The organism is Curtobacterium sp. MCBD17_003 (assembly GCF_003234885.2).
In the GTDB taxonomy this organism is placed as follows: domain Bacteria; phylum Actinomycetota; class Actinomycetes; order Actinomycetales; family Microbacteriaceae; genus Curtobacterium.
The window spans coordinates 2,219,668-2,335,010 of record NZ_CP126275.1 but is presented as its reverse complement, the minus strand read 5'-3'; the positions used below and the strand labels follow the sequence as shown (position 1 = coordinate 2,335,010).

Sequence of the window (115,343 nt, the reverse complement as noted above, 5' to 3'; positions counted from 1 at the left end):
GTCGTTCCGAGGTCGGCGGCGCTCAGGTCGTGGCCGACCTCGGACAGCACGACGAGGTCGAAGCGCCCGTCCGGCCACTCCTGGGGGACGGTCATGCGGAGGAACGTCGCGCGCGGTGCCGTGCGGCGGGCCTGCTCGAGGGGTGCCCGGGCCATGTCGACGCCGAGCACCGCGTCCGTCCGCTCCGTGAGCTCGCGGGTGAGGAACCCCGTCGCGCAGCCGATCTCGAGCGCGGACCGCCAGCGCTCACGCGGGAGCGCCGCCATCGTGACGGCCCGCTTCCGGCGCTCGTACCACTCGTGCTCGAAGTCCCGGCCGTCCGGTCGGCGCGCGGAGTGCGCCTCGGAGGACGCGCGGGTCCGCGAGCCGGACCCGTCCGGCGACGGCTGGTCCGCCGGTCCGGCCTCGCCCCCGCCCGGTGCGGGGGTCGTCCTGGGGTCCTCCTCGACCGGTGCTGCCGTCGTTCCGGGCTCCTCCTCGGCGGGTGCTGCCGTGGTTCCGGGCTCCTCCTCGGCGGGTGCTGCCGTCGTTCCGGGCTCCTCGATGCTCGGCCGCTCGGTGGCGGCGATGCGGAAGAAGACCTCCTCCGCGCGCGTGAAGTGCTCGAGGTGACGGAGGTCGACGATCGCCTCGTCGCCCGGGGCGTCCGAGAGCGCGCCGACCTGCGACGCGTACATCGTGAGCGCGATGAACTTCCGCTCACGCAGCGCGGGCGGGACCGGGAGGGCCGTGACACGGTCCCACGGACCGCTCGCCGACGCGGGGTCGTCCCAGTGCCACATCCAGATCGGGTACTCGACGAGCGTCACGCCGTCGTGGGCGGCGGCGGCCTCCTCGGCCACCTCGCCCGCGGCGCGGTGGTCGCGGTCACCGTCACCCGTCCACGGCGCCGCGAGGAGGGTCGGGGTCGGCATGCCCGCGAGGACGTGGTCGAGCGCGTCACGCAACGTCGAGCGGTGCTCGCGGAGCTCGCCGTCCGGCAGGCGGACGCGGGTGGCGCGGATGTCCGGCTGGAGCACCTGGAGCGCCGTCGCGAACTCGGACTCGCGGAGCGCGGCGAGCCGCTCGGGCGTGGTCGTCGGGGAGTCCGGGTGCGACCGCTCGCCGCGCGTGGCGAGCAGGACCCGTGCCGGCAACCCGAGTTCGGCGGCCGTCGCCAGCAGCCCCCCGGCGGCGAGGGTCTCGTCGTCCGGGTGGGGTGCGAGCACCACGACCGACGCGATCCCGTCGAGGTCGAGCCGCTCCGTCGTCCGCTCCGCGAGGAACGTCGTCCACGACGCGGGGTCGGTGCCGGGCTCCCGGTGGTCGAAGCTCACCATGTCAGTCCTCCTCGGTCGTGTCGGACGGGTGGTGCGCGGACGGCGCGGCGGTCGGGTGGAGCACCCTGCCACCGTACGCACGGAGGAGCGGCTGCGCCGCCGCCCGACGGATGTCGGGGATGCCGACGCCATCGCATCCACAGGCGGTCCTCCGGTCCTCCTCAGACCGCTCATAGGCGAGTCCAGATACTCGGAAGACGTGACCATCTCCCAGCCCTCAGCCGCTCCCCGTCTCACCCGTGCCGACGGCTCGCCGTTGCGCATCCTCGTCGTCGACGACGAGTCCAGCCTGACCGACCTGCTCTCCATGGCCCTGCGGTACGAGGGATGGGACGTCACGAGCGCGAACGGCGGTCAGGACGCCCTGGCCAAGGCCCGCGAGTTCCGGCCGGACGCGATGGTGCTCGACGTGATGATGCCGGACCTCGACGGCCTCCAGGTCCTCAACCGACTCCGGCAGAACAACGACGACACCCCCGTCCTCTTCCTCACCGCGAAGGACAGCGTCGAGGACCGGGTGAGCGGGCTCACGGCGGGCGGCGACGACTACGTCACGAAGCCGTTCAGCCTCGAGGAGGTCGTGGCGCGGCTCCGCGGACTGATCCGACGGTCGCAGATCAGCATCGCCGAGGCCGGTGACTCCACGATCACCGTCGGCGACCTCGTGCTCGACGAGGAGTCGTACGAGGTGCACCGTGCCGGTCGGTCGATCGAACTCACCGCCACCGAGTTCGAGCTCCTTCGCTTCCTCATGCGGAACCCGCGACGCGTGCTCTCGAAGGCACAGATCCTCGACCGCGTCTGGAGCTACGACTTCGGTGGCAAGTCGAGCGTGGTCGAGATCTACATCTCGTACCTGCGCAAGAAGATCGACGCGGGCGAGACGCCGATGATCCACACGGTCCGCGGCGTCGGCTACGTCATCAAGCCGACGTCCTGACCGACGGGTGACCACGCCCGGACCGCCCCGACGAAGGCACCTCCACCCATGACGCTCCGTCGACGCCTCGTGCTCAGCATCGTCGCCCTCGTCGTCGCCGTGAGCGCGGTGATCGGCGCGGGCAGCATCATCGCGCTCGCGACCATCCAGACGACGAGCATCGACTCGCAGATCGAACACGCGACGGACCGGGCGCAGAGCCACCTGAACCAGGGCGGCGGCGGATTCGGAGGCGCGCCTCCCGACGACCTCGCCCGACCGGCGGGTCAAGCGGCCGGCACGCTCACGGCCGTGTACCTCAACGGGAACCGTGTCTTCAGCACGATCATCCAGGAGAGCGGCTCCATCAAGCAGCTCACCGCGGGCCAGGCGCAGACGCTCGCGCAGGCGACCGTGGGGAACGGGGCGCAGACCGTGCACCTCGGGGGCAGCGTCGGTGACTACCGGGTCGCCGCGGTCGCGACCACGAACGGCGTGCTCGTCGTCGGCCTGCCGATGGCCCCGGTCTACGCGAGCATCTGGAACCTCATCTGGGTGGTCGTCGTCGTGATGGTCGTCGCGCTCGTCGCCGCGAGCCTCGTCGCCACGTACGCCGTCCGCCGTTCCCTGCGCCCGCTCGAACGCGTCGCCGAGACCGCGACGACGGTCGCGCGCCTGCCGCTCGTCCGGGGCGACCAGCTCGCCGACGTGCGCGTGCCGCAGCAGGACACCGACCCGCGGACCGAGGTCGGGCGCGTCGGCACCGCCTTCAACCGCATGCTCGGCCACATCGGCGACGCCATGCGTGCCCGTGAGGCCAGCGAGGACAAGGTCCGGCAGTTCGTCGCCGACGCGTCGCACGAGCTCCGGACCCCGTTGGCCTCCATCCGCGGGTACGCCGAACTGACGCGGCGCATGTCCGTCGACCTGCCCGACGACGTCGTGTACGCCATGAGCCGCGTGGAGGCCGAGTCCGTCCGGATGACCGGGATGGTCGAGGACCTGCTGCTGCTCGCCCGACTCGACGAGGGGCGCGAGATCCAGTTCGACGACGTCGACCTGACCGGGCTCGTCCTCGACGCCGTGAACGACGCGCACGCCGCCAGTCCCGGCCATCTCATCGACGTGGACGTGCCGGACGAGCCCGTCGTGGTGCTCGGCGACGCCGCACGGTTGCACCAGGTGGTCGTCAACCTCGTCACGAACGCCCGCACGCACACCCCGGACGGCACCCGGATCACGGTCGGGATCGCGACCGGTCCGGAGGGGGTGGACCTGACCGTCCGCGACACCGGACAGGGAATCGACCCCGCGTTCCTGCCGAAGATGTTCGAGCGGTTCGCGCGTGCCGACAGCTCGCGGAGCCGGACCGCCGGATCGACCGGCCTCGGGCTCGCGATCGTCGACGCGGTCGTCCAGGCCCACGGCGGCGTCGTGTCCGTCCGGAGTGTCCCGGGCGACACGGTGTTCACGGTCCGTCTGCCGGCGGTGCCGTCGCGCCCGGACGACCTGCGCCGATCGGGAGTCGCCGCGTCGGGCGCGTGAGCGGTCGTCCGCCGGTTGTGGCCCTGCGGCGGGACTGGTACGCTTCCGGAAGCCAAAGACCGCCGGTTGCCGCCGTGCCTGCACAGTTCCCACTGTCGCTGGTGTGGTGGCCGAAGGTCCTCGTCCGACGAGGCAGCCCGCGCAGGTGTTCCGAACCGCTCACACGCCTCGCGTGGGTCCAGCTCCGAGCCTCTGCGCCGGAGCTTTTTTCGTGTTCGGGACCGGGGGCTGCCGGCACAGACCCTAAGGAGAGCCATGGCGAACAAGGAAGCTGCGGTCGCCGAGCTGTCGGATCACTTCCGCAACTCGAACGCCGTCCTGCTGACCGAGTACCGCGGTCTCACGGTTGCCCAGCTCAAGCAGCTGCGGACTGACATCCGCGAGCACGCCACGTACGCCGTGGTGAAGAACACGCTCACGAAGATCGCTGCCAACGAGGCGGGCATCTCGTCGTTCGACGACGAGCTGGCCGGTCCGTCCGCGATCGCCTTCGTGCACGGTGACACCGTCGCCGTCGCGAAGTCGCTGCGTGCATTCGCCAAGGCGAACCCTCAGCTCGTGGTCAAGGGGGGGTACTTCGACGGTAACCCCCTGACCGCTTCTGAGGTGGACAAGCTCGCCGACCTCGAGTCGCGGGAGGTGCTGCTCGGCAAGCTGGCCGGCGCCTTCAAGGCATCGCTGTTCGGCGCCGCGTACCTGTTCAACGCGCCCCTCTCGCAGGCCGTCCGCACCGTCGAGGCACTGCGCGAGAAGCAGGAGTCCGCAGCCTGATCGGGCCTGCGGTAGACAACCACACCACGTAGCAAGGAGAGAACAATGGCCAAGCTGTCCCAGGACGAGCTCATCGACGCCTTCAAGGAGCTCACGCTCATCGAGCTCTCGGACTTCGTCAAGAAGTTCGAGGAGGTCTTCGAGGTCACCGCCGCCGCTCCCGTCGCCGTCGCCGCCGCTGGTGGCGCGGGCGCCGCCCCGGCCGAGGAGGTCGAGGAGAAGACGGAGTTCGACGTCGTGCTCGAGTCCGCCGGCGACAAGAAGATCCAGGTCATCAAGGAGGTGCGCGCCCTCACGAGCCTCGGCCTCGGCGAGGCGAAGGCGCTCGTCGACGGTGCCCCCGCGAACGTCCTCGAGGGCGTCAACAAGGAGACCGCCGACAAGGCCGCCGACCAGCTCAAGGGCGCCGGCGCGACCGTCACGGTCAAGTAAGACCCGTCGGTACCGCTCGCACGGAGGCCGTCGTCCCCTCGGGGACGGCGGCCTCCGTCGTTCCCGGGCGTCGCACCGCCCGTCGTCGCCGGGCGCCACGACGCGCACGCTCACCGACGGTGCGACGGCGCCCGTCCGCGTCGGCGCGCGCGACTACCCTGGACCCTCATGACGAGGATCGCGCCGTGAGCCGGATGGACGCCGTCGCCGGCGGCGGTGGCATGCGGGGCGGCGGCGGGGGCGGACCCATGCGCGGCAACCGGATCTCGAGCGGCGACCCGGACGCCCAGCGGGCCATGAACGCGGCAGCGCCGAAGATCCCCGACCTGCTCGGTCGCATCGCGGGGCTGTTCCGGCCGCATCGCACGGCGATCATCGGGACCGTCGTGCTCGTGCTCCTCGGGGCGGCGCTCAGCGTGATCCCGCCGCTGCTCACCCAGAAGGCGTTCGACCTCGGGCTCTTCCCCCGGTCCGGACATCCCGACCTGCCCGTGCTCGGATGGCTCGTCGCGGGCATGGTCGCGCTGTGGATCGCGTCGGCGGGGCTCGGCGTCTGGCAGACCTACCTGACCGCGACCGTCGGCAACCGGGTGATGGGTGCCATGCGCACGCAGCTGTTCGGTCACCTGCAGCGCATGGAACTCGCGTTCTTCACGCGCACGAAGACCGGTGTCATCCAGTCGCGCCTCCAGAACGACGTCGGTGGGGTCGCGAGCGTCCTCAACAACACCATCTCGTCCGTCCTCGGCAACACCGTGACCGTGATCGCCGCCGTCGTCGCGATGGTGCTGCTCAGTTGGCAGATGACGATCGTCGCGGTCGTGCTCCTGCCGCTGCTGGTGATCGCGCAGCGTCGCGTCGGCCGGGTCCGCGCCCGCATCGCCGCCGAGACGCAGGAGTCCCTGTCGGACATGACGGCGATCACGCAGGAGGCCCTGAGCGTGTCGGGCATCCTGCTCGCCAAGAGCTTCAACCGCCAGGGCGCCGAGATCGACCGGTACGAGGCCGAGAACCGCAACCAGATCCGCCTGCAGGTGCGTCAGCAGATGTCCGGGCAGTGGTTCTTCGCGATCGTGCAGATCTTCCTGTCCGTGATCCCGGCGATCATCTACCTCGTCGCGGCCTGGCTCATCGTCGGTGGTGTGCCCGTCACCGCCGGGACGATCGTCGCGTTCACCACCGTGCAGTCGCGGCTCTTGTTCCCGACGGTCGGGTTGCTCCGCGTCGTGCTCGACCTGCAGACGTCCGGGGCGCTGTTCGCGCGCATCTTCGAGTACCTCGACCTGCGGCCGGCCATCACCGACCCGGCGGATCCCGTCCCCGTGGACGAGTCGCGGATCGGCGCGCTCGCGTTCGAGGACGTCACGTTCGTCTACCCGGACGGCGACCCGGACGAGCCGACGCTCCGTGGGCTGTCGTTCGACCTCGAGCCCGGACGTTTCGCCGCGTTCGTCGGACCGTCGGGCGCCGGCAAGACCACGATCTCGTACCTCGTGCCCCGGTTGTACGACGCGACGACGGGCACCGTCCGGTTCGCTGGCACCGACGTCCGCGCGATCGCGCAGGACGACCTGGTGCGGCACGTCGGCGTCGTCAGCCAGGAGACCTACCTGTTCCACGCGACGATCGCCGACAACCTCCGCTACGCCAAGCCGGACGCGACCGACGACGAGCTCCGCGCGGCCGCCCGTGCCGCCAACATCGACGCGACGATCCAGTCGTTCCCCGACGGCTACGCGACCGTCGTGGGGGAGCGCGGCTACCGACTCTCCGGCGGCGAGAAGCAGCGCATCGCGATCGCGCGCGTCCTGCTCAAGGACCCGCCGGTGCTCGTGCTCGACGAGGCGACGAGCGCGCTCGACTCCATCTCGGAGCGGGTGGTGCAGGACGCCCTGGACGCGGCCGCCCGCGGTCGGACGACGATCGCGATCGCGCACCGGTTGTCCACCGTGCGGGACGCCGACGTCATCTTCGTCGTCGACCACGGCCGGATCGTCGAGCGCGGCGACCACGAGGAGCTCCTGGCACTCGGCGGTGTCTACGCGGCGCTGCACCGTCAGCAGAACGAGCCGGTGGTCGCCGCTGCCCAGGGCGTCGAGGCCTGAGCGCAGGGCCTCGGGAGGCGCGGCGCCGCGGGAGACCCGTGCGACGTCCGCTGCCGGGGGCGTTCGCCGACCTGCCAGGTCATGCGGCAGGGGCACGACGTACACTCGATGACCGTGCGCTACGCCAACTCCGTCATCGACCTGGTCGGGAACACCCCGCTCGTCCGCCTCAACTCGGTGACGGCGGGGATCGCCGCGACCGTCCTCGTCAAGGTCGAGTACTTCAACCCGGGTGGCTCGGCCAAGGACCGCATCGCCACCCGGATCATGGACGACGCCGAGGCGAAGGGGCAGCTCGGACCGGGCGGCACGATCGTCGAGCCCACGAGCGGCAACACCGGCGTCGGTCTGGCGCTCGTCGCCCAGCAGCGTGGGTACCGGTGCGTCTTCGTCCTCCCCGACAAGGTCGGCGAGGACAAGCGCAACGTCCTCACCGCCTACGGTGCCGAGATCGTCATCACCCCGACCGCCGTGCCGCCGGAGCACCCCGAGTCCTACTACTCGGTCTCCGACCGCCTGGTGCAGGAGATCCCCGGCGCGTTCAAACCGAACCAGTACGCCAACCCGAACGGGCCGCGCAGCCACTACGAGACGACCGGCCCCGAGATCTGGCGGGACACCGACGGGACGATCACGCACTTCGTCGCGGGCGTCGGAACCGGCGGCACGATCAGCGGGACGGGACGGTACCTCAAGGAGGTCTCGGAGGGCGGCGTGCGCATCGTCGGTGCGGACCCCGAGGGCAGCGTCTACTCCGGCGGCACCGGACGCCCGTACCTCGTCGAGGGTGTCGGTGAGGACTTCTGGCCGCCCGCCTACGACGGCAGCGTCGTCGACGAGGTCATCGCGGTCTCGGACGCGGAGTCGTTCGCGATGACCCGCCGCCTCGCCCGCGAGGAGGGCCTGCTCGTCGGTGGCTCCAGCGGCATGGCCGTCGTGGCCGCCGTCCGTGCCGCGCGCGACCTCGGACCGGACGACGTCGTCGTCGTGCTCCTGCCGGACGGGGGCCGTGGCTACCTCGGCAAGATCTTCAACGAGCGCTGGATGCGCTCGTACGGGTTCGTCGAGACCGAGGACGAGCGCACGGTCGGCGCACTCCTGCAGGCCAAGACCGGCGCCCTGCCGGACCTCGTGCACGCCCACCCGTCGGACACCGTGCGCGACGTCATCGACATCATGAAGACGTACGGGGTCTCGCAGATGCCGGTGCTCTCGGCCGAGCCGCCCGTCGTCATCGGCGAGGTCGTCGGCGCGATCGAGGAGCAGGAGCTGCTCGAGGCCGTGTTCACGGGCGCTGCCCGCATGACCGACTCGCTGTCGGCCTCGGTCGGCGACCCGCTGCCGATCATCGGCATCGGTGAGTCCGTCACGGCTGCCCGCCGCGCGCTCGAGGACACGAACGCCCTGCTCGTCGTCGAGGACGGGAAGCCCGTCTCGGTCGTCACCCGCCACGACCTGCTCGCGTTCCTGTCCGCGTAGCCGTTCCCGGCCCCGCTGGGCAGCCCCGCCGTGGAGCCGTCCGACCATCCACCCCGCCGTCATCACCAGGAGTCACCCCATGGCCGAGTTCTCCACCCGCGCGATCCACTCCGGGCAGGAGCCCGACGAGCGCACCGGTGCGGTGGTCCCGCCCGTGTTCCTCACCTCGACGTTCGTGCAGGACGGCATCGGGCGGATGCGCAACGGGTACGAGTACTCACGGTCCGGCAACCCCACACGTGACTCCCTGCAGGAGCAACTCGCCGACCTCGACGGCGGCGTCCGGGCGTTGTCGTTCTCGTCCGGCCTCGCCGCCGAGGACGCCCTGCTCCGCGCCGTCCTCGCGCCGGGCGCCCACGTCGTGATGGGCAACGACGTCTACGGCGGCACCCACCGCCTCGTGAACCGCCTGCACGTGCCGTGGGGGGTCGAGCTCACCACCGTCGAGATGAGCGACCTCGACGCGGTGCGCGCCGTCCTCCGGGCAGGGGAGCCCGGCCGCACGGTGGTGCTCTGGGTCGAGACGCCGACGAACCCCCTGATGAAGATCGTCGACATCGCCGCGCTCGCCGCGATCGGGCACGAGGTCGGCGCACTCGTCGTCGTCGACAACACGTTCGCGTCCCCGTACCTCCAGCAGCCGCTCGCGCTCGGTGCCGACGTCGTCGCGTACTCCACCACGAAGTACCTCGGTGGCCACTCGGACGTGGTGGGCGGTGCGATCGTGCTGCGCGACGAGGAGCTCGCCGAGCGCGTCGGCTTCGTGCAGTTCGCCGCGGGAGCGATCTCCGGGCCGATGGACGCCTGGCTGACGACCCGGGGCATCAAGACGCTGGCGGTCCGGATGGAACGGCACTCGGCGAACGCGCAGGCCGTCGCCGAGGCGCTCGTCGGGCACCCGGCGGTCGAGCGGGTGTTCTACCCGGGCCTCGAGTCCCACCCGGGTCACGCGATCGCGGCGAAGCAGATGCGCGGGTTCGGCGGCATGCTGTCGGTCGCGCTGACGGGTGGTCCGGAGGCCGCACGCCGGTTCGCCGAGTCCACCGAGGTGTTCCAGCTCGCGGAGTCGCTCGGTGGTGTCGAGTCGCTCATCGGATACCCGAGCGAGATGACCCACGCGTCGGTCAAGGGCACGGAGCTCGCGGTGCCCGAGCACGTGGTCCGCCTGTCGGTCGGCATCGAGGACGTCGCTGACCTCGTGGCCGACGTCGAGCAGGCCCTGACGCGGTGACCATGCCGCCCGGGCGCGCGGCGAGGCCGGGGCGCTCGGGCATCCTGGGACGCGGATACGTCCTGCCGACCGTCGGCATGGTCGCGATCGTCGCCGTCAGCGCGTTCCAGAACCTGGCGATGGCCACGATCATGCCGGTGATCAGCCGCGACCTCGACGGCGAGGCGCTGTACTCGCTGGCCTTCGCCGCGCCGCTCGCCGCAGGGGTGCCGGGCATGGTGGTGGCCGGCACCTGGGCGGACCGGTCGGGGGCACGCGTGGTCACGATCGTCTCCGCGCTGCTCTTCGCGCTCGGCACGGCGATCGTGGCCCTGGCGGGGTCGATGCCGGTGTTCCTCGGCGGACGCCTCGTCGAGGGCTTCGGCGCGGGGGCCCTCACGGTCGTGCTGTACGTCATCGTGTCGCGGATCTACCCCGAGCACCTGCACGGACGGATCTTCGCGGGCTTCGCCGGCGCGTGGGTCGTGCCGGGCCTCGTCGGTCCGGCGGCCGCCGGTGTCGTGACGGACACGTGGGGCTGGCACTGGGTGTTCGTCGGCGCGCTCGTCATCGCCGTCGGTTCGTTCGTCCTCCTGCTGCCGAGCCTCCGGCGTCTCCCGGTCCCCGACGTCGCGGACCGACCAGCGTGGCCGGGCCCGCGCATCGCCTGGTCCGCCGTCGCGGCCGTCGCGGTGCTCGGGCTCAACACCGCCCCGGACCTCGCCGGCGCACTCGGGCCCCTCGTGCTCGCCGTCGGACTCGTGGTCGCGGTGGTCGGGCTGCGCCCCCTGCTGCCGGTGGGGACGTTCCGGGTCGCACCGGGCCTCCCGGCCGTCGTCGTGATGCGCGCCGTCGCCGGCGCCGCCTACATGGGCAGCGAGGTGTACCTGCCGTACCTGCTCCAGGCGCACCACGGGTTCAGCCCGTCGGCGGCCGGTGTCACCCTGACCCTGGCGGCGATCAGCTGGGCCGCCGCGAGCTGGGCCCACGGCCGGATCCCGGAACGGGTGCTCACCGCGCGCCGCGCCTTCAGCATCGGACTGACGCTCGTGGCGCTCGGGCTGCTCGCCGCGTTCGTCGTCGCCGTCACCGGTGTCCTGCCGGTCGTGATGATCGCCGGGTGGTTCGTGGCGGGTGCCGGCATGGGGATCGTCTACCCGCGGACCTCGATGCTCACACTCCGGCTCAGTGACCGCGCGGACCAGGGATCCGCGAGTTCCGCCCTGGCGATCGGGGACGCCACCGGCGCGGTCGTGGGGCTCGCGATCACGGGCGTCGCCTTCACGGCGTTCGGGGGTCGGGCGGCCACCGTGTCGTTCGCGGTGGTGTTCGGCGCGATGACGCTCGTGGCGCTCGCCGGCCTGGCCCTCGTCCGCCGCGTCGGGCCCGTGCCCGCCCCGCGCGGGTGACGGAGCGGGCGACGCGGCGGTGCCGGCCGTCCCGCCGTGTGTAGCGTGGGGCGCCGGGCGACCAGGGAGGACGTGATGCGGCGGGGCAGGACGGTGGCCGTGGTGACCCGGTGCGTCATCCTCGCCGCGGTGGTCGCGGTCGGGCCGGCCGCCTGCGCGGCGGAGGACGGCACGACCCCGACGCCGGTGCGGAGCACGGACCTCACGGGGGCCGACGGCGGGTTCGACGAGCACGCGCGCATCGCCGTCGTGGTGCCGGCGGGCGCATCGGCTGGCGGCACGCGCGGAGCCAAGGCCGACGCGACCGCCGACGCGACCCCCGGCGCGACGCAGCCCGGCGTGACCGCCACACCCACGCCCGGACTCGACGGGGCCTTCCGGGACGCGCTCACTGCATCCGGCTACGTGCCGGACGTGCGCATCGCCTCCCGTCCGGACGCGCAGTCCGCGGCGATCGTCGCCGCGGCGATGGCCGGGGCGAAGGTGGTCGTGGTCGAAGCGGTCGACCCGACGGCGTTGGCCGCGGCGGTCCAGCGCGCGCAGGACGCGGGCGCGGTGGTGGTCGCGATCGGGGAACCCCTGCGGAAGGGGGGCGTGTCACGGCCGGTCGTCTCGGACTTCCGGCTCCCGGTGGGGAGCAGCGATGCCGACCTCGTCCGCCGAGTGGTCCGGCTCACCGACCGGCTCCAGGAGGGACGCCGCCCGTCCGGGGAGTGAGCGCCGTCGGACGTCGTCCGGCGACGGGCATCCGTGGCACGCTCCGGCTGGTGGCTGGTGGCTGGTGGCTGGTGGCTGGTGGCAGCCGGAAGGGGGCCCGGATCGCTCTGGGCGTCCTCCCAGCCGTGCTGCCCACCGATCGCATCGTCGCCTGCCTCCGCGCGGCGCGGCGCTGTGCGTCCGCTCAGGGTCCGGACCACGCCCGGGGCACGGCGACCGTCCCGCGATGTGCTGACTGTCCTGCCGGGGACCCCCCAGATTAGGGTCAGCACACGAATCTCCTGGAGCTCCCTGGGTCTCCTGGACAACGGTCAGAGAGGACAGTAGTGCCAACTCCCAAACTCACCCCTCATCGACGAGTCCTCGTCGGTGTCATCGCCGCGGCGTGCGTCGCCGGCACCTCGCTCCTCGCCGCGGCCCCCGCCAACGCGGCCACCCGTGCGCCGCTGGGCAACTCCGTCCCGTCGTGGGCGACCCACGCGAACGACAGCGGGACCGTCGCCGCCGACACGAGCGTGGAGGGCGAGGTCTACCTGCCGCTCCGCGACCTGGCCGGGGCGACCGCCCTCGCCACGGCGGTGTCGACGCCCGGCAACCCGCAGTACCGCACGCCGCTGTCGCCGGCCGCGTGGATCGCGAAGTACGCGCCCACCAAGGCCGACGTCGACCAGGTGACGAGCTACCTGCGCGCGCAGGGCCTGACGATCTCGGGCGTCCCCGCGAGCCACCAGTACGTGGTCTTCCGCGGTCCCGCTGCCACGGTCCAGAGCGTCATGGGCACGACGCTCCACGAGTACCGCCACGACGGTCGCTCGCTCGTCGCGCCGTCCTCCACGCCGTCCCTGCCGACCGCGATCGCGGCGAAGGTCTCCGGTGTCAGCGTCGACCAGGGCCGGTTCACCACGCGTCCCGAGATCGTCGGCCAGGGGCAGACGCCCGCCGCCACCACACCGTCGCACGTGTTCGCTCAGTCGACCACGGCGCCGGCCGCGGTGAACGCGCAGTGCTCGGCCTACACCGGGCAGCACACCGCGACCGTCCCGGCCGCGTACGGCACGACCACCGTCGACACCTTCAACTGCGGCTACATCCCGTCGCAGCTGCGGTCCGCCTACGGTGTCTCGGCGCTCGAGGCACGGGGCGTCCAGGGCCAGGGGCAGACCGTCGCGATCATCGACGCGTACGCGTCGCCGACGATCATCCACGACACGAACACCTACTCGGCCAGCCACGGTGAGCCCCAGCTGACGAGCAGCACGTTCTCGCAGAAGATCCCGTCGGTGTCGCAGTTCACCGACCAGGAGGCCTGCGCGGAGCCGAGCGGCTGGCAGGGCGAGGAGACGCTCGACGTCGAGTCCGTGCACGCGGTCGCGCCCGCGGCGTCGATCCTGTACGTCGGTGGCACGAACTGCGGCGGGGGCCTGGACATCGCGATGTCCCGGATCCTCGACGGCGGCCTGGCCGACATCGTCAGCAACAGCTACGGCAACACCGGCGAGGACGTCCCGCTGTCGACCCTGCAGGGCGAGGAGAACATCCAGCTGCAGGCCGCCGGCGAGGGCATCGGCCTGTACTTCTCGAGCGGTGACAACGGCGACGAGACGGCGGCCCTCGGGCAGCCCGAGCCGGACTTCCCGGCCTCGTCCCCGTGGGTCACGGCGGTCGGCGGGACGAGCCTCGGCATCGACGCGGCGGGTCGCAAGGCCTACGAGACCGGCTGGGGGGACACGCTCGACAAGATCGTGTCGACGAACGGCACGGACTCCTACGCGGCACCGCTGCCCGGCAACCTGTTCGGTGGCGGCGCGGGTGGCGGTGCGAGCACGTACTTCGCCCAGCCGAGCTACCAGAAGGGCATCGTCCCCGCCGGTCTCGCGAACGGCAAGCGCGTCTCGCCGGACCTCGGGGCGCTGGCCGACCCGTACACCGGGTTCTCGATCGGCATCCGCCCGATCAAGGACGACAGCACGCTCGCCGCGGCGGCCTACGAGACCGAGACCTACGGTGGGACCTCGCTCGCGTCGCCGATCACGGCGGCCCTGATGGCGCTCGTCCAGCAGACGACCCACTCGCGGATCGGGTTCGCGAACCCGACGCTCTACGCGGTCGACCGCGTGGCCCCGTCGCTGTTCAACGACGTGACCCCGCCAGCCTCGCCGATCGCGCTGGCGTACACGAGTGCCACGAGCGGGAACAGCTACCTGGTCACGCTCAACACGGACACGTCGCTCACGACCGCGCGCGGCTACGACGACGTCACCGGCCTCGGCTCGGTGTCGTTCGACCTGCTCACCGCGCTCGCGAAGGCGAAGGTCTAGTCGACCGGTCCGACGCACCGCCGCGGGTGCACGAGACGCCGGGTCCCCACGAGGGGCCCGGCGTCTCGCCGTTCCGGCCGGGAGGCCCGGAGCGCCCCGTCAGGCGACCCGCGGGCCTGGCGGGGTCAGCGCCACCAGGCGGGGAGGGACGCGGTGATCGTGTCGACGAGCGCCTTGCGTGACCGCCGCGGACCGGCGACCCAAACGGTGATCGCGCCGACGAACCCCTGTGCGACGAACCCCGCGGCGACGTCGTGGAGGACCTCGGGCCGGTCCTCGGGCGCCATGCCGGCGATGTGCGCGACGCACGACACCCGGAAGTGCTCGGCGAGCAGCCGATGCAGCGAGGCGTCGTTCGGGTCGGGGAGTGCCCACCGGTAGATCTCGCGGTGCGCGACGATGTGCTCGACGACGGCGCTGATGCCCCTGCGGGTGATCGTGCTCGGGTCGGCGCCCGGGACCTCGCGGAGCGCGGCGTCCTCGTCGCGGATGCTGTCGAGCTCGGGCGTCAGGACGTCGGCGAGGAGCGAGCCGGGGGAGACCGCGTGGGAGTAGAAGGTCGCGCGGTTGATGCCAGCGGCGCGCGTGACGTCCGCGACGGTGATGGCCGACACCGGCCGGTCGGCTGCGAGCCCGAGGATGGCCCCACGCAGCGCCGCCGTGGTGTGCAGGATCCGCGCGTCGACCATGGTCATCACCCCTCTGTGGACGCCCCGACGCTACCAGGAGGGCGGGTCGCGGGGCCGGTTCGCGCACGGGCGGCGCCGATGCACGCAGAAGCGCGGCCCGCCGTGCGCGGGCCGATGCGGACCCGTAGCATTGGTCCCGGACCCGAATCGATTCGACCGGCGACCACCCCTCACCCCGGAAGGCCCTCCTCCCCGTGACCGCCCCTGCCACCGGCGCCCTGACCGTCGTCCACCCCGGCGACGCTCTGCGTCGCTCCCAGCGCCTCGTCTACGTGGTCGTCCTCGGCGCGCTCACGGCGCTCGGGCCGTTCACGATCGACCTCTACCTGCCCGCGTTCCCGTCGCTCGAGCGTGCCTTCGACATCAGCGCCGGAGCGGTGCAGCTCACGCTCACCGCCACGACGGTCGGCTTCGCCGTCGGCCAGCTCCTCGTCGGGCCGTGGAGCGACCGCGTCGGGCGGCGGCTCCCGCTCATCCTCGCCACGTCCCTCCACATCGTGGCCTCGGTGGCCGCGTCCCTCGCGCCGAACCTCGAGACGTTGGCCGTGCTCCGGTTCCTCCAGGGGATGGGCGCCGCGGCGGGCGTCGTCGTGGCCATGGCCATGGTGCGCGACCTCTTCGGGGGCATCCCGCTCGTGCGCATGCTGTCCCGGTTGGCGATGGTGAACGGGCTCGCCCCGATCCTGGCCCCGCTCATCGGCTCGCAGATGCTGCGCGTCGTCGACTGGCGTGGGGTGTTCGTGTTCCTGGCCTGCTACGGGGCGGTGGTGATCATCGCGATGATCAGCCTCATCGTCGAGACGCTCCCGCGCGAGCGCCGCCACGACGTCGGACACGCGTCGGTACGGGACCGGTACCGCGCACTGTTCTCGGACCGGGTGTTCGTCGGCGTCGCGCTCATCGGTGCGATGGTGTTCAGCGGCCTGTTCTCGTACCTGTCGGCGTCGCCGTTCCTGTTCCAGCAGGTGTACGGCCTCAGCACCCAGCAGTACGGCGTCCTGTTCGCGGTCAACTCGTTGGGCGTCGTGATCGGCGTGCAGGTGTCGTCGCGCCTCGCGCGGCGCGTCGGCCCGCAGTGGATCCTCGCCTGCTCCACCGCCGTCCTGCTCGTCAGCGCCGTCGCCATCGCCGTGTTCGACTCCGTCGGGGTGGGGCGCGTGGGCGTGTTCGTGCCCCTGTGGTTCTTCATCTGTGCGTGTGGGTTCTCGTTCCCGCAGATCCAGGTGCTCGGGCTCGCAGCCCACGGCAAGGAGGCCGCGACGGCGGCGTCACTGCTCGGCGCGATGAACTTCGGCGTGGCCGGCATCATCTCGCCCGTCGTCGGCCTGCTCGGCATCGGCTCCGCCGTGCCCATGGCCGAGGTCATGGCCGCCACCGCCGTCGTGGCCGTGTTCGTGCTCTGGTTCGTGGTCCGGCCGCGCACGGTGCCGGCGCTGTCGCACTGACCCCGGATCCGCACCGCCGAGGGTGCGGCCCGACGTCAGTGAGCGATGCGTCCCGCGGTCTCCGCGACGAGCGCCAGGACGACGAGCGACCCGACCCCGACCGCGATCGCCAGGATCGCCATCGGCCGCTCGTACCAAGCGCGACTCTGCGGGTACAGGCGGTGGAACTCCCGCAGCGGCATGGGCTTGGTGAGCTCCGTGACCCGTGCGTCCAGTGCCTCGGCGAGGTGCCCGAGCGCCGTGTCGTCCCACAGCACGCCCCGCATCCGGAAGAGCGGATGCCCGGACTCGGTCAGCGCGACGAGCTGGCGGGTCGTGCGGTCCACGGACGGACCGAACGTCGTCGCGAGCACGACCCGGTGCACGTGCGCACGGTCGAGCACGACGCGTGGTCCGAGCAGCCCGCGCATCTCGACGTGGTGCGAGCCGACGCCGGCGTACACCGTGCGGAACCGGACCACGAGCAGCGAGGTCAGCACCGCCGCGACGACCGCGACGGTCCCCACCGGCGCGACGAACCCGAGCGGGAACGACACCCACACGAGCGCGACCGCGAGTGGCACCGCGGAGAACAGGATGCTCAATGCGGTGCTCCGCAGGAACGCCCCGCTCGGCCGCACCACGAGGTGCGCCCTCCCCGGCGTCGCCCTGACGCGTGCCGTCGTCTCCCCCACGGATGCTCCTCGCCCCTCACGGTCCGGCGGCCACCGGGAGCCGTCCCGGTGGTCCGACGCGACGCCCCTGCCGCTGCCGGATCTCTGCCGTCACCGGTGACGGAGCGGCCTGCGAGCGTCAGCCTAGGGCCTGACCCCCGCGCCGTCCCAGCGTTGTGGGGGTGATCTGCGGATCCCCGCGACGTGGGGTTCGACCGGGTCCGGCAGGTGGGGGACCGGAGCTCCGGTGCGGGCGGTGACGGGCCTCCCGGGCGCGCCACGCGAGGGGCGACGGACGGGAATCGACGGTCGATCGTGGCGGAGGATGGGGGATTCGAACCCCCGAGGGCTTGCACCCAACACGCTTTCCAAGCGTGCGCCATAGGCCACTAGGCGAATCCTCCGGGCGTCGCCCTGTGGCGACGACACCCCATGGTACAGGTCCGGAGGCGGGCCGACGACCGCGGCACCGCGCCCTGGGGCGGCACCCGGCCCCCGGTCCTATCCTGGGGAGGTGTCGACCCGCATCTACATCACGTCAGCAGAAGGGCACACCGGCAAGAGCACCGTGGCCCTCGGGGTGCTCGAGACCCTCGCGCGGACCGTCGGCCGGGTCGGCGTCTTCCGGCCCGTGGCGCGGTCGACCGCCGAGCGGGATTACGTCCTCGAGCTGCTGCTCCAGCACACATCGGCGGGCATCGACTACGACGACGCCGTGGGGGTGACCTACGAGGACGTCCACGCGGACCCCGACGGGGCGCTCGCCACGATCGTGAACCGGTTCGCGCTCGTCGAGCGGCAGTGCGACGCGGTCGTCGTCGTCGGTTCCGACTACACCGACGTCGGCAGCCCGACCGAGCTGTCGTACAACGCGCGCATCGCGGCGAACCTCGGCGCACCGGTCCTCCTCGTGCTCGGAGGGCGGAGCAGCTCCGAGCGCGGCGCCCGGACCGGCGACGACGTCCGACAGATCGCGGAGTTGACCACGAGCGAACTCCGCGCCGCCCACGCGTCGTTGCTCGGGGTCGTCGCGAACCGCACCGCGCCGGAGCGCATCGACGAGGTCGTCGCCGGCATCCGCAGTGCGATCGCGACAGAGCACCCGGGCACGCCGGTCTGGGCGATCCCCGAGGACGCCGTGCTCGTCGCCCCGACGGTACGTGCCGTGCTCGCCGCGACGGACGCCACCCTGGTCAGCGGTGACGAGGCCCTGCTCGACCGCGAGGCCCTCGGCACGGTGGTCGCCGCCATGAGCATGGAGAACGTCCTGCCCCGGCTCATCGAGGGCGGGATCGTCGTCGTCCCGGGCGACCGCACCGACGTCCTCATCGCGACGCTGCTCGCGAACGACTCGGAGACGTTCCCCTCGCTCGCCGGGGTCGTCCTCAACGGCGGGTTCGAGACCTCGCCGCAGATCCAGCGCCTCCTCGAGGGTCTGTCGAGCACCCTGCCCATCGCCCGCAACGGGCTCGGCACCTACGACACGGCGCTGCGGATCACGCAGACCCGGGGGCGCCTCGCGGCGGACTCGCCGCGCAAGACCGACCTCGCCCTGTCGCTGTTCGAGCGGCACGTCGACGCGGACGAACTCCTCGCCCGGCTCGAGGTCGGACCGTCGTCCGTCGTGACGCCGCTCATGTTCGAGCACGGTCTGATCGACCGCGCCCGGGAGCTCCGGAAGCGGATCGTCCTGCCCGAGGGGGACGACGACCGGATCCTCCGGGCCGCATCGACGCTCCTGCAGCGCGACGTCTGCGACCTCACGATCCTCGGGGACCCGACGGCGGTCCGCACCCGCGCGGCCGAGCTCGGGCTCGACCTCGACGCCGCCGACGTGGTCGACCCCTCCGCCGAACCGCTCCGTGAACGGTTCGCCGAGGAGTACGCCCGTGTCCGCGCACACAAGGGCATGACCGTCGAGCTGGCGCGCGACCGGGTGACGGACGTGTCCTACTTCGGCACGCTCATGGTGCACCTCGGCCTCGCCGACGGCATGGTGTCCGGAGCCCGGCACACCACCGCGCACACGATCCGCCCCGCGTTCGAGATCATCAAGACCCGGCCCGACGTGTCGATCGTGTCGAGCGTGTTCCTCATGGCGCTCGCCGACCGCGTCCTCGTGTACGGCGATTGCGCCGTGGTGCCGGACCCGACCAGCGAACAGCTCGCGGACATCGCGACGTCCAGCGCGGCAACCGCCGCGCAGTTCGGCATCGAACCGCGCGTCGCCATGCTCAGCTACTCGACCGGGGACAGCGGATCCGGGGCGGACGTCGACAAGGTGCGGGCCGCCACCGCGTTCGTCCGCGAACGGCACCCCGAGCTGCTCGTCGAGGGCCCGATCCAGTACGACGCCGCCGCCGATCCCACCGTCGCCCGCGCCAAGATGCCGGACTCGCCGGTCGCCGGCCGCGCGACGGTGTTCATCTTCCCGGACCTCAACACCGGCAACAACACCTACAAGGCCGTGCAGCGGTCCGCCGGCGCGGTCGCGATCGGGCCCGTCCTGCAGGGGCTGCGCAAGCCGATCAACGACCTGTCGCGCGGCGCACTCGTCGGGGACATCGTCAACACCGTCGCGATCACCGCCATCCAGGCCGGGACCAGCGCCGAACCCAGGAAGCAGGCATCGTGACCACAGCACTCGTCGTCAACTCCGGATCGAGCTCCTTCAAGTACCAGCTCATCGAGCTCGAGGGGGAGCGCATGCTCGCGTCCGGGCTGGTCGAGCGCATCGGGGAGTCCTCCGGCGCCACCAAGCACACGAACGCCCTGACCGGCAAGTCCACCTCGAACGACGACGCCCACGTGCCGGACCACGCCGCCGGGTTCCGCGCGATGCTCGACGCCTTCGCCGCCGTCGGGCCCTCGTTCGACGACGAGCCGCCCGCCGTCGTCGGCCACCGGGTCGTCCACGGCGGCACCGACTTCGACCGCGCCACCGTCATCACGCCCGAGGTCGAGGCGCGGATCGACGCCCTGTCCGCCCTCGCACCGCTGCACAACCCGGCCAACCTCGAGGGGATCCGCGCCGCACAGCACGTGTTCGCGGACGTGCCGCAGGTCGCCGTCTTCGACACCGCGTTCCACCAGACCATGCCGCCGGAGGCCTACACGTACGCGATCCCGGCGGACCTCGCGCAGCGCTACGCGATCCGGCGGTACGGCGCGCACGGGACGAGCCACAAGTACGTGTCCGAGCAGACCGCGGTGTTCCTCGGCCGCCCGCTCGAGCAGCTCAAGACGATCGTCCTGCACCTCGGCAACGGGGCGTCCGCCGCCGCGATCGACGGAGGGCGCAGCATCGAGACGTCGATGGGCCTGACGCCGCTCGAGGGGCTCGTCATGGGGACCCGCTCGGGCGACCTCGACCCCGCGATCCTCATCCACCTGCACCGCGAGGCCGGCATGTCCTTCGAGGACCTCGACACCATGCTCAACAAGCAGTCGGGCCTGCTCGGACTCACCGGGAACGGGGACATGCGGGACGTCCAGAGCGACGCGTCCGAGGGCGACGACCGGGCGGAGGCGGCGCTCGCCGTCTACCGGCACCGGATCCGCCGGTACGTCGGCGCGTACACCGCCCAGCTCGGCGGCCTCGACGCCGTCGTGTTCACGGCGGGTGTGGGCGAGAACAACGCGCTCCTGCGGCGCCGGGTCCTGGCCGGGCTCGAGCACCTGGGGATCGAGGTCGACCACGACCGCAACGACCTGCACTCCAGCCGTGCGCGGCGGATCTCGACCGACCGCTCCCGGGTCGCGGTGCTCGTGATCCCGACGAACGAGGAGCTGGAGATCGCACGGCAGTCCGCCGCTGTGGCACTGCACTGATCTGCCGGACTCGCGGGCTCGCCCGGCGTCGGCGTCGGCGTCGTGGCGCCGCTGGCGCGTCCCCTGATCTCCAGCGCGCGCTGCTGCTGCCGCCCGGGCTGATGCGGGCCGTGACCCGCCGCCGCCTCAGATGCGGGCCGTGGCGCGCCGCCGCCTCAGAGCGCCGCGAGCGCCTCGTGGATCGGCACGTCGCCCGACGTGAGCTCGAACTGGCGACCGATCGCGGCACCCGCGAGCAGGGCCTCCAGGACGACCGCCGCGACGTCGGCCCGCGAGACGGAACCACGGGGCACCTCGGTGCCGGCGCGGACGGTGCCCTGGCCCGGGGTGTCGAGGAGACCTCCGGGACGCACGATCGTCCACTGGAACCCGCGTGCGCGGATGTTCGCGTCCGCCTCCGCCTTCGCCCGCAGGTAGACCTGGAACACCGCGCGGTCGTCCGCGGCCGGCAGGACCGCCGTGGCCGGGTCGTACGAGTCGGCGCCCATGGCCGAGATGAGCACGTACCGCGGCACCGAGACCCGCGATGCGGCGTCGGCGAGCAGGATCGCGGCGTCGCGGTCGACCGCGAACTTGCGTTCGGCACCGCTGTTCGGTCCGGCGCCCGCCGCGAACACGACGGCGTCGGCCTGCTCGAGGTCCACCGCCAGGTCGTCCTCGTCCATCTGCTCGAGATCCCGGACGATCGCGGTCGCGCCGGTGGCCTCGACGTCGGCGACATGCGCCGGGTTGCGGACGATCCCGACCGCGTCGTGTCCCGCCTGCCTGATGAGCCGTTCGAGCAGCAGGGCGATCTTGCCGTGTCCTCCGGCGATGACGATCTTCATGCCTCCACTGAACCGCCCGCGGCTGAGTGCGCGTCGATGAACGGGCGAGGCGTCCGCTAGACTGTCGGCGGCTCCTCACGTGACGCCATCCAGGCCAACTCCCCCAGGGCGGAAACGCAGCAAGGGCAACCGGGCTCTGGCGGGTACGTGGGGAGTCTTCTCGTTCCGCCGCCGCCCGCTGGAACCGGTCGATCACGGTTGCTCGGAGACCGCTGCAGGGGACCGGTGGCGCTGTCCGGCGTCCGGCGCGGACCGCCACGGCCGGCACCGACCCCCCGTTCCCCGAGTCCGGTCCGCGGTGCGCGTCCGTCGGATCAGTTGCGGCCGCTGGGCAGCGGCGCGGACGCGGCCCTGACACGCATGAGGGAGCGGCGGACGAGGATGACCCGAACATCGTCGTCCGCCGCTCCGAGGGGCCGGGGCGGCGATGACCCGAACACCGACGCGCCCCGGCTTCCGGGGGCCGAGGCTCCCGGAGCCCGCGATCAGGCGCTCGTCGTGGTGCCGTTCCGAGCCCGGCCAGCCGTCCGCGCCACGGTGGTCCGGACGATCGTCCGGCGCAGCGTGCACGACAGCGTCAACCGCTCGTTCATGAGCTCGACTCCTGATCCTGATCCGCCACGGATGGTCCTGCGATGGTCGGTCGCGCCGTGGCCGTACGTGGACGATACCGCTCCACGGACTGATCGGTACGCCCTTTCTGGGTCGACGTCCAGGTTCGCCAGCGAGCGCCGGGACCACGAGCTGACATCGCCGGGGTCTGTGGAGAGCGACCCCCGGTGTCGGCGGCGCCGATTACCCTGGTGGCGTGGTCACCGCCTTGTATCGCCGTTACCGGCCCGAGAACTTCGCCGAACTCATCGGCCAGTCGCAGGTGACCGATCCGCTGCGGACAGCACTCCGGGCAGACCGCGTCAACCACGCCTACCTCTTCAGCGGACCGAGGGGTTGTGGCAAGACCACGTCGGCACGGATCCTCGCGCGGTGTCTCAACTGCGCTCAGGGCCCGACGGACACGCCATGCGGAGTGTGCCCGAGCTGTGTGGAGCTGGCACGGGACGGCGGCGGGTCGCTCGACGTCATCGAGATCGACGCAGCCAGCCACAACGGCGTGGACGACGCACGCGACCTTCGCGACCGCGCCGTGTTCGCCCCGGCACGCGACCGCTACAAGATCTTCATCCTCGACGAGGCCCACATGGTCACGCCGCAGGGGTTCAACGCACTCCTCAAGTTGGTGGAGGAACCACCGGAGCACGTCAAGTTCATCTTCGCGACGACCGAGCCCGAGAAGGTCATCGGGACCATCCGCTCGCGGACCCACCACTACCCGTTCCGGCTCGTGCCGCCGGCGTCCATGCTCGAGTACGTCGAGCAGCTGTGCGCGCAGGAGTCCGTGTCGGTGGCGCCCGGTGTCCTGCCGCTCGTGGTCCGGGCCGGCGGGGGATCGGTTCGGGACACCCTGTCGCTCCTCGACCAGCTGATGGCCGGGAGCGAGGACCGCACGATCGCCTACGACCGCGCGGTCGCACTCCTCGGGTACACCGATGCCGCCCTGCTCGACGACGTCGTGGACGCGCTCGCCGTGGCGGATCCGGCCTCGGCGTTCTCGGCCGTCGACCGCGTCGTGCAGACAGGTCAGGATCCGCGTCGCTTCGTCGAGGACCTGCTCGAACGGCTCCGCGACCTCATCGTCGTCGCCGCCACCAACGAGGGCGCTGCGGGCGTGTTGCGCGGAGTCTCGCCCGAGGAACTCGAGACGATGACGCGGCAGGCGGCCGTCTTCGGCGCGGTCGGGCTCTCGCGCGCGGCCGACATCGCGAACCGTGCGCTCACCGAGATGACCGGCGCGACGTCGCCCCGCCTGCACCTCGAACTCATGGTGGCGCGGATGCTCGTGCCGGAGAGCGATGACAGCCAGCGGGGCGCCCTGGCGCGCGTCGAGCGCCTCGAGCGTCGCGTCGGCGTCGGTGACGCCGGGGGCACGACCGGTTCTGCGCCCGTCGCTGTCGTCACGTCAAGCGCACCGGCTGCCGCACCCGCGCCGGCGCCGGCGCAGGCCGCGCCGACGCCGGCCGCGCCGACCCCGGCTTCGACCCGTGCCACCGCTGCTGCTGCCCCGGCCAGCGCGTCCGGGACCGAACGGGCCGACGATGACGAGCAGCGCGCGGTCCCCGGCGCGGTCGAGGTCGTCCCCACGACCGGCAGCGCGCCCTCGGGTGCGGGCTCGCCCTCGTCGACCGGTGTCGGCGCGGCGCTCGCGGCCTCGCCGGCGGTCCGGGCCGTCGGCGAGCTGGGCGTGCAACAGGTGCGGGACAGCTGGCCGCAGGTCGTCGAGCACGTGCAGCGCGCTCGACGGTCCGCCTGGATGGTCGTCGTGACCGCGCAGGTGACCGCCTTCACGGACGACGTCCTCACACTGACGTTCCCGAGTCAGCAGGACGTCGCGTCGTTCAAGCAGATGACCGACCCGAAGGACAGCGTCAGCGAGTACCTCCGGGCCGCCATCCTCGATGTCCTCGGCGTCCGTGTGAAGTTCGTCGCTCGCGGGCCGGCACCCGCAGGGTCGAACCCGGACGCGGGACGGCCCGCATCCGAGCGTCAGGCGGTGCCGGAGCGTCAGGCGACACCCGAGCGCCAGTCGGCGCCGGAGCGTCAGGCGGTGCCGGAGCGTCAGGCGGTGCCGGAGCGTCAGGCGACACCCGAGCGCCAGTCGGCGCCCGAGCGCCAGTCGGCGCGCGAGCGCCAGTCGGCGCCCGAGCGTCAGCCGACACCCGAGCGCCAGTCGGCGCCCGAGTCCGCACCGGCGGCGCCGACGCGCGACGGCGCTCGCGGATCCTCCGAGCAGAGCAGCGCGCAGGTGCCGGCCTCAGCCGGGGGATCGGCGCCAGCAGCCGCGCCTGCTCCGTCCCGAGCATCCGCAGCCGCGCCGGCCCCCGCGCCCACCGGCCCGGTCACCGACTGGGTGGTCGCGACGATCCCGGCGTCCGATCCCACTGCAGATGCCGTCCCGGACGACGTCGAGCCGTCGTGGGCCGCGCCCTTCGGGGTGGCGTCGAGCCCGGACGGCACGGCACCGGCCGCCGTCGCGCCAGCCGGACGGACGGGCGGTGCGCCCGCGGGTGCCGCGACGAGCGCGCCCGCTGCCGGTGCCGTCCGTGGTCCGGCCAGCACCCCGGCTGTCGCAGGCGGACCGAGCGACGTGCCGGTCGACGACTACCCCCTCGACGACGAGCCCTACGACGACGGAGCGCCGTTCCCGGACCCGGGCCCGTCGGGTCGATCCGCCGCGGGGCCCGTACCCACCGGAGGACGAGCACCGTCGGCGTCCGCACCCCGCGGGGGCGGCACCCCAGCTCCCGCCCGGACGGCCCCGTCGGCGCCGGAGCGGCCCGCCCGTGTGCCGGTCCCCGGACGCTACGGCGAGGCGGTCGTCCGTGAGATCCTCGGGGCCCAGTTCATCGAGGAGACCACGCTCGACAGCAGCGGGTCCGGAGGCTTCTGACCATGTACGACGGCATCGTCCAGGACATCATCGACGAGTTCGGCCGTCTGCCGGGGATCGGTCCGAAGTCCGCGCAGCGGATCGCGTTCCACATCCTGCAGACCGAGTCGTTCGACCCGACGCGCCTCGCGGAACTCCTCATGACGGTCAAGGAGAAGGTCCGCTTCTGCGAGGTCTGCGGGAATGTGACCGAGACAGAACGCTGCAGCATCTGCCGCGATCCCCGCCGCTCGCCCGCGGTCATCTGCGTGGTCGAGGAGGCCAAGGACGTCGCCGCGATCGAGCGGACCCGTGAGTTCCGCGGGCTGTACCACGTGCTCGGCGGCGCGATCAGCCCGATCGACGGCGTCGGCCCCGACGACCTCCGCATCCAGGGTCTGCTGACGCGGCTCGCGGACGGCACCGTGGACGAGGTCATCATCGCGACCGATCCGAATCTCGAGGGCGAGGCCACGGCCACCTACCTCAGCCGGCTCCTCGTGCCGATGGGGGTCCGGACGACGCGCCTCGCTTCCGGACTCCCGGTCGGTGGGGATCTCGAGTACGCCGACGAGGTCACGCTCGGACGCGCGTTCGAGGGGCGCCGGCTCGTGGGCGGTTGACCCGGGCCTCCCGGTCGACGGGTGCCGGTCGGCGACCACCGGAGTCCCAGCGCGTGGCGTGCACGCGACGCAACAGTCCGAGGACACTCGGTAGAATCGGCGGACCGCGTCCGTGGGAGTCCAGGAGTTCGTCAGTGGCATTGATCGTGCAGAAGTTCGGTGGCTCGTCCGTCGCGGACGCCGAGAGCATCAAGCGCGTGGCCAAGCGGATCGTCCAGACGAAGAAGGCCGGCAACGACGTCGTCGTGGCCGTCTCCGCGATGGGCGACACGACGGACGAGCTCCTCGACCTCGCGAGCCAGGTCACCCCGTTGCCGTCCGGTCGCGAGCTGGACATGCTCCTCACCGCGGGCGAGCGGATCTCGATGGCGTTGCTCGCGATGGCGATCAAGAGCCTCGGGGTCGAAGCCAGCTCGTACACCGGCAGCCAGGCGGGCATGCTGACCGACGCCCAGCACGGCCGTGCCCGGATCGTCGACGTCACCCCGAAGCGCGTCCGTGAGGCCCTCGACGCCGGGCACGTGGCGATCGTCGCGGGGTTCCAGGGCTTCAACCGCACGACGGGCGAGATCACCACCCTCGGCCGCGGTGGCTCCGACACGACCGCCGTCGCCCTGGCCGCTGCCCTCGGTGCCGACGTGTGCGAGATCTACACCGACGTCGACGGCATCTTCAGCGCCGACCCGCGGGTCGTCCCGAAGGCGCGCAAGATCGACCGCATCACGAGCGAGGAGATGCTGGAGCTCGCGGCCGCGGGCGCCAAGGTCCTCTACATCCGCGCCGTCGAGTACGCCCGGCGGCACGGCGTCACCCTGCACGTCCGGTCCTCGTTCAACAACACCGAGGGCACCATCGTCTACAACCCTGCCGAGGGGGAGTCCGTGGAAGAACCGATCATCACCGGCATCGCCGGCGACCTCTCCGAGGGCAAGATCACGGTGGTCGGCGTGCCCGACCAGCCGGGCAAGGCGGCCGAGATCTTCACGACCGTCGCCCGGGCCGGCGCGAACATCGACATGATCGTGCAGAACGTCTCCGCCGCGGCGACCGGCCGCACCGACATCTCGTTCACGCTGCCGAAGTCGCAGGGCTCCGGGGTCCTCACCGCGCTCGAGGCCTCGAAGGCGAGCATCGGCTACGAGACCGTGCAGTACGACGACCAGATCGGCAAGCTCGCCCTGGTCGGTGCCGGCATGCGGACGAACGCCGGGGTGTCGGCGCAGCTGTTCCGTGCGCTCCACGAGGCCTCGATCAACATCGAGATGATCTCGACGAGCGAGATCCGGATCTCGGTCGTCACGCGGGCCGACACCCTGAACGAGGCGATGCGCGTCGTTCACTCGGCGTTCGGTCTCGACGCCGACGTCGAAGCCGTCGTCTACGCCGGCACCGGCCGGTAGACAGGAGACACCATGAGCGAGCTCACCGTCGCCGTCGTCGGCGCCACCGGGCAGGTCGGCACCGTCATGCGCCGTCTGCTGGAGGACCGTGCCTTCCCCGCCACGACGGTCCGGTTCTTCGCCACCGCCCGCTCCGCAGGCACGACGTTGCCGTTCCGGGGCGAGGACATCGTCGTCGAGGACTCGGCGACCGCGGACCCGACGGGCATCGACATCGCCCTGTTCTCCGCCGGGGCATCGGGATCCCGGACCCTGGCACCGCGCTTCGCCGCCGCGGGGGCGCTCGTCATCGACAACTCGAGCGCCTGGCGGATGGACCCGGATGTCCCGCTCGTCGTGAGCGAGGTCAACCCGCATGCGATCGACGAGGCACGCAAGGGCATCATCGCGAACCCGAACTGCACGACCATGGCGATCATGCCGGTACTCAAGGTGCTCGATGCCGAGGCCGGTCTGCGCCGGCTCGTCGCGACGACGTACCAGGCCGTCTCCGGCAGCGGCCTCGCCGGCGTGGAGGAACTGCTCGGGCAGGCCCGGGCGGCGCTCGAGCAGGACGCCGCAGCCCTCACGCACGACGGCTCCGCCGTGACCTTCCCGGAGCCCACGAAGTACGTCGCGCCGATCGCCTTCGACGTCATCCCCCTCGCGGGCAGCATCGTCGACGACGGCTGGGGCGAGACGGACGAGGAGCAGAAGCTCCGGAACGAGAGCCGCAAGATCCTCGAGCTGCCCGACCTGCTCGTCGCGGGGACCTGCGTCCGGGTCCCGGTGTTCACGGGGCACTCGATCTCGGTGAACGCGGAGTTCGCGCGCCCCCTGACGCCGGAGCGAGCGTCGGAGGTCCTCGCCGGCGCACCGGGCGTGCAGTTGTCCGAGGTCCCGACGCCCCTGCAGGCCGCCGGCGCCGACCCGAGCTTCGTCGGGCGGATCCGGACGGACCGTTCGGCACCCGAGGGGCACGGGCTCGCCCTCTTCGTCAGCAACGACAACCTCCGGAAGGGTGCCGCGCTCAACGCGGTCCAGATCGCGGAGGCGGTGCTCGCCCGCCGCGCGGTCGTCGCCTGACCCAGGCCGTGCCTCCCGGCCCCGGCGCAGCCGGTGTCGGACCGCCGCCGGTAGGATCATCGGGTGCCAGAGAAGCCAGTGCAGCCGTTGGACGTCGTCCTGATCGGCGGTGGCATCATGAGCGCGACGCTGGGCGCGCTCATCCACCGTCTCGAGCCGGACTGGTCCATCCGGATCTACGAGCGCCTCGCCGACGTCGCCGAAGAGTCCTCCAACCCCTGGAACAACGCGGGAACCGGGCACTCGGCACTCTGTGAGCTGAACTACACGCCGGAGTTGCCCGACGGTTCCGTGGACATCAGCAAGGCCATCGGCGTCAACGAGCAGTTCCAGGTCTCGCGGCAGTTCTGGGCGCACCTCGTCGAGACCGGCGCGCTCGCCGCTCCCGAGACCTTCATCAACCCGACGCCGCACATCAGCTTCGTCTGGGGCGAGGACAACGTGTCCTACATGCGCACACGGTACGAGGCGATGAAGGACCACCCGCTCTTCGCCGGCCTCGAGTACAGCGACGACGCACGCCAGATCCGCCGGTGGGCGCCCGCGCTCATCCCCGGCCGGAAGCGGTCGCAGCCCATCGCGGCAACGTACTCGCCCGCCGGGTCCGACGTCGACTTCGGTTCCTTGACGCGTCAGCTCGTCGACGGGCTGCGCCGGGACGGCGTCCAGTTCGAGTCGAACCACGTCGTGAAGAACGTGTCGCGCCGGAAGGACGGCACCTGGGAGCTCCTCGTCAAGAACGAGGTGGGGCAGTCGAGGTCCCGCATCGCAGCGAAGTTCGTCTTCGTGGGTGCCGGCGGTGGCGCGCTCCAGCTCCTCCAGCGCTCCGGCATCCCGGAGATCCGCGGCTACGGCGGGTTCCCCGTGAGCGGTGAGTTCCTCCGCTCCGACGACCCGGCGGTCGTGGTCAAGCACGCCGCCAAGGTCTACGGCAAGGCGTCGGTCGGCGCGCCGCCCATGTCGGTGCCGCACTTGGACACGCGGATCGTCGACGGTCAGGCGAGTCTGATGTTCGGGCCGTACGCCGGGTTCAGCCCGAAGTTCCTCAAGCAGGGCTCCTGGTCGGATCTCTTCCGGTCGATCCGGCTCCACAACCTGCGGCCGATGCTGTCGGTCGCGTTCTCGAACATGGACCTGGTCCGCTACCTGGTCGGGCAGCTGCTCGCGAGCCGGTCCCGCAAGTTCGCCGCGCTCCGGGACTTCATGCCGTCCGCACAGCCGGGGGACTGGCACCGGATCACGGCGGGACAGCGCGTCCAGGTCATCAAGCCCGACCGCGAGCGAGGCGGTGTCCTGCAGTTCGGCACCGAGGTCATCACCTCGGCGGACGGCAGCATCGCCGGGCTGCTCGGCGCCTCGCCCGGGGCGTCGACCGCGGTGCCGATCATGCTCGGGCTGCTCGAGCGCTGCTTCCCCGACCGCCGGGACCGCTGGGCGGATGCCATCCGGGGGATGGTGCCGACGTACGGCAAGCGGTTGTCGGACGACCCGGCGCTCGCTGACGAGACGCTCACCCGGACCGCGGCGACGTTGCACCTCCACCGCTGACCGCTGCCGCTTGACCTCCGTTCGAACACGTGTTCGAATGGGGACATGCGGTGGGACGGCCAGACGATCGATGCCTCGGACGACGCGATGCTCCCCGGGCTCGCGTCGAACCGCGGGTTCGTCCGGAGCGTGACGACGCCGGAGTTCGCCGGGGTCACGTTCCACGAGGTCCTGGCCAAGTCGGCGCTCAACCGGGTCGGCGGCCACGACGGCGGCGTGTGGGGGTGGACGATCAACCCCTATCGGGGCTGCAGTCATGCCTGCGTGTACTGCTTCGCCCGCCCCACCCACGCCTACCTCGAGTTCGACGCCGGAGCGGACTTCGACCGGCAGATCGTGGTCAAGACGAACGTGTCCGAGGTCCTCACGCGTGAGCTGGCGCGACCCTCGTGGGATCGTCATCCCGTCGCGCTGGGCACGAACACGGACCCGTACCAGCGTGCCGAGGGGCGATACCGGCTCATGCCCGGGATCATCCGCGCGCTCGCCGACTCGGGCACGCCGTTCAGCATCTTGACGAAGGGCACCTTGCTCCGTCGCGACATCCCGATCCTCGTCGAGGCCGCGGAGCGCGTCCCGGTGGACCTCGCCATGTCCATCGCCGTGTACGACGACGACCTCCAGCAGTCGGTGGAACCAGGGACGCCCTCGACGGCCGCGCGCTTGGCGACCGTGCGCGCGGTGCGCGACGCCGGACTCGACTGTTCCGTGTTCCTCATGCCGATCCTCCCGTACGTCACGGACACCAAGGCACACCTGATGGATGCGGTGGGCCGTGCGGCGGCAGCCGGGGCGACGAGCGTGGTGTTCTCCGCCCTGCACCTCAAGCCGGGCGTCAAGCCGTGGTTCATGGACTGGCTCGGACGACGCCACCCGGACCTCGTCGAGCGCTACCGGCGGATGTACCTCGATGCCGCGTACGCACCGCGGGACTACCGACGGTGGCTCTCGGAGCGGATGCGGCCGATCCTCGCCGACCACGGCCTGCCCGTGGGGCGAGTGGACCCGGCGACGGGCTCCATGGGATTCCACGACGGTTCGCCACTCAAACGGGCCGCGGCGTCCTTCGGTGACGAGGTCGGCGAGGCACAGGGCGCTGCGTCGGCTGCGGCTGCCCCGGTGACCCCGGTGGCCCCGGTGGCCCCGGCAGCAGCGGTCCGGATCCTCCCGGCAGTTGGGGCCCCGGCGGTGCCGACCGCCGTGTCCCCGACCACGGCAGGCCGCGCCCGAGGGGACCTCGACGTCGCCGCAGGGTCGGCCGTCACCCTGTTCTGACGTCGTCATCCACGCCCGGCGAGCATGGTCGCGCGGGCGCTGCCTCCGCCGACGTCGCGGGTCGGCTCTCGGGCTCGGGTCCGGGCATTCGGGGGACACACCATGGTCGCGACGGCCCGCTACAATCAGGTCAACCCGAGCCAACTCCACTGTTCGGGGTACACGACGCGCGCTGTGGTGGTTGAATCGGCCGCGGCGCACCAGGGCGGCGGAAGGGACGGCACCGATGCTCGGGATTCCAACGCACCTCGCGCCGCGCGTGAACGCATGGTCGCTGGTGCGGGCGTTCCACGCTGCCGCCCTCGCAGCACTGGTCGCACTCGTCGCGGTCCTCGGGCTGTACGGCGCGGTCATGGGGTCGCCGCGCGTCGGACTCGCGGTGCTCGCGCTCGTCCCGACGACCGTGATGATCGCCGTCCACGCACGCATCGGTACGTGGCGCTCTGCGGCGGCGTTCCTGCTCGTGGGGGGCGCGTGCTCGTACTGGTTCACGATCGTCGTGGCGAGCGGCCTCGGCGCGCCCACCTGGATCGAGTCGTACCTCTTGTCGCTCGCCGTCATCCCGCTCGTCCTCGTGGGTGGGGCGAGCACGTCGACGGGACGGGTGATCGCGTGGTCGATCCTCGGGTTCTCGGTCGGTCACCTCGCGACGTTGATCGGCACCGCCCAGGTGATCGGTCAGGTGGTGCCGACCCTGCTCGCGTGGGTGACCATGGGGCTCGTCGTCGGGATCGTGGGCGTCGCCACGGGGCTGACCGCGCGGTTGCAGCGCGTCCAACCCGAGCTGCTGCGGTCGGCGCGCGAGGAGCACGTGTCGACGTACCGGCAGGGCATCGAGCTCGAGGCCGCGGCGATCCTCCACGACACGGTCCTCAACCACCTCAACGCGATCGCCCTCGCCCCCGCGGGCCCCATGGACGCCACCCTCGCCCGGACCGTCGACGAGGACTTCGCGATGCTCACCGGACACGAGTGGTTGGCGGCGCCGGACGCGGGCCGGGACGCCGATGCGCAGGGACGAGCCGTGACGGACGACGACGTGGTCCACCGGACGGTGGAGGAGTGCCGGTCCGCGGGCCTCCAGGTCGACCTGACCGGCGACCCGGGCGTCACCGCCCGGCTGGACCAGCCGGTCGCGGCCGCGCTCGCGCGTGCGCTCGCGCAGTGCCTGACGAACGTCCAGAAACACGCCGGTACCGATCGCGCCGAAGTCAGCGTGTTCGACGACGGCCTCATGTGCACCGTGATGGTCGTCGACGACGGCCGGGGCTTCGACGAGCGGACGACCGGCGCCGACCGCCTCGGTCTCCGCAACTCCGTGCGGCAGCGGATCGATCGCGTCGGTGGTGAGGTGCAGGTGTGGTCCTCGCCCGGCAGCGGGACCAGCGTCATGATGTCCGTGCCCTTCGGTCCGGGCCGACGCGGTGCCGCCGAGGGTGACGCGCGGCGCGCCGGCGCGGTCTCGGCACCCTCGTTCCCCGCCGGAGACGACGGCCGGCTCAGGTCGGCCTCGTGAGCCGCGAGCCCGCTCGGACCCCGCAGCAGTACGACCCGCTCGGCGCACTCGGGTCCCGCCCGCTCGCCCTCGTGACCGGGGCCGCCTCGGTCGTCTGGGCGCTCGTGGCCTCCATCGTCGCCCGGGACGTACCGGGGAGTCCCACGCTCTCCGCGCTCACCGTGCTGCTCGTCGCGGCGGCTGCCGGTGTCTCGGCGTTCGCGACGAGTCCGTTCCGTGCGCCGTTCGAGCGCGGGGCGTTCGTCGCCTACACCGCGCTCCTCGCGGCGGCGTCGATCGCGAGCGTCGCGGCGCAGTGGGGCCCGGACCGGGACGCCGCGAACGACTTCATGCCGCTCGTCACGGGCGTCGGCATCCTCGTGATGGCGCCCTACCGGCCCTGGCGCGACGTCCTCGTCGGCGGGGTGGTCCTGGCGGTCGTCGACGCCGTGGCGTTCGGGGCCGTGGCCGCCGCGTTCCCGTCCAGCGTGCCGGTCGCGGTGTCGGCCGTGCTCGCCGCCGTCCCCACCGTCGTGCTCACGACCGCGGCCGTGGCGTTCGCGTGGACGTTCGTCGGTCTCGCCGAGCGGGTGCAGATCCGCGCGGCCTCGTACTCGGTCGAGCGCGCGGAGCGGGACGGCATCGCCCGCAGCGTCCAGCAGGACCGGGTGACCATCCTCGCGCGCGACGTCATCCCGTTCTTCGAACAGCTCCGGAGGCGCGAGGCGATCACCGACGCCGACCGTGCCCGCGCGCGCTCCATCGCCGACGGCATCCGCCGCGTCATGGTCGCCGAGGCGGATCGCACCTGGCTCGAGCAGGCGCTCATGGCGGACGACGCCGAGGCCGCGCACGTCGATGATCCGGGTGCACTCATCCGCAGCATGGACGTCGACCAGCGGACGGTCGTCCGCACGGCGGTCCGCGCGGTGCTCCGGGCGTCCACCGTCGACCCGGCGGGCGTCCGGATCCGGATCGAGCCGGACCCGCACCACGACGGCCGCGTCCGCTTCACGCTCGAGGCCGCGGTCGCAGCCACGGACCTCGCCATCCACCGCGCCTTCGATCCGTACCTCGCCGTCCTCCGCGTGACGTTCCCGGACCTCGACGTCGAGGTCCGTCCTTCCGCCCTCGCACTAAGGTTCTCTTATGACCAGCACTGACCCGAACAGGCTGACCAACGGGCAGTCGGCGCGGTTCCCTGCCGCCGACGCCCGGCCCGCCGGAGCGACGTCCGTGCCGGCCACCGCGCGCGACGCCCGCGCCGCCCAGGGGGCACCGGGTCAAGGAGCAGGGCAGAGCGCACGGCGCGTCCGGCTCGCGATCCTCGACGACCACGAGGTCCTCCTCGACAGCCTGTCGAGCTGGATCTCGGTGAACGCCTACGACTTCGATCTCGCGCTCACCGCGCACAGCTGGCTCGAGATGGTGCACAGCGACAGCTTCCCGACCGACCTCGTGTTCCTCGACTTCCAGCTCAAGGAACCCGTCTCGATCGAGGCCCGGGTCCGGACCTGCCGTGCTGCCGGCGCGAAGGTCGTGGTGTTGTCGAGCGTCGACACGCGGGAGTCCCGCGACCGTGCACTGCAGGCCGGAGCCGCGGCGTTCCTGTCGAAGTCGCTGCCGATGCGCGAGGTCATGGACATCGCCCGCGACATCATGGGCGTCGCTCGTGAGGCCGCTCCGCAGCGCGACTGGCGTCCCCTGCCGACCGGTGCGAACGCGCACCAGCGGCCGAAGCTGAGCCACGGTGAGGAAGAAGCGCTCCGGTTGTACGTGTCGGGGTTCTCGACGAACGAGGTCGCCGCGCAGATGAACGTGCAGTACGAGACCGCCAAGACGTACCTGCGTCGCGTGCGGGAGAAGTACGGCAAGGTCGGTCGGCCGGCATCGAAGAAGTCCGATCTCATCCGGCGCGCGGCGGAGGACGGGTTCCTCCAGTAGTGGCGAAGCTGTACTTCCGCTACGGCGCCATGAACAGCGGCAAGAGCACCGCGCTGCTCCAGGCGGCGTTCAACTACGAGGAGCGGGGCCAGCGGGTGCTCCTCGCGAAGCCCTCGGTGGACACGAAGGGCGACCGGCACATCGTCTCGCGCCTCGGCGTGACCCGTCCCGTCGACCTCGTCGTCGGTGGGTCGGACGACGTGCGCGCCGCGGTGGCCACGGCGAGCGGGACCGACCCGATGTCGTCGTCCCTCGACGGCATGGTGCGGCCGGTGAGCTGCGTCCTCGTCGACGAGGCCCAGTTCCTCACGCCCCGGCAGGTCGACGACCTGCTCCGCATCGCCGTCCTCGACGAGGTCCCGGTGCTCGCCTACGGTATCCGCACCGACTTCCGGACCGAGGCGTTCCCGGGCAGCCGCCGTCTCCTCGAGGTCGCCCACTCCCTCGAGGAGCTGAAGACCATCTGCCGATGCGGCCGGAAGGCCGTGTTCAACGCGCGCAAGGTCGACGGCGTGTTCGTCTTCGCCGGGTCGCAGGTGGCGATCGACGGCGCCGACGTGACGTACGAGTCGCTCTGCGCCACCTGCTACCTCACCGAGTCCGGCGGCGTCCTCGACGGCGACTGACGTCGGTCGGGAGGCGCGGTGCCGGTCCGACCGCACCGTGCCGCCCGGGATCCAGCCGCGGTGGCGGCCCGCTGCGGGTCCGGCCCGAGCCGTGCCTCCCGGGATCCAGCCGTGGTGCCGGCCCGCTGCGGGTGGGCCCGGGCCGTGCCTCCCGGGAATCCGGCGGCGCCACGAGGCGTTGCAGTGGGCATGACCGACACCAGCGTGCACCTGTCCGTCCTCGACCTGGCGACGCGGGAGTACGGGCAGTCGAACGGTGACGCGCTCCGGGGGAGCGTGGAGACCGCGACCGTCGCGGAGCGGCTCGGGTACGAGCGGTTCTGGGTCGCGGAGCACCACGGCATGCCCGGCATCACCTCGTCCGCACCGGCGGTGCTGCTCTCCGCCGTGGGCGCGGCCACGTCCACGATCCGTATCGGCAGCGGCGGTGTCATGCTGCCGAACCACGCCCCACTCGTCGTCGCCGAGCAGTTCGGCACGCTCCGTGCCCTCTACGGCGACCGCGTCGACCTCGGGCTCGGACGCGCTCCGGGTACCGACGGGGCGACGGCGATGGCCCTTCGTCGGACCGACCGGCTCGACGTCGACGACTTCCCCGACCGCCTCGCCGACCTCATCGGGTTCTTCACGGGCATGGAGCCCACGAACCCCCTCGCGCGCATCCAGGCGGTCCCGGGATACGGCGACGTGCCGGAGTTCTGGCTGCTCGGGTCGTCCGGCTACAGCGCCCAGGTCGCCGGCGTGCTCGGCGTCTCGTTCGCGTTCGCGCACCACTTCGCCGCGGACAACACCGAGGCGGCGCTGGAGCTCTACCGGTCCTCGTTCCGTCCGTCGCGGTTCCTGTCCGAACCGCGGTCGATGATCGGCGTCCAGGTCGTCACCGACGAGGACCCCCGAGTCGTCGACGAGCAGTCCGCGCCGGGCATGATCTCGTTCATCCGCATGCGTCAGGGTGCGAAGCCGCAGCCCGTGAGCATGGACGAGGCCCGGGCCTATCAGTTCGACGAGCTCGAGCGCCGGTTCATCGCCGCGCGGATCGCCCGCCAGGCGTACGGCTCCGCCGACGAGGTCGCCGACAAGCTGTCGTCCCTGCTCGACTCGACGGGTGCCGACGGCCTGATCATCGCGCCGGGTGCCGCGCAGGCCCCGTACCGGCACCAGGCGCTCGAGACCGTCATGCGGCTGCACCGGGAGGGCCGGATCACCCGGACCGCGTCGGCTGCTGCTTCCGCCCTCTGACGCGTCCGCCACGCGGACGCGCATCCGCGAGCGGCCGACGGACTGGGGCTGGCCGGTCGCGAGCGGCGGTCCTGCCTGCGGAAGGACGAAGGGCCCGGCTCACATGAGCCGGGCCCTTCGTGGTGGTCGGGGTGACAGGATTTGAACCTGCGACCTCCTCGTCCCGAACGAGGCGCGCTACCAAGCTGCGCCACACCCCGCGGTGCGGTTGTCCGAATCGGAGCAACCCCAGAAGTCTACCGGATGATCGGGGGTGTTCGAGACCACGCGTCGGATGGTCAGACCGTGCGCGCCGTGAGCGTGACGACGACCGCCTCGGGTCGGACCGCGAACCGCACGGGCGCGTAGATCGACGTCCCGATCCCCGCCGAGACCTCGAGCCAGGACCAGTGCGTCCGGTTCTCCCACCGGTGCAGACCGCTCGCGTAGCGCCGGGGGAGGTCCGAGTTCGTGACGAGCGCGCCGTACCCGGGGACCGCGACCTGGCCGCCGTGCGTGTGTCCCGCGAACACGATGTCCGCGCCCTGGGCGACGAACGCGTCGAGCACGCGGCGGTAGGGCGCGTGCGTCACGCCGATCGACACGGGCTCCGGTCCCGGCTCGTCCGTCCACGGGACGTTCTCGCGGAGCTCGTCGACGGTGTTCGGCAGGAGATCGAGGCGGTCCCAACCGCGGTGCGCGTCGCCGGTCCCGAACAGTTCGAGGCGTGAGCCGCGGAGTTCGACGGCACGTGCCCGGTTGTTCAGGTCGAGCCAGCCCAGGGACTCGAAGAACGCGTGCTGGCGCGTGACGTCGAGGCGCACCGGTTCGACGTCCTTGCGGAGCTGGCTGGGGCCGCCGAAGTACTTGAGCGGGTTGCGCGGGCTCGGCCCGAAGTGGTCGTTCGAGCCGTCGACGAAGACGCCGGGCACGCCGCGGAACGGTTCGAGTGCGTACTCCACCGCCGCGTTCGCCATCGGGTGGCTGACGTTGTCGCCCGTGTTCACGATGAAGTCGGGCTCGACGAGGCTCAGGTCACGGAGCCACTGCTGCTTGTCGGACTGCCACGGCGCCATGTGGATGTCGGACAGGTGCAGCACGGTCAGGTCCCGTGATCCCGGTGGCAGGACCGGGACGGTCTCCCACCGGATCGAGAACCGCCGACGCTCCACGAGCGTGCCCCACGCCGCACTCCCGACGCCGACGGCCGCGCCGACCGCGAGGACGCCGAGCGCGGCCGAGCCGCCGCGACCGCGCGTCACTTGCAGTTCCCCGGGTCCTTGCCGTCCGGCGTCCCGTACAGCGTGAGCGTCACCTGGGCCGACTTCGTCGCGGCGGTCCCGGCGGCCGGGTCCGTCGACGCGACCTTGCAGGCCTGGCCGTTCGTGCCCTTCTGGAAGGTGCCGCTCACGGTCACGGACGTGAAGCCCTGATCGCCGAGGGTCGCCTTGGCGTCCGACGACGTCCTGCCCTTGACGGCGGGGACCTTCGCCTGGGACCCGTCGCTGGTGAACACCGTGACGCTCGATCCCTTCGAGAGCATCGTGCCCGCGGTGGGCGAGGTCGAGGACACCGTGCCCGCGGCGGCGGACCCCGCCTGTGTGCCACCGTCGACGAACGTGAAGCCGTCCGCGGCGAGCGTCGTCTGGGCGTCGGCCGTCGTCTTCCCGCTGAGGTCCGGCACGCTCACGGAGGACCCGTTGATCGCGGACGACGTGGGGTCCGTGAACACGCCGGGTGCGTACTGCTGGTTGACCGGCGTCTGCGCCTGTCGCCAGACGGACGCGCGCTGCGACGCGAGGGTGGTCCCGCTCGCGGGCGAGTACACGTGCCGGAGGCTGATCCGCTTGCCGTCCGTGTTGCCCTGCCAGTAGGCCGTGACGACCTTGGTGCTCCCGCCGACGAGCCAGATCTGGTCGGCGTTGTCGGTGGTCCCCGTCTTGCCGAAGAGCTGGGCTCCGTCGTACGTCTGCGCGCCCACCGCGGTGCCGCTCGAGATCGTGCGCTTCATCGCGTAGACCGCGGCCTGCGCCACGCTCGGGTCGATGACCTGCTTGCACTGCTTCGTCTGGCCGCCGAGCGACGTGCCGTTCGCGTCCGTGATGCCGTCGATCGCGATCGGAGCGCAGTACACGCCGTTGTTCGCGACGGTGGCGTACGCCGACGCCATCGTGAGGGGCGCGATGTTGTTCACACCGAGCACGGACGAGGGCACGGTCTTCAGCGCCTTGCCGTCGGCGTCGTGCACGCCGAGCTTCTGCGCCACGTCACGGATGTCGCAGAGGTCGAGCTTGGCCGCCATGGACTCGAAGGCCGCGTTGACCGACTCGGCGGTGGCGTTGACGACCGAGTAGTACCCGCGTTCGCCGAGCGAGTCGTTCTTCGGGTTCCAGGGGGTGTACAGCGTGCTCCCGCAGTGCTGCCATGCGCTCACCGTGTGGGGCGTCCCGTTGACGCTCTCGTACAAGCCGTGCCCGTTCTCGAGCCAGTCGAGGAGCGTGAACAGCTTGTACGTCGACCCGGTCTGGAACCCGATCGAGTTGCCGTACTTGTGGTCGACGCTGTAGTTGATGCTCGTGGATGACGGGGGCGAGGTCGGGGACTGGTCGTAGTCCTTGTTCTGCGCCATCGTCAGGATCCGCCCCGTGGACGTCTCGACGGAGTCGAAGGTCGACCCGAGCGAGAGCGCTGTCGAGCCCTTGTCGTCGTACGTGTCGAGCAAGGTCTTCTGCTGCCCGTTGAGGTCGAGGTCGAGCGTGGTCTGGATCTTGTACCCGCCGGTCCGCCACGCGGCGTCGCGTTCCTCCTGGGTCCCGCCGAGCTGGTCCATCTCCTTGACGACCTTGACGGCGTAGTCGCAGAAGAACTGGGCGCCGGTTCCACCGGCCGCCTGGCACCCCTGCGTGGCCGGGGTCAGGTGGACGTAGTCCGCGGGCTTCGTCACGAGGGCGCTGTCGAGGTCCGCCTTCGAGATGTCGTGCTCGGCGAACATCGCCTTGAGGATGACGTCGCGGCGGGCCTGGTTGGCGTCGTAGTACTTCGGGTCCGAGAGGTTCCGCGTGTTCGGCGACTGCACGATCGCCAGGATCGACGCGGCCTCGACCGGCGAGAGGTTCGTGGCGCTCTTGTTGAAGTAGTGTTGCGCTGCCGCCTGCACCCCGTACGTGTTGTCGCCGAAGTACGCGATGTTGAGGTACGCGGTGAGGATCTGCTTCTTCGTGTACTTCTTCGCCAGACCGATGGCGAGCTTCATCTCCTCGAGCTTGCGCGGGATCGTCTGTTCGACGGCCTGGTTGTAGGCCTTCAGCTGCTCGGCCTTGGTCGGCTTCTCGAGCGCCTGCTGCATCTTGATGTTCCGGACGAGCTGCATCGTCAGCGTCGACGCCCCACCGGAGTCACCGAGGCTGCCACCGGCGATGCTGCCCACACCCGCGCGCACCAACGACGCGACGTCGACGCCGCCGTGGCTCCAGAAGCGGCGGTCCTCACCGTCGACCGCGGCGTCCTTGAGCATCGGGGAGATCTGGTCGTACGTCAGTTCCTCGCGGTTCTGGTCGTACACGGTCGCGAACTGCACGGACTTGCCGCCCTGGTACGCGTAGAGTTCATTCCGCTGAGGCAGCGCACCGATCTCGATGTACTCCGGCAGCGACTCGAAGACGCCGATCGTGGACGTCGTCGTGACGCCCGCGACGGCGATGGCGGGGGTCACCCCGATCGTCACGAGCAGTCCGGCGAGCACGCTGAAGCCGACGAAACCGACCAGGGCGCCGACGGCGGAGACGGGCTTCGTCCTCTGGGCAGACATAGGATGCAGCCTAGATGATGCCCCCGACCGTCCAGCTGACAAGGAGCCGCATGCCCCGCTGGGAGTACCTCACCACCCCGTTGATCATCCACAACACGACGGCGATCCTGAACAACTTCGGCCAGGACGGCTGGGAGCTGGTGCAGGTGGTGCAGGGTCCCGAGGGCGGGCTCGTGGCGTACCTCAAGCGTCCGCTGGCGTCGGCGTGAACGTCGACGCACGACTGGCCGAACTCGGCATCACCCTGCCGGAGGTCGCCGCCCCGGTCGCGTCCTACGTCCCCGCCGTCGTGGCCCAGGGCTTCGTGTACACCTCCGGGCAGCTGCCGTTCGTCGACGGAGCGCTCCCGGTCAGCGGCAAGGTCGGCGCGCAGGTCACCGCGGACGTCGCCCGGGACCAGGCACGCCAGTGCGCCCTCAACGCCCTCGCCGCGGCGCGTGCCGCGATCGGGTCGCTCGACCGCGTGGCTCGCGTGGTCAAGGTGACGGGGTTCGTCGCCTCCGACCCGTCCTTCACCGGGCAGCCCGGCGTCGTCAACGGCGCGTCGGACCTCCTCGGCGCGGTCTTCGGCGACGTCGGCGTGCACGCGCGCAGCGCCGTCGGGGTGGCGGTGCTGCCGCTCGACGCGCCCGTCGAGATCGAGCTCGTCCTCGAGCTCGCGGCCTGACACCGCCCGGGACGCCGCGAACCGACGCCGGGTACGCCGTGACCGGTCGGTGTGTTGGGGGAGACCGGCCACGGCGCCGCGCATCGCCGCAGGTGCGGTGACCGCCCGTCAGAGCGTCGTCCGCGCGGGCGCCGCGTCGTCACCATCCGGTCGTTGATCGGACAACGCGTGCGCTTCGCGGTCCCGCCGCAGCAGGGAGGTCCGTGCCCGTTCCGCGGGCCGGCTCGACCGGTCCGTCAGAGCAACTCCGTGATCCGTCGCATCACGTCGGCGTCCGCCAGCGACGTCGTGTCCCCGACGCCCCGTCCTTCCGCGAGGTCGCGGAGCAGCCGCCGCATGATCTTGCCCGACCGGGTCTTCGGCAGTTCCGGCACGACGACGACCTGACGCGGGCGGGCGATCGCACCGATCCGCGTGGCGACGAAGGTGCGGAGTTCCGCGGCCACGGCCTCCCGGTCGACATCGTCGGCGGACGCCCGCAGGATGACGAAGGCGACGATCGCCTGTCCGGTGGTCGGGTCGGCGGCGCCGACCACGGCCGCCTCGGCGACCGCCTGGTGCTCGACGAGCGCCGACTCGATCTCGGCGGTGGAGAGGCGATGCCCCGACACGTTCATGACGTCGTCCACCCGGCCCAGCAGCCAGAGGTCGCCCTCGCCGTCGAGCCGTGCGCCGTCACCGGCGAAGTAGCGGCCGGGGAACCGCGACCAGTAGGTCTCGACGAACCGCTCCGTGTCGTTCCAGATGCCCCGCGCCATCGACGGCCAGGGCTCCGTGATCGTGAGGTAGCCGCTCCCGCCTCGCGGCACGACCGCTCCGTCGTCGTCGACGACCTCGGCGCTGATCCCGGGGATCGGCGTCTGCGCGGCTCCGGGCTTCAACCGCGTCACGCCGGGGAGGGCGGACACCATGATCGCGCCCGTCTCCGTCTGCCACCAGGTGTCGACGACCGGCGTGCGGTCGTGCCCGATGACCTGCCGGAACCAGTGCCAGGCCTCCGGGTTGATGGGTTCGCCGACCGAGCCGAGGAGCCGCAACGAGCCGAGATCGCGCTCGTCGGGGATCGCACGCCCGGCCTTCATCGCCGCGCGGACGGCGGTGGGTGCCGTGTAGAGGACGGTGACCCCGTACCGGTCGACGACGTCCCACCAGCGCCCGGGACGCGGTTCGTCCGGGGTGCCTTCGTACAGCACCTGGGTGACGCCGTTCGCCAGGGGGCCGTACACGACGTAGCTGTGGCCGGTGATCCAGCCGATGTCCGCCGTGCACCAGTAGACGTCGCGGTCAGCGTGGATGTCGAACACGTTCCGGTGCGTCCAGGCCGCCTGGGTCAGGTAGCCGCCCGACGTGTGGACGATCCCCTTCGGGCGCCCCGTGGTGCCCGACGTGTACAGGATGAACAGCGGCTGCTCCGCCGGGAACGCCCGGGCCTCGTGCTCCGGGGAGGCGGCCGGCACGAGGTCGTGCCACCACAGGTCGCGATCGTCCTGCCACCCGACCGCGTTCCCGCCGCGGCGGACCACGACGACGTGCTCGACCGATCCGGTCCCCGCCCCGGCGAGGGCTTCGTCGACCGCGGGCTTGAGCGGGGCGACCGCGCCCTTCCGCCAGCCGCCGTCGGCCGTCACGACGACCTTCGCGCCGGCGTCCTCGATCCGGGCGCGGAGGCTCTCGGCGCTGAAGCCGCCGAACACCACCGAGTGCACGGCGCCGATCCTGGCGACCGCGAGCATCGTCACCACCGCCTCGGGGACGAGCGGCATGTACACGACGACCCGGTCGCCGACCCCGACGCCGAGGGACTCGAGGGCGTTCGCGGCGCGGCGGACCTCGTCGGTCAGTTCCGCGTAGGTGATGTCCCGTCGGTCGCCCGGCTCGCCCTCGAAGTGGATCGCGACCCGCTCGCCGTGCCCGTCCCGTACGTGCCGGTCGAGGCAGTTCTCGGCGACGTTGAGCGTGCCGTCCTCGAACCAGCGGACGAACGGTGCGTCCGAGGTGTCGACGGTCCGCGCGAACGGAGTCCGCCAGGTGAGGAGCTCGTGTGCCTGTCGGGCCCAGAACGCCGCCGGGTCCTCTCGTGCTGCGTCGTACACGTCGGGCTGCGCGATCGCGGTCGCGGAGAACTCCGGTGACGGGGGGAACCCGTCGTGGGGCGTGACCGGGGACTCGGCGGGAGTGGGCATCGGCGTCCTTTCGCATCGTCGCGACGGGTTGTGGCTGTTCGGGACACTACCGCGGACGACGACCGTCACGCCTCCGATCCTGTCGGTGCGGACAGACTGCCCTCGGAACGGTCGCGGTGCGCCCACGACGGTGTTGTCGTGGGGTACACTGGTGGTACCGGACTCGTTTCCGGGGGCAGCGGTCGGGATTCCCCCCAATCCTCCGTTGTCTGGCGGCACCCGTTCCCCCCAACTGGTGCCGCCCCTTTCTCTTCCTGGTGAGGGTCGACGCGGTCGAGGGCGACCGTGGGCCCTCGGGACGCCTCCCGATCGCCGCGCTGTACACAGAACGGTCGGTCTGGGGGCTCGGCGGACGTCGCCGCAGCGGTCCATCCCCGTCCGAGCCGAGCGGCTGACCCTCGCACCGACAGCGGTCGTCGACGCTGCTCGTCGTGCCTCGCGGCACCGTACGCCCGACCCGGGCCGCGACGACCCCGGGCGCGGACCGCACCTGCACAACGGGGTACAGATCGCGTCCCGTCGGTGCGCTCGTCATATACCTCCTCCACAGGTCGCGCCGCCTCGGAGTCATCCACCGCGGGTGCTGTCGAGCGATCGGCGCCCTCGGCGCCTGCGTACCGTTCCGCGGCATGCACGACACCGAGACGCCGCGTCCGCCCGGGGTGGCCTGGACGCAGGACGTGACACCGTTCGTTCCGTCCACGACGAGCGACGGACCGCCGCTGCTCGACTCCCGGCCCCGTCCGGACCGGCTCGTCGACTTCGACGAGCTCTACCCGCTCGTCGCCGATCCGCACATCACCGACGTGCTGGTGATCGGTGGCCGCGGAGTCTGGGTCGACGACGGGATCCGACTCCGATCCGTGGTGGGGATTGTGCTCCCGGAGGCCCGCACGCGGGAACTCGCCGTCCGCTTGGTGGCGCTGGGCGGTCGCCACGTCGACGAGTCCACGCCCTGCGCGGACGTCCACCACGTCGGCGGCATCCGCGTGCACGTCGTGCTCCGTCCGATCGCCCACCACGGGACCGCGATCAGCATCCGGCTGCCGAGCACCGAGCAGCTCGGGCTGTCGGACCTCGAAGCGGCCGGGTTCTTCACCAGCGTCGCCCGGACCGAGGTCGAGGACGCCGTGCGCGCGCGCCGGAACGTGCTCGTCAGCGGAGCGACCGGCAGCGGCAAGACCACCCTGCTCGGCGCGATGCTCGCACTCGTCCCGCACCACGAACGCATCCTCACGGTCGAGGACGTCGCCGAACTCCGCGTCGCTCACCCACACGTCGTCGCGCTGCAGGCCCGGCAGGCGAACGCGGAGGGTGCGGGCGCGATCGGGCTCGACCGGTTGATCCGCGAGGCCCTGCGGATGCGGCCGGACCGGATCGTCGTCGGCGAGTGTCGCGGAGCCGAGGTCCGGGAACTCATGAGCGCCCTCAACACCGGACACGACGGCGGCGCGGGCACGCTGCACGCGAACGGCGTGGCGGACGTCCCCGCGCGGCTCGAGGCCCTCGGCGCGCTCGCCGGGCTCGGATCGGACGCGCTCGCGCGGCAGGCCGTCAGCGCGTTCGAGCGTGTGTTCCACGTCGGACGGACCGCCGGGACCCGGCGGCTCGAGGCGGTCGCGTCCCTGGCGCTCGACGGAAGCGGCCGACTGGTCGTCCGTCAGACGGCGCCGACGGCGGCGGCGGCGGCGCAGTGACCGGCCCGCACGACGCGACGACGACCTCCGGTGTCGCCGCCTCGCGTCTGGCCCGGGAGGCCCGTCCGCCCGACCGTCCCGCGGAGGTCGCCACCGCCACGGCGCGCGTGCTCGAACGGGTCGCGGCGTTGGTGGGCGGCGGGCTCGCACCGCGCCGTGCCTGGCGCATCGTGGCGGCGCGGGAACCCGCGATCGCACCGCTCGTCGTCGCGTGCGACGCCGGCGAGGACCTCGTCGCGGCGATCGCCAGGCTGCCCGGTCCTGCCTGGGCGCAGGTGGCCGCGATGTGGCGGGTCGCCGAGCGCATCGGCGCGCCCGCCGGTCCGGCGCTCGCCGCGGCCGCCGCGGCGTTCCGCGACGTCGCCGAGGGCGAACGTGCCGTGGAGGTGGCGCTCGCGGGTCCACGCGCGAGTGCTCGTGTCGTCCTCGCGCTGCCGCTGGTGGGCGTGCTCTTCGGGCTCCTCTCGGGTGCGGATGCGTTGCGCTTCCTCCTCCTGACACCGCTCGGTTGGGCGTCGATCGTCGTCGCCGTCGGGCTGGTGGCGCTCGCGAGGGCCTGGACTGCCGCCCTCGTCCGTCGGGCCCGGCCGGACGGGCCCGTGCCGGGGCTCGTCCTCGAGACCTGGGCGATCGCGGTCTCGGGCGGTGCGGCGTGGTCGACCGCCGAACGGGTGGTCGCCGAGTCGGTCGTGCCGCCTCCGGACGCCGAGGCCCGCGCGGCCGCCGAGACCCTGGCCGTCGCTGCGGAGGCGGGCGTGCCCGCGGCGGCACTGCTCCGCACGAGCGCACTGGACGTCCGACGTCGCGTGGTCGCCGACCGTCTGGCTGCGGCGGAGCGGTTGAACGCCCAGCTCGTCGTGCCGCTGGGGCTGTGTGTCCTGCCGGCGTTCGTCCTCGTCGGCGTCGTCCCGGTCGTCGTCGGCATCGCGTCGTCCACCATCGCCGCCGTCACGTGATCGTCCACAAGCCGGGCGACGGCGACGTGGGCGACGACGCTGGGCCGCGATGATCAGAGCCGACACCGCGGGCGGGGGCCCGCGGTCGACCCGGGCGGACGACACGGCCGCCCGGGTGCCGGATGACCGATGTGTGCATGACAGAGAGGAACGACGATGGTGGTCGACGGGGGACGGACACGGCGGGACGCACGGCGGGCTCGGGCCCGGCGGACGACCCGGTGGGGGCGGTGGTGGTCTCGGGCGGCGGGGGAGCGGGGCTCGGCCACGGCGGAGTACGCGGTGGTGGTGCTGGCGGCGGTGGCGTTCGCCGGGGTGCTCGTGGCAGTGGTGCGGTCGGGGGCCGTCCAGTCCCTCCTCAGTGGCATCATCAGCGACGCGCTCTCGCTGTGACGTCCCCGGTCGGTGGGGAGCGCGGATCAGTGACGGTCGAGTTCGCCGTCGCGCTCCCCGTCGTCACGGTCGTGCTGGGGCTCGTGCTCGGCGGCGTGGTGCTGGCCGGCGAGCAGGCCCGGATGCAGGTCGCCGCGGCCGTGGCGGCGCGCGCCGCGGCTCGTGGGGACGGTGCGGCGGCTGCAGGCGCGGCCGATGCCCTCGCTCCAGGCGCCGCGGTCCGGTTCGAGTTCCCGTCCGGACTCGTGTGCGCGGTGCTCCGAGCGGATCGTCGGATGGGACCGATGCCCGCGGTGTCGGTGTCGGCGCGCGGGTGTGCCGCGGCGGGCGGGCGATGACCGGGCCACCCCGGGCGCGAGCGGCGCATCCCGACGCCCGGGACGACCGCGGCGCGGTGACGATCGTGCTGGTCGCCACGGTGCTCGCCACGGTCCTCCTGTCGACCGCGGTGCTCGCCGGGATCCGGCGCGGCGTGGACGCCCTCCACGTCGCGACCGCGGCGGACTCGGCGGCGGTCGCCGGCGCGGCCGCCGCCGTCGGACTCGTCCCGGGACCGCCCTGCGACGCGGTGTCGCACGTCGCCCGCGCCGAGGGCACGGACGTCGAACGGTGCGACGTCGACGGCGCGACGGTGACGGTCCGCCTCCGGACCGTCGGACCGCTCGTCCCGACGGCGGCGACGGCGCGTGCGGGTCCCGCCGCCGTCGCCCGGACGATGCCCGGGCAGCACCCCGGCCTCACCACACAGCGGCGCACGCGAGCGGCGGAAGCCGCCGGTCGTGTGTGTATGGTGTGCCTGTCGGTCCGCCACCCACCGACACCCACGGTCCTTCGAGCGCCGCTCGTCGCGCGACGACCGCCCGCAGCATTCGATCAAGGAGTCACGTGCCAGGCACGAAGAAGCTCGTGATCGTCGAGAGCCCCGCGAAGGCGAAGACGATCGCCCAGTACCTCGGCGACGGGTACGAGGTCCAGGCATCCGTCGGTCACATCCGTGACCTCGTGGAGCCCAAGAACCTCCCGGCCGACAAGAAGAAGGGCTCGCTCGGCAAGTTCTCCGTCGACGTCGAGAACGGGTTCGAGCCCTACTACGTCGTCTCCGACGCGAAGAAGAAGACGGTCACCGAGCTCAAGCGCGCGTTGAAGGACGCCGACGAGCTCTACCTCGCCACTGATGAGGACCGCGAGGGTGAAGCGATCGCCTGGCACCTGCTCGAGGTCCTCAAGCCGAAGGTCCCCGTCAAGCGCATGGTGTTCCACGAGATCACGAAGGAGGCCATCCAGCGCGCGAAGGAGGCCACCCGAGACCTCGACACCGCGCTCGTCGACGCGCAGGAGACCCGCCGGATCCTGGACCGCCTGTACGGGTACGAGGTCTCCCCGGTCCTGTGGCGCAAGGTCGGCCCGGGCCTGTCCGCCGGCCGCGTGCAGTCGGCGGCCACCCGGCTCGTGGTCGATCGCGAGCGCGAACGGCTCGCCTTCGTGTCGGTGAACTACTGGGATCTCACCGCGCGGTTCGCGAAGGACGCGTCGGTCTTCCCGGCCCGCCTCGCGCGGCTCAACGGCACCCGCGTCGCCGCTGGCCGTGACTTCGACGACCGCGGCAACGCCACGTCGGACGCCGTCCGGCTCGACGAGGCCTCGGCGAACGGCCTCGCGTCGGTGCTCCAGCAGGCCGGCGATGCGGTCGTCCGCAGCGTCGAGTCCAAGCCGTACACACGTCGTCCCGCGGCGCCCTTCACGACGTCGACCCTGCAGCAAGAGGCAGCCCGCAAGCTGCGGTTCAGCGCGCGGCAGACCATGAGCGTCGCGCAGTCGCTGTACGAGAACGGGCACATCACCTACATGCGGACCGACTCCGCGTCGCTCTCGCAGCAGGCCGTCACCGCCGCGCGCAAGCAGGCGGCCGAGCTCTACGGTTCGGACACCGTCCCGGACAAGCCACGCACGTACGCGGGCAAGAGCAAGAACGCCCAAGAGGCCCACGAGGCCATCCGGCCGGCGGGCGACACGTTCCGGACGCCCAGCCAGATGGAGGGCGTGCTCCGCGGCAACGACTGGAAGCTCTACGACCTCATCTGGAAGCGGACGGTCGCATCGCAGATGGCCGACGCCAAGGGCTCCACGGCCTCCGTGGTGATCGGGATCGCCGCACCCGAGGCCGTCGAGGGGCTGGCGGTCACGCAGGGCGGGACGGACGCCGAGTTCACCGCGTCGGGCACGGTCATCACCTTCCGCGGGTTCCTCAACGCCTACGAGGAGGGTCGTGACGAGGACCGGCACGACGCGAGCGACGCGGCCGACACGTCGCTCCCGCAGGTGGCGGAGCGCGACCACCTCGGCGTCGAGGGCATCGAGGCCAAGGGCCACGACACGTCGGCGCCGCCGCGGTACACCGAGGCGAGCCTCGTCAAGGCGCTCGAGGAGCTCGGCATCGGCCGTCCGTCCACGTACGCCGCGATCCTGTCGACGATCGTCGACCGCGGGTACGTCACGCCGCGCGGCAGTGCGCTCGTTCCCAGCTGGATCGCCTTCAGCGTCGTCCGGCTGCTCGAGGAGTACTTCCACGACCTCGTCGAGTACGACTTCACCGCCGAGATGGAGGGCGATCTCGACCGGATCGCGGACGGCGAGGCCGACCGGGTCGATTGGCTCAACGGCTTCTACTTCGGCACCGACGCCCAACGGGGCCTCCGCGGGGTCATCGACAACCTGGGTGAGATCGACGCGCGCGAGATCAACTCCGTCCAGCTCGCGCCCGACCTGACGCTGCGCATCGGCAAGTACGGCCCCTACATCGAGGCACCGAGCGACGACCCCGAGCAGCCCCGTCGTGTGAACGTGCCCGAGGAGCTCGCGCCCGACGAGCTGACGGCCGAGAAGGCGCGCGAGCTGATCGAGGCGCCCGTCGTGGGGGACCGCGTGGTCGGCATCAACCCCGCGACCGGTAAGGAGGTCCTGGCGAAGGACGGCCGGTTCGGGCCCTACGTGACCGAGCGGACGCCGGAACCCGAGGCCGAGGTCGACCAGGCCACCGGCGAGGTCCGGGCGTCCACGGCGGCAGACGCTGCCGAGGGCACGACGACGACCGCGACGGCGCCGAAGCGCACCACGAAGAAGGCAGCGCCCCCGAAGGAGCGCACGGCCTCGCTGTTCAAGTCGATGGACCCGCAGACCATCGACCTCGAGACCGCCCTCAAGCTGCTCGACCTCCCGCGCGTGGTCGGGACGGATCCGGAGTCGGGCGAGGAGATCACGGCGCAGAACGGCCGCTACGGCCCGTACCTCAAGAAGGCCGCCGACACGCGGACGCTCCCGAGCGAGGACGCCATCTTCGACATCGACCTGCCCGGGGCCCTCGAGCTCTTCGCACAGCCGAAGTACGGCGCGCGTCGAGCGTCGAGCGCGCTCAAGGAGTTCGAGGCGGACCCGGTGAGCGGCAAGCCGATCAAGGTCAAGGACGGACGCTTCGGGCCGTACGTCACCGACGGCGAGACGAACGCGACCATTCCCCGCGGCGAGGACGTCGAGGCGGTCGACTTCGACCGGGCCGTCCAGCTGCTCGCGGACAAGCGTGCGAAGGGCCCGGCGAAGCCCCGCGCCAAGGCCACCCGGAAGCCCGCCACCAAGAAGAAGTGAGCGCGTCGGGCCGGACCGGCCGCGGACGGTTCATCACCCTCGAGGGCGGCGACGGCGCGGGCAAGAGCACGCAGGCGGCCCTCCTCGAGGACTGGCTGACCGAGGGGGGCCGGACGGTCGTGCGCACCCGCGAGCCGGGCGGCACCGCGCTGGGCGAGCGCATCCGCGAGATGGTCCTGCACGAGCGTGGGCACGTCGCCCCGCGGGCCGAGGCGCTGCTCTACGCCGCCGACCGGGCACACCATGTCGAGACCGTCGTCCGGCCGGCGCTCGCCCGGGGCGACGTCGTGGTGCAGGACCGCTACATCGACTCGTCGGTGGCCTACCAGGGCGTCGCGCGATCGCTCGGCGCCGACCGGGTCCGAGCGGTCTCGGACTGGGCCGCGGACGGCCTGACCCCGGACCTGACGGTGCTGCTCGACCTCGACCCCGTCGTCGGCCGCCGTCGGGTGGCCGCCGCACGGGGGACGCTGGACCGACTCGAGTCGGAGGCGACCGCGTTCCACACCGCGGTGCGCGACGCCTTCCTCGCCATGGCCCGAGCCGAGCCGGACCGGTTCCTCGTGCTCGACGCCACACGCCCCGTGGAGGAACTGGCGGGGGCGGTGCGCGCCCGGGTCGCGCAGGTGCTCGGAGCGGCGGCGTGACCTCCCGCGATCGCTCCGCGCTGTCGGTGGCCGATGAGAGCGTGTCCCGGTGAGCGTGTGGGACGGGCTGACCGGCCAGGCGGACGCGGTCGCCGCGCTCCGAGCGGCGGCCGAGGCCCCCGAAGGCAGCGGGAGCATGACGCACTCGTGGCTCATCACCGGGCCTCCCGGCTCCGGGCGGTCGAACGTGGCGCTCGCGTTCGCCGCGGCGCTCGTGGGTGACGGCCCCGACGACGACCGAGCACTGACGCAGGTCACCGCCCGGACGCACCCGGACGTCGCGGTCCTGTCGACGCAACGGGTGATCATCACCATCGACGAGATCCGCTCGCTCGTGACGGGGTCGCACTACGCGCCGTCGGTGGGTCGGCACCGCGTCGTGATCGTCGAGGACGCCGACCGGATGACCGAGCGCACCTCGAACCTCCTGCTCAAGGCGCTCGAGGAGCCCCCGGAGCGGACGGTCTGGATCCTCTGCGCCCCGAGTGAGGCCGACCTCATCCCGACCATCCGCTCGCGGGTGCGGTCCGTGCGCCTCCGGGTCCCGGACGTCGCGTCGGTGGCCGACCTCATCGTCGCCCGCACCGGCGTCGACCGCACCCTCGCGGTCGACGCGGCCCGGCAGGCCCAGAGCCACATCGGGATGGCGCAGCGCCTGGCCACGAGCGCCGAGGCGCGGGACCGCCGTCGCCGCACCCTCGAGACCGTGCTCGCCGTCCGGAGTGTCGGGGACGCGGTGGTCGCCGCGGCCGACCTGCTCGCCGTGGCGGACGAGGACGCCAAGGCCATCACGCAGGAGAAGGACGCCGAGGAGCGTGACGCGGCGCTCCGGTCGCTCGGCGTGGAGCCGGGCGGGACGGTGCCGCCGGCGCTCCGCGGGCAGCTGCGTGGGCTTGAGGAGGACCAGAAGCGGCGCGCCACCCGGAGCCTCCGCGACGGCCTCGACCGCATCCTCGTCGACGTCATGTCCCTGTACCGCGACCTGTTGTTGCTCGGTCTCGGCGCGCCCGTCGAGCCCGTGAACGCGTCGATGCAGGCGGAACTCGATCGTGCGCTCGCATCGGTGCCTCCCGCGTCCGCGCTCGAGGTGCTCGACGCGGTCGCCCTCGCCCGAGACCGCATCGCCGCGAACGTGGCGGCGCTCCTGGCGCTGGAGGCGCTCATGGTGACGATCGCGCGGGCCGTCCGCTGATGCACGGATGCCCTCGGCGGACGACCGTCGCCGACCGCACCGCCTCTGGGATGATCAGACGATGAGCGACACCGAGCCGGGCCTGCGCGAACGCAAGCGTCGGGCGACCCGTCTGGCGATCCAGCAGGCGGCGATCCGGATCGCGCTCGAGCAGGGCCTCGCCGCGGTGACCGTCGACGAGATCTCGCGGCGCGCGGACGTCTCGCCACGCACGTTCTTCAACTACTTCCCGAACAAGGAGCAAGCGCTCTCGGGTGACGATCCCTCGTTCCCCGACGACGCGATCCTGGCCGAGTTCGCGGCCGGTGGACCGACGGGGTCGTTGCTCTCGGACGTCGGTTCGCTCCTGGTCCACTCGACGCAGGAACTCATCGCCGACCGCGAGCTGCTGCCGGAGCGGCAGCGCCTGCTCAGGGAGCACCCCCAGCTCTTCAGTCAGCGCATGGCGTCGATGAAGGAGTTCCAGGCGCAGCTCTCGGCGGTCGTGGAACGACGGCTCCTGCGTGACCACCCCGATGGCGACCCGGTCGTGCTCGCCCGGCGCTCGACGCTCGTGGCGTTGGTCGCACTCGCGGCGGTGCGGCAGGCGTGGTCGCAGTGGTCGGCGGACGAGGACGCGACCCTGGTGGACAGCATCGAGACCGCGTTCGCGGACCTCGCCGTGCTCGTTTCGCGCACACCCGCCTGATCCGCTACAGTTGACACCCGTGCCGCTCCGGATCCGGAGCGTCCGCCGCCTTAGCTCAGTCGGCAGAGCGATTCACTCGTAATGAATAGGTCGTCGGTTCGATTCCGACAGGCGGCTCGATCGAGGCCCACATCCCCACGTCGGGGTGTGGGCCTCTTCGTCGTGAGCGGTGGTCCGCGGCGCGCTGCGCACACGTCCGTCGCGGTCCCGGTAGACAGGGACCATGACGGTTCGCTGGGGCGTGATCGGGACGGGCGGCATCGCTCGCTCCTTCGTGGAGGACAGCGCGGCGCTCGGGGTGCGCTTCACCGCGGTGGGGTCGCGGACGCGGGGCCGAGCGCAGGCGTTCGCGGACGAGTACGGCATCGAGCACGCCCACGGGGACTACGACGCCCTGGTCGCCGACGACACCGTCGACGCGGTGTACGTCGCGACCCCGCACTCGGCACACGCCGAGGACGCCCTGCGGGCGATCGAGGCGGGCAAGCACGTGCTGGTGGAGAAGGCGTTCACGGTGAACGCGGCGGAGGCGCGACGGGTCGTGGACGCGGCACGAGCCGCCGGGGTCCTCGTCGTCGAGGCGATGTGGACGCGGTTCCTGCCGCAGGCGAGCCGGATCCGCCAGCTCGTGCACGAGGGTCGCATCGGACGGCCTCGTCTCGTCGAGGCGACGCACCACCAGGCCCTGCCGACGGACCCGCGGCACCGGCTGAACGACCCGGCGCTGGCCGGCGGTGCGCTGCTCGATCTCGGCGTCTACCCGCTGGCGTTCGCGGTCGACGCGCTCGGCGTGCCGGAGACGGTCGCGGCGGTGGGGTCCTTGAGCGATCAGGGCGTGGACACGCAGATGGGGCTCGTGCTCGGGCACCCGGACGGCGCGCAGTCGGTGCTGCACTTCGCGCTCGACCTGCGCAGCCCGAACGCGGCGTCGATCATCGGGGACGAAGGGCGGATCGACCTCGACCCGTCGTGGATCGGCCCGACGACCTACCGGCTGCGCGATCGGGACGGCCACGTGCTCGAGGAGTTCGACGGGCGTGAGGACCGCGTCGGCTACCACCACGAGGCGCGGGCGTTCGAGGAGATGATCGCGTCGGGTGACCACGAGGGCGGACCGATGCCGATCGAGCAGACCGTCGCGATCATGGAGGTCATGGACGAGGCGCGTCGGCAGGTCGGCGTGCGCTACCCGGGCGAGACGGACGACACCACCGACACTGGCGCGGAGCCGACCCACCCGTAGAATCGTCGGCGATGTCCGACGACCTCGACGCGCCGAACCACGCCGACCACGTCCCCGCCGCCGACGCCCCGCACGGTGGGCGCGCGGCCTTGACGCGCCTCCGCGGTGCGGTCGCGCGACGCCCGATGCCGTGGGCGGTCGGCGCCTTCGTCGCGGTCCTCGTGCTCGGGTCCGGTGGCGCCGCCGCGATCGCGGCGGCGACGACACCCGGCGCCGGGAGGCCCGTGACCGGCGTGACGGCGGCGAGTGGCGCCTCCCGGTCCGCGCCTCCGGCGACGCGGTCGGCGACACCGACGCCGACGCCGACGGTGGCCGCCCGACCGGTGCCGACCGACCCCGCCGGTCCGACGGCGATCGGGACGTGCTCGGTCGCAGGGGCGGCCTCCGCCGCTGGTCTCGGTCAGTTCGAGGGCGTCGTCGTCGACGCCGCGACGGGCGAGACCCTGTTCGACCGGAGCGGCGGCACGCCCGCACGGACGGGGAGCGTCATGAAGACGCTCACGACCGCGACGGCGCTCGCCGACCTCGGTGCGGGCTACCGCATCCCGACCACGGTGGTCTCCGAGGGCGGCGGCACCGTCGCGATCGTCGGCCACGGTGACCCGACCCTCTCGGCGGGCGGGGCCACCGTCTACCCGGGGGCCCCGACGCTCGTGCAGTTGGCGCAACAGGTCAAGACGACGCTCGGCAGCACGCCCGTGACGACGATCGTCACCGACGACACGTACTGGAACGACGCGGACGCGTGGGACCCGACGTGGCCGGTCACCGAGCGGACCATCGGTTACCAGCCGGAGATCACCGCGCTCATGGTGGACGGTGACCGCGCCAGTCCCGGTCTCGCGACCTCCCCCCGGTCGACCGATCCCGTCGGCCGCGCTGGCGCGATGTTCCGCACCGCCCTGGCGAACGCGGGCGTGGTCGGTGCGGCGTCGGCGACGATCACGAAGCGTGCCACCACGGGCACGACGACCATCGCCGAGGTGCAGTCGCAGCCGGTGTCGACCCTGATCGGGCAGATGATCCCGAACTCCGACAACACGCTCGCCGAGATGCTCGCCCGGATCTCGTCGAAGGTGTCGGGGTCGAACGGCTCAGCGGCATCGCTGACCGGCGTGTACCGCGCGGCCCTGTCGGCCTACGGCATCGACGCCTCGGCGATCACGATCAGGGACGGCTCGGGCGAGAGCGCCTCGAACGCCGTCGCACCAGCGCTCGTCGCGAAGCTCATGGTGCAGGTCGCGGCCGGGCAGAAGGGCCTCGGCGTGCTGGCGCAGTCGCTGCCGATCGCCGGTCAGACCGGGACACTCGCCGGTCGCTTCACGGGGGCGAACGCGGTCGCCGCCGGCAAGGTGCACGCCAAGACGGGATGGATCGACACCGCGAACACACTCGGCGGGTACATGGACGCCGCGGACGGCACGCGGCTGACGTTCGCGTTCTACGCGCTCGGGTCGTCGCGGGCCGCCGCGTTGCCAGCGCTCGACGCGATCACCGCTGCGGTCTACCGATGCGGCGGCAAGCTCGCGAACACCTGACCGTGTGCGGCCGCGGACGGCGGCAGGGGACAGGATGGACGCATGACCAGAGCGCTCGTGATCGTGGACGTCCAGAACGACTTCACCGAGGGCGGCGCCCTCGGTGTGGACGGGGGTGCTGCGACCGCCGCGCGCATCACGACCTTCCTCGGGCGACACGCGGGCGACTACGACGTCATCGTCGCCTCGCGCGACTGGCACCACGGCGACGACGACAACGGCGGTCACTTCGCGTCGGGGGATCCGGACTACGTCACGACGTGGCCGGTGCACTGCGTGGCGGACACCTTCGGTGCCGAGTACCACCCGGACCTCGACACCGCACCGGTCGACATCCACGTGCGGAAGGGCATGGGGGAGCCGGCGTACTCCGCGTTCGAGGGCGTCGACGACCAGGGCCGGGGGCTCGTCGACCTGCTGTACGACCGGAAGGTGCACGCGCTCGACGTCGTCGGCATCGCGACCGACCACTGTGTCCGGGCGACGGCCCTCGACGGTGCCCGAGCCGGCCTCGACGTCTTCGTGTTCGAGGACCTCGTCGCCGGGGTCGCGTCCGGACCGAGCGCGGCCGCGCTCGACGAGATCCGCGCGGCCGGTGGGCACGTCGGTCGGAGCGACGTCGGGGAGGGCCTCGAACGCACCGACGGCGCCCAGATCTGACGCGCGACCCCGAGGAGACGAGCATGAGCGACGGGACCACCACGACCGCGCACCCGAGCGAGACCACCACCGCGCACATGACCACCGTCGACGACGGCGTCGTCCGGGTGACGGACGTGCCGACGGGCCTGTTCATCGCGGGCGGATGGCGTGCCTCGTCGTCCGGCCGGACCTTCGACGTCCGCGACCCGTCGACGGGCGCCGTCATCGCCGCCGTGGCCGATGCCACCCCCGAGGACGCGATGGCGGCCCTCGACGCCGCGGTGGTCGCGCAGGACGCCTGGGCTGCGACCTCGCCCCGGGGGCGCTCCGACGTGCTCCGTCGCACGTTCGACCTGGTGCACGAGCACGCCGAGGACCTCGCGCGGCTGATGTCGCTCGAGATGGGCAAACCCCTGGCCGAGGCGCGCGGCGAGGTCGTGTACGGCGCCGAGTTCCTCCGGTGGTTCAGCGAGGAGGCCGTGCGCATCGGCGGCTCCTACGGCACGAACCCCGAGGGCACGGGTCGCGCCATCGTCCTGAAGCGCCCGGTCGGCCCGGTCTACGCGATCACGCCGTGGAACTTCCCCCTGGCGATGGCGACGCGGAAGATCGGGCCGGCGCTCGCGGCGGGCTGCACCATCGTCGTGAAGCCCGCCGACCTGACGCCCCTGACGACCCTGTACCTCGCGCGGCTGTTCGCCGAGGCCGGGCTGCCTGCCGGGGTGCTCGGCGTCGTGCCGACCTCGGACGCCGCGGCGCAGTCGGGGCCGCTCATCGCCGATCCGCGACTCCGGAAGCTCACGTTCACCGGGTCCACGCCCGTCGGCTCGGCACTGCTCAAGCTGGCCGCGGACAACGTGCTCCGGACGAGCATGGAGCTCGGCGGCAACGCGCCACTCGTGGTGTTCGACGACGCGGACCTCGAGACCGCCGTGTCCGCGGCGATGGCAGCGAAGTTCCGCAACGTCGGTGAGGCCTGCACGGCGGCGAACCGCTTCTTCGTGCAGGCCGGGATCGCCGATGCCTTCGTCGCGGCGCTCACCGATCGCGTCCGCGGGTTCCGCATCGGCCGCGGGACCGAGGACGGCACGACCATGGGGCCGCTCATCGACGAGCGCTCGGTCGACAAGGCGGCGCGACTCGTCGCGGACGCCGTCGATCGCGGGGCGACCCTCGTGCTCGGCGGGGAGCGCGTGGACCGTCCGGGGACCTACTACGCCCCGACGGTGCTCGACACGGTCCAGCCCGGGTCCGCGATCCTGTCGACCGAGATCTTCGGGCCGGTCGTGGCGATCACCCGGTTCGACACCGAGGACGAGGCCGTCCGGCTGGCGAACGACACCGAGTACGGTCTCGTCTCGTACGTGTTCACGAAGGACCTCGCGCGCGGCCAGCGCATGGCGGAGCGGCTCGAGTCGGGCATGGTCGGGCTGAACACGGGTGTCGTCTCGAACGCGGCGGCACCGTTCGGTGGTGTCAAGGCGTCGGGGCTCGGGCGTGAGGGTGCCCACGACGGTCTCGAGGAGTACCTCGAGACCGTGTACGTCCTGACGCCGGATCCGTTCGCCGCGCCCTGACCGTCCGGGCAGGCCCTCAGACCAGGAGCTGGTGCTTCGCCAGGTCCCGGTAGAGCGGCGTCGTCTGCACGAGTTCCGAGTGGGTGCCCTGCCCGACGACGCGTCCCTGCTCGAGCACGACGATGTGGTCCGAGTCGACGACGGTGGACAGTCGGTGCGCGATCACGAGGAGCGTGCGGTCCTCGGCCACCGCGTCGATCGCGGCCCGCATCCGCTGCTCGTTGATGCCGTCGAGGCTCGACGTCGACTCGTCGAGCAGCAGGATCGGCGGGGCGGCGAGGAGCGCGCGGGCGATCGCGAGCCGCTGGCGTTCGCCGCCGGACAGCATGACGCCGTCCTCGCCGACCTGGGCGTCGAGGCCGCGTTCGTCGCGCTCGAGCACGTCGGACAGGTTGACGGCCTCGAGGACGCGCACGCACTCGGCTTCGGTCGCTTCGGGCTTGCCGAGCAGCAGGTTCGCCCGGATCGTCCCCGCGAGCACGGGGGCGTCCTGTTCGACGTACCCGATCTGGCTGCGGAGCTCGGCACGGTCGAGCCCGCGGACGTCGATCCCGCCGAGTCGGACGACGCCGTCGGTCGGGTCGTAGAACCGCTCGATGAGCGCGAGCGTCGTGCTCTTGCCGGCACCGGAGGGGCCGACGAGCGCGACGCGCGTGCCGCGCCGCACGCCGAAGGACACGTCGTGCAGGACGGCCGTGTCGCTGGCCGTGCCGGTCGTGTCGCCGTCCGGCCGGGAGGCGGTGCGCGCGCCCGGCAGGCCGCGCGCGTCCGCCCCGTCGACCGCGGGGACCGGCACGGCGGCAGCGGTTCCCGGGACCGTGCCGTCCGCCTCCGTCACCGCGCGGACGGCGGCCTCGCGGTAGTGGAAGGACACGTGCTCGAAGGTGATGGCGTCGTCCGTGGCGACCGCGGGGGCCGGGAGGGCGGCGTGGTCGTCCTGGTCCTCGGTGGGCAGGTCGAGGATCTCCTGGATGCGGCCGAGGGCCCCGAGGGCTTGATTGACCGCGACCGCCGCACCGAACGCCTGACCGAGCGGCATGATCATCATGAACAGCAGCAGGATGAACGTCACGAGGGTGGCGACCTGGATGCTGCCCGCGGCGACCTGTCCGCCGCCGACGCCGATCACGACGATGAACGAGAGCTGCATGGCGATGCTCGCGACCGGGACGACGAACGCCGACATCCGCGCGATGTCGAGACCGCGGCGGTAGGCCTCCGAGGCGTGGCCGTCGATCTCCGTGACCTCGCGTTCGGTGGCACCCGCGGCTCGGATCGTGCGGACGGCGCTGATGCCGCGCTCCACCGCGGCCGTCAGGTCGCCCACCTTCTCCTGCGCGGCCTTGCTCGCGGCGCGGATCCGGCGCGACAGCACGCCGACGACGACGATCGAGACGGCGATCACGATGGCGGTGAGACCGAGCAGGAGCGGGTCGATGATCGCCATGCCCACGACGGCGCCGATGAAGGTCAGGGCGCCCCCGATCGCTTCGACGAGTCCCTGGGTCAGGACCGCGCGGAGGAGCGTCGTGTCGCTGCCGACGCGGGACACGAGGTCACCCGTGCGGCGGACGTCGAACTCGGAGATCGGGAGGGACAGGATCCGCGCGACGAGGCGCCGCCGGCTCGACAGCACGACGCCCTCGCCCGCCCGCTGGAGCATGAAGTGCTGGAAGCCGTTGATGAGCCCCGCGACGACGACCATCGCCGCGAGCGCGACGACGAGCAGGGTCAGGGTGTGCCCGGCCTCGACGGCCTGGATCACCTGGTTCACGAGCAGGGGCTGTGCGAGCGACGCAGCCGAGCCGAGCACGCTGAGCACGACGATGAACACCATCACCGGGCGGTTCTCGAACAGGTACGGGAGCAGTGAACGGAAGGTCGCGCGGGGTCCGTCCGGCTGCTTGCGGCCGCGTCGGGCCAGGGGATTGCTCATCGGTTCCTTCTCGGATGGTGCCGGGCGCATGCCCGTGACGGAGGTCGCGTCAGCAGCGGCCGTACTTCTTGTGCACGGCCTGACGGCTCACGCCGAGGAGCGTGGCGATCTCCTGCCACGAGGCTCCGGCGTTGCGTGCGCGACGGGCGGCGATCGCCTCGACCCGGTCGACCTCGCGACGGAGGTCCCGCACGGCACCGAGGGCCGTGAACGGGTCGTCGTCGCCGGCGTCGGCCGCGAGCGCGGTGATCGTGCCGCTGTCCATGGTGTCAACCTACATTGACACTCGCAGCATGTCAACCCGCGTTGACGGAGGCGCCCGTCCGCGCCACGGCGACGGGCGCCCGTCGACCGGTGCCGGTCCTCCCGGTCGGTCGGCGAGCGCCCGTCGTGCTGGCGGTGGCCCGCGTCAGGGAGCGAGGCTCCCCGCGCTGGTGGTCCCCTCTGTCGTGCCGGTGCCGCCGGTGCCGTCCGTGCGGTCGAAGTCGCTCCCGCGGGTCTCGCGGACGAAGAACAGCGCGACGAGTGTGACGACCGCCGCTCCCGTCAGGTAGAGCCCGACGAGGAAGATGTTCCCCTTGGCGCTCCACAGGGCGATCGCGACGGTCGGGGCGAGGGAGGCACCGAGGATGCTCGCGACGTTGTAGGCGACGGCCGAGCCCGTGTACCGGACGTTCGCGGGGAACAGCTCGGGCAGGAGCGCACCCATCGGACCGAACGTCAGGCCCATGAGCGAGAGTCCGACGACGAGGAACGTCACCGTGCCGAGCGGCCCGTGCGCGGACGCGAACCAGAACTGGAACGTCAAGCCGAACAGCACGATACCGATCGTCGTCAGGATGAGCGTCGGGCGGCGCCCGAAGCGGTCCGCGAGCATGCCGGCGATCGGCGTGAAGATCCCGAAGAAGACGACGCCGATCATGAGGAGGCCGAGGAACTCGCCCCGCGGGTACCCGAGCCCGATCTTCGCACCGGCGGTCACGGTGGACGGCGCCGTACCGTACGTCAGCGTGAACGTCGTCATGAAGTAGAACAGCACGTACGTCGCGACCATCCCGAACGTCCCGACGACGACCGCACGCCAGGACGTGCGGAACACACGGCCGAGCGGCACCTTGGCGACCGCGCCCGATTCCACGACCCCCGTGAACACCGGCGACTCGATGAGCTTGAACCGGACGTAGAGTCCGATGACCACGAGCACGGCGCTGAGGAGGAACGGGATCCGCCAGCCGAAGGACTGGAACGCGGGCGACGCCGCCTGTCCCGCCGCGGCCGGCATGAGCGCGTTGAGCACGATGAAGACGCCGTTGGCGATGAGGAACCCGATCGGCGCGCCGAGCTGGGGGAGCGACCCGAAGACGCCCCGGCGGCCCGACGGCGCGTTCTCGGTCGCCAGGAGCGCCGCCCCGCTCCACTCGCCCCCGAGGCCGACGCCCTGGCAGAACCGCATGGCGGCGAGGAGGACCGGCGCCCAGACACCGATCTGCGCGAACGTCGGCAGGACGCCGATGAGGAACGTCGCGCTCCCCATCACGAGGAGGGAGGCGACCAGCGTGGTCTTCCGGCCGATGCGGTCACCGAAGTGGCCGAAGATGATCGATCCGACCGGGCGTGCGAAGAACGCCAGCGCGAACGTCACGAACGACGACAGCTGCGAGGCGACCGCACTCTCGTTCGGGAAGAACAGGCTGGGGAACACGAGGACCGCGGCGGTCGCGTAGACGTAGAAGTCGTAGAACTCGATCGACGTGCCGACGAGGCTGGCGATCACCACGCGGGAGCGCGGGTTGGTGGTGGGTGCGGCGACGGACGTCGCCGGAGCGGGTGCGGACATGGTTGCGCGTCGGACTCCGAGGGGAGCACCCGGGACGGGTGCGGTGCGGACACGAACGTCGGGTCGACGACCGGTTCGCGCAGGTGGGCGCGGACGCCGGTCGGATGCGTTCGTCGAGGTACCGCTCGTGACGGTCCACACAGTCTACGTGCTCGTCGTCGAACCTGCGAATCCGCCCAGAGCCTGGGATACCAACGCCGCGGCGCCGGATGGGCTCCGCCGCCCGACCGATCAGCCGGGGAGGTCCGCCTCGAGATGCGCGGGGAGGGCGTGTCCCATCCGGTCGCGCTTCGTGTCGAGGTAGCCGGCGTTCTCGGCCGAGACACCGACCACGAGCGGCACGAGCTCGTCGACGACGATCCCGTGCTCCTCGAGCTGCCGGCGCTTCTCGGGGTTGTTCGACAGCAGCCGGATGTGGGTGATCCCGAGGTCCGTGAGGATCCCCGCGGCCCCGCCGTACTCACGCGCGTCCGCGGGCAGGCCGAGCGCGAGGTTCGCGTCGAGCGTGTCGAGCCCGTCCTCCTGCAGCCGGTAGGCGCGGAGCTTGTCGATGAGCCCGATGCCCCGGCCCTCCTGCCCCCGCAGGTAGACGACGACCCCGCCCTCGGCGGCGATGGTGTCGAGCGCGGCGTCGAGCTGCGGGCCGCACTCGCACTTGAGCGACCCGAAGGCCTCGCCGGTCAGGCACTCCGAGTGCACTCGAACGAGCGCTCCGTCGGCCGGGGCGTTCCCAGTGCGGTCGCGCGCGATGACGGCGACGTGGTCCGCCCCGGTCACGAGGTCCCGGTACGCGCGCATCTCGAACCGGCCGTGGACGGTCGGGACGGTGGTGGCGACCTCGAACCGCAGGGGACTGCCCGGTGTGGGGGAGGTCAGCGCGTCGCTCATGTGGTGCTCCGGTCGATGCGGGCCCGGAACAGCAGGTCCGGGCCGAGTTCCGTGGACGATGCGATGGTCAACCGCAGGCGGTCGTCCATGCTTCCCACGCCGAGGTCGTCGAGGGCCGTCCGTGGACCGCCGAGCAGGACCGGCGCCGTGTACACCAGCAGTTCGTCGGCGAGGCCGTGCCGGATGAGGGCGCTCGCGACCGTCGGACCGCCCTCCGCGAAGACGGTGTGCACCCCGAGGGGGCGGAGGGAGCGCAGCGCTGCCTCGAGGTCGTGGCCCGGAACCGCGCGGTAGCCGCGGGGATGGCGGCGGAGCGCGGCGTCGTCCGGCACCGCGCGGTCACCGACCACGACGGGCAGGGGCTGCACCGGCATGAGCTCGCCCGCGTCTCCCCGCGCGGTGAGGCTCGGATCGTCGGCGAGCACGGTACCGGTACCGACGAGCAGCGCATCGTGGTCCGCGCGCTGCTCGTGCACGTGCTGCCGCGCGGCCGCCCCCGTGATCCACTTGCTCGAGCCGTCCGCCGCCGCGGCCCGGCCGTCGAGGCTCATGGCCCACTTCACCGTCACCCAGGGCCGGCCGAGTCGGACCGAGAGCAGCCAGCGCTCGAGGAACGACTCGGCCTCGTCCGCGAGGAGCCCGGACACGACGTCGACGCCCGCGGCGCGGAGGCGTGCGGCACCGCCGTGCGCGTGCTCGCCCGGGTCGTCGATCGCGTACACGACGCGGGTCACCCCGGCGTCGAGCAGAGCGACCGAGCACGGTCCGGTGCGGCCGACGTGGTCGCACGGCTCGAGCGTGACCACCATCGTCGCACCACGGGCCGCGCCCGGCGGGAGCGCTGACAGTGCCTCGACCTCGGCGTGGGGCGTGCCCGCACCACGGTGGTGTCCCTCGGCGAGCACGGAGCCGTCCGACGCCAGGACGACGGCGCCGACGCGCGCGTGGTCGCCGACGCGCGGGCCCTCGGCCGCGAGTTCGAGCGCGCGGCGCATGGCCCGCTCCTCGGCCGGGGAGACGGGTCCGGAGGGCGCGGTGCTCACCTGGTCGAGCATAGCGAGGCTCCCGGCCGCCGGCCGGGCGTCAGGCGTCGAGCGCGGCCGCGGGCCACGGCAGGTCCGAGGCCGATCGGCCGTCCGCTCGGAGCAGTCCCTTCCAGCAGGTCACGGGGGTGCCGTCACGGCCGGGGATGAGCCCGGGTCCGGTCCCGGTGTAGGCGAACCCCGCCCGTCGCGCCACCGCGGCCGACGCCCGGTTGCCGACGAAGCACTCCCAGTACACGTCCTCGTGGCCCTGCTCGAACGCCCACCCGGTCACGAGTCGCACGGCCTCGGCCATGAGCCCGTGCCCGCGCGCCGCGGGCGCGAGCCAGAACCCGATGTCGCGGTGCGCGGGCCGGAACGCCACGACGCCCTCGAGCCACGTGCTCGACGGCCGGCGGATCGCCCACGTGTACTCGCGGTCGGACGCCCAGCCCGGGCCGACCAGGGCGTCGACGAAGGCATGGGCGTCACGCGGCCCGTACGGCGTCGGGATCGTCGTCCAACGCGCGATCTCGGCGTCCTGGCACGCCTCGGTGATCGCGGGTGCGTCCGCCCGCGTCGGCATGTCGAGGCGGGCGACGGGGGACCGCAGCGTGACGGGGAGCACGTCCGGCGGGGACGGGTCAGCGGTGCCGCGGCACGAAGCCGATGCGGTCGTAGACGGTGGCGAGCGTGGACTCGGCGATCGACTCCGCCCGGTCCGCCCCGACGGCGAGGAGCCGGTCGAGCTCGGCCGGGTCGTCGAGCAGCTCGAGGGTCCGCGCGCGGACGGGCTCGAGCTCGGCCACGACGGCGTCCGCCACGGAGCCCTTGAGATCGCCGTAACCCTGGCCCACGAAGGCCTGCTCGAGCTCCGGGACCGGGGTCCGCGTGAACGCCGACAGGATCGTGAGCAGGTTGGTCACGCCCGGCTTGTGCTCGCGGTCGGCCCGGACGTCGCGCTCGGTGTCCGTGACGGCCGATCGGATCTTCTTGGCGGTGCGCTTCGGGTCGTCGAGCAACTGGATGAGACCCGCGTCGGTCGCCGCCGACTTGCTCATCTTGCTCGTCGGCGTCTGCAGGTCGTAGATCCGTGCGGTCTCGGCCAGGATGTGGGCCTCGGGCACGACGAACGTGTCGCCGAAGCGCGAGTTGAAGCGGCCCGCGAGGTCCCGCGTCAGCTCGACGTGCTGGCGCTGGTCATCGCCGACCGGCACGATCGCGGACCCGTAGAGCAGGATGTCGGCGGCCATGAGCATCGGGTACGTGAACAGGCCGACGGACGCCGACTCGGTGCCCTGCCGTGCGGCCTTGTCCTTGAACTGGGTCATCCGGCTCGCCTCGCCGAAGCCGGTGATGGTGTTGAGCACCCAGGCGAGTTCGGCGTGCGCGGGGACGTGCGACTGCACGAACAGCGTGGACTGCTCGGGGTCGATCCCGGCCGCGATGTACTGCGCGGCCGTGCGACGGGTGTTCTCGCGCAGGGCGGCCGGGTCCTGCGGCGAGGTGATCGCGTGCATGTCGACGACGCAGTAGATGGCGTCGTACGTGGTCTGCAGGTCCCGCCACTGCATGAGCGCGCCGATGTAGTTGCCGAGGTGGAGCGATCCGGCGGACGGCTGGATGCCGGAGAACAAGCGGGTCTTCGTCATGGTGCAGGTGTCCTTGCGTGGGCGGCCGAGGGGGCCGGGGAGTCGGGGGTCAGACCTCGTAGTCGACGACCACGGGGGTGTGGTCGGACCATCGCTGGTCGTACGCGGCCGCGCGGTCCACCGCGTACGCCGTGACCTTCGCCGCGAGCGCGGGCGTCGCCATCTGGTAGTCGATGCGCCAACCGGAGTCGTTGTCGAACGCCTGGCCGCGCCACGACCACCACGTGTAGGGGCCGGGGACGTCGCCGGCCTGCTCCCGTCCGACGTCGACCCATCCGAGCCCGGTGCCGGTGGTGCCGTCGACGCAGTCCACCTGCTCGCCGGCGGCGCCGAGGAAGCGGTCGAAGTAGGCGCGCTCGCGGGGCAGGAAGCCGGCCCGCTTCACGTTGCCCTTCCAGTTCTTGATGTCGCGCTCGTCGTGCCCGACGTTGAGGTCGCCGACGACGACCGCGAGCTCGTTGTGCCGCTGCAGGGCCGGGAGGCGCTGCTCCATCGCGTCGAGGAAGCGCCACTTCTCGTCCTGCTTGGGGGTGTCGGCCTCGCCGGAGTGCACGTAGGTGCTCACCACCGTGACGACCGCGTCGCCGACCTCGTAGTCGGCCTCGAGCCACCGGCCCGCCGAGTCGAAGTCGTCCGGGCCGAGCTCGACACGGTGGATCCGGGCCCGGTCGCGCGAGGCGATCGCCACGCCCGCGCGGCCCTTCGCCGTCGCAGGGTCGTGCACGACGTTCCAGTCCTCACCGAGGAGCTCCTGCAGGTCGTCGGTGGACGCACGGACCTCTTGCAGGGCGAGCACGTCGACGTCCCGCCCCTGCAGCCAGTCGCCCATGCCCTTGCGGAACGCGGCGCGGATGCCGTTGACGTTGACGGTCGCGAGACGCAGGCGGGTCATGGGTTCAACCCTAGCGGCGGCCTCCGACGGGGCCCGTCCCGGACGTGCGCCCCTGCCGGGAGGTCCGTGGCGGCGCCACCACGGGCCTCCCGGCCGGCGGGTGGCACGACGCGGCCGCCGCGGCCGCGGTCAGGCCGCGTCGTGGTCGGTCTGCAGGAAGGTCACGAGTGCGTCGGCGGTCGCGTCGGCGTCGTCGCCCGTGACCGTGAGCGTGACCTCGTCGCCGTTCTCGACGCCGAGCCCGAGGAGACCGAGGATGCTGCCCGCGTTGGCCGACTTGTCACCCTTGGCGATCGTGACCTGGTGACCGGACGCCGTGACGTTCTGCACGAACAGCGAAGCGGGGCGGGCGTGCAGCCCCGATCCGCTGGCGACGGTGACGGTGCGGGTGGCTTCGGACATCGGAACTCCTGTCTCGATCGGACGCGTGGTCCGGGTGGATGCGCCCTCATGGTAGCGAGCGCGGCCGGTGTGGCCGTGGACGGTCGCGGCCGACGGGTCAGTCCCGTCCGGGCCAGAAGACCTCGGTGCCGGCGGCCTCGACCTCGCGCACGAGGTCGAGGTTGACCGCGGGGTCGGTGATGATCGTGTCGATCGCGGCGAGCGGTGCCACGCGCCCGAACTCCTCGCGGCCGAACTTCGAGTGGTCGGCGAGCAGGATGCTCCGCCGCGCGGCCTTGATGAGCGCGGTCTTCACGGCGGCCTCCGCCAGGTTGTGGGTCGTCAGGCCCCGCTCGGGTGTGATGCCGTTGATGCTGAGGAACGCGACGTCGACGCTCACCATGCCGACGAGCTGGTGGGTCCACGTGCCGACGCCCGCGAGGGAGTCGCTCCGGATGTTCCCGCCGAGGAAGTGCAGGTCGATCCCGGGCCGGTTGGCGACCGCCATCGCCACCGGCAGCGAGTGCGTCACGACGGTGAGCCCGCGGTCGGTCGGCAGCATCTCGGCGAGGCAGATGGTCGAGGTGCCCGCGTCGATGATGATCGAGCCGCCCTCGGGGAGTTCGTCGAGCGCGGCCTCGGCGATCACCATCTTCTCGGCCGTGTTGATGCCGCCGCGGTCGCCCACGCCCGCGTGGATCGTGATCCGCTCGACCGGGATCGCGCCGCCGTGCGCGCGCCGGACGAGGCCGCGCCGTTCGAGGCTCGTGAGGTCGCGGCGGATCGTCTCGGGCGTGACCGCGAGGAGTTCTGCGAGGTCCTTGACGTCGACCCGCCCCTGCGCGCGCGCCTGCTCGACGATGCGCTGGTGACGTTCTGGTGCGTACATCGGACCTCGGAGTGGGCGAAACGGGCATGGACCGACGTCCCCGGAGGCCCGAGTGGCCGGGGCGGGGGGAGTCAGACGCAAACGGGCATCTGTTTCTGCATTTTTATCCCCGGATTTGTTTGTTTGTCAATCGGAATCGATGTATGGTCGTCGCAGCGCGCCGCCCGTGCGCCGTCGTCCAGCCCCACCGCACCGCCTGATCTGCGCGATGAGATGAAGGAGTCTCGAATGTCCGAACTGCCCGGAACCGGGGTGGGCCGCGGCGTCGCGCTCGGACCCGTGCTGCGCATGCCCGAGCCCCTCGGCGCTCCGTCGTCGGCACCGCTCGACGGTCCGGTCGAGGCCGCGGACGCCGCCGTGCACGAGGCCGTGGCCGCGGTCGCCGACGACTTGACGAAGCGCGGCGCGCTCGCCGGTGGCGACGCCCAGGCCGTGCTCGAGGCCCAGGCGCTCATGGCGCAGGACCCGACGCTGCTCGACGACGTCCACACCCGGATCAGCGGTGGCGCGAACGCGGAGCGCGCCGTGCACGACGCGTTCGCCGCGTTCCAGGACATCCTCGCCGCGATGGGCGGCTACATGGGGGAGCGGGCGGCCGACCTCGGCGACGTGTCCCAGCGCATCATCGCGAAGCTCCGTGGGGTGCCCGCACCGGGCGTGCCCGACTCGGACACCCCCTTCGTCCTGGTCGCGCGCGACCTCGCCCCGGCGGACACCGCCCTGCTCGACCTCGGCAAGGTGCTCGCGCTCGTCACGAGCGACGGCGGCCCCACCTCGCACACCGCGATCCTCGCCCGGGCGAAGGGCATCACGGCGATCGTCGGCGTCGAGGGCGCCGCGGACCTCGTCGACGGCCAGACGGTCGTCGTCGACGCCGCTGCCGGCGTGGTCGTCACCGACCCCGATCCCGACCTCGTCACCGCGACGGAGGCCCGGATCGCCGAGCGTCTCGCCGCGGCCGACCGACCGGTCACCCCCGGCGCGCTCGCCGATGGCACGCTCGTGCCGCTCCTGGCGAACCTCGGCAACCCCGCCGATGCCGCGGGCGCCGTCGCGCTCGGCGCCGAGGGCGTCGGCCTGTTCCGCACCGAGTTCCTGTTCCTCGACTCGCCGACCGCACCGACCGTGGAGGCGCAGCGTCAGGCCTACGTGCAGCTGCTGTCCGCGTTCCCCGGCAAGAAGGTCGTCGTCCGCGCGCTCGACGCGGGGGCGGACAAGCCGCTGTCGTTCCTGACCGACCAGGACGAGGAAAACCCCGCACTCGGTCGCCGTGGCCTCCGGGCGCTGCGACACCACGAGGCGGTCCTCCGTGACCAGCTCACCGCGCTCGTCCAGGCCGACGCCGAGACCGAGGCCGACCTCTGGGTGATGGCGCCCATGGTGGCGGACGCCGAGGAGACCGCGTACTTCGTGTCCCTGGCCCGCGAGCTCGGTGTCCGGACCGCGGGTGTCATGGCCGAGGTGCCGTCGCTCGCGCTCCTCGCAGAGCAGGTGTTCCAGCAGGCGGACTTCGTCTCCATCGGCACGAACGACCTGACGCAGTACACGCTCGCCGCGGACCGGCTGCTCGGGTCCGTCGCCTCCTACCAGGACCCGTGGCACCCCGCGGTGTTGCGCCTCGTCGCCCAGCTCGGTGCTGCCGGGCGTGACGCGGGCAAGGCCGTGGGGATCTGCGGTGAGGCCGCGGCCGACCCGCTGCTCGCCGTCGTCCTCGTCGGTCTCGGCGCCACCACGCTCTCCATGACCCCCGCCGCCCTCGCGGACGTGCGCGCCGAACTCGGCCAGCACACCCTCGAGCAGGCGCGCGAGATGGCCCGGGCCGCGCTCGCCGCCCCGTCCGCCGCGGCCGCACGTGCCGCTGCGACGTCGGCGCACGTCGCCTGACCTCCCCGTCCCGTTCCCTCCGATCCGTTCCCACGAACCCACACCAGAAAGAACGCACATGACAACGACGTCCGTCGCAGCGACCGGCGCCCCCGCACAGAAGCGGGGCGGCGGTCGGGTCGCCGTCCAGAAGTTCGGCGCCTTCCTCTCCGGCATGGTGATGCCGAACATCGCGATCTTCATCGCGTGGGGCATCATCACCGCCTTCTTCATCCAGACCGGCTGGACTCCCGTCGGCGTCCTCGGCGGCTTCGGCACCACGCACGGCGTCGCGAACGTCGGCGTGGTCGGCCCGATCCTCACCTACCTCATCCCGCTCGCGATCGCGATCCAGGGTGGCCGGATGGTCTACGACATCCGCGGTGCGGTCGTCGGCTCGATCTTCACCATGGGCGTCATCCTCGGCGCGTCGGGCACGACGATGATCCTCGGCGCGATGATCTGCGGCCCGCTCGGCGCGTACCTCATCAAGCAGGTGGACCGCATCTGGGACGGCAAGATCAAGCCGGGCTTCGAGATGCTCGTGAACAACTACGCGGCCGGCATCCTCGGCTTCGGGTTGTTCATGGTCGGCTTCTTCTGGCTGTCCTGGATCTTCCTCCGCATCGCGGACGGCCTCGGTGCCGCCGTCGAGTGGCTGGTGCACGCGCACCTGCTGCCGCTCGCGAGCGTCATCATCGAGCCGGCGAAGGTCTTCTTCCTCAACAACGCGATCAACCACGGCGTGCTCGACCAGCTCGGCGCGCAGCAGGTCCAGCAGTCCGGCAAGTCGATCCTGTTCCTCCTCGAGGCGAACCCCGGCCCCGGTCTCGGCATCCTCCTCGCCTTCACCTTCTTCGGTGTCGGCGTCGCGCGGTCGACGGCTCCCGGCGCGATCCTCATCCAGTTCTTCGGTGGCATCCACGAGATCTACTTCCCGTACGTGCTGCAGAAGCCGATCCTGTTCATCGCCGTCATCCTCGGTGGTGCGACCGGTGTCGCCACGAACGTCACGTTCGGGTCCGGTCTCGTCGCCCCGGCCTCGCCCGGCTCGATCCTCGCGGTGCTCTTCAACACCTCGCGGGACAGCTACGTCGGCGTCATCCTCTCCGTCGTCCTGTCGGCGCTCGTGTCCGGCGCCGTCGCGTCCTTCTTCCTCATCTCGACCCGCAAGCGGGACCTGGCCGCCGGTGGTGGCGACATGAGCGACGCCCTCGCCCGCATGCAGGCGAACAAGGGCCGCGACGTCAACGCCGCGACCGCGGGCATCTTCGGCTCGAACGCCCCGGCGAACGAGGAGGAGACCGAGTCGTCCTTCGGCGGCGTCGGTTCCGCGACGGGCACCACCACCGCCACGCGCGTCCAGAACGTCGTGTTCGCCTGCGACGCCGGCATGGGCTCGAGTGCCATGGGCGCGAGCGTCCTGCGGAACAAGATCAAGAAGGCCGGTATCGAGGGCGTCACGGTCGTCAACAAGGCGATCGCGAACCTCTCGGGTGACGAGGACCTCATCATCACCCAGGAGGAGCTCACCGACCGGGCGAAGCAGAAGAACCCGAACGCGCAGCACGTGTCGGTCGGTAACTTCATGAACGCGCCCCAGTACGACCAGGTCGTCGACCAGCTGAAGCAGCAGTAACCGCACCACACGGCACCACACCCACGGGGCGGGGGAACGCGGACGACGCGTTCCCCCGCCCCACAGCCACGAACAAGGAGAACCACCGATGCCCGTCCTGCAGGAGAGCCAGATCCGGATCCACACCGAGGACACCGCTCCGACCAAGACGGAGGCGATGAAGGAGGCGGCCGACATCCTCGAGGCCGCCGGTGCGGTCACGGGGGACTACTACCCCGCCATGCTCGAGCGCGAGAAGAGCGTGTCCACCTACATGGGCAACTTCCTGGCGATCCCGCACGGCACGAACGAGGCGAAGGACGCCATCAAGACGTCCGCGCTGTCGTTCATCCGCTACGCGTCGCCCATCGACTGGGACGGCAACGAGGTGCGATTCGTCGTCGGCATCGCCGGCGTCAACAACGAGCACCTCGACATCCTGTCGAAGATCGCGATCGTGTTCTCCGACGAGGACCAGGTGCAGGCGCTCACCGAGGCGCCCGACGCCGCGGCGATCATGGCGATCCTCGGCGAGGTGAACGAGTGAGCGTCGCCGTCCACTTCGGTGCCGGCAACATCGGGCGCGGCTTCGTCGGGCTCCTCCTCCACGAGGCCGGGTACGAGGTCGTCTTCGCCGACGTCGCCGCGCCGCTCATCGAAGCGCTCGCGGCCGCCGACTCGTACACGGTGCACGAGGTCGGCGCCGGTGCGCAGGACCACGTCGTGACCGGTTTCCGCGCGGTGAACAGCGCTCAGGACGAGGCCGGCGTGGTCGCCGAGGTGGCCGCGGCCGACGTCGTCACCTGCGCCGTCGGGCCCACCGTGCTCCGGTTCATCGCCCCGGTCATCGCGCGCGGCCTCGTCGAGCGCGACCCGGAGGCAGCGCCGCTCGCCGTCATGGCGTGCGAGAACGCGATCAACGCGACCGACCGCCTCCGCGAGTTCATCGTCGACGCGCTGCCCGAGGGCGAGCGGGACGCGGCGCTCGCCAAGGCGGTGTTCGCGAACACCGCCGTCGACCGCATCGTCCCGGCACAGCCGGCCGACGCGGGCCTCGACGTCACCGTCGAGACCTACTTCGAGTGGGCGATCGACCGCACGCCGTTCGCCGGCACGGAGCCCACGATCCCCGGAGCGCACTACGTCGACGGGCTCGCCGCGTCGATCGAGCGGAAGCTCTTCACCGTCAACACCGGGCACGCGACCGTGGCCTACCACGGGTACCTCGCCGGTGCGGACAAGATCTCGGACGCGATCGCGATCCCCGCGGTCCGGTCGGCCCTCGAGTCCGTGCTCGGCGAGACGAGCGACCTGCTCGTCCGTCGGCACGAGCTCGACCCCGAGGTGCACCGCGCCTACGTGACGGCCATCATCGCTCGCTTCGAGAACCCGCACCTGCCCGACACGGTGACGCGGGTGGGGCGGCAGCCGCTCCGCAAGCTCTCGCGCGACGAGCGCTTCGTGTCGCCCGGGGCTGCCCTCGCCGGGGAGGGCGTCGAGCCGACCGCGCTACTTGACGCCATGGGCGCCGCGCTCCGCTTCGACGTCGCGGACGACGAGCAGAGCGTCGAACTCCAGGCCCTGCTCCGATCGGATGCCTCGGACACGGACGTCGCGCAGCAGATCACCGGTCTGGAGGCCGGACACCCGTTCCTCGCACCGTTCACCGACCGCGTGGCCGCGGTCCGCGCCTGACGCGGAGCCGCATCCCGCACCGAGGCAGGCCCGCACCGGGCCAGCTCGACGGCCGCCGTCCCTCCCGGGCCGGCGGCCGTCGTGTCGTCTGCGCTCAGCGCGCCGTGGCGGTCGCCGACCGCCCCGCTTTCCGGCCGGCTCCGGGGCGCCGTGCAGCCGTCGGGCGTTGGATGGCGCGGACGGTGCCGAAGGACGACACCGGACGGGAGTGGACCGGGATGGCCAAGCGGTGGATCGCGCCGGAGTTCGGCGGCGTCGAGGTGTTCGAGTTCGTGGAGACGACCGTGCCGGAGCCCCGCGCGGGTGAGGTGACGATCAGCGTCCGGGCGGCCGGCGTCAACCCCGCCGACTACAAGCACACCCAGGGCGGTCCGAACGCCGACCGCTCCCAGTTGCCGATGGGGATCGGGTACGAGGTCGCGGGCGTCATCAGCGCCATCGGACCGGGGACGACGATCGCGTCCGGCGGTGGGAGCACCGGCGACCGCGTCATCGCGTTCCGGGTCGACGGCGGCTACGCGACGGACATCACCGTCCCGGCGCACGACGTGTTCGCGGCGCCGGACACCCTCGACGATGCCGCGGCGGCGAACCTGTTCCTCGCCGGGACGACGGCGGCCGACGTGCTGCGGGTCGTCCACCCGGGCGAGGGCGACACGGTGCTCGTGCACGGTGCATCCGGATCGGTCGGGGTCAGCGTGCTCCAGCAGGCGCGACAGCGGGGCATCCGCCTGATCGGCACCGCGTCGGAGGCGAACGCCGAGACGGTACGGCGGTTCGGCGGCGAGCCCGTGGCGTACGGCGAGGGCCTGGCCGACCGGGTGCGCGCGCTCGCACCGGAGGGTGTCGCGGCGGCGATCGACTGTGTCGGCACCGACGAGGCGGTCGACGTGTCGCTCGAGCTCGTGGTCGACCGCGACCGCATCGTGACCATCGCCGCGCACGGTCGTGCCCAGCGGGACGGCTTCCGGGCCGTGGGCGGTGCGCAGCCCGAGAGTGCCGCGTTCCGCGACTCGGTGCGGCAGCAGCTCGTGGACATGGCGGCGTCGGGGGAGCTCGTCGTGCCGGTCGCCCGGACATGGCCGCTCGCCGACGCCGTCGAGGCGCTGCGGTTCCTGCAGGAGGGGCACCCGGGCGGCAAGCTCGCACTCGTCCCCTGAGCAGGGCGCCTCGGTGCGGTCGGCGGAGCGGTCGCGGTCAGACGACCCGGAGTCGGACGAGCGAACCGTCGACCACGAGGTCGCGCACCGTCACCCCGGGATCGGCGATCGCGAACCGCAACGCACCGCCGGGCTGGTCGAACCAGGGCTGCACGAGCCGGACGTTCACGAGGAACGGCCGGTCCGTCACGTAGCGGTGCACGTCCGGGCGCTGCATCGCGTGCGGCGGCAGTGACCGAGCGGGGAGCGGGGTGTCCAGGGGGTGCAGCAGGTAACCGTCCGGACCGCCGACGCGGTCGACGGGGATCCCGGCTGGGATCTGGATCGTCAGGCCCGCGTTGCCCGCGCCGTGCGCCTGCGCCGCGAGCTGCGGGTACGTGGCGCCCGCACGATCGCGGAGGGCGTCGAGGTCGGACTGCCGGACGTCGCGGGCCGGCGGGAACGGACGGTTGAGGAACCGCCGGAGCATCTCGACCGCGTCGTCCTCACTGCGGGCCACGGCCAATCGGCGGGGGTTGCCGTAGTCGACGACCTCGAGGGCCCAGTCCTGCCCGTGCGCCGACGCGGCGTCGACCGGCACGATCCGCAGGGCTCCCTCGACCGGCTCGTCGAGCGGGTGCTCCCCGGGGAGCACCACGTACCGGTCGGTGTAGCCGAGCTGATCGAGCGTGGGGCGGACGTCCGCGAAGGTCATGATCGGAGCCTACCGAGCGGTCCTAGGCGCGGCCTCGGACGAGTGCCTGCTTGACCTCTGCGATCGCCTTGGTGACCTGGATGCCGCGCGGGCAGGCGTCGGTGCAGTTGAAGGTCGTGCGGCAGCGCCACACGCCCTCCTTGTCGTTGAGGATGTCGAGACGGACCTTCGCCTCGTCGTCCCGGGAGTCGAAGATGAACCGGTGCGCGTTGACGATCGCGGCCGGACCGAAGTACTGCCCGTCGGTCCAGAACACCGGGCACGAGGACGTGCACGCCGCGCACAGGATGCACTTCGTCGTGTCGTCGAAGCGCTCACGCTCGGCGACGGACTGCACGCGCTCCTTGCCCTTCTGCGGGGCGGACTTCGACTGCAGGAACGGCTGGACCTCGCGGTAGGAGGCGAAGAACGGCTCCATGTCGACGACGAGGTCCTTCTCGAGCGGCAGGCCCTTGATCGCCTCGACGTAGATCGGCTTCGACACGTCGAGGTCCTTGATCAGCGTCTTGCAGGCGAGCCGGTTCCGACCGTTGATGCGCATGGCGTCCGAGCCGCAGACGCCGTGTGCACACGACCGGCGGAAGGTCAGCGAACCGTCCTGCTCCCACTTCACCTGATGCAGGGCGTCGAGGATCCGGTCCGTCGGCAGCATCATCACGCCGAACTCCTGCCAGTGCGGCTCGGCGTCGACGTCCGGGTCGAACCGGCGGACCATGAGGGTCACCGGGAACGAGCCGGGAGGCGCGGTGCGGTCCTCGGCGCGGCTCGCGGGGGCGTCGCTGACCAGCGTGTCGGTCATCTCAGTACTTCCTCTCCATCGGCTGGTACCGCGTGATGACCACGGGCTTCCAGTCGAGTGTGATGTGGTCGTCGGCGAGCGAGGAGTGCGGATCGCCCGTCAGGTACGCCATGGTGTGCTGCATGTAGTTCTCGTCGTCGCGCTTCGGGTAGTCGTCGCGCATGTGGCCGCCACGGGACTCCTTGCGGTTCCGCGCGGAGAACACGACGACCTCGGCGAGGTCGAGCAGGAACCCGAGCTCGACGGCCTCGAGCAGGTCGGTGTTGAACCGCTTGCCCTTGTCCTGGACGGAGACCTGGAGGTACCGCTCACGGAGCTCGTGGATGGTCGCCGTCACCTTGGCGAGCGACTCGTCCGTGCGGAACACCTGGGCGTTCTTGTCCATCTCGTCCTGCAGCTCCTTGCGGAGGCTCGCCACGCGCTCCGTGCCCGTGGAGGCCCGCAGCTGCTCGAGCATGCGGCGCACGTTGCCCGCCGGGTCCTCGGGGAGCGGGACGAACTCCGCGGTCTGCACGTAGGCCGCCGCGTTGTTGCCGCTCCGCTTGCCGAACACGTTGATGTCGAGCAACGAGTTCGTGCCGAGCCGGTTCGACCCGTGCACGGACACGCAGGCACACTCGCCGGCGGCGTAGAGGCCCGGCACCACGGTGTCGTTGTCCCGCAGGACCTCGGCGTTCGTGTTCGTCGGGATGCCCCCCATGGCGTAGTGCGCGGTCGGCATCACCGGCACGGGCTCCGTCACCGGGTCGACACCGAGGTACGTGCGCGCGAACTCGGTGATGTCCGGGAGCTTGGTCTCGAGGACCTCGGCCCCCAGGTGCGTGCAGTCGAGCAGGACGTAGTCCTTGTTCGGGCCGGCCCCGCGGCCCTCCGCGACCTCTTGCACCATGCACCGGGCGACGATGTCGCGGGGCGCGAGGTCCTTGATGGTCGGTGCGTAGCGCTCCATGAAGCGCTCGCCGGAGGCGTTGCGGAGGATCGCGCCCTCACCGCGGGCGCCCTCCGTGAGCAGGATGCCGAGGCCCGCCAGGCCCGTCGGGTGGAACTGGAAGAACTCCATGTCCTCGAGCGGCAGGCCGGAACGCCACACGATGCCGACACCGTCGCCGGTGAGGGTGTGGGCGTTCGAGGTCGTCTTGTAGATCTTGCCGAACCCGCCGGTCGCGAAGATCAACGCCTTGGCGTGGAACACGTGGAGCTCGCCCGTCGCGAGCTCGAACGCGACGACGCCGACGGGCTGCTCGCGGGTGACGCCGTCGTCGCCCGTGACCTCGGCCATGACGAGGTCGAGGGCGTAGAACTCGTTGAAGAAGTTGACGCCCAGCTTGACGCAGTTCTGGAACAGCGTCTGCAGGATCATGTGGCCCGTGCGGTCCGCCGCGTAGCAGGCGCGGCGCACCGGCGCCTTGCCGTGGTCGCGCGTGTGGCCGCCGAACCGACGCTGGTCGATCTTGCCCTCGGGCGTCCGGTTGAAGGGCAGCCCCATGTTCTCGAGGTCGATGACCGCGTCGATGGCCTCCTTCGCCAGGATCTCGGCGGCGTCCTGGTCGACCAGGTAGTCACCGCCCTTGATCGTGTCGAACGTGTGCCACTCCCAGGAGTCCTCTTCCACGTTGGCGAGCGCCGCCGCCATGCCGCCCTGCGCCGCGCCCGTGTGGGATCGCGTCGGGTACAGCTTCGAGATCACGGCCGTGTTCGCCTGCGGGCCGGCCTCGATCGCCGCTCGCATGCCGGCGCCTCCCGCGCCGATGATGACGATGTCGAACTGGTGGTGGTGGACCCCGTCGACGACGGAGCTCGTGGGTGCAGCGGTGGTGTCGGTCACGGACTTCTCTCGAATGTGGTCAGGAGGGCGGAGCTCAGTGCGCGGGGCAGAACGACGGCAGGTCGGCGGCCGCGGCACCCGCGGGGCACGGGTCGAACGTCCAGCAGACGAGCGTGCCGAGCGCGATCAGCACGACGCACGCGACGAGCACGGCGCCGAGCAGCGTGCGCCGCACGGCCGGTCGGCCGACGTAGTCGTTGATGATCGTGCGCATGCCGTTCGAGCCGTGGATGAGCGCGAGCCACAGCATGAGCGTGTCCCACACCTGCCAGAGCGGACTCGCCCACTTGCCGGCGACGAAGGCGAAGTCGATCTGCTTGACGCCACCCCCGGCGACCATGTTAATGAACAGGTGCCCGAAGATGAGCACGACGAGGACGATCCCCGACGCGCGCATGTAGATCCAGCCCCACTTCTCCCAGTTGGTGGTGCGGCGGGCGGCCGTGGCGGAACGCGGGGCCTCGACGGTCTCGGTGGTCATCGGATCTCCTCCGCTCAGTGCAGGTCGGCCACGAGGTTCATGATCTGGGTCGGCAGGAAGCCCGCGATCAGCACCACCCAGATCCCGACCACGATCCAGAACATGAGCCGCTGGTACTGCGGTCCCTTGCTCCAGAAGTCGACCGCGACGATGCGCAGGCCGTTGATCGCGTGGAAGACGATCGCCATCACGAGGCCGGTCTCGCCGAGGTTCATGATCGGCGTCTTGTACGTGCCGATGACGGCGTCGTACGCGGCGGGCGAGAGTCGGACGAGGGCCGTGTCCAGGATGTGCACGAGCAGGAAGAAGTAGATCGCGACGCCCGTGATGCGGTGCAGCACCCACGACCACATGCCGGCGCCGCCGCGGTAGAGCGTGCCGGACGGGGCCCGCGGTGGTCGCGGTGTCGGTGCCGACGTGGGACCGACCGGCGCCGCGACTGCCGTCGCGCCACCGGGTTCGTCGTGCACAGCGGTCTGCTCGGCCATGAGCGCGCCCTCCCGTGGGATGCTCGGCCGCCGATCGGCGGCCGTTGCCGTTCGTGTTCGTGTGGAACACGGACCATCCTACGGCCGGGCACCGACCTCCTCGTGCCATGCCGTCCGGGGGTGACCACGTGAACGGGCCGTGGCGATCCGGAGACGGGAGCCGCGCCTCCCGGACCGGCGGCCGGTGCCCCTGCCGCTCGTGCCGCCCCCGCCGATATGGTGACCGGATGACCGACGACCTCGAGCGCTTCTACGCCATCATCCCCGCCGGTGGCATCGGCTCCCGACTCTGGCCGTTGTCCCGGGCGGACGCGCCGAAGTTCCTCCACGACCTGACCGGCACGGGCGCGTCCCTGCTCCGGTCGACCTGGGACCGCCTCGCCCCGCTGAGCGGCGACCAACGCATCATGGTCGTCACCGGCCGTGCGCACCGCGCCGCCGTCGAACGCCAGCTCCCCGGTCTCGCCGACCACAACGTCGTGCTCGAGAGCGAACCGAAGGACTCGACCGCCGCGATCGGCCTCGCCGCCGCGATCCTGCGCCGCCGCGAGCCCGACGTCGTCATCGGCTCGTTCGCGGCCGACCACGTGATCGGTGACGTCCGCGGGTTCCGCCGGTCCGTGCGGGAGGCCGTGGTCGCGGCCGAGGCCGGGTACATCACGACGATCGGCATCACCCCGACCGAGCCGGCGATCGGCTTCGGCTACATCCACGCGGGGGAGCGGATCCACGTCGACTCGGCGAAGGACGTCCACGCCGTCCAGTCGTTCGTCGAGAAGCCCGACCTCGAGACGGCGACCGCGTACGTCGCAGACGGCTCCTACATGTGGAACGCGGGGATGTTCATCGCCCGGGCGGACCGACTGCTCGAGGAGATCGGGCGGAGCGAACCGGAACTCCTCGCCGGGATCGAGGAGCTCGCCGCCGCGTGGGACACGTCCTCGCGCGGGGCCGTCGTCGACCAGGTGTGGCCGCGACTCAAGAAGATCGCGATCGACTACACCGTCGCCGAGCCCGCCGCGGCGGCCGGGCGCATGGCGGTCGTGCCCGGGGACTTCGACTGGGACGACGTCGGCGACTTCGCCTCGCTCGCCAAGCTGCAGTCCGGCGGCCGACCGCACAACCTCGCCGTCCTCGGGGACAACGCCCGCATCCTCGCGGACTCGTCGAGCGGCATCGTGGTCAGCCACAGCGACCGGCTCATCTCGCTCATCGGCGTCGACGACATCGTGGTCGTGGACACCCCGGACGCGCTGCTCGTCACGACGAGCGCCAACGCGCAGCGGGTCAAGGGCGTCGTCGACGCGCTCAAGATCAGCGGCCGCGACGACGTGCTGTAGCCACGCCGCGTCGGAGTCCGCGCTGGTACCCCGGTGCCCGCGTCCGGGGTACCAGCATTACGAGCGCGTTACAGCTTCGTCGCGATCGGGCAACGGTGCCCAGCCCCCGGCCGGAGCGGTCCTGCACCGGCCGGACCGTCGTGTACTGTCCTTCCGATCGCCCGGTGCGCAGAGCCGGGCTGCACCCCTGTGGAGGACACCCCGTGACATTCAGCACCCGTAAGCTCGCGCTCGGCGGCCTGGCCCTGCTGGGCACCGTGACGATGCTCGCCGGCTGTTCGGCCGCCCCGTCGTCGTCCAGTGCGTCGGGCTCGAAGTCGGACTTCCTGCCGTGCATGGTCTCGGACAACGGCGGCTTCGACGACCACTCGTTCAACCAGCTCGGCTACGACGGCCTGCAGGACGCGGCAAAGTCGCTCGGCGTCACCCCGAAGACGGTGCAGTCGACCGACTCGAACGACTACAACCCGAACATCCGCACCCTCCTCAGCCAGAAGTGCAGCCTGATCGTGACGGTCGGCTTCAACCTCGAGGCCGCGACGAAGTCGAACGCCGCGTCGAACGCCAAGACGAACTTCGCGATCATCGACGACACCCTGCAGTCGAAGAACATCAAGCCGATCACGTTCGACACCTCGCAGGCGGCGTTCCTCGGCGGGTACGCGGCGGCCAGCTACTCGAAGACCGGCGTGGTCGGCACCTTCGGCGGCCAGAAGCTCCCGACCGTGACCATCTACATGGACGGCTTCTACGACGGCGTCCAGTACTACAACCAGCAGCACGGCAAGGACGTCAAGGTCGTCGGCTGGAACGAGAAGACGCAGCAGGGTTCGTTCACGGGTGGCTTCTCGGCCGGCACGCAGGCCAAGTCGGTGGCACAGTCGCTCCTCGACCAGAACGCCGACGTGATCTTCCCCGTCGGTGGCCCGATCTACCAGTCCGCGGCCGAGGCGATCAACGACGCCAAGAACGGCAGCGTCCTCATCGGCGCCGACAGCGACCTCTACACCGCGGACCCGCGCTACAAGAGCATCGCCCTGACGAGCGTCCTCAAGGGCATCCGACAGGCCACGACCTCGGTCGTCGAGACCGCGGGCAAGGGCAAGTACTCGAACGCCCCGTACGTCGGCACGCTGAAGAACGACGGCGTCGGGCTCGCCCCGTTCCACGACTACTCGTCCAAGGTCGACTCCTCGCTCGCCGGCGAGCTGAAGACGATCAAGGCCGGGATCATCAGCGGCAAGGTCAAGGTCGCGACCCAGTCGAACGTCAAGTAACACCCCGTCGCGGGCGGACGGCTCCGGCCGTCCGCCCGCGTTCGTGCGCCCGCCATCGGACCACCGCGGCGGCGCCGCCCTCCACCAGCGGACCCGCGCCCACCCCTGCGCGACTCCCGAGAGAAATAGAATCCGGCCCATGAAGCTCGAGCTCCGCGGCATCACCAAGCGCTTCGGCGCCCTCGTCGCGAACGACCACATCTCGCTCACCGTCGAGCCGGGCGAGATCCACTGCTTGCTCGGTGAGAACGGCGCGGGCAAGTCCACGCTCATGAACGTCCTCTACGGCCTGTACCAGGCCGACGAGGGCGAGATCCTCCTCGACGACACGGTGCAGCACTTCGACGGCCCGGGCGACGCGATGCGTGCCGGCATCGGGATGGTCCACCAGCACTTCATGCTCGTGCCGGTGTTCACCGTCGCCGAGAACGTCATGCTCGGACACGAGCCCACGACCTTCGGCGGCCGTCTCGACCTCGCGGGCGCCCGCAAGCGCGTCCGCGAGATCTCCGAGCGCTTCGGGTTCGACGTCGACCCCGACGCCAAGGTCGAGGACCTGCCGGTCGGCGTCCAGCAGCGGGTCGAGATCATCAAGGCCCTGTCGCGCGACGCCTCGGTACTCGTGTTCGACGAGCCGACCGCGGTCCTCACCCCGCAGGAGACCGACGAGCTCATGTCGATCATGCGGCAGCTGCGCGAGGCCGGCACGGCGATCGTGTTCATCACCCACAAGCTCCGCGAGGTCCGCGAGGTCGCCGACCGCATCACGGTCGTGCGGCTCGGACGCGTCGTCGGCGAGGCCTCGCCCACCGCGTCGAACGCCGAGCTCGCCGCGCTCATGGTCGGCCGCAGCGTCGAGCTCGTCGTCGACAAGGCCCCGGCCACACCCGGGGCGGACGCCCTCGTGGTCCGCGACCTCACGGTGACCGACGCAGCGGGCCACGTCCTCGTCGACGACCTGTCGTTCTCGGTCCGACGTGGCGAGATCCTGGCGATCGCGGGCGTCCAGGGCAACGGCCAGACCGAGCTGACCGAGGCCATCCTCGGGCTCGAGACCGTGCACGCGGGCACCATCACCCTGGACGGCCGGGACATCACCGACGCGAGCGTCAAGAAGGTGCTCGACGCCGGGGTGGGCTTCGTCCCCGAGGACCGACAAGAGGACGGCCTCGTCGCCGAGTTCTCGATCGCCGACAACCTCATCCTCGACCGCACGTCCTCGTCCCAGTTCGCCAGCGCGGGCACGATCCGGTCCGCCGAGCGCGACCGTTTCGCCGACGACAAGATCGCCGAGTTCGACGTCCGGACGCCGAGCCGGACCACCGCCGTCGGACGCCTGTCGGGCGGGAACCAGCAGAAGGTCGTCATCGCACGCGAGCTGAGCCGCGACCTCCGGTTGTTCGTCGCCGCGCAGCCCACCCGCGGCATCGACGTCGGGTCGATCGAGTTCGTGCACAAGCGCATCGTCGCCGCGCGCGACCAGGGCGTCCCCGTCATCGTCGTCTCGACCGAGCTCGACGAGGTCGTCGCGCTCGCCGACCGCATCGCCGTGATGTACCGCGGCACCATCATCGGCATCGTCCCGGCGGACACCCCGCGTGACGTGCTCGGCCTCATGATGGCGGGGGAACTCCCCGCCGGGACGGAACTCGCCGCATGACCGACGACACCCGGACGCCGACGACGGCGGCCGAACCGGACCTCCAGACCGACGACCGACTGCAGGACCTCGAGGCGGGCACGTCGCTGACCACCGAGACCGCCGACGACGGCGGCGGCGTGGACCGCTGGTCGGCGGCGCTGCGCGGGATCCTGGGCGGCTCGGTCCTCGTCACGGTGTTGGCCGTGGTCCTGGCGCTCGTCGCCAGCGGCATCCTCATCGCGATCACGGACAAGACGGTCACGACGGCGATGGGCTACTTCTTCGCCCGTCCCTCCGACACCTTCGTGGCGATCGGGCACAGCGTGGGCGGCGCGTTCCTCAGCATGTTCGACGGCGCGGTGTACGACCCGGGCCAGTCGACCTTCTCGTCGGGCATCGCGTCGCTCTGGACGACGATCGACTTCGCCACGCCGCTCATCGTCGCGGGCCTCGGGGTCGCGGTGTCGTTCCGCTCCGGACTGTTCAACATCGGCGGCCAGGGGCAGATCCTCGTCGGCGCCGCCTCCGCCGCCTGGTTCGGGTACTCGTTCCACATGCCGGCGATCGTGCACATCCCGCTGACGGTCGTCGCGGGCATCGTCGGCGGTGCGATCTGGGGCGGGATCGTGGGCGTGCTGAAGTCCCGCACGGGCGCGCACGAAGTGATCGTCACGATCATGCTCAACTACGTGGCGCTGTACCTGCTCGAGTACGGCCTCGGCACGAAGGGGCTGCTCCAGGCGCCCGGGAGCGCGAACCCGCAGTCGTCGCCGACGCTGCCGTCCGCGGTCCTCCCGACGCTCATCGGTGGCCAGGGGACCGGTGTCGACATCGGGATCCTCATCGCCATCGCGGCCGTCGTGTTCACGTGGTGGCTCATGAGCCGGTCGACGCTGGGGTTCCGCTTCCGCACCGTGGGCGAGAACCCCCGTGCGGCGCGCGTCGCCGGCATGGACGTCGGCAGCATCACGATCTGGGCCATGGTGATCTCCGGGGCCCTCGTCGGCATCGCCGGGGCCTACCAGGTGCAGGCCGCGGTCACCAGCGGGTACGACCAGGGCATCGACGCGGGCATCGGGTTCGACGCCATCACGGTCGCGCTGCTCGGTCGGTCGAAGCCGTGGGGCGTCTTCTGGGCCGGTCTGCTGTTCGGTGCGCTCAAGGCCGGCGGCAGCTACGTGCAGGCCAGCCAGAACATCCCCATCGACATCGTCAGCGTCATCCAGGCGCTCATCGTCCTGTTCATCGCGGCCCCGCCGCTCGTCCGCGCGATCTTCCGGATCCCGCAGCCGGGTGCTCGCCGCACCAAGCGGAAGGCGGTCGCCGCGTGAGCGTCCTCGCCCCCAACGCCACCGCGCCGGCCGCGTCCGCCGCGGACCGTCCGGTGACGGCCGTCCGGAGCTGGAAGGCACCGATCGGGTACGGCGTGTTCACGCTGTTCGCACTCGTGCTGTTCGGCGTGTTCCACAAGCCCGGCACGTCCACGTTCGAGCTCGCGTCGGCGCACGACCTCGTGCAGCTGCCCGCCGTGCCGCTCCCCGCGACCGGGACCGGCATCGTCGTCATCGTCCTCCTCGCCATCGGGACCGCCTACGCCACGTGGCGGGCCGCACGGTCGCGGAAGGTGCAGACCTGGGTGACCGTGCTGTTCGCGATCGCCTTCGTCATCGCGTTCCTCACGTGGGCCTCGCCCGGTTCGACGATCCCCGTCCCGGGTCTGCTCGTCGGCGCGCTCGGCCTGTCCGCCCCGCTCATCTTCGGCTCGCTCGGCGGTGTCATCTCCGAGCGCGTCGGTGTCGTGAACATCGCGATCGAGGGGCAGTTCCTCGCCGGTGCGTTCGCGTCCGCCGTCGTCGCGAGCATCACCGGTTCGGCGTGGGTCGGACTCGTCGCCGCGGTGATCGCCGGGGTGCTCGTGTCGTTCATCCTCGCGGCGTTCAGCATCAAGTACCTCGTCGACCAGGTGATCGTCGGCGTCGTCATCAACGCGTTCGTCTCGGGCCTCACCGGGTTCCTCTACTCCAAGGTCCTCGCGACCGACACGGCGCTCAACGTCGGCGTGCGGTTCCCGGCGATCGAGATCCCCGGACTCTCCGCGATCCCGATCATCGGCCCGGTGTTCTTCCACCAGTCGGTGATCGTGTACCTCATGTACATCGCGGTCGCCGCGGTCACGATCGGCCTGTTCACCACACGCTGGGGCCTCCGGCTCCGGGCCGTCGGCGAGCACCCGCAGGCGGCCGACACCGTGGGCATCAACGTCACCAGCACCCGGTTCTGGAACGTCTCGCTCGCGGGCGCGATCGCCGGTCTCGGCGGTGCGTACTTCACCCTCGGGAACGCGGGCCCGTTCGCGAAGGACATGACGGCCGGTGCCGGGTACATCGCCCTCGCTGCCGTCATCTTCGGTCGATGGGACCCGATCAAGGCGACGCTCGCCGCGCTGCTCTTCGGGTTCGCATCGAATCTGCAGAACCTGCTCGCGGCGATCCACTCGCCGGTGCCGACGCAGTTCCTGCTCATGCTGCCGTACGTCGTGACGATCTTCGCCGTCGCCGGACTCGTCGGGCAGTCCCGCGGTCCAGCCGCGTCCGGCAAGCCGTACATCAAGTCCTGATCCACCGCGGCCGCCCCCCAGGGGGAGCGATCGGCCGCGACCTGCTCCGCCGGGAGGCACACCCCATGTCCGCAACCGACCCCGCCACCCAGTCCGCTCACGCGGCGGAGGCGGCCCCGTCCCTCCCGGCCGACGTGGACTGGGACGCCCTGCGGGCGGCCGCGACCGAGGCGATGGGCCACGCGTACGTGCCCTACTCGTCGTTCCCCGTCGGGGCCGCCGCGATCACCGAGGACGGCCGCGTCGTCGCCGGCTGCAACGTCGAGAACGCCTCGTACGGTGTGACGCTCTGCGCCGAGTGCTCGCTCGTGTCCCAGCTCCACATGACGGGCGGTGGCCGGCTCGTCGCGTTCACCTGCGTCGACGGCAGCGGCTCCGTGCTCATGCCCTGCGGGCGCTGCCGGCAGCTGCTCTTCGAGCACTCCGCGGACGGCATGCTGCTCGAGACCGTGTCGGGCGTCCGCACGATGGACGAGGTCCTGCCGGACGCGTTCGGGCCGCGGACCCTCGCGACCTACCGGGCGGAGCACCAGTGACCGCCGTGGAGCCGTTCGACACCGTCGACCTCATCCGCACGAAGCGGGGCCGCGGCACGCTGTCGACCGCCGAGATCGACTGGCTCGTCGACGCCTACACCCGCGGGTACGTCGCCGACGAGCAGATGGCGGCGCTCGCGATGGCGATCTTCCTCAACGGCATGGACCGGCGCGAGGTGCGCGACCTCACCCTGGCGATGATCGCGTCCGGCGAACGCATGTCGTTCGACGGACTCGGCAAGGTCACGGTGGACAAGCACTCGACCGGTGGCGTCGGCGACAAGACCACTCTGCCGCTCGCCCCGCTCGTCGCGTCGTTCGGCGTCGCCGTGCCGCAGCTGTCCGGCCGTGGACTCGGGCACACCGGTGGCACCCTCGACAAGCTCGAGTCGATCCCCGGCTGGCAGGCCTCGCTGTCGAACGCCCGGATGCGTGAGGTGCTCGCCGACGTCGGCGCGGTCGTGTGCGCGGCCGGGGCCGGTCTCGCGCCGGCGGACAAGAAGCTGTACGCGCTCCGCGACGTCACCGGCACGGTCGAGTGCATCCCGCTCATCGCGTCGAGCATCATGAGCAAGAAGATCGCCGAGGGGACGGGCGCGCTCGTCCTCGACGTCAAGTTCGGGTCCGGCGCGTTCCTGCAGGACATCGAGCAGTCCCGGGCCCTCGCCCGCACGATGGTCGAACTCGGGCAGGACGCCGGCGTCGCCACCACGGCACTGCTCACGGACATGGACGTCCCCCTCGGCCGGACCATCGGCAACGCGCTCGAGGTCCGTGAGTCCGTCGAGGTCCTCGCCGGCGGCGGTCCGGCCGATCTCGTCGAGCTGACGCTCGCGCTCGCGACCGAGATGCTGCAGCTCGCCGGCCTGCCCGACGCCGACCCGGCCGCCGCGCTCGCGGACGGACGAGCGATGGACACCTGGCGTCGGATGATCGCCGCGCAGGGCGGCGAACCGTCCGCGCCACTCCCGACGGCTCGCGAGACCCACGTCGTCACCGCGCCGCGCTCGGGCGTGCTCACCGAGCAGCGAGCGCTGCCGTTCGGCATCGCGGCCTGGAGGCTCGGTGCCGGTCGTGCGCGCGCGCAGGACCCGGTGCAGGCGGGCGCCGGGATCGAGCTGCACGCGAAGCCGGGCGACGCCGTGACCACAGGGCAGCCCCTGTTCACGCTGCACACCGACGAGCCCGCGCGCTTCGACCGGGCCCTCGATGCGCTCGAGGGCGCCTGGGGGATCGGGGACACCGCGCCGGAGCGCGGTTCGATCGTGCGGGAGCGCATCGGCCGGTAGCCTTGGGGGCATGAGCGCCCCCGACCAGACCTACCGGCTCCCGGACGGCGGGGCGGTGATCAACGACCTGCCCAAGGTGTCCCTGCACGATCACCTCGACGGCGGCCTCCGCCCGACGACCATCGTCGAGCTCGCCGACGCGGCCGGGGTGTCCCTGCCGACGACCGATCCGGACGACCTCGGGCGCTGGTTCGCGGACCAGTCGAACTCCGGGTCGCTCGTCGAGTACCTCAAGACGTTCGACGTCACGACCGCCGTCATGCAGAGCCGCGAGGGACTGACGCGTGTCGCGCGGGACTTCGTCGAGGACCTCGTGGCCGACGGTGTCGTGTACGGCGAGGTGCGCTGGGCGCCCGAGCAGCACCTCCAGGGCGGTCTGACGCTCGACCAGACCGTCGAGGCGGTGCAGCAGGGCATCGAGGAAGCCGTGGACGCCGCTGGCGGGCGGATCCGCGTCGGGCAGCTCGTGACCGCGATGCGCCACGCCGACCGCGGGCTCGAGATCGCGGAACTCGCCGTGCGGCACCGTGACCACGGGGTCGTCGGCTTCGACATCGCGGGCGCCGAGGACGGCTTCCCCGCATCGCGGCACCGTGCGGCGTTCGACTACCTGGCGGCGCAGTTCATGCCCGTCACCGTGCACGCCGGCGAGGCGGCGGGGCTCGACTCCATCCGATCGGCGCTGCTCGACGGTCGTGCGCTGCGGCTCGGGCACGGCGTCCGCGTGTTCGAGGACGTCGAGATCACCGACGCCGACACGGACGGCTCGGCCCTCGCGGCCCTGGGCGAGATCGCGTCGTGGGTGCGGGACCGTGAGATCCCGCTCGAGGTGTCGCCGTCGTCGAACCTGCAGACCGGGGCGATCGCGGCCTGGGGCGACGACCTGGCGGACCACCCGTTCGACACGCTGTACCAGCTCGGGTTCCGGGTCACGGTCAACACCGACAACCGGCTCATGAGCGACACGTCGTTGTCGAAGGAGCTCGCGCTCCTCGCCGCGACGTTCGGGTACGACCTCGACGACCTCGCGGCGTTCCAGATCAACGCCGCGCTCGGAGCGTTCCTGCCCCTCGAGGACCGCGAGGAGATCATCGCGACGATCACCACGGGCCACGCCGAGGCATGACCGCCACGCTCCCGCCGCTCCCTGACAGCGCCGTCGTGATCCACGAGACGGCGGCGGACTGGCGCGCGGCCATCGGTCTCGCGGGCGGAGCGCTCGCGGCATCGGGAGCGACGGACCCCTCCTACGGCCGGTCGATGGTCGCCATGGTCGAGGAGCACGGCCCGTACATCGTGATCTCGCCCGGGCTGGCGTTGGCGCACGCCCGACCGGGTCCCGAGGTGCACCGCGACGGTCTCGCCGTGGTGACCCTGGCCGCACCGGTGGTCTTCGGGCATCCGCACAACGATCCCGTTCGGGTCGTGCTCGGGCTCGCCGTGGCGTCCGTCGGAGGGCATCTCGACTCCATCGGCGCCCTGGCCAACCTGTTCAACGACGCCTCCGTGACCGATCGGTTGGCGGCGGCGCAGAGCCCGGACGAGGTCCGGCAGATCATGGGGGTGACGGCATGAAGATCGTGACGATCTGCGGTGCGGGTATCGGTTCGAGCGGGATCCTCAAGGTCAACGCGGAGCGGGCGCTCGCCGACCTCGGGCTCGACGCCGACGTCGTCGCGGCCGACGTCGCCTCGGTGCGGGACGTCGCGGCTGACGCCCAGGTCATCCTGACGAGCGAGGAGTTCGTGGAGGCCATCGGACGGACCTACGCCGAGGTCATCCTCATCCGGAACCACTTCGACCAGCAGGAGATCTCGGCCGCGGTCGAGCGAGCGCTCGGCTGACCGCGGCCGGGTCGCTCCCGCTCGTTGCGCCACTGTGAACCGCCGAGTGGACAACGAGCCGGGCCATCGCGCGGCTCAACCCGCTGCGGCCCGGTTCGACTTCAGCCAGCTCATGCCACGTGCGCGAGGAGACCGACCCGAGCGAGTTGCTCCGGTGCTGTGCCGCCGGGTTGGATGTCGGCCCACACGAGACGGAGCACCGTCCGGACGCCCGGAACGCTCCGGAGCCGGTCCTCGCGCCGCTTCTCGTCCATCACGACACGCTCGATGGAGCGACCGTGCCGCATCGCTCGCGACCGGTACTTCACCGCGCCGTCGAACTCGACGATGACGCCACTGGTCGGGAACCAGAAGTCGACACGTCCGATGAGACCGTCGGCGTCGTGGAAGGGTGCTTGCAGGACCGGCATCGGCGCACCGAGATCGTGCATGAGCAGGCGCGTGACGCTCTCGCCCGGGGACCCGCTGTCCCCGCTCGCGAGGGCGATCAGGTCTGCAGCACGGCGACGGGCGCGTGACGCCGGACGCATGCGGAGTTCTCGCGTGAGTTCTGGCCGCCGGACTCCCGACCGCAGCAGCGCATCGAGGACGACGATGGCGTGCCGTCGATCCTCGGCGAGTGCGATGTCGACGCCCGTGGCAGCCGGGGTCGTGACGAGGGACCGACGCCAGCGGGTCACCGTGATGAACCGCGTCGCTCCGCCGAGCTTCCGGATCGTGCTCCGCCGTTGACCGTTGACGCGCTTCGGATCGGTGACCGTGACGATCGACGGGAACGCACCGAGCCAGGGGAGACCGTGCACGGCGACCGCTGACGAGTGAGACACCACCGTCCCCGGCGCCGTGGTCGGCAAGACGGCGCGGATCCGAGCACGGTGTCGCACGTCGGCGCTCGCGGCATCCCAGTGGTCGGTCCGGACGAAGCGACCGGGAGCGAGGCGTGTCAGCGCACCTCGCTCCGTCGCTCGTCGCAGTTGTCGGCCGAGCTCGGGGTCGGACGGGGTCGCGATGACGGACAGCTCGTGCATGCGGCCATGGTGCAGGAAGCGCGGTGCAGCACCGTCCCTCGGACCGTCGGTTGTGGAGAATCCGGGGGACTAGGAGACGAGGGGGCGCACCGCGTCCGCGATCCGCTGCACGAGGACCGCCGCGGCGTCCGGGCCCTCGGAGGACACCGTGTCGATGTAGACCTTCACCTTCGGCTCCGTACCGCTCGGCCGCACGATCACCCGTGCGCCGCCGTCGAGGTCCCAGCGCAGGATGTCGGACGGCGGGAAACCCTCCACGCCGTCGCGGAAGTCCGTGACCTCGCGGACACCGATGCCGTCGAGATCGGCCGGCGGCGTCTCCCGGAGCGCGGACATCACCTGTCCGATGCGGTCGAGGTCGTCGACACGGACGGACACCTGCCCCGAGCCAGCGGCACCGAACGTGTCGGCGAACTCCTGCAACCGGTCGGCGATGGTACGGCCACGAGCGGCGAGTTCGGTGGCCAGACCCAGGAGCACGACCGCCGCCGAGATGCCGTCCTTGTCGCGGATGACCTGCGGGTCGACGAGGTACCCGAGGGCTTCCTCGTACCCGAAGACGAGGCCCGGGACCCTGGAGACCCACTTGAAGCCGGTCAGGGTGTCGCGGTAGTCCAGGCCGTACCGCTCCGCCACGTGCCGGAGTGCAGGGGAACTCACGATGCTGGCGGCGAGGGTCGGCCTGGTGCCCTCGTCCGCGGCGTCACCCGTCGCCCGCCCAGCTCGACCCTGAGCAGCCTGCTCCGCAGCACGCCAGCCGAGCAGCCATCCGACCTCGTTGCCCGAGAGCCGCCGGAAGGACCGGGAGCCGTCGTCGGCGGGAACGGGGATCGCGAGCGCCAGGCGGTCGGCGTCCGGGTCGTTGGCGACGACGAGATCGGCGTCGAGCTCGACACCGCGCGCGAGCGCCAGGTCCATGGCCCCCGGCTCCTCCGGGTTCGGGAAGGCCACGGTGGGGAACGCCCCGTCGGGCTCGATCTGCTCGGGGACGACGTCGGGCTCGGCGAACCCGGCAGCCGCGAACACCTGGCGGGCGGTGGCCCAGCCGACGCCGTGCATGGCCGTGTAGACGACGCGCGGCTGCTCCCGCGGCGGCAGGGCGGGTGCGTCGACGAGACCGGCGGTGGCGGCGACGTACGCGTCGACGACCTCGGTGCCCTGGATCGCGTAGGCATCGCTGCGGGCGAGGTCACGGATGTCGCCCCCGGCGACGGCGTCGATGGCCTGGGCGATCTCGGCGTCGACGGGTGGGACGATCTGGGAGCCGTGGTCGCCCTGGCCGAGGTACACCTTGTAGCCGTTGTCCCGCGGCGGGTTGTGGCTCGCGGTCACCATCACTCCGGCGCCGACGTCGAGGTGCCGCACGGCGAACGCGAGCACGGGCGTCGGCAGGGCCTCGGACAGCAACGTGACCTCGATGCCGAGCCCCGCCAGGACCTCGGCGGAGTCGCGGGCGAACACGTCGGAGTTGACGCGGCCGTCGTAGCCGATGACGACACTGCGGACGCGCCCGGAGTCGATGAGGAAGCGTCCGAGTCCCGCCGCGGCCTGGGTGACGAGCACGCGGTTCATCCGGGTCGGTCCGGCGCCGAGCTCGCCCCGGAGGCCGGCCGTGCCGAACGCGAGGCGTGACCCGAAACGGTCCGCGAGCGGCGCCCAGTCGTCGTCGTCGCGCGCAGCACCGAGCAGCGCGTCGAGTTCGGCGCGGGTCTCGTCGTCGGGGTCCTGGTCGAGCCAGCGCGTCGCGGCATCGAGCAGGGCCGCGCGTGTCGACTCGTCGTCCGGGTCGTGCGCGCCGGACACCGTGCCGCTCACAGTGCCGCCACGACCCGGGCGAGCAGGTCGGCGATCACGGGCTCGGCGTCCTTGCCGGCTTGCAGGACCTCGGCGTGCGAGAGGGGTTCCTTCTGGATCCCGGCAGCCAGGTTCGTGATGAGCGAGAAGCCGAGGACCTCCATGCCGGCCTGCCGCGCGGCGATGGCCTCGAGCGCGGTGGACATGCCGACGATGTCACCGCCGATCGTCCGGGCCATCCGCACCTCGGCCCAGGTCTCGTACTGCGGCCCGCGGAACTGCGTGTACACGCCCTCGTCGAGCGTCGGGTCGATCTCCTTCGCCACGGCGCGGAGCCGTGCGGCGTACAGGTCGGTCAGGTCGACGAAGGTCGCGCCCTCGAGCGGGCTGTCCGCGGTGAGGTTGATGTGGTCGCTGATGAGGACGGGCGTGCCGGGCTTCCAGTGCTCCTTGATGCCGCCCGCGCCGTTCGTGAGCACCATGATCGACGCGCCGGTCGCGGCAGCGGTGCGGACGTTGTGCACGACCCGGCGGACGCCGTGGCCTTCGTAGTAGTGCGTCCGAGCGCCGATGACGAGCGCGTGCCGCCCGTCAGGCATCCGCACGGATCGCAGCGTTCCCGTGTGTCCGACGACCGCGGAGGCGCTGAACCCGGGGACCTCGGTGGCGGGGACCTCGGACACGGTCTCGCCGAGGAGGTCCGCGGCCTTCGCCCAACCGCTCCCGAGGGTCAGGGCGATGTCGTGGTGCTCGATGCCCGAGCGGTCCGCGATCACGGCGGCGGCGTCACGGGCGACCTCGAACGGGTCGACCGCGGGGTCGTTCAGGGGGTTCTCGCTGGTCGTGGTGGCCATGCCGACAACTCTAGATGCGGCTCGTCCGCGCGCTCGTCGACGGCCCCCGCGTGTGGAGCCGCGCCGCGCCTCCCGGCGTGTGGAGGACCAGGGCCGCGCTACGCGAGCTCGAGCAGCACGTGTCCCGAGGACACGGTCTGCCCGACGGGCGCGTTCACGGCGCGCACGACGCCGTCGCGGTGCGCCTGCACGGGCTGCTCCATCTTCATGGCCTCGAGCACGACGAGCAGATCGCCCTTGACGACCTCCTGGCCCTCCTCGACGGCGAGCTTGACGACGGTCGCCTGCATCGGCGAGGTGACGCTCGCGCCGGACGGACCACCGGCGCCGCCGCCCCGGACCGTGGAGGTGCGGCGCTTCGGGGGAGCGGTCCGGTGCCGGGGGGACGCCGCGACGCCGACGACGCTCGGCATCGTGACCTCGATCCGCTTGCCCGCGACCTCGACGACGACCCGTTCGCGCGCCGGCGGCTCGGGGAGCGCCTCGGGCTCGCCCGACCACGCGGGGATCTCGTTGACGAAGTCGGTCTCGATCCAGCGGGTGTACACGCTGAACGGTGCGTCGTCGGCGGTGGCGAACGCCGGGTCCTCCACGACGGCGCGGTGGAACGGCAGGACGGTCGGGAGGCCCGTGACCTCGAACTCGGCCAGCGCACGACGCGAACGCTCCAACGCCTCGGCGCGCGACGCTCCGGTGACGACGAGCTTGGCGAGCAGCGAGTCGAACGCACCGGTGACGACGTCGCCGGAGACGACTCCGGAGTCGACGCGGACGCCGGGACCGGACGGGGCGTGGAACACGTGGACCGGGCCGGGCGCGGGGAAGAAGTTGCGGCCGGGGTCCTCGCCGTTGATGCGGAACTCGAACGAGTGCCCACGGGCCTCCGGGTCCGGGTAGTCGAGCGTGCCGCCCTCGGCGATGCGGAACTGCTCGCGAACCAGGTCGATGCCGGTGACCTCCTCGGACACCGTGTGCTCGACCTGCAGGCGCGTGTTCACCTCGAGGAACGAGACGGTGCCGTCCCGACCGACCAGGAACTCGCAGGTGCCCGCGCCGAGGTAGCCGACCTCGCGCAGGATGGCCTTCGAAGAGGTGTACAGCTGCTCGGTCTGCTCCGGCGTCAGGTACGGCGCCGGGGCCTCCTCGACGAGCTTCTGGTGGCGGCGCTGCAGCGAGCAGTCACGCGTCGACACGACGACGACGTTGCCCTCGGCGTCGGCCAGGCACTGGGTCTCGACGTGGCGCGGTTCGTCGAGGTACTTCTCGACGAAGCACTCGCCGCGTCCGAACGCCGCCACGGCCTCGCGGGTGGCGGAGTCGAACAGCTCGGGGATCTCCTCGCGGGTCCGGGCGACCTTGAGGCCACGACCGCCGCCGCCGAACGCCGCCTTGATGGCGACGGGCAGGCCGACCTCGTCCGCGAAGGCCACGACCTCGGAGACGTCCTGGACCGGCTCGATGGTGCCGGGTGCGAGCGGCGCGCCGACCGCCTCCGCCACGTGCCGGGCGGACACCTTGTCGCCGAGCCGCTCGATGGCCTCGGGCGACGGGCCGATCCACACGAGTCCGGCGTCGATCACCGCGCGGGCGAAGTCCGCGTTCTCGGCGAGGAACCCGTACCCGGGGTGCACGGCGTCGGCACCGGAGCGTCGGGCGACGGAGACGATCTTGTCGATGACGAGGTAGGTGTCGGCGCTCGTCGTCCCGTTCAGCGCGTAGGCCTCGTCGGCGAGGCGGGCGTGCAGGGCGTCACGGTCCTGGTCGGCGTAGACGGCGACCGAGGCCTTGCCCGCGTCACGTGCCGCTCGGATGATCCGGACCGCGATCTCGCCACGGTTCGCGATGAGGACCTTGCTGATACGGGGCATGAGAACTCAGCGTATTCGCGCCTCGGGTGCCCCCATTGACCGGCATGCACAAAGAAGGCGTGGTCCGGCCGTGCGGTTGCTACAACGCCCTCCGGGTCAGGCGGTGGCCCACAGATCGTGCCAGGCGATGCCGAAGCCGTGGCGGAGCATCGACCGCAGCATGGGCAGCGACAGTCCGACGACCGCGCTCGGGGCACCGTCGATCCGGGTGATGTACGCGGCGGCGGCGCCGTCGATCGTGAACGCGCCCGCGACCTCGAGCGGCTCGCCGGTCGCCACGTACGCCGCCACCTCGTCGGGGTCGACGTCGTCGGCGAAGGTGAGCCGCGCACCGTCCACCGCCACGACGGTGTCACCCTCGATCCGCATGCCGGGAGGAACGGCACCGGCCCGGCCCGCCGGTCCCGCATGCGCACCGGTCGCGTGGTCGTCGGCGGTCGTCGACGCGGCCGTACCGGAGCCTCCCGGCCGGTCCCGTCGGCGGTCGACGACGCAGTGGCCGGACCACAGGGTGCCGCCGCCGGCCGCGAGCATCCCGCGCCACCGCTCGCGCGCGACGACCGGGTCGTGGGGTTTGCCGTACAGGTGGCCGTCGACCTCGAACGCGGAGTCGCCTCCGAGGACGACACCGTCCACGGGGGAGCCGGCGATCGACCGGTCCGCGACGGCGCGGGCCTTCGCGACGGCGAGCAGCGACACGAGCTCGGGGCCCGTGAGCGCCCGACCGAGGCGCTGTGCCTCGGCGGCGGCGGTGGACTCCTCGTCGACGCCGGGCGCCACGAGGACGGGCTCGATCCCCGACTGGGCCAGGAGGGCACGCCGTGCCGGGGAGGTGCTCGCGAGGTACAGGCGGGTGCGCATGCGACCATCGTTCCATGGGTGACCAGGTCGGAACGCTGCTCGAACTCGACGTCACCGGGATCGCGCACGGCGGGATCACGGTGGCGCGGCACGAGGGACGCGTCGTGTTCGTGACCGACGCGATCCCGGGCGAGCGGGTCGTCGCCCGGGTGGGTGAGGACCGGAAGAAGTCGTTCTGGCGCGCGGACACCGTCGAGGTGCTCGCGCCGTCACCGCACCGTCGTCCGCACGTCTGGGAGGCCGCCGCGATCGAGCGCGATCCCGCCGAGCGGGCCGGTGGTGCCGAGTTCGGACACATCGCACTCGAGCACCAGCGGGCCCTGAAGCAGCAGGTCCTCGTCGAGGCGTTCGCGCGGTTCGCACACCTCGACCTGCCCGACGTCGAGGTCGTCGCCGCGCCCGGGGACGACGCCGCGGACGGTCTCGGCTGGCGGACCCGCGTCCGGCTGCACGTCGACGAGGACGGCACGCCCGGCCCCTTCGCCGCGCGCTCGCACCACGTCGTCGCGGTGCACGACCTGCCGCTCGCGGCGGCCGCCGTCGCGGCGGCCGCACCGCTCGGCGCGAGGACCATGCCGGGCGCGGCCGTGGTCGACGTCCTGGCCCCGTCGGAGGGGTCGGGCGAGGGTCGGCTCGTCATCGACGCGCAGGCACCCACCGTCGTGCACGAACGGGTCGGCGACCGGGTGTTCGCCGTCGACGACACGGGGTTCTGGCAGGTGCACCGTGCCGCACCCCGGGTCCTGACCGACGCCGTCCGGCGCGCCGTGGATCCGGACCGGCTCGACCCCCAGGGCCACCACCTCGACCTGTACGGCGGCGTCGGGCTGCTCGCGGCGGCGCTCGGTGACCTCGTCGGAGGTGGATACCGCGTCACGAGCGTCGAGGGCGCCGCGGCCGCGACCGAGCACGCCCAGGAGAACCTCGCCGAATGGGTCGGAGCGCGTGCCGAGACGGGGCGCGTCGACCGGTGGCTGCGCCGCACGCTGGACACGGTCGGGCGGACCGAGCGGGACCGGTTGGCCGCTGGCACCGTCGTGCTCGACCCGCCGCGGGCCGGGGCCGGGAGGGACGTGGTCGAGTCCGTCGTCGCGCTCGAGCCCGCCCAGGTCGTGTACGTCGCGTGCGACCCCGTCGCGCTGGCGCGCGACGTCGCCACGTTCGCCGAGCTCGGGTACCGGCTGGACGACGTCCGCGGGCACGACCTGTTCCCGCACACGCACCACGTCGAGGCCGTGGCGCGGCTCGTCCCCGAGGTCTGACCCCGTCCTCGCCGTCCCCCGAACCGCGGACCGGAACCGAGCCCGATGCTGGTGGCGGCCTGAGTACGATGGTGACGGCGAGCGGAACAGGGGCCGCACGCCGGAAGCGAGGCGACCGTGGCATCAGGAACGACGTCCACCAGCGTGGACCACACGAGCACGACGACCAGGCCGGTCCGGGTCGCGATCGTCGACGACCACGAGTCCGTCCGGCTCGGCATCCAGGCCGCGTGCCAGGCCGAGGGCTACGAGGTCGTGCTCACCGCCGCGAGCGTCCCGGAGTACGTCGAGGCCCTCGCCGGGCGCGAGGTCGACGTCGTCGTGCTCGACCTGTCCCTCGGCGACGGCTCGACCGTGACCGAGAACGTCAAGCATGTCCAGGGCACGGGGGCCGCCGTCCTCGTGCACAGCATCGCCGACCGCGTCGCGAGCGTCCGAGAGGCCCTCGCCGCCGGTGCCGCCGGGGTCATCCCGAAGTCCTCCGCGACGAAGACCGTCATGGCCGCGGTCGCGACCGTCGCGCGCGGGGACGTCCTCAACAACCTCGAGTGGGCGAGCGCCATCGACGCCGACCGCGACTTCGCCAAGGCCCAGCTCGGGCGTCGCGAACGCGAGATCCTGCACCTGTACGCGTCCGGGCTGCCGCTCAAGCTCGCCGCCCAGCAGCTCGGCATCGGCTACTCCACCGCGCGCGAGTACCTGGACCGCATCCGCGTGAAGTACGTCGAGGTCGGACGCCCGGCCCCGACCAAGGTCGATCTGCTGCGCCGTGCGGTCGAGGACGGCATCCTGCCGGGACTCGACGCGGACGGCGATGGTCGCTGACGCCGCACCGCCGGTCGCGGCGGACCCGAGCCGGAGCATCCGGCCGGCCATCACCGCGACCACCCTCGAGCGGGCCATCGCGGTCATGCTCGCCGCGGCGGCCCTCGGGTTCGGCGCGGTCACCGTCCCGCCGGTGCTCCAGCAGCTCCCGTCGCTCGACCCCGTGTGGGGACTCGTCGTGGCGCTCGTCGTCTGCGCCTCGATCGTGTTCGTCGGGGCGACGGCCGTCGTCCGCCGGCTCGCGCGGACCGCGCAGATCGTCGTCGCGGTCGTGTTCCTCGTCGCGCTCGTCACCTGGCCGTTGACGGTGCCGGGGAGCCTCCCGCAGGCGCAGGTGCCCTGGCTCTGGTGGTTGTGCAACGTCGCGACGATCGCAGCCGCCATCGCGTTCCGCACGTGGCAGATCGCCGCCGTCTACAACGTCCTCGTGCCCGTCGCCTACGTCGTCGTCCGGATGACCCCATCGGGCGGCGCCGTCTCGCTGCCCCGCGCCGTGCTCGACGGCGTGTACGTCATGATCCTCGGGGGCGCGGCCCTCGTGCTCATCGTCGTGATCCGCCGTGCCGCCGCCGCCGTCGACGCCGCGCAGGCGACCGCGGTGCAGCGCTACGCCCGGGCCATGCGCGAACACGCCATCGAGCTCGAGCGGGTGCAGGTCGACGCCATCGTGCACGACAGCGTGCTCACCACCCTGCTCTCGGCGGCGCGCGCCGACACCCCCGAGGCGAAGACCCTCGCGGCGACGATGGCGCGGAACGCGATCGCCCACCTCGACGCGGCGGCCGCGCGGGGCGGCCCCGCCGTGGTGCCGCCGGTGCCGTTCTCCGCGGTCCGGTCCCGCGTGGTGGAGACCGTCGGGGCGCTCGCCGCCCCCGTGGACGTCCGCTCCCAGGACGTCGACGACCGCGACCTGCCGGCGTCGGTCGCCGAGGCCCTCGCCGCCGCGACCCTGCAGGCCGCGGTGAACAGCGTGCAACACGCGGGCGACGACGCCGTCCGTCGGTGGGTCACGCTCATCGGGATCGGCGCCGCCGGCGTGCGCATCGAGATCGGCGACGACGGCGCCGGGTTCGATCCGGGGACCGTGCCGGCCGAGCGGCTCGGCGTGCGTCGGTCCATCATCGAGCGCGTCGGGGTCGCCGGCGGGGAGGCGCGGCTCGTCAGCGCGCCCGGTCGCGGCACCCGCGTCGTGCTCACCTGGGCGCCCGAGGCCGCGCCCGCGTCCGTCCCGGTCGAGGCGGCTTCGTCGCGGGGTGGACGATGAGGGCCTCGCTCCCCGCCGGCGTCGCCACCGCGCTCGCCGCGATCTTCTCGCTGTACCACCTGGTGCTCGCCGTGACGTCCTTGTCCGAGGTCCGGGACGTCCAGCCGGTCATCGCGTGCATGGTCCTCTACGTCGCCGCCACCGCTGCCGCCCTCGTCACGACGGACGGCACGCTCCCGGTGTGGTCGGCCTGCTTCGCGCTCGCCACGTCGGTCGTGATGCCGCTCGTCATCGCGCCGGAGGTCCCCCCGGCCTCGGTCGGCACCGGGTACGCGACCTGGTACGTCGCGGCCGTCGGGACGCTCATGGTCATCCTCGTCGTCCGCCAGCGCACGGCGTTCGCGTGGATCGGCGTCGGGTTCCTCGCGCTCCACTCGGTGCTGTGGGCGGGACCCGGCGGGCTGGCGTCGCTCGGGGTGATCGGGAGCCTGTCGTGGGTGGCCATCGCGTCGGCGTTCGTCGCCGCGATGAACGGTGCGACCCGCGTGCTCCGCGACTTCGTCCGGGCCGAGCAGGAGACCGTCGACTGGCAGGCGGCACAGGACGCCCACGTGCACGAGCGGCAGTTCCGGCTCGAGCAGACGACCCGCATGGCGCTGCCGATGCTCCAGCGGATCATCGCCACCTGCGGGGACCTGTCCGCCGAGGAGCGACTCGAGTCCGTCAACCTCGAGGGCGCCATCCGCGACGAGATCCGGGGGCGGAGCCTGCTCTCGGACGAGGTCCGGCACGAGGTCATGGCGCTCCGGCGCGCCGGTGCCACCGTCCAGCTCCTCGACGAGGGTGGTCTCGACGAACTCGAGGACGAGGACCGCGCGCGCGTCCACGCGGAGCTGGCGCGGGGCCTCCGGGCTGCCGCGGGTGCCGACACCGTGGTGATCCGCACCGTTCCCGGGGGATCGGACACCGCCGTCACGGTCGTCGGACTCCGCCTGGACGGCGACGCGAGCGAGTCCGCGGCGCTCGGAGCCGGTCTCGACGACGAGGACGGCGACGAGGACGACTCCGTCGTGCTGTGGCTCGAGATCCCACGGCACCTCGACCCGCGCCCGGCCGGCTGAGGGACGGCGTCCCGCGACGCTCACGCGCCTCGTTGAACGACGAAGCGGGCCGGTGGTCCACCAGCCCGCTCGTCGAAGGGAACGAGTCAGAGCGACAACCCGAATGTCGCTCTGACTCGACGGGAGCGACGCCGAACCCGAATCGGTCGTCGCTCGGCGATGTTCCTCGAAGAGGCACATCGAACACATCGATGATGACACGGCCGCGGTCCCGGGACAGTCGTCATTTCGGGGGACATTCCTGGATGTCGTACCCCGGAATGTCGCGACGTGGCCGCGGCGGTGCCCGGGATCAGCGGAGCGAGCGGGACCAGGTTCCGGCGGCACCCGACGGCATCGTCCGCGGAGAGCGGCTGGCGGCCTCCCACCCGGCGCGGGGGTCGACCGACACCACGGTGCGGCCGCGCGCCGCTGCGGCGTCGGCGGCAGCGCGGAGCACGGCCGTGACGGCCGCGATGTCCTCGGGTGTCGGCGACCCCGCGACCACCGAGAGGTCGATCCCGTCGGCGCTCCCCGGCCCTCCCGGCCGGTCCGACGCGCTCGCGTCGGCGCTCACAGCGGGATGTTCCCGTGCTTCTTGGGCGGGAGGGCCGCACGCTTGCCGCGGAGGGCGCGCAGGGCCTTGACCACGGCGACCCGCGTCGCGTGCGGCTGGATGATCCCGTCGAGCTCGCCGCGCTCGGCGGCCAGGTAGGGGCTCGCCACGTTGTACGTGTACTCGTTGGCGAGCTGCGCCCGGACCGCGGCGACGTCCTCGCCGGCTTCCTCGGCGCGCTTGATGTCGCTCCGGTAGAGGATGTTGACGGCGCCCTGGCCGCCCATCACGGCGATCTCGGCCGTCGGCCACGCCAGGTTGATGTCGGCGCCGAGCTGCTTGGAGCCCATGACGATGTAGGCCCCGCCGTACGCTTTGCGCGTGATGACCGTGACGAGCGGCACCGTGGCCTCGGCGTAGGCGTACAGGAGCTTCGCGCCGCGCCGGATCACGCCCGTCCACTCCTGGTCGGTGCCCGGCAGGTACCCCGGGACGTCCACGAGCGTGAGGATCGGGATGGAGAACGCGTCGCAGAACCGGACGAAGCGGGCCGCCTTCTCACCGGCGTCGATGTTCAGGGTCCCCGCCATCGCCTGCGGCTGGTTCGCGATCACGCCGACCGTGCGTCCCTCGACGCGACCGAACCCGATGACGATGTTCGGTGCGAAGAGCGGCTGGACCTCGAGGAAGTCGCCGTCGTCGACGACGTGGTCGATGATCGTCATGACGTCGTACGGCTGGTTCGTCGAGTCCGGGATGACGACGTCGAGCTCCCGGTCCGCGTCGGTGGTCTCGAGCTCGACCGCGGTGTCGTAGGCCGGGGCGTCGGACAGGTTGTTGTCCGGAAGGAACCCGACCAGCGAGCGGGCGTAGTCGAGTGCGTCCTGTTCGTCCTCGGCGAGGTAGTGCGACACCCCGGACACCGCGTTGTGGGTCTGCGCGCCGCCGAGTTCCTCGAACCCGACGTCCTCGCCGGTGACGGTCTTGATGACGTCCGGTCCGGTGACGAACATGTGGCTCGTCTTGTCGACCATGATCACGAAGTCCGTGAGGGCGGGGGAGTACACCGCGCCCCCCGCGGCCGGTCCCATGACGATGGAGATCTGGGGGATGACGCCGGACGCGGCGGTGTTCCGGCGGAAGATCTCGCCGTACTTGCCGAGTGCGACGACGCCCTCTTGGATGCGCGCGCCGCCGGAGTCGAGGATCCCGATGATCGGGACACCCGTCTTGAGCGCCAGGTCCATGACCTTGACGATCTTCTCGCCCGCGACCTCGCCGAGTGATCCGCCGAAGACCGTGAAGTCCTGCGCGTACACGGCGACCTGCCGGCCGTGGATCGTGCCCGTGCCCGTGACGACCGCGTCGCCGTAGGGGCGCTTGGCGTCCATGCCGAAGGCGGAGGTGCGGTGCCGCACGAACTCGTCGAGCTCGACGAACGAGCCCTCGTCGAGGAGCGCGGCGATGCGCTCGCGGGCGGTCATCTTGCCCTTGGCGTGCTGCTTCGCGATCGCGGCCTCGCCTGCGGCGGTCACGGCCTCGTGGTACCGCACCCGGAGGTCGGCGAGGCGCCCGGCGGTGGTCGACAGGTCCGGCGCGTCCACGCCGTTGGGGGACTCGGGGGTGCTCACCCGATCACCCTACCGGCCGGTCGAGCGCCGTCCGTTGGAGGGTCCCCACGGTTCCTGGGGGTCGGAGTGCACGGTGTCATGCAACCGGCGGACGTGCTCCCGGCGGGGGCGCGACCCGTACATTGGCTCGCATGTCGTTCGAACGATCCCGTGCCGCCGGGGTGCCGCTCACGGTCGTGGCGTCGACGGGGTCGACGAACGCGGATCTCCTCGCCACCGCGCCGGCGACCGATCACCTCGCCGCGCTGGCCACACTCGACCAGACGGCCGGGCGCGGGCGGCTCGACCGCGTGTGGACGGCGCCGCCCGGTCGCACGCTCGCGGTCAGCGTGCTCGTCCGTGCGGACCTCGACCCGGTGGCGCGGGGCTGGCTGCCGCTCGTGGCCGGCGTGGCGATGCGGGACGCGGTCGCGCCGCTCGTCACGGCGACCGCGGTCGCCGTGAAGTGGCCGAACGACGTGCTCGTCGACGACCGGAAGCTGTGCGGGATCCTCGCCCAGGTCGCCGCGGACGGGTCCGTCGTCGTGGGCGCGGGCGTGAACCTCACCCTGACCGAGGACGACCTGCCCACACCCGTCGCGACGTCGCTCGCGCTCGCCGGTGCGCGTGGGGGCGCCGACGACCTCGCCGACGTCGTGCTGGCCGGCTTCTGGACGCGGTTCCGGGAGGCCGTGTCCGGTCTGTCCGCGGACCTGCCCGGCGTGCGCGCCCGGGTCCGTGCGGCGTGCGGAACCATCGGACGCGAGGTGCGCGTCGAGCTCCCGGACGGATCCGTGCTCGAGGGGACCGCGACGGACCTCGACGACGAGGGTCGTCTGGTCGTCGAGGGGCCCGGCACTGCGTCCACGCCGGGAGCAGGCCGTGCATCCGGTGCCGTCACGGCGATCGCCGTGGGCGATGTGACGCACCTGCGGTATGCATGACGCCATGCCCGACGAGGACGGACCCAGCGAGCGCGTCGTCGCCCGGATCCGGCCCTCCGGGCGCCAGTTGGTCCGGCCCGTCGTCGCGCTCCTCGTCGCGGCCGCGGGCTACGGCTCCGGTCACGGCGTGTTCCACGCGCAGTGGGCGTGGGTCGACCTCGTCGTGTCGGTGGCGGCGCTCGTGGTGCTCGTGCTCGGGGCGCTCGTGCCGTTCCTCCGCTGGTTGTCGACGCGGTTCGTCGTCACCACGCACCGACTCGTCGCGCACGAGGGGGTCCTCATGCGGCACCGCACCGAGGTGGTGCTGACGCCAGCGCTCGTCGTGTCCGTGCACCGCTCGATCGGGCAGCGGCTCTGCGGATCCGGGGACGTGGTCGTGCAGGGGGCGTCGGACCGTCCGGTGCTGTTCTGGGACGTGCCGGGTGTCGCGCTCGTGGCGGCCGCCGTGCAGGAGCTCGCCGGCCGTGCCGCACCGCCGCCCGCCGCGCACGCCACCGGTCCGACGTGGGAGGAGATCCTCCGCGGCCCCGGGTCCGACGACGTCGGACCCGGAGGCGCTCGGTCGTGACGCGCCGGTGATCCGGGGTCCGGGCCCACGGGGACACCGGGGGTGGGGCGCGGGTGAGGCCCCGGTGCGTCCGGCCGCTCGGCGTCGGCGCGCTCCGGTAAGTTCGTCGGGTGCGCATCTCAGTGATCGGCTGTGGGTACCTCGGTGCCGTCCACGCCGTCTCCATGGCCAAGCTCGGACACGAGGTCGTCGGCGTCGACGTCGATCCCGTCAAGATCGCGGCGCTGTCCCGCGGTGAGGCACCGTTCTTCGAGCCGGGACTCCCCGAGATCCTCAGCGAGGCCCTCGCGACCGGCCGCATCCGGTTCACGACGGAGATCGCGGACGTCGCGGGGTCCGAGGTGCACTTCCTCGCCGTGGGGACCCCACAGGGTGCCGACGGAGCGGCCGACCTCCGGTACGTCGACGCGGCGGTGGCCGCACTGCTGCCGCACGTCGGTGCCGGACAGCTCGTCGTCGGCAAGTCGACCGTGCCGGTCGGCACGGCGGCGCGCCTGGCGGAGGACCTCGCCGTGGCCGAACCCGACGCGACGCTCGTCTGGAACCCCGAGTTCCTGCGCGAGGGCTTCGCCGTGCAGGACACGATCAGCCCGGACCGGATCGTGTACGGCGTGCCGGACGGGGTCGAGGGTGAGCGCGCGGTCGAGGTGCTCGACGACGTCTACGCCGCGGCCCTCGCCGCGGGGACGCCCCGACTCGTGGTCGATCGCGCGACGGCCGAACTCGTGAAGGTGAGCGCGAACGCGTTCCTCGCGACGAAGATCTCGTTCATCAACGCGATGGCCGAGATCGCCGAGGTCACCGGCGCCGACGTCACCGCCCTCGCCGACGCCATCGGGCTCGACGCCCGCATCGGCCGGCGGTTCCTCAACGCGGGCCTCGGGTTCGGGGGCGGGTGCCTGCCGAAGGACATCCGTGCCTTCCGTGCCCGGTCGATCGAACTCGGCCTGCCGCACACGCTCGACTTCCTCGAGGACGTCGACGCCGTCAACCTGCGGCGTCGCGACCGCCTCGTGGACGTCGCGACGGAGCTCCTCGGCGGCGACGTCCAGGGCCGCCGCGTCGCGGTGCTCGGTCTGGCGTTCAAGCCCGACTCGGACGACGTGCGCGACTCCCCGGCGCTCGACATCGCGGCACGACTGCGGGCGGCGGGGGCCGTGGTCGTGGCCTACGACCCCGAGGCCGTCCACACCTCGCAGCGCGTCCATCCCGAACTCACCTACGCCGAGAGCGCCGCCGAGGCCCTCGGCGGCGCCGACGTCGTCCTCGTGCTGACCGAGTGGCAGGAGTTCCGGGACCTCGAGCCGGCCGCGGTCGGTGCCCTCGTGGCGGCCAAGGCGATCGTCGACGGCCGCAACTGCCTCGATCCGCAGGCCTGGCGGCAGGCGGGGTTCACGTACCGCGGCATGGGGCGCTGACCGGAGTCCGACGCTCCACCGGCCGCCCGGTCCGCGCCCGCCCGTCCGTCAGGCCGTCGAGACGACGCTGCCGGTCGTCGCGTCGACGACGACCGTGTGGGTGGTGCCGCCGGCACTGACGAGCACGGTCCACCGGTGCGACGATCCGGCGGCGCCGAGGCGGAGGGACATCACCCTGCCGCCGTCGACCGCGGCGGTCGCCGTCGTGGCGGCGTGGGCGACGTCGACGCGTGCCGCCGTCGCCGCGGCGGCGTCCGCGGCCTGCGTCGCGGCGTCCACCTGCTTCGGGAAGGGGCCGCTGATCACCCGTTCCGTCGTCCCCGAGACGACCGACTGCGTCTCGGCCCCGCCGGTCCCCACGACGAGCACGGTCCAGCCGTCGGCACCGGACTTCGAGAACGCGATGACGGTGCCACCACCGGCGGCCGTGACGCCCTGCGCGGCGATCCCGGCGACGTCGACCGGCGCTGTCGTCCCGGTGCCGGCCCCGCCCGAGGACGACGACCCGCCGGAGCCGGACCCACCGGCACCCGCGGTCGCTCCCGGGTCGGCTGACGCCGGTCCCGATGGCGCGCCGCTGCTGATCGGGGCAGCACCCGCCGTCGCACCCGTCGCGGTGGTGGCGTCGCCGGTCGGGTGGGGCGTCGCGCTCGCGCCGTGCGCGGTCCGTGTCGGTGTCGGGTCGCCGCCGCCGCACCCCGTGAGGGCGAGGGCCACGCCGACCCCGAGTGACACGACGACGGGCAGCGGGACGAGACCGCCCCGACGGCGAGAACCTGGCATGGACCCGATCCTGGCAGGCGGGCCCCACCCCACCCCGCAACGGCCGGGAGGGTCGTGGAACGCGCCGACGACGGCTCGCGGTCAGGGCGTTGTGTCGGCTGCGACCGCGGGGACGCTGCGGTCCTGCGTGTCCAGGGTGCGGTCCGGGTGGTACACCCACACCTTGTACAGCCAGAACCGGAAGGCCGTACCGAGCACGAGGCCGATCACGTTCGACGAGATGTTGTCCGCGAGCGCGGAGTGGTAGCCGAGGACGTAGTGCGAGATCCAGAGGCACCCGAGGGAGATGAGCATGCCGCCGAGTGACACGACGACGAACTCGATGCCCTCACGCACGGCCACGGAACGGCGCTGGTGCCGGAACGTCCAGTAGCGGTTCCCGACCCAGTTCACGAGGATCGCCACCGTGGTCGAGATGAGCTTGGCGAAGAAGGGACCGGCGTGCACGTGCTCGGGGGCGAGGACGGTGAGGCGGAGGAGGTTGAACAGGCCGGTGTCGACCACGAACCCGACTGCTCCGACGATGCCGAAGCGCGCGAGCTGTGCGAAGAGACGCCGCACGGGCCCTCCCGGTTCCGTAGAGTTGTGGCCGGCGGATGCGAGAACGGCCGCCGCGAGTCTAGATGACGCGCTGGGATCGGTCCCGGTCGTCGTGGAGGGAACACACGGACATGGCGTTGCGCGTCGGCGTGATCGGTGGCGGACAGCTGGCCCGGATGATGGTGCCCCCGGCCGTGGAACTCGGCCTCGACATCCGGGTGCTCGCGGAGCAGCCGGGCATGGCGGCCTCGATCGCCGCGACGGCCACGGGTGACTACCACGACGCCGCGACCGTGCTCGCCTTCGCGCGCGAGGTCGACGTCGTGACGTTCGACCACGAGCACGTGCCCCAGGACGTGCTGGCCGCGCTCGTCGACGCCGGCGTGGCCGTGCGTCCCGGTCCCGCCGCCCTCGCCGTGGCGCAGGACAAGATCGTCATGCGCACACGGCTGTCGTCGCTCGGGTTGCCCGTGCCCGACTGGGCCGCCGTGCACGACGCGGCCGAACTCGGCGCCTTCCTCGACGCCCACGGCGGCCGCGCGGTCGTCAAGACCGCCCGTGGCGGGTACGACGGCAAGGGCGTCCGCGTCGTGACGGCGTCCGACCAGGCCGACGACTGGTTCACCGCCCTGGCCGAGACCGCCTCGGGTGACGCGTTGCTCGTCGAGGAGCTCGTCGCCTTCACGCGGGAGTTGGCGCAGTCCGTGGCGCGGCGTCCCTCGGGCGAGGTCGTCCCGTGGCCCCTCGTCGAGACCGTCCAGCGCAACGGCGTGTGCGCCGAGGTCATCGCGCCGGCGCCGGGCAGCGCGGGGCGGATCGCGGACACGACCGGGGACATCGCCGTCCGCATCGCCGAGGAGCTCGACGTCACGGGCGTGCTCGCGGTCGAGCTGTTCGAGACCGACGATGAGCGGATCCTCATCAACGAACTCGCGATGCGGCCGCACAACACCGGGCACTGGTCCATCGACGGCGCCACGACGAGCCAGTTCGAGCAGCACCTCCGCGCGGTCCTCGACCTGCCGCTCGGAGCGCCGGGCATGCACGCGCCCACCGCGGCCATGGTGAACGTGCTCGGCGGCCCGGCCGACGGCGACCTCGCGTCGCGCTACCCCGCCGCACTCGCCGAGTTCCCCGAGGCGAAGTACCACTTCTACGGCAAGGCGCCGCGGCCCGGGCGGAAGATCGGCCACGTCACGGTCACGGGCGACGACGTCGACGACGTCGTGTTCCGTGCCCGGGCGGCCGCAGCGCACTTCGACGACTGACGGGCGGCCGCGCGACGGCCCGGCGCCGTCCCTCCCGACCGGCGCCGTCCCCCGATGGGGGATCCCCCGGACTGGGCGGTGCACAGGGGTGACCACTGCTGTTGTCATGGACAACAGCCAGTCACGTGTGCTCCCGACGCACGTTCCACCCCGTGCGTCCCCGACGCACGACCGCGCCCACCACGCCGTCAGGAACGTCCATGCTCCGCTCTCTCTGCGCCGCGACCGCCGGGATCGTCGCGGCCGCCGCCGCGATCGTCTCGATCGCCGTCGTGCCCGTGTCCGCGGCGTCCGCCGCGTCGGGTACACCCCTCACCGTCGCCACGGTCCACAGCGCCGCGTCGAGCGGCGTCTTCGCCGGCGGACCGTACCGCGAGCCCACGAGCCAGGCGGCCCAGGCGGCCAGCAGCCTCGCGGCGGCGGGCGACAGCAGCGGGGCCGCGGCCGCCCGCGCCATCGCGCAGTACCCGGTCGCGATCTGGCTGGGCGAGTGGTACTCGAACGCGCAGCTCGTCGACCTCCTCACCTCGACGGAGGCCGCGGCGGCCGGGGCGGGCGCGACGCCCGTCTACGTCACCTACGCGATCCCGAACCGCGACTGCGGCGGCTACTCGTCCGGCGGCATGACCGCGACGCAGTACACGCGGTGGGTGGACCTCATCGCATCGACCCTGCGGGGGAAGCGAGCGGCCGTGATGGTCGAGCCGGACTCCCTCGCGATGCTGAGCAGCTGCCCCGACGAGGCGACGAGCCGGTACGCGCTCCTGTCGCACGAGGTCAGCGCCTTCACCGCCGCGGGGGTCCCGGCGTACCTCGACGGGGGGAACTCGAACTGGGTCGCCCCGGCCACCATGGCGCAGCGCCTCCGTTCCGCGGGTGTCGCCGATGCGCGCGGCTTCTTCAGCAACGTCGCGAACTACTACCCGACCGCGCAGGAGCAGGCCTACGACCAGCAGGTCTCCGCGGCGACGGGCGGCGCCCACTACGTCATCGACACGTCACGCAACGGGCAGGGCTGGCGGGGCACCTGGTGCAACGGGCCCGGAGCCGGACTCGGCGCGGCCCCGCGCGTCGTCGACGACGGCACGGCGCTCGACGCCCTCCTGTGGGTGAAGACCCCCGGCGCGAGCGACGGTTCCTGTGGCGGTGCGCCCGCCGCGGGGGAGTGGTACCCGAGCTACGCCCGGGCCCTCGTCGCGAACGCCGTGCTGGACCCGAACGGCACCGTGAGCGCGAGCTCCGGCAACGGCGGCACGACCGCGCCCGCGGGATCCGCCCCGAAGGGGTCGTTCGACCGCGCCACCGCGGTCACGGCCGGTGTCACCGTCCAGGGATGGGCGTTCGATCCCGACGCGACCCGAACGCCCCTGTCCGTCCGGATCACCGTCGACGGCGCGGCGACCACGATCACCGCGAACGTCACCCGGCCCGACGTCGCGCGCGCCTACGGCGTCACGGCCGCGCACGGGTTCTCCGCCACCGTCCCGGCGACGAGCGGGAAGCACGCGGTCTGCGCGAGCGCGGCCGGGGTCGCGGGCGGCGGCGACAGCAGCCTCGGATGCAGGACCGTGACCGTCCCGTCCGTCAGCCCGAAGGGGTCCTTCGACTCGGCGACCGGCGCGGCCGGTGGCATCCGGGTGGCCGGATGGGCGTTCGACGGCGACCAGACCGGGACCGCCCTCACCGTCCGGGCCGCCATCGGGTCGACGACGACCACGTTCAGGGCCGACACGACGCGGAAGGACGTCGCGCGGGTGTACGGCGCGGGGGCGTCCCACGGCTTCACCGCACTCGTCCCCGCGGCGGCCGGGTCGCGGAGGGTCTGCCTGACGGCGGTGAGCGTCGGCGGTGGCGCCGACACGAGTCTCGGGTGCAAGACCGTCACGGTGCCGAACACGAGCCGGTAGGCACACCGACCGCGGTGGCCGGTGTGCCGGCGCGGCCATCTCGACGCGCGGACGGACGGACGAACGGACGGGCGGACCGCGGCCGGGTGCCCGGTCCCGCGCCGGTAACATCGACCCGTGACCGACACCACCGCACCGTCGTCCCCGCTCGTCGCGATCGTCATGGGATCCGACTCGGACTGGCCGACGATGCGCGCGGCCGCCGAGATCCTGACCGAGCTCGGCATCCCGTTCGAGGCGGACGTCGTTTCCGCCCACCGCACGCCCGACAAGATGATGCGGTTCGGTCGGGAGGCCGCCGGTCGCGGCATCCAGGTCGTCATCGCCGGCGCGGGTGGTGCGGCGCACCTCCCCGGCATGCTCGCGGCCGTGACGACGCTGCCCGTCATCGGCGTTCCCGTGCAGCTCGCGCGGCTCGACGGCCTCGACTCACTGCTGTCGATCGTGCAGATGCCCGCGGGAGTACCCGTGGCGACCGTCTCGATCAACGGCGCGGCCAACGCGGGGCTCCTCGCGGCCCGCATCATCGGCTCCGCCGACGCCGCCGTCTCCGCGCGTCTGGCCGACTACGCCGCGGGACTCGAGGACCTCGTCGAGCAGAAGGCGGCGGCGCTCCGCGCGCAGCTCTGAGGGGTGCCGGGCCGACCACGGCGTCCCGGGCGGCGCGGCGAGGCCGGTGACGGGCCTCCCGCGCGTGCCGTTCAGAGGTCGGCGTGCAGGTGCCAGACCTCGGCGGCCGAGTCGCGCCAATCGAACATGCGCGCGCGGTCGGGACCGGCGACCCGGAGCTGCGCGGCGAGCGCCTGGTCGCCGACGACCTGGAAGATCGCGTGGGCGAGCCGTTCCGGGTACGTCTCGATGGGGTTCGTGTCGACCACGACCGCGGCGTCCGCGGCGACCTCGCGCACGGCCGGCGCGTCCGAGTGGATGACCGGCGTGCCGAGGCTCATCGCCTCGATCACGGGCAGGCCGAAGCCCTCGGCCAGGCTCGGGAACACGAACACCGACGCGCGGGCGTAGACGACCGCGAGGTCGGCGTCCTCGATCCGTCCGAGGACCTTGACGCGGTCCGGGGCGAGGCCCGCGGCGGCGGCCGTGCCGGCCACGTCGACGTCGCCCCAGCCGTCCGGACCGCTGATGACGAGCGGGAGGTCGGCGGGAGCATCGGGGCGCGCCATCGCCGCGATGAGGTGCCCGAGGCCCTTGCGCGGTTCGAGCGTCCCCACCGCGAGCACGTACGTCTCCGGGAGGCCCAGGCGCTCGGCCCGCACGTCGGCGTCGACCGGGACCCGGAGTCGCCCGCTCGGCGCTCCACCGATCACGCGGAGGCGGTCCTCGAACCGGTGGATCTCGTTGAGCTCGGCCGCGACCGCGTGCGTGGGCACCACGACGGCGTCCGCGTACTTGTACGCGCGCTTCACCATCGCCTTGTGGAAGTGGACACCGCGGGGCGTCAGGGTCTCGGGGTGGGTCCACGGCACGACGTCGTGCACCGTGACGACCGTCTGCCGGCCCGGCTCCAGACCACGGTCGTGCTTGACCAACGGGGCGAGCACGCTCGGCGCGTGCACCATCCCGCGGCTGGCGCCGTGGGCGAACCCGCCCTGCCAGGCGAGCGAGAGCTCGCGGCGGGGCAGCGACAGGCGCTCGAGGTCCGCCAGGCCCGGCAGGAGCGTCCGGATGTGCGCCAGGTCCCCGGCGTCGACGGCCGACACGATGCCCTCGACGTCGCAGCCCGCCGGTGCGGTGGCGATGAGTTCCCGCGTCAGTTCCTCGGCGTACCGCCCGATCCCGCCCGGCACCGGGGCCACGATCTGGTCGACGATCACGCGGAGGGTGGTCATGGGGCTGTTCGGTCTCCTGGAGTTCGCCGACGACGCGTCGGACCCGGTCTCGCTCGGCCCGCGGACGTCCCCGGCAGGCCGCACGAACCTATCAGTGCTGCCCTGGAGTTCCGCGAGAGCCGAGCGCGCCGAGGTCGTCCCGCTCGGTCGGGACCGCGACGGGCGGCACGGGACGGTGCCGCCGGTTCAGCACGAACACGGCCGCGAACACGACGTCGACGACCGTGAGCAGCACCCGGGACATCACCGCGACGCTCACCGCGGTCCCGCTGGCGAGCGGCACGCCCGCCACGAGCAGCGCGGTGAGCGTGGCCTCCCGCCCGCCGAGCCCGGCCGGCAGGAAGAACACGACGAAGCCGACGAGCCACGCGAGCGCGTAGCCGCCGATCACGAGCAGGAACACGCCGGGGCGGAGGTGCGCGAGCGGCGACAGGACGAGGGCGATGTGCGTGCCGAACAGCCCCCAGGCGAGCGCCGCCCACCCGAACGCGCGGGCCAGGGTCGGGTAGGGGATCGTGAGCTGACCGAGCTCCCGACGCGTCACCCGCGAGGCCAGGCGCATGCCGAAGCCGAGCACGGACGGGTGGAGTGCGGCGACGACGATGGGCACGAGCAGGAGCACGAACCAGTAGGTCCGGAAGGCGCCGGGGGCGACGAACGGGATCGTGACGGCCGCCACGCAGACGCCGGCACCGCAACTGACGAGCAGGGTCAGCATGCCGACGGCGACGCTCTTGGCCGCGGGCACCTTGTGCTCGCGGCCGAGGTCCGCCTGCGCGACGATCGGCCACACCGAGCCCGGGATGTACTTGCCGATCTGTGACAGGAAGAACACGCGCTGCGCGGCACCGAGCGGGAGGCGGTGCCCCGCGCCGGCCAGGAGGCTCCGCCAGGACAGGAACGTCACCCACGTCGCGGCGAACCCGAGCAGGAGTGCGAGCGCGAGCGGCGCCGGACGTTGCCGCGCGAAGGCGGCGGCGATGTCGTCCGCGCGCGGCACGAGGAACGCCACGCACAGCGCCAGTGCGAGCACGAGGGCGACGACGCGGATGACGGTCCGGCGGCTGCGTCGCGGGGCGGGCGGCGTCTCGGGGCTCGTGGTCATGATCACCTAGGGTAGTTCGCGGCCGATGACGCATCGGCCCGGGCAGGGAGGACACGAGGCCACGTGCGCATTCTCGCATTCGGGACGTACCAGGCGGCGAACCACCCGCGCGTCACGGTGCTCGTCGAGGGCCTCCGTGCCCGGGGCCACCGGGTCGTCGAGGCGAACGTGCCGCTCGGCCTGAGCACCCGGGACCGCGTGGCCATGCTCGGGTCGCGGACCGGGGCGGTCCGGATGGCCGTGCGGCTGCTGTCGTCGTGGAGCCGGCTCGCCGTCCGGGCACTGCGGGTCCGCGCCGCCGGTCGTCCCGACGCACTGCTCGTCGGGTACATGGGGCACTTCGACGTCTGGTTGGCGCGAGCGCTGTTCCCCCGGACCACCATCGTGCTCGACCACCTGATCTTCGCCGCGGACACAGCGGCCGACCGCGGCGTCGGCGGTGGCGTCGTCCAGCGCGCCCTCCGGTGGCTCGACCGCGCCGCCCTCACCATCGCCGACGTCATCGTCCTCGACACCGAGGAACACCGGGACCTCGTGCCGGCCGCGCTGCGGTCGAAGGCGGTCGTCGTGCCCGTCGGCGCGCCCGCGGAGTGGTCCGCGGTCGAGCCCGCGCCCGAGCCCGGGGACGGACCCGTCCGCGTCGTGTTCTTCGGACTGTTCACGCCCCTCCAAGGGGCCGCGGTGATCGGGCACGCGCTCGCGGGCCTCCCCGAGGGGCTCGTCGAGGTCTCCATGATCGGGGCCGGTCAGGACCTCGACGCCACGCGCGCGGCCGTCGGCGACCGACCCGACGTCACCTGGACGCCCTGGGTGGAGGCCGCCGACCTGCCGTCCGTGGTCGCCGCGCACCACGTCGGTCTCGGCGTGTTCGGGACGACCGACAAGGCGCTCCGGGTGGTGCCGAACAAGGTGTACCAGTGCGCCGCGGCGGGTACCGCGATCGTCACGAGCGACACACCGCCGCAGCGACGGATGCTGGGGGAGGACGCGCTGTTCGTGCCGCCCGGGGATGCCGACGCGCTCGGCGCGGCGCTGCGCGGTCTCGCCGAGGACCGTGATCGGTTGGCGGCGCTCCGGAGGGCCGCCCGGAGCCGTGCCGCCGGGTTCCGACCGGCCGCGGTGGTCGCCCCGCTCGAGGAGCGGCTCGCCCGGCGCTGAACGCGGTCGGCGCAGGGCGCGATGGCCCAGGGCGGCGCCGGGCCGCGACGGCGCCCGGCGACCCTCAGGCGGTCAGGACCCCCGCTGCCGCGGCGGCGTGCAGGGCGTCCCGCCAGTCGCGCATCGGCGCGATCCCGGCCGCCGCCCAGCCGTCGTGCCCGAGCACGCTGTAGGCCGGACGCGGTGCCGGACGGACGAACGCACTGCTGTCCGTCGGGAGCACGCGCTCCGGGTCGAGGCCGGCCTCGGCGAAGATCGCCTTGGTGAACTCGAACCACGAGGCCTGCCCGCTGTTCGTGCCGTGGTAGACCCCGGCGGGAGCGTCGGCGTCGAGGAGCGCGACGATCTGCCGTGCGAGGTCGCCCGTCCACGTGGGCTGGCCGACCTGGTCGGTGACGACGCTCACCGTGTCGTGCGACGCCGCGAGCCGGAGCATCGTCTTGGCGAAGTTCGGGCCGCCGGCGCCGTAGAGCCACGCGCCCCGGACGATGTACGACGAGTGCGGGGCGACGGAGCGGACGAACGCCTCGCCCTCGGCCTTCGTGCGACCGTAGGCGCTCACCGGGTGAGTCGGCGTGTCCTCGGCGTAGGGCGTCGTCGCCGTGCCGGCGAACACGTAGTCCGTCGACACGTGGACGAGCCGGGCGCCGGACTGGACCGCGGCCCGGGCGAGCATCTCGGCGCCCTGGGCGTTGACGCGCCGCGCCGTGGCCTCGTCGGTCTCGGCGTCGTCGACCTTCGTGTACGCCGCCGCGTTGATGACGACGTCGTGGCCCTCGACCGCGGCACCGACGGCGCTGCCGTCGCTGATGTCGAGTTCGGCACGCGTCAGCGCGGTCACCGCCCGCCCGAGGAGCGCCTGCTGGAGGTCCTGGCCGAGCATGCCGCCCGCGCCGGTGATGAGGTACCGGGTCATGCGAGCGCCGCACGCTCCTTGAGCGGCTCCCACCACGCGCGGTTGTCGCGGTACCACTGCACGACGTCGGCGAGGCCCTGCTCGAACGGCACGAGGGGCTCGTAGCCGAGCTCGGCCTGGATCTTCGAGATGTCGACGGAGTAGCGGAGGTCGTGCCCGAGCCGGTCGGCCACGCGGTCGACGTACGACCAGTCCTTGCCCGTGGCGTCGAGCAGCAGCTGGGTCAGCTCCTTGTTCGTGAGCTCCGTGCCGCCGCCGATGTTGTAGATCTCGCCCGCGCGGCCCCGGGTCAGGACCATGGCGATGCCGCGCGTGTGGTCGTCGACGTGCAGCCAGTCGCGGATGTTGTCGCCCTCGCCGTACAGCGGGACGTGCTGGTCGTCGATGAGGTTCGTGACGAACAGCGGGATGACCTTCTCGGGGAAGTGGTACGGGCCGTAGTTGTTCGAGCACCGTGTGATCGACAGGTCGAGCCCGTGGGTGCGGTGGTAGCTGCGCGCGAGCAGGTCGCTGCCGGCCTTCGACGCGGAGTACGGGGAGTTGGGCTCGAGCGGCCGGTCCTCGGTCCACGAGCCCTCGGCGATCGAGCCGTAGACCTCGTCGGTGGAGACGTGCACGAAGCGCTGGGTGCGGTGCCGCAGGGCCGCGTCGAGGAGGCGCTGGGTGCCGACGACGTTCGTCTCGACGAAGACGCCGGAGTCCCGCACGGAACGGTCCACGTGCGACTCGGCGGCGAAGTGCACGATCGCATCGATGCCGGGGACGACCTCGTCGAGCTTGGCCGCGTCGGTGATGTCGCCGTGCACGAAGGTGTAGCGCGGGGAGTCGGCGACCGGGGCGAGGTTCTGCTCGTTGCCGGAGTAGGTCAGCGCGTCGTAGACGACGACCTCGGCGCCCTCGAGGCCCGGGTAGGCGTCCTCGAGCGTGCGTCGGACGAAGTTGGAGCCGATGAACCCGGCTCCACCGGTGACGAGGATCTTCACGGACTGTTCCTAACGGTCTGGCGGAGGGTCGCCGAGGATTCTAGCGGGACGCCGCGGGGGCTCGTCGGAGCGACGGGCGGTCCGGCCCCGCGCCGACGGCGGTCGTTCCGACGTCGCTCCCGCGGCCGGCCGATCGCCACACCGCGACGACCGTCGCGCTCCCGGCGACGGCCAGGAGGCACACGGCCGCGAGCAGGACCGGCGCACCGAGCGGGGTGGTCGCGGCGAGGTGGGCGAGGCCGGCGCGGGTGACACGGAGCGCCGCGCCCTCGTCGAAGCCGCGGTAGGCGACGGACAGTCCGTAGACCGCCATGACGGGCGCCCCGACCGCGACGACCCGACCGGCGACGGGCCACCAGCGCGCCGGGAGCAGACGGAGTCCGCCGACGGCGGCGACGAGCAGGAGCGCGGCGAGCGCCACGAAGAAGTACCGCCCCTGCGCCCCGGTGATCCGGTGCAGCCGACCGTACGACTGCCAGTTGTTCGCCAGGAGGAGGAGCAGGGACACCGCCGGGAACGTCACGAGCGCGAGCACGGGTCCACGCCACCGTGACCGGAGCACGACCGCGGCGACCACGGTGACGAGTCCGGCGATGGTGAGCGCCACCACGACGACCGGGTCGATCGGGTACGAGAGGAGTCCGAACCGGCCCCAGAACGACGTCGTGAGCGCGGACCACTCGCTCGACAGGAAGAACCCCGGGTCGCGCTGCTGGCCCGGGGCCCACGGCGACGCCGTCCAGGTGCCGGCGAGCCCGTTCGGCTGGACGGTGCCGTAGCGCACGACGTTGCGGACCCACCACCAGCCCCCGAGCGCGGCGCCGATCGCGAGGGCCACCGCCGCACGTCCCAGCCGTACGCGGAGACGAGCCGTGGTGGCCACGACGAAGGCGAGGCCGACGAGCGGGACGGCGGGGAACCCGGTCGCCTTCGTGGCCACCAGGACGCCGAGGGCGGCGCCGAGTGCGACCGTGGTGCGCCACCGGAGATCGCCGGTGGCCACTCGGACCGTCAGCCAGGTCACGACCGCGCCGAGCAGGATCACGAGCGCGTCGTTCGTGACCG

General features: G+C 72.2%; 100 protein-coding genes, 3 tRNA genes, 1 other RNA gene and 1 pseudogene (2 of these 105 only partly in view). 67 read left to right on the top strand and 38 right to left on the bottom strand.

Annotated features, from left to right (window positions below; translation table 11 throughout):
* Positions 1 to 1,319, bottom strand: the 5' portion of a protein-coding gene (locus DEI88_RS10970) for a bifunctional PIG-L family deacetylase/class I SAM-dependent methyltransferase (RefSeq protein ID WP_181441169.1). Its footprint begins 229 nt before the window's first position; the window shows 1,319 of its 1,548 coding nt (coding positions 1-1,319); it begins with the start codon at positions 1,317 to 1,319; its stop codon lies off the left edge, out of view.
* A 199-nt stretch (positions 1,320 to 1,518) separates the two neighbouring features.
* On the opposite strand from DEI88_RS10970, the gene DEI88_RS10965 reads away from it, so the two are divergent.
* The 10 genes from DEI88_RS10965 to DEI88_RS10920 all read left to right on the top strand — a co-directional run bounded on the left by DEI88_RS10965 (position 1,519) and on the right by DEI88_RS10920 (position 14,224).
* The gene (locus DEI88_RS10965) at positions 1,519 to 2,259 is read left to right on the top strand and encodes a response regulator transcription factor (protein ID WP_111009454.1); all 741 of its coding nucleotides are present in this window, start codon (positions 1,519 to 1,521) and stop codon (positions 2,257 to 2,259) included.
* Between the two features lie 48 nt (positions 2,260 to 2,307).
* Positions 2,308 to 3,783, top strand: a complete 1,476-nt coding sequence (locus DEI88_RS10960) for a sensor histidine kinase (protein ID WP_111013526.1) — start codon at positions 2,308 to 2,310, stop codon at positions 3,781 to 3,783.
* A 255-nt stretch (positions 3,784 to 4,038) separates the two neighbouring features.
* The gene (gene rplJ, locus DEI88_RS10955; protein ID WP_111009456.1) at positions 4,039 to 4,554 is read left to right on the top strand and encodes a 50S ribosomal protein L10; all 516 of its coding nucleotides are present in this window, start codon (positions 4,039 to 4,041) and stop codon (positions 4,552 to 4,554) included.
* A gap of 45 nt (positions 4,555 to 4,599) precedes the next feature.
* Positions 4,600 to 4,986: a 50S ribosomal protein L7/L12 gene (gene rplL / locus DEI88_RS10950; RefSeq protein WP_111009457.1), complete on the top strand. Its 387-nt coding sequence runs from the start codon at positions 4,600 to 4,602 to the stop codon at positions 4,984 to 4,986.
* Between the two features lie 194 nt (positions 4,987 to 5,180).
* A complete protein-coding gene (locus tag DEI88_RS10945; RefSeq protein ID WP_181434864.1) occupies positions 5,181 to 7,091 on the top strand; it encodes an ABC transporter ATP-binding protein in 1,911 nt (636 codons plus the stop codon).
* Between the two features lie 114 nt (positions 7,092 to 7,205).
* Positions 7,206 to 8,570 (top strand): cystathionine beta-synthase, encoded by a 1,365-nt coding sequence (locus DEI88_RS10940; RefSeq protein ID WP_111071432.1) that lies wholly within the window; start codon positions 7,206 to 7,208, stop codon positions 8,568 to 8,570.
* 79 nt (positions 8,571 to 8,649) lie between these two features.
* A complete protein-coding gene (locus DEI88_RS10935) occupies positions 8,650 to 9,801 on the top strand; it encodes a cystathionine gamma-synthase (protein ID WP_111071334.1) in 1,152 nt (383 codons plus the stop codon).
* A gap of 2 nt (positions 9,802 to 9,803) precedes the next feature.
* Positions 9,804 to 11,189 carry an MFS transporter gene (locus DEI88_RS10930; RefSeq protein WP_111071335.1) on the top strand — a complete coding sequence of 462 codons (1,386 nt, stop codon included), beginning with the start codon at positions 9,804 to 9,806 and terminating at the stop codon, positions 11,187 to 11,189.
* A 102-nt stretch (positions 11,190 to 11,291) separates the two neighbouring features.
* On the top strand, positions 11,292 to 11,906 hold the full coding sequence (locus DEI88_RS10925; protein WP_181441170.1) for a type 1 periplasmic-binding domain-containing protein: 615 nt from the start codon (positions 11,292 to 11,294) through the stop codon (positions 11,904 to 11,906).
* Between the two features lie 326 nt (positions 11,907 to 12,232).
* The gene (locus DEI88_RS10920; RefSeq protein WP_258372043.1) at positions 12,233 to 14,224 is read left to right on the top strand and encodes a S53 family peptidase; all 1,992 of its coding nucleotides are present in this window, start codon (positions 12,233 to 12,235) and stop codon (positions 14,222 to 14,224) included.
* Positions 14,225 to 14,349: 125 nt separating this feature from the next.
* Here DEI88_RS10920 and DEI88_RS10915 read toward each other — a convergent pair whose 3' ends face one another.
* On the bottom strand, positions 14,350 to 14,919 hold the full coding sequence (locus tag DEI88_RS10915; RefSeq protein WP_111009461.1) for a TetR/AcrR family transcriptional regulator: 570 nt from the start codon (positions 14,917 to 14,919) through the stop codon (positions 14,350 to 14,352).
* 188 nt (positions 14,920 to 15,107) lie between these two features.
* On the opposite strand from DEI88_RS10915, the gene DEI88_RS10910 reads away from it, so the two are divergent.
* A complete protein-coding gene (locus DEI88_RS10910) occupies positions 15,108 to 16,358 on the top strand; it encodes a multidrug effflux MFS transporter (protein WP_111071337.1) in 1,251 nt (416 codons plus the stop codon).
* A 35-nt stretch (positions 16,359 to 16,393) separates the two neighbouring features.
* On the opposite strand, the gene DEI88_RS10905 is transcribed toward DEI88_RS10910, so the two are convergent.
* Positions 16,394 to 17,032, bottom strand: coding sequence for a hypothetical protein (locus DEI88_RS10905; protein WP_111013522.1), 639 nt, complete (start codon positions 17,030 to 17,032; stop codon positions 16,394 to 16,396).
* Positions 17,033 to 17,327: 295 nt separating this feature from the next.
* A tRNA-Ser gene (locus DEI88_RS10900) sits at positions 17,328 to 17,415 on the bottom strand.
* A 110-nt stretch (positions 17,416 to 17,525) separates the two neighbouring features.
* Here DEI88_RS10900 and pta point away from each other — a divergent pair.
* Both pta and DEI88_RS10890 read left to right on the top strand, forming a co-directional pair.
* On the top strand, positions 17,526 to 19,646 hold the full coding sequence (pta, locus tag DEI88_RS10895) for a phosphate acetyltransferase (RefSeq protein WP_111036798.1): 2,121 nt from the start codon (positions 17,526 to 17,528) through the stop codon (positions 19,644 to 19,646).
* A complete protein-coding gene (locus DEI88_RS10890) occupies positions 19,643 to 20,842 on the top strand; it encodes an acetate/propionate family kinase (RefSeq protein WP_111071338.1) in 1,200 nt (399 codons plus the stop codon). The genes pta and DEI88_RS10890 overlap by 4 nt, the downstream gene beginning before the upstream one ends.
* A gap of 155 nt (positions 20,843 to 20,997) precedes the next feature.
* Here the strand turns inward: DEI88_RS10890 and DEI88_RS10885 are convergent, their stop codons facing one another.
* Positions 20,998 to 21,669 carry an SDR family oxidoreductase gene (locus DEI88_RS10885; RefSeq protein ID WP_111071339.1) on the bottom strand — a complete coding sequence of 224 codons (672 nt, stop codon included), beginning with the start codon at positions 21,667 to 21,669 and terminating at the stop codon, positions 20,998 to 21,000.
* A 66-nt stretch (positions 21,670 to 21,735) separates the two neighbouring features.
* Between DEI88_RS10885 and ffs the strand changes: the two genes are divergently transcribed.
* The 12 genes from ffs (at position 21,736) to DEI88_RS10825 (ending at position 36,368) form a co-directional block, all read left to right on the top strand.
* Positions 21,736 to 21,832: signal recognition particle sRNA small type (ffs, locus tag DEI88_RS10880), an RNA gene on the top strand.
* A gap of 645 nt (positions 21,833 to 22,477) precedes the next feature.
* Complete coding sequence (locus DEI88_RS10875) at positions 22,478 to 25,174, top strand: DNA polymerase III subunit gamma and tau (RefSeq protein WP_111071340.1); 2,697 nt, start codon at positions 22,478 to 22,480, stop codon at positions 25,172 to 25,174.
* A gap of 2 nt (positions 25,175 to 25,176) precedes the next feature.
* A complete protein-coding gene (gene recR / locus DEI88_RS10870) occupies positions 25,177 to 25,776 on the top strand; it encodes a recombination mediator RecR (protein WP_111013517.1) in 600 nt (199 codons plus the stop codon).
* A gap of 134 nt (positions 25,777 to 25,910) precedes the next feature.
* The gene (locus tag DEI88_RS10865; protein WP_111071341.1) at positions 25,911 to 27,176 is read left to right on the top strand and encodes an aspartate kinase; all 1,266 of its coding nucleotides are present in this window, start codon (positions 25,911 to 25,913) and stop codon (positions 27,174 to 27,176) included.
* A gap of 12 nt (positions 27,177 to 27,188) precedes the next feature.
* The gene (locus tag DEI88_RS10860) at positions 27,189 to 28,241 is read left to right on the top strand and encodes an aspartate-semialdehyde dehydrogenase (RefSeq protein ID WP_111036794.1); all 1,053 of its coding nucleotides are present in this window, start codon (positions 27,189 to 27,191) and stop codon (positions 28,239 to 28,241) included.
* A gap of 63 nt (positions 28,242 to 28,304) precedes the next feature.
* Entirely contained in the window at positions 28,305 to 29,789 is a 1,485-nt protein-coding gene (locus tag DEI88_RS10855) for a malate:quinone oxidoreductase (protein ID WP_111036793.1), read from the top strand.
* Between the two features lie 45 nt (positions 29,790 to 29,834).
* Positions 29,835 to 31,064: an Rv2578c family radical SAM protein gene (locus tag DEI88_RS10850; protein ID WP_258372042.1), complete on the top strand. Its 1,230-nt coding sequence runs from the start codon at positions 29,835 to 29,837 to the stop codon at positions 31,062 to 31,064.
* 226 nt (positions 31,065 to 31,290) lie between these two features.
* Positions 31,291 to 32,580, top strand: a complete 1,290-nt coding sequence (locus tag DEI88_RS10845) for a sensor histidine kinase (RefSeq protein WP_146242897.1) — start codon at positions 31,291 to 31,293, stop codon at positions 32,578 to 32,580.
* Complete coding sequence (locus DEI88_RS10840; protein ID WP_111071342.1) at positions 32,577 to 33,722, top strand: hypothetical protein; 1,146 nt, start codon at positions 32,577 to 32,579, stop codon at positions 33,720 to 33,722. Before DEI88_RS10845 ends, DEI88_RS10840 begins: the two co-directional genes overlap by 4 nt.
* On the top strand, positions 33,709 to 34,503 hold the full coding sequence (locus tag DEI88_RS10835; protein WP_258370171.1) for a DNA-binding response regulator: 795 nt from the start codon (positions 33,709 to 33,711) through the stop codon (positions 34,501 to 34,503). Before DEI88_RS10840 ends, DEI88_RS10835 begins: the two co-directional genes overlap by 14 nt.
* A complete protein-coding gene (locus DEI88_RS10830; protein WP_111009475.1) occupies positions 34,503 to 35,129 on the top strand; it encodes a thymidine kinase in 627 nt (208 codons plus the stop codon). Before DEI88_RS10835 ends, DEI88_RS10830 begins: the two co-directional genes overlap by 1 nt.
* Before the next feature lie 189 nt (positions 35,130 to 35,318).
* A complete protein-coding gene (locus tag DEI88_RS10825; RefSeq protein WP_111071343.1) occupies positions 35,319 to 36,368 on the top strand; it encodes an LLM class flavin-dependent oxidoreductase in 1,050 nt (349 codons plus the stop codon).
* A gap of 123 nt (positions 36,369 to 36,491) precedes the next feature.
* Here the strand turns inward: DEI88_RS10825 and DEI88_RS10820 are convergent.
* From DEI88_RS10820 to DEI88_RS10810, 3 genes are all read right to left on the bottom strand, one after another.
* Positions 36,492 to 36,568: transfer RNA gene (locus tag DEI88_RS10820), tRNA-Pro, on the bottom strand.
* A gap of 78 nt (positions 36,569 to 36,646) precedes the next feature.
* A complete protein-coding gene (locus tag DEI88_RS10815) occupies positions 36,647 to 37,609 on the bottom strand; it encodes a metallophosphoesterase (RefSeq protein ID WP_111036790.1) in 963 nt (320 codons plus the stop codon).
* Positions 37,606 to 40,155, bottom strand: coding sequence for a transglycosylase domain-containing protein (locus tag DEI88_RS10810; RefSeq protein ID WP_111036789.1), 2,550 nt, complete (start codon positions 40,153 to 40,155; stop codon positions 37,606 to 37,608). Before DEI88_RS10810 ends, DEI88_RS10815 begins: the two co-directional genes overlap by 4 nt.
* Before the next feature lie 50 nt (positions 40,156 to 40,205).
* Here DEI88_RS10810 and sp36 point away from each other — a divergent pair, with 50 nt between their 5' ends.
* Both sp36 and DEI88_RS10800 read left to right on the top strand, forming a co-directional pair.
* On the top strand, positions 40,206 to 40,364 hold the full coding sequence (sp36, locus tag DEI88_RS10805; RefSeq protein WP_258370170.1) for a Sp36 family protein: 159 nt from the start codon (positions 40,206 to 40,208) through the stop codon (positions 40,362 to 40,364).
* A complete protein-coding gene (locus DEI88_RS10800; protein ID WP_258368514.1) occupies positions 40,361 to 40,822 on the top strand; it encodes a RidA family protein in 462 nt (153 codons plus the stop codon). Before sp36 ends, DEI88_RS10800 begins: the two co-directional genes overlap by 4 nt.
* Positions 40,823 to 41,058: 236 nt before the next feature.
* Here DEI88_RS10800 and acs read toward each other — a convergent pair whose 3' ends face one another.
* Positions 41,059 to 43,005, bottom strand: a complete 1,947-nt coding sequence (gene acs / locus DEI88_RS10795) for an acetate--CoA ligase (RefSeq protein WP_111071344.1) — start codon at positions 43,003 to 43,005, stop codon at positions 41,059 to 41,061.
* A 629-nt stretch (positions 43,006 to 43,634) separates the two neighbouring features.
* Between acs and DEI88_RS10790 the strand changes: the two genes are divergently transcribed.
* The 14 genes from DEI88_RS10790 to DEI88_RS10725 all read left to right on the top strand — a co-directional run bounded on the left by DEI88_RS10790 (position 43,635) and on the right by DEI88_RS10725 (position 57,217).
* On the top strand, positions 43,635 to 44,702 hold the full coding sequence (locus DEI88_RS10790) for a TadA family conjugal transfer-associated ATPase (RefSeq protein WP_111071345.1): 1,068 nt from the start codon (positions 43,635 to 43,637) through the stop codon (positions 44,700 to 44,702).
* A complete protein-coding gene (locus tag DEI88_RS10785) occupies positions 44,699 to 45,658 on the top strand; it encodes a type II secretion system F family protein (protein WP_111036786.1) in 960 nt (319 codons plus the stop codon). Before DEI88_RS10790 ends, DEI88_RS10785 begins: the two co-directional genes overlap by 4 nt.
* A gap of 156 nt (positions 45,659 to 45,814) precedes the next feature.
* Positions 45,815 to 46,051 (top strand): DUF4244 domain-containing protein, encoded by a 237-nt coding sequence (locus DEI88_RS10780; protein WP_111009481.1) that lies wholly within the window; start codon positions 45,815 to 45,817, stop codon positions 46,049 to 46,051.
* A 29-nt stretch (positions 46,052 to 46,080) separates the two neighbouring features.
* On the top strand, positions 46,081 to 46,389 hold the full coding sequence (locus DEI88_RS10775) for a TadE family type IV pilus minor pilin (RefSeq protein WP_181435170.1): 309 nt from the start codon (positions 46,081 to 46,083) through the stop codon (positions 46,387 to 46,389).
* Between the two features lie 56 nt (positions 46,390 to 46,445).
* On the top strand, positions 46,446 to 46,961 hold the full coding sequence (locus tag DEI88_RS10770) for a hypothetical protein (RefSeq protein WP_111071346.1): 516 nt from the start codon (positions 46,446 to 46,448) through the stop codon (positions 46,959 to 46,961).
* Positions 46,937 to 49,690 (top strand): type I DNA topoisomerase, encoded by a 2,754-nt coding sequence (gene topA / locus DEI88_RS10765; RefSeq protein ID WP_111013502.1) that lies wholly within the window; start codon positions 46,937 to 46,939, stop codon positions 49,688 to 49,690. Before DEI88_RS10770 ends, topA begins: the two co-directional genes overlap by 25 nt.
* On the top strand, positions 49,687 to 50,337 hold the full coding sequence (gene tmk, locus DEI88_RS10760; protein ID WP_111009484.1) for a dTMP kinase: 651 nt from the start codon (positions 49,687 to 49,689) through the stop codon (positions 50,335 to 50,337). The genes topA and tmk overlap by 4 nt, the downstream gene beginning before the upstream one ends.
* A gap of 49 nt (positions 50,338 to 50,386) precedes the next feature.
* On the top strand, positions 50,387 to 51,529 hold the full coding sequence (locus DEI88_RS10755) for a DNA polymerase III subunit delta' (RefSeq protein ID WP_111013500.1): 1,143 nt from the start codon (positions 50,387 to 50,389) through the stop codon (positions 51,527 to 51,529).
* A gap of 61 nt (positions 51,530 to 51,590) precedes the next feature.
* Positions 51,591 to 52,217 (top strand): TetR family transcriptional regulator, encoded by a 627-nt coding sequence (locus DEI88_RS10750; RefSeq protein WP_111049275.1) that lies wholly within the window; start codon positions 51,591 to 51,593, stop codon positions 52,215 to 52,217.
* A gap of 44 nt (positions 52,218 to 52,261) precedes the next feature.
* Positions 52,262 to 52,334, top strand: a tRNA-Thr gene (locus DEI88_RS10745).
* A 106-nt stretch (positions 52,335 to 52,440) separates the two neighbouring features.
* On the top strand, positions 52,441 to 53,460 hold the full coding sequence (locus DEI88_RS10740) for a Gfo/Idh/MocA family protein (RefSeq protein ID WP_111071347.1): 1,020 nt from the start codon (positions 52,441 to 52,443) through the stop codon (positions 53,458 to 53,460).
* Positions 53,461 to 53,471: 11 nt separating this feature from the next.
* Entirely contained in the window at positions 53,472 to 54,998 is a 1,527-nt protein-coding gene (gene dacB / locus DEI88_RS10735) for a D-alanyl-D-alanine carboxypeptidase/D-alanyl-D-alanine endopeptidase (protein WP_258374927.1), read from the top strand.
* A 42-nt stretch (positions 54,999 to 55,040) separates the two neighbouring features.
* Positions 55,041 to 55,658, top strand: coding sequence for an isochorismatase family protein (locus DEI88_RS10730; protein ID WP_111071348.1), 618 nt, complete (start codon positions 55,041 to 55,043; stop codon positions 55,656 to 55,658).
* Between the two features lie 77 nt (positions 55,659 to 55,735).
* Positions 55,736 to 57,217 carry an NAD-dependent succinate-semialdehyde dehydrogenase gene (locus DEI88_RS10725; RefSeq protein WP_111071434.1) on the top strand — a complete coding sequence of 494 codons (1,482 nt, stop codon included), beginning with the start codon at positions 55,736 to 55,738 and terminating at the stop codon, positions 57,215 to 57,217.
* 16 nt (positions 57,218 to 57,233) lie between these two features.
* Here DEI88_RS10725 and DEI88_RS10720 read toward each other — a convergent pair whose 3' ends face one another.
* The 10 genes and pseudogenes from DEI88_RS10720 to DEI88_RS10675 all read right to left on the bottom strand — a co-directional run bounded on the left by DEI88_RS10720 (position 57,234) and on the right by DEI88_RS10675 (position 66,714).
* Positions 57,234 to 59,153: an ABC transporter ATP-binding protein gene (locus DEI88_RS10720; protein ID WP_111071349.1), complete on the bottom strand. Its 1,920-nt coding sequence runs from the start codon at positions 59,151 to 59,153 to the stop codon at positions 57,234 to 57,236.
* 49 nt (positions 59,154 to 59,202) lie between these two features.
* On the bottom strand, positions 59,203 to 59,418 hold the full coding sequence (locus DEI88_RS10715; RefSeq protein WP_111009491.1) for a helix-turn-helix domain-containing protein: 216 nt from the start codon (positions 59,416 to 59,418) through the stop codon (positions 59,203 to 59,205).
* A 144-nt stretch (positions 59,419 to 59,562) separates the two neighbouring features.
* A complete protein-coding gene (locus tag DEI88_RS10710; RefSeq protein WP_111071350.1) occupies positions 59,563 to 60,990 on the bottom strand; it encodes an MFS transporter in 1,428 nt (475 codons plus the stop codon).
* Between the two features lie 231 nt (positions 60,991 to 61,221).
* A pseudogene (ribA, locus tag DEI88_RS10705) lies at positions 61,222 to 61,839 on the bottom strand (GTP cyclohydrolase II); the annotation flags it as partial.
* Positions 61,840 to 61,874: 35 nt separating this feature from the next.
* On the bottom strand, positions 61,875 to 62,873 hold the full coding sequence (ribD, locus tag DEI88_RS10700; protein WP_111071435.1) for a bifunctional diaminohydroxyphosphoribosylaminopyrimidine deaminase/5-amino-6-(5-phosphoribosylamino)uracil reductase RibD: 999 nt from the start codon (positions 62,871 to 62,873) through the stop codon (positions 61,875 to 61,877).
* Between the two features lie 88 nt (positions 62,874 to 62,961).
* Complete coding sequence (locus tag DEI88_RS10695) at positions 62,962 to 63,528, bottom strand: GNAT family N-acetyltransferase (RefSeq protein ID WP_111071352.1); 567 nt, start codon at positions 63,526 to 63,528, stop codon at positions 62,962 to 62,964.
* Positions 63,529 to 63,544: 16 nt separating this feature from the next.
* Positions 63,545 to 64,552: a tryptophan--tRNA ligase gene (trpS, locus tag DEI88_RS10690; RefSeq protein ID WP_111071353.1), complete on the bottom strand. Its 1,008-nt coding sequence runs from the start codon at positions 64,550 to 64,552 to the stop codon at positions 63,545 to 63,547.
* A 49-nt stretch (positions 64,553 to 64,601) separates the two neighbouring features.
* Complete coding sequence (locus DEI88_RS10685; protein WP_111009496.1) at positions 64,602 to 65,444, bottom strand: exodeoxyribonuclease III; 843 nt, start codon at positions 65,442 to 65,444, stop codon at positions 64,602 to 64,604.
* A gap of 129 nt (positions 65,445 to 65,573) precedes the next feature.
* A complete protein-coding gene (locus DEI88_RS10680) occupies positions 65,574 to 65,846 on the bottom strand; it encodes an HPr family phosphocarrier protein (protein ID WP_111009497.1) in 273 nt (90 codons plus the stop codon).
* 97 nt (positions 65,847 to 65,943) lie between these two features.
* Positions 65,944 to 66,714: a DeoR/GlpR family DNA-binding transcription regulator gene (locus DEI88_RS10675; protein WP_111013490.1), complete on the bottom strand. Its 771-nt coding sequence runs from the start codon at positions 66,712 to 66,714 to the stop codon at positions 65,944 to 65,946.
* Positions 66,715 to 66,942: 228 nt separating this feature from the next.
* On the opposite strand from DEI88_RS10675, the gene ptsP reads away from it, so the two are divergent.
* The 5 genes from ptsP (at position 66,943) to DEI88_RS10650 (ending at position 73,050) form a co-directional block, all read left to right on the top strand.
* Positions 66,943 to 68,598, top strand: a complete 1,656-nt coding sequence (gene ptsP / locus DEI88_RS10670; protein ID WP_111049268.1) for a phosphoenolpyruvate--protein phosphotransferase — start codon at positions 66,943 to 66,945, stop codon at positions 68,596 to 68,598.
* A gap of 58 nt (positions 68,599 to 68,656) precedes the next feature.
* Complete coding sequence (locus DEI88_RS10665) at positions 68,657 to 70,216, top strand: PTS mannitol transporter subunit IIBC (protein ID WP_181435169.1); 1,560 nt, start codon at positions 68,657 to 68,659, stop codon at positions 70,214 to 70,216.
* A gap of 88 nt (positions 70,217 to 70,304) precedes the next feature.
* Positions 70,305 to 70,742: a PTS mannitol transporter subunit IIA gene (locus DEI88_RS10660; protein ID WP_111036626.1), complete on the top strand. Its 438-nt coding sequence runs from the start codon at positions 70,305 to 70,307 to the stop codon at positions 70,740 to 70,742.
* On the top strand, positions 70,739 to 71,890 hold the full coding sequence (locus DEI88_RS10655) for a mannitol-1-phosphate 5-dehydrogenase (protein ID WP_111071354.1): 1,152 nt from the start codon (positions 70,739 to 70,741) through the stop codon (positions 71,888 to 71,890). The genes DEI88_RS10660 and DEI88_RS10655 overlap by 4 nt, the downstream gene beginning before the upstream one ends.
* Before the next feature lie 218 nt (positions 71,891 to 72,108).
* On the top strand, positions 72,109 to 73,050 hold the full coding sequence (locus DEI88_RS10650; protein WP_111036646.1) for an NADP-dependent oxidoreductase: 942 nt from the start codon (positions 72,109 to 72,111) through the stop codon (positions 73,048 to 73,050).
* A 37-nt stretch (positions 73,051 to 73,087) separates the two neighbouring features.
* On the opposite strand, the gene DEI88_RS10645 is transcribed toward DEI88_RS10650, so the two are convergent.
* Genes DEI88_RS10645 through sdhC form a run of 5 tightly spaced genes read right to left on the bottom strand, consistent with a single transcriptional unit; the run spans position 73,088 to position 77,337 of the window.
* Positions 73,088 to 73,744, bottom strand: coding sequence for a TNT domain-containing protein (locus DEI88_RS10645; RefSeq protein ID WP_111036624.1), 657 nt, complete (start codon positions 73,742 to 73,744; stop codon positions 73,088 to 73,090).
* A 22-nt stretch (positions 73,745 to 73,766) separates the two neighbouring features.
* Positions 73,767 to 74,543, bottom strand: a complete 777-nt coding sequence (locus tag DEI88_RS10640) for a succinate dehydrogenase iron-sulfur subunit (protein WP_111036623.1) — start codon at positions 74,541 to 74,543, stop codon at positions 73,767 to 73,769.
* A gap of 1 nt (position 74,544) precedes the next feature.
* The gene (gene sdhA, locus DEI88_RS10635; RefSeq protein ID WP_111009504.1) at positions 74,545 to 76,368 is read right to left on the bottom strand and encodes a succinate dehydrogenase flavoprotein subunit; all 1,824 of its coding nucleotides are present in this window, start codon (positions 76,366 to 76,368) and stop codon (positions 74,545 to 74,547) included.
* A gap of 34 nt (positions 76,369 to 76,402) precedes the next feature.
* Positions 76,403 to 76,849 carry a succinate dehydrogenase, hydrophobic membrane anchor protein gene (sdhD, locus tag DEI88_RS10630; protein WP_111036622.1) on the bottom strand — a complete coding sequence of 149 codons (447 nt, stop codon included), beginning with the start codon at positions 76,847 to 76,849 and terminating at the stop codon, positions 76,403 to 76,405.
* A 14-nt stretch (positions 76,850 to 76,863) separates the two neighbouring features.
* Positions 76,864 to 77,337, bottom strand: a complete 474-nt coding sequence (gene sdhC, locus DEI88_RS10625) for a succinate dehydrogenase, cytochrome b556 subunit (protein WP_111009506.1) — start codon at positions 77,335 to 77,337, stop codon at positions 76,864 to 76,866.
* Between the two features lie 227 nt (positions 77,338 to 77,564).
* Between sdhC and DEI88_RS10620 the strand changes: the two genes are divergently transcribed.
* The 10 genes from DEI88_RS10620 to DEI88_RS10575 all read left to right on the top strand — a co-directional run bounded on the left by DEI88_RS10620 (position 77,565) and on the right by DEI88_RS10575 (position 87,882).
* Complete coding sequence (locus DEI88_RS10620; RefSeq protein ID WP_111009507.1) at positions 77,565 to 78,677, top strand: mannose-1-phosphate guanylyltransferase; 1,113 nt, start codon at positions 77,565 to 77,567, stop codon at positions 78,675 to 78,677.
* Positions 78,678 to 78,880: 203 nt separating this feature from the next.
* Entirely contained in the window at positions 78,881 to 79,954 is a 1,074-nt protein-coding gene (locus tag DEI88_RS10615; protein WP_111071355.1) for a BMP family lipoprotein, read from the top strand.
* Positions 79,955 to 80,093: 139 nt separating this feature from the next.
* Entirely contained in the window at positions 80,094 to 81,614 is a 1,521-nt protein-coding gene (locus DEI88_RS10610) for an ABC transporter ATP-binding protein (RefSeq protein ID WP_111036621.1), read from the top strand.
* Complete coding sequence (locus tag DEI88_RS10605; RefSeq protein WP_111071356.1) at positions 81,611 to 82,927, top strand: ABC transporter permease; 1,317 nt, start codon at positions 81,611 to 81,613, stop codon at positions 82,925 to 82,927. The genes DEI88_RS10610 and DEI88_RS10605 overlap by 4 nt, the downstream gene beginning before the upstream one ends.
* The gene (locus DEI88_RS10600) at positions 82,924 to 84,213 is read left to right on the top strand and encodes an ABC transporter permease (RefSeq protein WP_111009511.1); all 1,290 of its coding nucleotides are present in this window, start codon (positions 82,924 to 82,926) and stop codon (positions 84,211 to 84,213) included. Before DEI88_RS10605 ends, DEI88_RS10600 begins: the two co-directional genes overlap by 4 nt.
* A gap of 65 nt (positions 84,214 to 84,278) precedes the next feature.
* Complete coding sequence (locus DEI88_RS10595) at positions 84,279 to 84,749, top strand: cytidine deaminase (RefSeq protein ID WP_111036618.1); 471 nt, start codon at positions 84,279 to 84,281, stop codon at positions 84,747 to 84,749.
* Entirely contained in the window at positions 84,746 to 86,038 is a 1,293-nt protein-coding gene (locus DEI88_RS10590; protein WP_111071357.1) for a thymidine phosphorylase, read from the top strand. Before DEI88_RS10595 ends, DEI88_RS10590 begins: the two co-directional genes overlap by 4 nt.
* Before the next feature lie 10 nt (positions 86,039 to 86,048).
* On the top strand, positions 86,049 to 87,164 hold the full coding sequence (locus DEI88_RS10585; protein ID WP_111009514.1) for an adenosine deaminase: 1,116 nt from the start codon (positions 86,049 to 86,051) through the stop codon (positions 87,162 to 87,164).
* Positions 87,161 to 87,613 carry a PTS sugar transporter subunit IIA gene (locus DEI88_RS10580; RefSeq protein ID WP_111009515.1) on the top strand — a complete coding sequence of 151 codons (453 nt, stop codon included), beginning with the start codon at positions 87,161 to 87,163 and terminating at the stop codon, positions 87,611 to 87,613. The genes DEI88_RS10585 and DEI88_RS10580 overlap by 4 nt, the downstream gene beginning before the upstream one ends.
* The gene (locus DEI88_RS10575) at positions 87,610 to 87,882 is read left to right on the top strand and encodes a PTS sugar transporter subunit IIB (protein WP_111071358.1); all 273 of its coding nucleotides are present in this window, start codon (positions 87,610 to 87,612) and stop codon (positions 87,880 to 87,882) included. The genes DEI88_RS10580 and DEI88_RS10575 overlap by 4 nt, the downstream gene beginning before the upstream one ends.
* Positions 87,883 to 87,992: 110 nt before the next feature.
* Here DEI88_RS10575 and DEI88_RS10570 read toward each other — a convergent pair whose 3' ends face one another.
* The 5 genes from DEI88_RS10570 to DEI88_RS10550 form a co-directional block, all read right to left on the bottom strand.
* Positions 87,993 to 88,910, bottom strand: coding sequence for a hypothetical protein (locus DEI88_RS10570; RefSeq protein WP_111036614.1), 918 nt, complete (start codon positions 88,908 to 88,910; stop codon positions 87,993 to 87,995).
* A 69-nt stretch (positions 88,911 to 88,979) separates the two neighbouring features.
* The gene (locus DEI88_RS10565; protein ID WP_502866968.1) at positions 88,980 to 90,725 is read right to left on the bottom strand and encodes a phospho-sugar mutase; all 1,746 of its coding nucleotides are present in this window, start codon (positions 90,723 to 90,725) and stop codon (positions 88,980 to 88,982) included.
* Positions 90,722 to 91,558, bottom strand: coding sequence for a purine-nucleoside phosphorylase (locus DEI88_RS10560; RefSeq protein WP_111071359.1), 837 nt, complete (start codon positions 91,556 to 91,558; stop codon positions 90,722 to 90,724). Before DEI88_RS10560 ends, DEI88_RS10565 begins: the two co-directional genes overlap by 4 nt.
* Positions 91,559 to 91,656: 98 nt before the next feature.
* Positions 91,657 to 93,426, bottom strand: a complete 1,770-nt coding sequence (locus tag DEI88_RS10555; RefSeq protein WP_111009519.1) for an acetyl/propionyl/methylcrotonyl-CoA carboxylase subunit alpha — start codon at positions 93,424 to 93,426, stop codon at positions 91,657 to 91,659.
* 96 nt (positions 93,427 to 93,522) lie between these two features.
* Positions 93,523 to 94,287: a Maf family protein gene (locus DEI88_RS10550; RefSeq protein ID WP_111026201.1), complete on the bottom strand. Its 765-nt coding sequence runs from the start codon at positions 94,285 to 94,287 to the stop codon at positions 93,523 to 93,525.
* A gap of 14 nt (positions 94,288 to 94,301) precedes the next feature.
* Between DEI88_RS10550 and DEI88_RS10545 the strand changes: the two genes are divergently transcribed.
* The 4 genes from DEI88_RS10545 (at position 94,302) to DEI88_RS10530 (ending at position 98,699) form a co-directional block, all read left to right on the top strand.
* Positions 94,302 to 95,549, top strand: a complete 1,248-nt coding sequence (locus DEI88_RS10545; protein WP_111071360.1) for a class I SAM-dependent RNA methyltransferase — start codon at positions 94,302 to 94,304, stop codon at positions 95,547 to 95,549.
* A 144-nt stretch (positions 95,550 to 95,693) separates the two neighbouring features.
* Complete coding sequence (locus DEI88_RS10540; protein ID WP_258368518.1) at positions 95,694 to 96,374, top strand: response regulator transcription factor; 681 nt, start codon at positions 95,694 to 95,696, stop codon at positions 96,372 to 96,374.
* On the top strand, positions 96,364 to 97,638 hold the full coding sequence (locus tag DEI88_RS10535; RefSeq protein ID WP_111071361.1) for a sensor histidine kinase: 1,275 nt from the start codon (positions 96,364 to 96,366) through the stop codon (positions 97,636 to 97,638). Before DEI88_RS10540 ends, DEI88_RS10535 begins: the two co-directional genes overlap by 11 nt.
* Entirely contained in the window at positions 97,635 to 98,699 is a 1,065-nt protein-coding gene (locus DEI88_RS10530; RefSeq protein ID WP_111036611.1) for a DUF8320 family protein, read from the top strand. Before DEI88_RS10535 ends, DEI88_RS10530 begins: the two co-directional genes overlap by 4 nt.
* 292 nt (positions 98,700 to 98,991) lie before the next feature.
* Here DEI88_RS10530 and DEI88_RS10525 read toward each other — a convergent pair whose 3' ends face one another.
* Both DEI88_RS10525 and DEI88_RS10520 read right to left on the bottom strand, forming a co-directional pair.
* The gene (locus DEI88_RS10525; RefSeq protein ID WP_111049257.1) at positions 98,992 to 99,255 is read right to left on the bottom strand and encodes an acyl-CoA carboxylase epsilon subunit; all 264 of its coding nucleotides are present in this window, start codon (positions 99,253 to 99,255) and stop codon (positions 98,992 to 98,994) included.
* On the bottom strand, positions 99,252 to 100,865 hold the full coding sequence (locus tag DEI88_RS10520; protein ID WP_181435168.1) for an acyl-CoA carboxylase subunit beta: 1,614 nt from the start codon (positions 100,863 to 100,865) through the stop codon (positions 99,252 to 99,254). Before DEI88_RS10520 ends, DEI88_RS10525 begins: the two co-directional genes overlap by 4 nt.
* A gap of 131 nt (positions 100,866 to 100,996) precedes the next feature.
* On the opposite strand from DEI88_RS10520, the gene DEI88_RS10515 reads away from it, so the two are divergent.
* The 3 genes from DEI88_RS10515 to DEI88_RS10505 all read left to right on the top strand — a co-directional run bounded on the left by DEI88_RS10515 (position 100,997) and on the right by DEI88_RS10505 (position 103,774).
* Positions 100,997 to 101,788, top strand: coding sequence for a biotin--[acetyl-CoA-carboxylase] ligase (locus DEI88_RS10515; RefSeq protein WP_111071362.1), 792 nt, complete (start codon positions 100,997 to 100,999; stop codon positions 101,786 to 101,788).
* A gap of 4 nt (positions 101,789 to 101,792) precedes the next feature.
* The gene (locus DEI88_RS10510; RefSeq protein WP_111071363.1) at positions 101,793 to 102,356 is read left to right on the top strand and encodes a PH domain-containing protein; all 564 of its coding nucleotides are present in this window, start codon (positions 101,793 to 101,795) and stop codon (positions 102,354 to 102,356) included.
* Positions 102,357 to 102,466: 110 nt separating this feature from the next.
* Positions 102,467 to 103,774 carry a UDP-glucose dehydrogenase family protein gene (locus DEI88_RS10505; protein WP_111013470.1) on the top strand — a complete coding sequence of 436 codons (1,308 nt, stop codon included), beginning with the start codon at positions 102,467 to 102,469 and terminating at the stop codon, positions 103,772 to 103,774.
* A gap of 48 nt (positions 103,775 to 103,822) precedes the next feature.
* On the opposite strand, the gene DEI88_RS10500 is transcribed toward DEI88_RS10505, so the two are convergent.
* Together DEI88_RS10500 and DEI88_RS10495 are read right to left on the bottom strand one after the other, a co-directional pair.
* Entirely contained in the window at positions 103,823 to 104,557 is a 735-nt protein-coding gene (locus DEI88_RS10500) for a hypothetical protein (protein WP_111071364.1), read from the bottom strand.
* An 81-nt stretch (positions 104,558 to 104,638) separates the two neighbouring features.
* The gene (locus tag DEI88_RS10495) at positions 104,639 to 105,118 is read right to left on the bottom strand and encodes a GtrA family protein (protein WP_111009529.1); all 480 of its coding nucleotides are present in this window, start codon (positions 105,116 to 105,118) and stop codon (positions 104,639 to 104,641) included.
* A gap of 62 nt (positions 105,119 to 105,180) precedes the next feature.
* Here DEI88_RS10495 and DEI88_RS10490 point away from each other — a divergent pair, with 62 nt between their 5' ends.
* The 3 genes from DEI88_RS10490 (at position 105,181) to purE (ending at position 108,902) form a co-directional block, all read left to right on the top strand.
* Positions 105,181 to 106,365, top strand: coding sequence for a 5-(carboxyamino)imidazole ribonucleotide synthase (locus tag DEI88_RS10490; protein WP_258374928.1), 1,185 nt, complete (start codon positions 105,181 to 105,183; stop codon positions 106,363 to 106,365).
* A gap of 200 nt (positions 106,366 to 106,565) precedes the next feature.
* Positions 106,566 to 108,272, top strand: a complete 1,707-nt coding sequence (locus DEI88_RS10485) for a glycoside hydrolase family 6 protein (RefSeq protein ID WP_111071366.1) — start codon at positions 106,566 to 106,568, stop codon at positions 108,270 to 108,272.
* Between the two features lie 162 nt (positions 108,273 to 108,434).
* On the top strand, positions 108,435 to 108,902 hold the full coding sequence (gene purE / locus DEI88_RS10480; protein ID WP_111009629.1) for a 5-(carboxyamino)imidazole ribonucleotide mutase: 468 nt from the start codon (positions 108,435 to 108,437) through the stop codon (positions 108,900 to 108,902).
* A gap of 71 nt (positions 108,903 to 108,973) precedes the next feature.
* On the opposite strand, the gene DEI88_RS10475 is transcribed toward purE, so the two are convergent.
* Together DEI88_RS10475 and DEI88_RS10470 are read right to left on the bottom strand one after the other, a co-directional pair.
* Positions 108,974 to 110,116 carry a glycosyltransferase family 4 protein gene (locus DEI88_RS10475; RefSeq protein WP_111071367.1) on the bottom strand — a complete coding sequence of 381 codons (1,143 nt, stop codon included), beginning with the start codon at positions 110,114 to 110,116 and terminating at the stop codon, positions 108,974 to 108,976.
* 91 nt (positions 110,117 to 110,207) lie between these two features.
* Positions 110,208 to 111,221 carry a lysylphosphatidylglycerol synthase transmembrane domain-containing protein gene (locus DEI88_RS10470; RefSeq protein WP_146242879.1) on the bottom strand — a complete coding sequence of 338 codons (1,014 nt, stop codon included), beginning with the start codon at positions 111,219 to 111,221 and terminating at the stop codon, positions 110,208 to 110,210.
* A gap of 63 nt (positions 111,222 to 111,284) precedes the next feature.
* Between DEI88_RS10470 and DEI88_RS10465 the strand changes: the two genes are divergently transcribed.
* Complete coding sequence (locus tag DEI88_RS10465; RefSeq protein WP_220038111.1) at positions 111,285 to 112,379, top strand: glycosyltransferase; 1,095 nt, start codon at positions 111,285 to 111,287, stop codon at positions 112,377 to 112,379.
* Positions 112,380 to 112,443: 64 nt separating this feature from the next.
* Here DEI88_RS10465 and rfbD read toward each other — a convergent pair whose 3' ends face one another.
* The 3 genes in view from rfbD to DEI88_RS10450 are tightly spaced (at most 40 nt apart) and all read right to left on the bottom strand, a layout consistent with a single transcriptional unit that may run on beyond the window.
* Complete coding sequence (rfbD, locus tag DEI88_RS10460; protein ID WP_111071368.1) at positions 112,444 to 113,295, bottom strand: dTDP-4-dehydrorhamnose reductase; 852 nt, start codon at positions 113,293 to 113,295, stop codon at positions 112,444 to 112,446.
* Positions 113,292 to 114,278: a dTDP-glucose 4,6-dehydratase gene (gene rfbB / locus DEI88_RS10455; RefSeq protein WP_111013465.1), complete on the bottom strand. Its 987-nt coding sequence runs from the start codon at positions 114,276 to 114,278 to the stop codon at positions 113,292 to 113,294. The genes rfbD and rfbB overlap by 4 nt, the downstream gene beginning before the upstream one ends.
* A 40-nt stretch (positions 114,279 to 114,318) precedes the next feature.
* Positions 114,319 to 115,343, bottom strand: partial view of a DUF2142 domain-containing protein gene (locus tag DEI88_RS10450; protein ID WP_181441171.1) — the 3' portion only. Its footprint extends 538 nt past the window's final position; only the last 1,025 of its 1,563 coding nucleotides appear in the window; its start codon lies beyond the right edge, outside the window — the gene reads right to left on this strand; the stop codon is at positions 114,319 to 114,321.

Coding starts and splice junctions, on each gene's coding strand:
- DEI88_RS10960 (WP_111013526.1), top strand. CDS start 2,308: ATGACGCTCCGTCGACGCCTCGTGCTCAGCATCGTCGCCCTCGTCGTC.
- rplJ (WP_111009456.1), top strand. CDS start 4,039: ATGGCGAACAAGGAAGCTGCGGTCGCCGAGCTGTCGGATCACTTCCGC.
- rplL (WP_111009457.1), top strand. CDS start 4,600: ATGGCCAAGCTGTCCCAGGACGAGCTCATCGACGCCTTCAAGGAGCTC.
- DEI88_RS10945 (WP_181434864.1), top strand. CDS start 5,181: ATGGACGCCGTCGCCGGCGGCGGTGGCATGCGGGGCGGCGGCGGGGGC.
- DEI88_RS10935 (WP_111071334.1), top strand. CDS start 8,650: ATGGCCGAGTTCTCCACCCGCGCGATCCACTCCGGGCAGGAGCCCGAC.
- DEI88_RS10930 (WP_111071335.1), top strand. CDS start 9,804: ATGCCGCCCGGGCGCGCGGCGAGGCCGGGGCGCTCGGGCATCCTGGGA.
- DEI88_RS10915 (WP_111009461.1), bottom strand. CDS start 14,919: ATGACCATGGTCGACGCGCGGATCCTGCACACCACGGCGGCGCTGCGT.
- DEI88_RS10885 (WP_111071339.1), bottom strand. CDS start 21,669: ATGAAGATCGTCATCGCCGGAGGACACGGCAAGATCGCCCTGCTGCTC.
- recR (WP_111013517.1), top strand. CDS start 25,177: ATGTACGACGGCATCGTCCAGGACATCATCGACGAGTTCGGCCGTCTG.
- DEI88_RS10860 (WP_111036794.1), top strand. CDS start 27,189: ATGAGCGAGCTCACCGTCGCCGTCGTCGGCGCCACCGGGCAGGTCGGC.
- DEI88_RS10850 (WP_258372042.1), top strand. CDS start 29,835: ATGCGGTGGGACGGCCAGACGATCGATGCCTCGGACGACGCGATGCTC.
- DEI88_RS10845 (WP_146242897.1), top strand. CDS start 31,291: ATGCTCGGGATTCCAACGCACCTCGCGCCGCGCGTGAACGCATGGTCG.
- DEI88_RS10835 (WP_258370171.1), top strand. CDS start 33,709: ATGACCAGCACTGACCCGAACAGGCTGACCAACGGGCAGTCGGCGCGG.
- DEI88_RS10825 (WP_111071343.1), top strand. CDS start 35,319: ATGACCGACACCAGCGTGCACCTGTCCGTCCTCGACCTGGCGACGCGG.
- DEI88_RS10810 (WP_111036789.1), bottom strand. CDS start 40,155: ATGTCTGCCCAGAGGACGAAGCCCGTCTCCGCCGTCGGCGCCCTGGTC.
- sp36 (WP_258370170.1), top strand. CDS start 40,206: ATGCCCCGCTGGGAGTACCTCACCACCCCGTTGATCATCCACAACACG.
- acs (WP_111071344.1), bottom strand. CDS start 43,005: ATGCCCACTCCCGCCGAGTCCCCGGTCACGCCCCACGACGGGTTCCCC.
- DEI88_RS10790 (WP_111071345.1), top strand. CDS start 43,635: ATGCACGACACCGAGACGCCGCGTCCGCCCGGGGTGGCCTGGACGCAG.
- DEI88_RS10780 (WP_111009481.1), top strand. CDS start 45,815: ATGGTGGTCGACGGGGGACGGACACGGCGGGACGCACGGCGGGCTCGG.
- DEI88_RS10750 (WP_111049275.1), top strand. CDS start 51,591: ATGAGCGACACCGAGCCGGGCCTGCGCGAACGCAAGCGTCGGGCGACC.
- DEI88_RS10740 (WP_111071347.1), top strand. CDS start 52,441: ATGACGGTTCGCTGGGGCGTGATCGGGACGGGCGGCATCGCTCGCTCC.
- dacB (WP_258374927.1), top strand. CDS start 53,472: ATGTCCGACGACCTCGACGCGCCGAACCACGCCGACCACGTCCCCGCC.
- DEI88_RS10730 (WP_111071348.1), top strand. CDS start 55,041: ATGACCAGAGCGCTCGTGATCGTGGACGTCCAGAACGACTTCACCGAG.
- DEI88_RS10725 (WP_111071434.1), top strand. CDS start 55,736: ATGACCACCGTCGACGACGGCGTCGTCCGGGTGACGGACGTGCCGACG.
- DEI88_RS10720 (WP_111071349.1), bottom strand. CDS start 59,153: ATGAGCAATCCCCTGGCCCGACGCGGCCGCAAGCAGCCGGACGGACCC.
- DEI88_RS10715 (WP_111009491.1), bottom strand. CDS start 59,418: ATGGACAGCGGCACGATCACCGCGCTCGCGGCCGACGCCGGCGACGAC.
- DEI88_RS10710 (WP_111071350.1), bottom strand. CDS start 60,990: ATGTCCGCACCCGCTCCGGCGACGTCCGTCGCCGCACCCACCACCAAC.
- ribD (WP_111071435.1), bottom strand. CDS start 62,873: ATGCGCCGCGCGCTCGAACTCGCGGCCGAGGGCCCGCGCGTCGGCGAC.
- trpS (WP_111071353.1), bottom strand. CDS start 64,552: ATGACGAAGACCCGCTTGTTCTCCGGCATCCAGCCGTCCGCCGGATCG.
- DEI88_RS10685 (WP_111009496.1), bottom strand. CDS start 65,444: ATGACCCGCCTGCGTCTCGCGACCGTCAACGTCAACGGCATCCGCGCC.
- DEI88_RS10680 (WP_111009497.1), bottom strand. CDS start 65,846: ATGTCCGAAGCCACCCGCACCGTCACCGTCGCCAGCGGATCGGGGCTG.
- DEI88_RS10675 (WP_111013490.1), bottom strand. CDS start 66,714: ATGTACGCACCAGAACGTCACCAGCGCATCGTCGAGCAGGCGCGCGCG.
- ptsP (WP_111049268.1), top strand. CDS start 66,943: ATGTCCGAACTGCCCGGAACCGGGGTGGGCCGCGGCGTCGCGCTCGGA.
- DEI88_RS10665 (WP_181435169.1), top strand. CDS start 68,657: ATGACAACGACGTCCGTCGCAGCGACCGGCGCCCCCGCACAGAAGCGG.
- DEI88_RS10660 (WP_111036626.1), top strand. CDS start 70,305: ATGCCCGTCCTGCAGGAGAGCCAGATCCGGATCCACACCGAGGACACC.
- DEI88_RS10650 (WP_111036646.1), top strand. CDS start 72,109: ATGGCCAAGCGGTGGATCGCGCCGGAGTTCGGCGGCGTCGAGGTGTTC.
- DEI88_RS10645 (WP_111036624.1), bottom strand. CDS start 73,744: ATGACCTTCGCGGACGTCCGCCCCACGCTCGATCAGCTCGGCTACACC.
- DEI88_RS10640 (WP_111036623.1), bottom strand. CDS start 74,543: ATGACCGACACGCTGGTCAGCGACGCCCCCGCGAGCCGCGCCGAGGAC.
- sdhD (WP_111036622.1), bottom strand. CDS start 76,849: ATGACCACCGAGACCGTCGAGGCCCCGCGTTCCGCCACGGCCGCCCGC.
- sdhC (WP_111009506.1), bottom strand. CDS start 77,337: ATGGCCGAGCAGACCGCTGTGCACGACGAACCCGGTGGCGCGACGGCA.
- DEI88_RS10620 (WP_111009507.1), top strand. CDS start 77,565: ATGACCGACGACCTCGAGCGCTTCTACGCCATCATCCCCGCCGGTGGC.
- DEI88_RS10610 (WP_111036621.1), top strand. CDS start 80,094: ATGAAGCTCGAGCTCCGCGGCATCACCAAGCGCTTCGGCGCCCTCGTC.
- DEI88_RS10605 (WP_111071356.1), top strand. CDS start 81,611: ATGACCGACGACACCCGGACGCCGACGACGGCGGCCGAACCGGACCTC.
- DEI88_RS10595 (WP_111036618.1), top strand. CDS start 84,279: ATGTCCGCAACCGACCCCGCCACCCAGTCCGCTCACGCGGCGGAGGCG.
- DEI88_RS10585 (WP_111009514.1), top strand. CDS start 86,049: ATGAGCGCCCCCGACCAGACCTACCGGCTCCCGGACGGCGGGGCGGTG.
- DEI88_RS10580 (WP_111009515.1), top strand. CDS start 87,161: ATGACCGCCACGCTCCCGCCGCTCCCTGACAGCGCCGTCGTGATCCAC.
- DEI88_RS10575 (WP_111071358.1), top strand. CDS start 87,610: ATGAAGATCGTGACGATCTGCGGTGCGGGTATCGGTTCGAGCGGGATC.
- DEI88_RS10570 (WP_111036614.1), bottom strand. CDS start 88,910: ATGCACGAGCTGTCCGTCATCGCGACCCCGTCCGACCCCGAGCTCGGC.
- DEI88_RS10560 (WP_111071359.1), bottom strand. CDS start 91,558: ATGGCCACCACGACCAGCGAGAACCCCCTGAACGACCCCGCGGTCGAC.
- DEI88_RS10555 (WP_111009519.1), bottom strand. CDS start 93,426: ATGCCCCGTATCAGCAAGGTCCTCATCGCGAACCGTGGCGAGATCGCG.
- DEI88_RS10550 (WP_111026201.1), bottom strand. CDS start 94,287: ATGCGCACCCGCCTGTACCTCGCGAGCACCTCCCCGGCACGGCGTGCC.
- DEI88_RS10545 (WP_111071360.1), top strand. CDS start 94,302: ATGGGTGACCAGGTCGGAACGCTGCTCGAACTCGACGTCACCGGGATC.
- DEI88_RS10535 (WP_111071361.1), top strand. CDS start 96,364: ATGGTCGCTGACGCCGCACCGCCGGTCGCGGCGGACCCGAGCCGGAGC.
- DEI88_RS10530 (WP_111036611.1), top strand. CDS start 97,635: ATGAGGGCCTCGCTCCCCGCCGGCGTCGCCACCGCGCTCGCCGCGATC.
- DEI88_RS10515 (WP_111071362.1), top strand. CDS start 100,997: ATGTCGTTCGAACGATCCCGTGCCGCCGGGGTGCCGCTCACGGTCGTG.
- DEI88_RS10510 (WP_111071363.1), top strand. CDS start 101,793: ATGCCCGACGAGGACGGACCCAGCGAGCGCGTCGTCGCCCGGATCCGG.
- DEI88_RS10500 (WP_111071364.1), bottom strand. CDS start 104,557: ATGCCAGGTTCTCGCCGTCGGGGCGGTCTCGTCCCGCTGCCCGTCGTC.
- DEI88_RS10490 (WP_258374928.1), top strand. CDS start 105,181: ATGACGCGCTGGGATCGGTCCCGGTCGTCGTGGAGGGAACACACGGAC.
- DEI88_RS10485 (WP_111071366.1), top strand. CDS start 106,566: ATGCTCCGCTCTCTCTGCGCCGCGACCGCCGGGATCGTCGCGGCCGCC.
- purE (WP_111009629.1), top strand. CDS start 108,435: ATGGGATCCGACTCGGACTGGCCGACGATGCGCGCGGCCGCCGAGATC.
- DEI88_RS10475 (WP_111071367.1), bottom strand. CDS start 110,116: ATGACCACCCTCCGCGTGATCGTCGACCAGATCGTGGCCCCGGTGCCG.
- DEI88_RS10470 (WP_146242879.1), bottom strand. CDS start 111,221: ATGACCACGAGCCCCGAGACGCCGCCCGCCCCGCGACGCAGCCGCCGG.
- rfbD (WP_111071368.1), bottom strand. CDS start 113,295: ATGACCCGGTACCTCATCACCGGCGCGGGCGGCATGCTCGGCCAGGAC.